Origin of the sequence: Pantoea sp. EABMAA-21 (genome assembly GCF_030053335.1) — a bacterium.
Classification (GTDB): Bacteria; Pseudomonadota; Gammaproteobacteria; order Enterobacterales; family Enterobacteriaceae; genus Pantoea; species Pantoea communis.
On the sequence record NZ_JASGBX010000017.1, the window covers coordinates 1 to 115343 of the forward strand.

Annotated in this window: 102 protein-coding genes, 1 rRNA gene and 1 riboswitch (1 of these 104 running past the window's edge); of the genes, 70 read left to right on the plus strand and 33 right to left on the minus strand. The window is 54.5% G+C overall.

The window, feature by feature from the left end; translation table 11 throughout:
- Positions 1 to 129 precede the first annotated feature (129 nt).
- The 5 genes from rrf (at position 130) to aceK (ending at position 6614) form a co-directional block, all read left to right on the plus strand.
- Positions 130 to 245: ribosomal RNA gene (rrf, locus tag QMZ65_RS20505) — 5S ribosomal RNA — on the plus strand.
- A gap of 384 nt (positions 246 to 629) precedes the next feature.
- Positions 630 to 1559: a homoserine O-acetyltransferase MetA gene (metA, locus tag QMZ65_RS20510; RefSeq protein ID WP_034827128.1), complete on the plus strand. Its 930-nt coding sequence runs from the start codon at positions 630 to 632 to the stop codon at positions 1557 to 1559.
- A gap of 271 nt (positions 1560 to 1830) precedes the next feature.
- Positions 1831 to 3429, plus strand: a complete 1599-nt coding sequence (aceB, locus tag QMZ65_RS20515; protein ID WP_097118905.1) for a malate synthase A — start codon at positions 1831 to 1833, stop codon at positions 3427 to 3429.
- A 16-nt stretch (positions 3430 to 3445) separates the two neighbouring features.
- Entirely contained in the window at positions 3446 to 4747 is a 1302-nt protein-coding gene (gene aceA / locus QMZ65_RS20520) for an isocitrate lyase (protein ID WP_058960030.1), read from the plus strand.
- A gap of 133 nt (positions 4748 to 4880) precedes the next feature.
- The gene (gene aceK / locus QMZ65_RS20525; RefSeq protein WP_283216604.1) at positions 4881 to 6614 is read left to right on the plus strand and encodes a bifunctional isocitrate dehydrogenase kinase/phosphatase; all 1734 of its coding nucleotides are present in this window, start codon (positions 4881 to 4883) and stop codon (positions 6612 to 6614) included.
- Here aceK and iclR read toward each other — a convergent pair.
- Positions 6611 to 7441, minus strand: a complete 831-nt coding sequence (gene iclR, locus QMZ65_RS20530; RefSeq protein ID WP_211729059.1) for a glyoxylate bypass operon transcriptional repressor IclR — start codon at positions 7439 to 7441, stop codon at positions 6611 to 6613. The genes aceK and iclR overlap by 4 nt on opposite strands.
- 198 nt (positions 7442 to 7639) lie before the next feature.
- Between iclR and metH the strand changes: the two genes are divergently transcribed.
- Positions 7640 to 11323, plus strand: coding sequence for a methionine synthase (gene metH / locus QMZ65_RS20535; RefSeq protein WP_283216605.1), 3684 nt, complete (start codon positions 7640 to 7642; stop codon positions 11321 to 11323).
- Between the two features lie 119 nt (positions 11324 to 11442).
- On the opposite strand, the gene QMZ65_RS20540 is transcribed toward metH, so the two are convergent.
- The 5 genes from QMZ65_RS20540 to pgi all read right to left on the minus strand — a co-directional run bounded on the left by QMZ65_RS20540 (position 11443) and on the right by pgi (position 17410).
- Positions 11443 to 13533 (minus strand): YjbH domain-containing protein, encoded by a 2091-nt coding sequence (locus QMZ65_RS20540; protein ID WP_058960031.1) that lies wholly within the window; start codon positions 13531 to 13533, stop codon positions 11443 to 11445.
- Positions 13533 to 14270, minus strand: a complete 738-nt coding sequence (locus QMZ65_RS20545; RefSeq protein ID WP_097118909.1) for a capsule biosynthesis GfcC family protein — start codon at positions 14268 to 14270, stop codon at positions 13533 to 13535. Before QMZ65_RS20545 ends, QMZ65_RS20540 begins: the two co-directional genes overlap by 1 nt.
- Positions 14267 to 14914 carry a YjbF family lipoprotein gene (locus tag QMZ65_RS20550; RefSeq protein ID WP_283216606.1) on the minus strand — a complete coding sequence of 216 codons (648 nt, stop codon included), beginning with the start codon at positions 14912 to 14914 and terminating at the stop codon, positions 14267 to 14269. The genes QMZ65_RS20545 and QMZ65_RS20550 overlap by 4 nt, the downstream gene beginning before the upstream one ends.
- Before the next feature lie 77 nt (positions 14915 to 14991).
- Positions 14992 to 15240 carry an exopolysaccharide production protein YjbE gene (gene yjbE / locus QMZ65_RS20555; RefSeq protein WP_034827112.1) on the minus strand — a complete coding sequence of 83 codons (249 nt, stop codon included), beginning with the start codon at positions 15238 to 15240 and terminating at the stop codon, positions 14992 to 14994.
- A 523-nt stretch (positions 15241 to 15763) separates the two neighbouring features.
- The gene (pgi, locus tag QMZ65_RS20560; RefSeq protein ID WP_160834053.1) at positions 15764 to 17410 is read right to left on the minus strand and encodes a glucose-6-phosphate isomerase; all 1647 of its coding nucleotides are present in this window, start codon (positions 17408 to 17410) and stop codon (positions 15764 to 15766) included.
- A 394-nt stretch (positions 17411 to 17804) separates the two neighbouring features.
- Positions 17805 to 17999: riboswitch (Lysine riboswitch) on the plus strand.
- 109 nt (positions 18000 to 18108) lie between these two features.
- Between pgi and lysC the strand changes: the two genes are divergently transcribed.
- Positions 18109 to 19464, plus strand: a complete 1356-nt coding sequence (lysC, locus tag QMZ65_RS20565; protein ID WP_034827106.1) for a lysine-sensitive aspartokinase 3 — start codon at positions 18109 to 18111, stop codon at positions 19462 to 19464.
- Positions 19465 to 19748: 284 nt separating this feature from the next.
- Positions 19749 to 20672 carry a ketopantoate/pantoate/pantothenate transporter PanS gene (panS, locus tag QMZ65_RS20570; protein ID WP_034827093.1) on the plus strand — a complete coding sequence of 308 codons (924 nt, stop codon included), beginning with the start codon at positions 19749 to 19751 and terminating at the stop codon, positions 20670 to 20672.
- A gap of 42 nt (positions 20673 to 20714) precedes the next feature.
- Here the strand turns inward: panS and QMZ65_RS20575 are convergent, their stop codons facing one another.
- Positions 20715 to 21308 carry a YhgN family NAAT transporter gene (locus QMZ65_RS20575; RefSeq protein WP_034827091.1) on the minus strand — a complete coding sequence of 198 codons (594 nt, stop codon included), beginning with the start codon at positions 21306 to 21308 and terminating at the stop codon, positions 20715 to 20717.
- Positions 21309 to 21629: 321 nt separating this feature from the next.
- Here QMZ65_RS20575 and asd point away from each other — a divergent pair, with 321 nt between their 5' ends.
- The 6 genes from asd to glgP all read left to right on the plus strand — a co-directional run bounded on the left by asd (position 21630) and on the right by glgP (position 32530).
- Positions 21630 to 22739 carry an aspartate-semialdehyde dehydrogenase gene (gene asd / locus QMZ65_RS20580; RefSeq protein ID WP_097118913.1) on the plus strand — a complete coding sequence of 370 codons (1110 nt, stop codon included), beginning with the start codon at positions 21630 to 21632 and terminating at the stop codon, positions 22737 to 22739.
- 359 nt (positions 22740 to 23098) lie between these two features.
- Positions 23099 to 25285, plus strand: coding sequence for a 1,4-alpha-glucan branching enzyme (glgB, locus tag QMZ65_RS20585; RefSeq protein WP_160834056.1), 2187 nt, complete (start codon positions 23099 to 23101; stop codon positions 25283 to 25285).
- Positions 25285 to 27264 carry a glycogen debranching protein GlgX gene (gene glgX, locus QMZ65_RS20590; RefSeq protein ID WP_283216607.1) on the plus strand — a complete coding sequence of 660 codons (1980 nt, stop codon included), beginning with the start codon at positions 25285 to 25287 and terminating at the stop codon, positions 27262 to 27264. The genes glgB and glgX overlap by 1 nt, the downstream gene beginning before the upstream one ends.
- A gap of 10 nt (positions 27265 to 27274) precedes the next feature.
- A complete protein-coding gene (gene glgC / locus QMZ65_RS20595; RefSeq protein WP_283216608.1) occupies positions 27275 to 28558 on the plus strand; it encodes a glucose-1-phosphate adenylyltransferase in 1284 nt (427 codons plus the stop codon).
- Positions 28559 to 28627: 69 nt separating this feature from the next.
- A complete protein-coding gene (glgA, locus tag QMZ65_RS20600; protein WP_034827086.1) occupies positions 28628 to 30061 on the plus strand; it encodes a glycogen synthase GlgA in 1434 nt (477 codons plus the stop codon).
- Between the two features lie 21 nt (positions 30062 to 30082).
- The gene (gene glgP / locus QMZ65_RS20605; protein WP_160834059.1) at positions 30083 to 32530 is read left to right on the plus strand and encodes a glycogen phosphorylase; all 2448 of its coding nucleotides are present in this window, start codon (positions 30083 to 30085) and stop codon (positions 32528 to 32530) included.
- Between the two features lie 88 nt (positions 32531 to 32618).
- On the opposite strand, the gene QMZ65_RS20610 is transcribed toward glgP, so the two are convergent.
- Together QMZ65_RS20610 and QMZ65_RS20615 are read right to left on the minus strand one after the other, a co-directional pair.
- The gene (locus QMZ65_RS20610; RefSeq protein WP_034827084.1) at positions 32619 to 33176 is read right to left on the minus strand and encodes a DcrB family lipoprotein; all 558 of its coding nucleotides are present in this window, start codon (positions 33174 to 33176) and stop codon (positions 32619 to 32621) included.
- Between the two features lie 125 nt (positions 33177 to 33301).
- Positions 33302 to 33967 carry a 7-cyano-7-deazaguanine/7-aminomethyl-7-deazaguanine transporter gene (locus tag QMZ65_RS20615; protein ID WP_034827083.1) on the minus strand — a complete coding sequence of 222 codons (666 nt, stop codon included), beginning with the start codon at positions 33965 to 33967 and terminating at the stop codon, positions 33302 to 33304.
- A 307-nt stretch (positions 33968 to 34274) separates the two neighbouring features.
- Between QMZ65_RS20615 and tusA the strand changes: the two genes are divergently transcribed.
- Positions 34275 to 34523 (plus strand): sulfurtransferase TusA, encoded by a 249-nt coding sequence (gene tusA / locus QMZ65_RS20620; RefSeq protein WP_034827082.1) that lies wholly within the window; start codon positions 34275 to 34277, stop codon positions 34521 to 34523.
- Here tusA and QMZ65_RS20625 read toward each other — a convergent pair.
- A complete protein-coding gene (locus QMZ65_RS20625) occupies positions 34520 to 36796 on the minus strand; it encodes a zinc/cadmium/mercury/lead-transporting ATPase (protein WP_097118919.1) in 2277 nt (758 codons plus the stop codon). The two genes, tusA and QMZ65_RS20625, sit on opposite strands and share 4 nt — an antisense overlap.
- Positions 36797 to 36888: 92 nt before the next feature.
- Positions 36889 to 37518 (minus strand): lysoplasmalogenase, encoded by a 630-nt coding sequence (locus tag QMZ65_RS20630; protein ID WP_034827077.1) that lies wholly within the window; start codon positions 37516 to 37518, stop codon positions 36889 to 36891.
- A 162-nt stretch (positions 37519 to 37680) separates the two neighbouring features.
- Here QMZ65_RS20630 and QMZ65_RS20635 point away from each other — a divergent pair, with 162 nt between their 5' ends.
- Positions 37681 to 38037, plus strand: coding sequence for a DUF2500 domain-containing protein (locus tag QMZ65_RS20635; RefSeq protein ID WP_160834062.1), 357 nt, complete (start codon positions 37681 to 37683; stop codon positions 38035 to 38037).
- Between the two features lie 27 nt (positions 38038 to 38064).
- On the opposite strand, the gene QMZ65_RS20640 is transcribed toward QMZ65_RS20635, so the two are convergent.
- Together QMZ65_RS20640 and rsmD are read right to left on the minus strand one after the other, a co-directional pair.
- Positions 38065 to 38334: a DUF1145 family protein gene (locus QMZ65_RS20640; RefSeq protein WP_034827067.1), complete on the minus strand. Its 270-nt coding sequence runs from the start codon at positions 38332 to 38334 to the stop codon at positions 38065 to 38067.
- Positions 38324 to 38923, minus strand: a complete 600-nt coding sequence (gene rsmD / locus QMZ65_RS20645) for a 16S rRNA (guanine(966)-N(2))-methyltransferase (RefSeq protein ID WP_283216609.1) — start codon at positions 38921 to 38923, stop codon at positions 38324 to 38326. The genes QMZ65_RS20640 and rsmD overlap by 11 nt, the downstream gene beginning before the upstream one ends.
- A gap of 230 nt (positions 38924 to 39153) precedes the next feature.
- Here rsmD and ftsY point away from each other — a divergent pair, with 230 nt between their 5' ends.
- From ftsY to rpoH, 4 genes are all read left to right on the plus strand, one after another.
- On the plus strand, positions 39154 to 40794 hold the full coding sequence (gene ftsY / locus QMZ65_RS20650; RefSeq protein WP_283216610.1) for a signal recognition particle-docking protein FtsY: 1641 nt from the start codon (positions 39154 to 39156) through the stop codon (positions 40792 to 40794).
- 5 nt (positions 40795 to 40799) lie between these two features.
- Positions 40800 to 41468, plus strand: a complete 669-nt coding sequence (gene ftsE, locus QMZ65_RS20655) for a cell division ATP-binding protein FtsE (protein ID WP_034827061.1) — start codon at positions 40800 to 40802, stop codon at positions 41466 to 41468.
- The gene (ftsX, locus tag QMZ65_RS20660) at positions 41458 to 42444 is read left to right on the plus strand and encodes a permease-like cell division protein FtsX (RefSeq protein ID WP_058960044.1); all 987 of its coding nucleotides are present in this window, start codon (positions 41458 to 41460) and stop codon (positions 42442 to 42444) included. The genes ftsE and ftsX overlap by 11 nt, the downstream gene beginning before the upstream one ends.
- 239 nt (positions 42445 to 42683) lie before the next feature.
- Complete coding sequence (rpoH, locus tag QMZ65_RS20665; RefSeq protein WP_034827057.1) at positions 42684 to 43541, plus strand: RNA polymerase sigma factor RpoH; 858 nt, start codon at positions 42684 to 42686, stop codon at positions 43539 to 43541.
- Between the two features lie 147 nt (positions 43542 to 43688).
- On the opposite strand, the gene panM is transcribed toward rpoH, so the two are convergent.
- Positions 43689 to 44075, minus strand: coding sequence for an aspartate 1-decarboxylase autocleavage activator PanM (panM, locus tag QMZ65_RS20670; protein ID WP_097118923.1), 387 nt, complete (start codon positions 44073 to 44075; stop codon positions 43689 to 43691).
- Positions 44076 to 44479: 404 nt separating this feature from the next.
- Between panM and QMZ65_RS20675 the strand changes: the two genes are divergently transcribed.
- From QMZ65_RS20675 to ugpQ, 10 genes are all read left to right on the plus strand, one after another.
- On the plus strand, positions 44480 to 45607 hold the full coding sequence (locus tag QMZ65_RS20675) for a branched-chain amino acid ABC transporter substrate-binding protein (protein WP_045815772.1): 1128 nt from the start codon (positions 44480 to 44482) through the stop codon (positions 45605 to 45607).
- A 157-nt stretch (positions 45608 to 45764) separates the two neighbouring features.
- On the plus strand, positions 45765 to 46691 hold the full coding sequence (gene livH, locus QMZ65_RS20680) for a high-affinity branched-chain amino acid ABC transporter permease LivH (protein WP_034827036.1): 927 nt from the start codon (positions 45765 to 45767) through the stop codon (positions 46689 to 46691).
- On the plus strand, positions 46688 to 47959 hold the full coding sequence (locus tag QMZ65_RS20685; RefSeq protein WP_283216611.1) for a high-affinity branched-chain amino acid ABC transporter permease LivM: 1272 nt from the start codon (positions 46688 to 46690) through the stop codon (positions 47957 to 47959). The genes livH and QMZ65_RS20685 overlap by 4 nt, the downstream gene beginning before the upstream one ends.
- On the plus strand, positions 47956 to 48723 hold the full coding sequence (gene livG / locus QMZ65_RS20690; RefSeq protein WP_034827032.1) for a high-affinity branched-chain amino acid ABC transporter ATP-binding protein LivG: 768 nt from the start codon (positions 47956 to 47958) through the stop codon (positions 48721 to 48723). Before QMZ65_RS20685 ends, livG begins: the two co-directional genes overlap by 4 nt.
- Before the next feature lies 1 nt (position 48724).
- Positions 48725 to 49438 (plus strand): high-affinity branched-chain amino acid ABC transporter ATP-binding protein LivF, encoded by a 714-nt coding sequence (livF, locus tag QMZ65_RS20695; protein WP_034827030.1) that lies wholly within the window; start codon positions 48725 to 48727, stop codon positions 49436 to 49438.
- Positions 49439 to 49766: 328 nt separating this feature from the next.
- Positions 49767 to 51083 carry a sn-glycerol-3-phosphate ABC transporter substrate-binding protein UgpB gene (gene ugpB / locus QMZ65_RS20700; protein ID WP_034827028.1) on the plus strand — a complete coding sequence of 439 codons (1317 nt, stop codon included), beginning with the start codon at positions 49767 to 49769 and terminating at the stop codon, positions 51081 to 51083.
- 61 nt (positions 51084 to 51144) lie between these two features.
- A complete protein-coding gene (ugpA, locus tag QMZ65_RS20705; protein ID WP_034827026.1) occupies positions 51145 to 52032 on the plus strand; it encodes a sn-glycerol-3-phosphate ABC transporter permease UgpA in 888 nt (295 codons plus the stop codon).
- The gene (gene ugpE / locus QMZ65_RS20710) at positions 52029 to 52874 is read left to right on the plus strand and encodes a sn-glycerol-3-phosphate ABC transporter permease UgpE (protein ID WP_034827014.1); all 846 of its coding nucleotides are present in this window, start codon (positions 52029 to 52031) and stop codon (positions 52872 to 52874) included. The genes ugpA and ugpE overlap by 4 nt, the downstream gene beginning before the upstream one ends.
- The gene (locus QMZ65_RS20715; RefSeq protein WP_058960051.1) at positions 52875 to 53948 is read left to right on the plus strand and encodes a sn-glycerol-3-phosphate import ATP-binding protein UgpC; all 1074 of its coding nucleotides are present in this window, start codon (positions 52875 to 52877) and stop codon (positions 53946 to 53948) included. It abuts the gene before it with no gap.
- Complete coding sequence (gene ugpQ / locus QMZ65_RS20720; RefSeq protein WP_283216612.1) at positions 53945 to 54688, plus strand: glycerophosphodiester phosphodiesterase; 744 nt, start codon at positions 53945 to 53947, stop codon at positions 54686 to 54688. Before QMZ65_RS20715 ends, ugpQ begins: the two co-directional genes overlap by 4 nt.
- On the opposite strand, the gene QMZ65_RS20725 is transcribed toward ugpQ, so the two are convergent.
- Positions 54685 to 54963, minus strand: coding sequence for a DUF2756 domain-containing protein (locus QMZ65_RS20725; RefSeq protein ID WP_097118926.1), 279 nt, complete (start codon positions 54961 to 54963; stop codon positions 54685 to 54687). The two genes, ugpQ and QMZ65_RS20725, sit on opposite strands and share 4 nt — an antisense overlap.
- Positions 54964 to 55165: 202 nt before the next feature.
- Between QMZ65_RS20725 and ggt the strand changes: the two genes are divergently transcribed.
- Positions 55166 to 56917, plus strand: a complete 1752-nt coding sequence (gene ggt / locus QMZ65_RS20730; protein ID WP_097118927.1) for a gamma-glutamyltransferase — start codon at positions 55166 to 55168, stop codon at positions 56915 to 56917.
- Positions 56918 to 56984: 67 nt separating this feature from the next.
- Here ggt and QMZ65_RS20735 read toward each other — a convergent pair whose 3' ends face one another.
- Positions 56985 to 57476 carry a GNAT family N-acetyltransferase gene (locus tag QMZ65_RS20735; RefSeq protein WP_058960055.1) on the minus strand — a complete coding sequence of 164 codons (492 nt, stop codon included), beginning with the start codon at positions 57474 to 57476 and terminating at the stop codon, positions 56985 to 56987.
- A 363-nt stretch (positions 57477 to 57839) separates the two neighbouring features.
- On the opposite strand from QMZ65_RS20735, the gene QMZ65_RS20740 reads away from it, so the two are divergent.
- The 4 genes from QMZ65_RS20740 to gntU all read left to right on the plus strand — a co-directional run bounded on the left by QMZ65_RS20740 (position 57840) and on the right by gntU (position 61731).
- Positions 57840 to 58535, plus strand: coding sequence for a pirin family protein (locus QMZ65_RS20740; protein ID WP_097118928.1), 696 nt, complete (start codon positions 57840 to 57842; stop codon positions 58533 to 58535).
- Between the two features lie 180 nt (positions 58536 to 58715).
- Positions 58716 to 59711 (plus strand): gluconate operon transcriptional repressor GntR, encoded by a 996-nt coding sequence (gene gntR, locus QMZ65_RS20745; protein WP_097118929.1) that lies wholly within the window; start codon positions 58716 to 58718, stop codon positions 59709 to 59711.
- 140 nt (positions 59712 to 59851) lie between these two features.
- Entirely contained in the window at positions 59852 to 60388 is a 537-nt protein-coding gene (gntK, locus tag QMZ65_RS20750; RefSeq protein WP_034826988.1) for a gluconokinase, read from the plus strand.
- 2 nt (positions 60389 to 60390) lie between these two features.
- A complete protein-coding gene (gene gntU, locus QMZ65_RS20755) occupies positions 60391 to 61731 on the plus strand; it encodes a gluconate transporter (RefSeq protein WP_034826986.1) in 1341 nt (446 codons plus the stop codon).
- 162 nt (positions 61732 to 61893) lie between these two features.
- On the opposite strand, the gene QMZ65_RS20760 is transcribed toward gntU, so the two are convergent.
- The 6 genes from QMZ65_RS20760 to QMZ65_RS20785 all read right to left on the minus strand — a co-directional run bounded on the left by QMZ65_RS20760 (position 61894) and on the right by QMZ65_RS20785 (position 68301).
- The gene (locus tag QMZ65_RS20760; protein ID WP_283216613.1) at positions 61894 to 63519 is read right to left on the minus strand and encodes a Na/Pi cotransporter family protein; all 1626 of its coding nucleotides are present in this window, start codon (positions 63517 to 63519) and stop codon (positions 61894 to 61896) included.
- Positions 63520 to 63699: 180 nt separating this feature from the next.
- Positions 63700 to 64692, minus strand: a complete 993-nt coding sequence (locus tag QMZ65_RS20765; protein ID WP_058960059.1) for an ABC transporter ATP-binding protein — start codon at positions 64690 to 64692, stop codon at positions 63700 to 63702.
- A 2-nt stretch (positions 64693 to 64694) separates the two neighbouring features.
- Positions 64695 to 65480, minus strand: a complete 786-nt coding sequence (locus QMZ65_RS20770; RefSeq protein WP_097118932.1) for an ABC transporter permease — start codon at positions 65478 to 65480, stop codon at positions 64695 to 64697.
- Between the two features lie 3 nt (positions 65481 to 65483).
- Entirely contained in the window at positions 65484 to 66332 is an 849-nt protein-coding gene (locus QMZ65_RS20775) for an ABC transporter permease (protein ID WP_160868406.1), read from the minus strand.
- Complete coding sequence (locus tag QMZ65_RS20780) at positions 66332 to 67141, minus strand: alkaline phosphatase family protein (protein ID WP_058960062.1); 810 nt, start codon at positions 67139 to 67141, stop codon at positions 66332 to 66334. Before QMZ65_RS20780 ends, QMZ65_RS20775 begins: the two co-directional genes overlap by 1 nt.
- 98 nt (positions 67142 to 67239) lie before the next feature.
- A complete protein-coding gene (locus QMZ65_RS20785) occupies positions 67240 to 68301 on the minus strand; it encodes an ABC transporter substrate-binding protein (RefSeq protein WP_034826973.1) in 1062 nt (353 codons plus the stop codon).
- A gap of 223 nt (positions 68302 to 68524) precedes the next feature.
- On the opposite strand from QMZ65_RS20785, the gene QMZ65_RS20790 reads away from it, so the two are divergent.
- The 4 genes from QMZ65_RS20790 (at position 68525) to ubiA (ending at position 71205) form a co-directional block, all read left to right on the plus strand.
- Complete coding sequence (locus QMZ65_RS20790; RefSeq protein WP_097118935.1) at positions 68525 to 69223, plus strand: UTRA domain-containing protein; 699 nt, start codon at positions 68525 to 68527, stop codon at positions 69221 to 69223.
- A gap of 70 nt (positions 69224 to 69293) precedes the next feature.
- Complete coding sequence (psiE, locus tag QMZ65_RS20795) at positions 69294 to 69704, plus strand: phosphate-starvation-inducible protein PsiE (protein WP_058960065.1); 411 nt, start codon at positions 69294 to 69296, stop codon at positions 69702 to 69704.
- Between the two features lie 91 nt (positions 69705 to 69795).
- Entirely contained in the window at positions 69796 to 70314 is a 519-nt protein-coding gene (gene ubiC, locus QMZ65_RS20800; protein WP_097118936.1) for a chorismate lyase, read from the plus strand.
- Positions 70315 to 70338: 24 nt separating this feature from the next.
- A complete protein-coding gene (ubiA, locus tag QMZ65_RS20805) occupies positions 70339 to 71205 on the plus strand; it encodes a 4-hydroxybenzoate octaprenyltransferase (RefSeq protein WP_176505791.1) in 867 nt (288 codons plus the stop codon).
- Positions 71206 to 71269: 64 nt separating this feature from the next.
- On the opposite strand, the gene plsB is transcribed toward ubiA, so the two are convergent.
- Entirely contained in the window at positions 71270 to 73693 is a 2424-nt protein-coding gene (gene plsB, locus QMZ65_RS20810; protein ID WP_283216614.1) for a glycerol-3-phosphate 1-O-acyltransferase PlsB, read from the minus strand.
- Positions 73694 to 73820: 127 nt separating this feature from the next.
- On the opposite strand from plsB, the gene QMZ65_RS20815 reads away from it, so the two are divergent.
- The 4 genes from QMZ65_RS20815 (at position 73821) to QMZ65_RS20830 (ending at position 76734) form a co-directional block, all read left to right on the plus strand.
- Positions 73821 to 74189 carry a diacylglycerol kinase gene (locus QMZ65_RS20815; RefSeq protein WP_034826963.1) on the plus strand — a complete coding sequence of 123 codons (369 nt, stop codon included), beginning with the start codon at positions 73821 to 73823 and terminating at the stop codon, positions 74187 to 74189.
- A 105-nt stretch (positions 74190 to 74294) separates the two neighbouring features.
- Positions 74295 to 74909: a transcriptional repressor LexA gene (gene lexA, locus QMZ65_RS20820; protein WP_034826962.1), complete on the plus strand. Its 615-nt coding sequence runs from the start codon at positions 74295 to 74297 to the stop codon at positions 74907 to 74909.
- A gap of 126 nt (positions 74910 to 75035) precedes the next feature.
- A complete protein-coding gene (gene dinF, locus QMZ65_RS20825; protein ID WP_283216615.1) occupies positions 75036 to 76358 on the plus strand; it encodes an MATE family efflux transporter DinF in 1323 nt (440 codons plus the stop codon).
- A gap of 163 nt (positions 76359 to 76521) precedes the next feature.
- Positions 76522 to 76734: a CsbD family protein gene (locus tag QMZ65_RS20830; RefSeq protein WP_097118939.1), complete on the plus strand. Its 213-nt coding sequence runs from the start codon at positions 76522 to 76524 to the stop codon at positions 76732 to 76734.
- 65 nt (positions 76735 to 76799) lie between these two features.
- Here QMZ65_RS20830 and zur read toward each other — a convergent pair whose 3' ends face one another.
- Positions 76800 to 77321, minus strand: a complete 522-nt coding sequence (gene zur, locus QMZ65_RS20835; RefSeq protein ID WP_097118940.1) for a zinc uptake transcriptional repressor Zur — start codon at positions 77319 to 77321, stop codon at positions 76800 to 76802.
- 452 nt (positions 77322 to 77773) lie between these two features.
- Here zur and QMZ65_RS20840 point away from each other — a divergent pair, with 452 nt between their 5' ends.
- Complete coding sequence (locus tag QMZ65_RS20840; RefSeq protein ID WP_097118941.1) at positions 77774 to 79024, plus strand: conjugal transfer protein TraF; 1251 nt, start codon at positions 77774 to 77776, stop codon at positions 79022 to 79024.
- A gap of 119 nt (positions 79025 to 79143) precedes the next feature.
- On the opposite strand, the gene QMZ65_RS20845 is transcribed toward QMZ65_RS20840, so the two are convergent.
- Complete coding sequence (locus QMZ65_RS20845; RefSeq protein ID WP_097118942.1) at positions 79144 to 80037, minus strand: LysR substrate-binding domain-containing protein; 894 nt, start codon at positions 80035 to 80037, stop codon at positions 79144 to 79146.
- Positions 80038 to 80220: 183 nt separating this feature from the next.
- On the opposite strand from QMZ65_RS20845, the gene QMZ65_RS20850 reads away from it, so the two are divergent.
- The 6 genes from QMZ65_RS20850 to pspG all read left to right on the plus strand — a co-directional run bounded on the left by QMZ65_RS20850 (position 80221) and on the right by pspG (position 86073).
- On the plus strand, positions 80221 to 81081 hold the full coding sequence (locus QMZ65_RS20850) for a transketolase (protein ID WP_211729072.1): 861 nt from the start codon (positions 80221 to 80223) through the stop codon (positions 81079 to 81081).
- Positions 81078 to 82082 carry a transketolase family protein gene (locus QMZ65_RS20855; RefSeq protein WP_283216616.1) on the plus strand — a complete coding sequence of 335 codons (1005 nt, stop codon included), beginning with the start codon at positions 81078 to 81080 and terminating at the stop codon, positions 82080 to 82082. Before QMZ65_RS20850 ends, QMZ65_RS20855 begins: the two co-directional genes overlap by 4 nt.
- Before the next feature lie 20 nt (positions 82083 to 82102).
- The gene (locus QMZ65_RS20860; RefSeq protein ID WP_097118944.1) at positions 82103 to 82960 is read left to right on the plus strand and encodes an NAD(P)-dependent oxidoreductase; all 858 of its coding nucleotides are present in this window, start codon (positions 82103 to 82105) and stop codon (positions 82958 to 82960) included.
- Positions 82961 to 83008: 48 nt separating this feature from the next.
- On the plus strand, positions 83009 to 84334 hold the full coding sequence (locus QMZ65_RS20865; RefSeq protein WP_058960074.1) for an MFS transporter: 1326 nt from the start codon (positions 83009 to 83011) through the stop codon (positions 84332 to 84334).
- 91 nt (positions 84335 to 84425) lie between these two features.
- A complete protein-coding gene (dusA, locus tag QMZ65_RS20870) occupies positions 84426 to 85421 on the plus strand; it encodes a tRNA dihydrouridine(20/20a) synthase DusA (RefSeq protein WP_283216617.1) in 996 nt (331 codons plus the stop codon).
- 385 nt (positions 85422 to 85806) lie between these two features.
- Positions 85807 to 86073, plus strand: coding sequence for an envelope stress response protein PspG (pspG, locus tag QMZ65_RS20875; protein WP_097118946.1), 267 nt, complete (start codon positions 85807 to 85809; stop codon positions 86071 to 86073).
- Positions 86074 to 86258: 185 nt separating this feature from the next.
- Here pspG and QMZ65_RS20880 read toward each other — a convergent pair whose 3' ends face one another.
- A complete protein-coding gene (locus QMZ65_RS20880; protein ID WP_283216618.1) occupies positions 86259 to 87242 on the minus strand; it encodes a quinone oxidoreductase in 984 nt (327 codons plus the stop codon).
- A 73-nt stretch (positions 87243 to 87315) separates the two neighbouring features.
- Here QMZ65_RS20880 and dnaB point away from each other — a divergent pair, with 73 nt between their 5' ends.
- The 5 genes from dnaB (at position 87316) to QMZ65_RS20905 (ending at position 91974) form a co-directional block, all read left to right on the plus strand.
- A complete protein-coding gene (dnaB, locus tag QMZ65_RS20885) occupies positions 87316 to 88722 on the plus strand; it encodes a replicative DNA helicase (protein WP_097118948.1) in 1407 nt (468 codons plus the stop codon).
- Positions 88723 to 88850: 128 nt separating this feature from the next.
- A complete protein-coding gene (locus tag QMZ65_RS20890) occupies positions 88851 to 89342 on the plus strand; it encodes an Lrp/AsnC family transcriptional regulator (protein WP_034826932.1) in 492 nt (163 codons plus the stop codon).
- Between the two features lie 230 nt (positions 89343 to 89572).
- On the plus strand, positions 89573 to 90187 hold the full coding sequence (locus QMZ65_RS20895; RefSeq protein WP_034826930.1) for a YitT family protein: 615 nt from the start codon (positions 89573 to 89575) through the stop codon (positions 90185 to 90187).
- A gap of 48 nt (positions 90188 to 90235) precedes the next feature.
- Positions 90236 to 91429, plus strand: coding sequence for an amino acid aminotransferase (locus tag QMZ65_RS20900; RefSeq protein WP_097119024.1), 1194 nt, complete (start codon positions 90236 to 90238; stop codon positions 91427 to 91429).
- Positions 91430 to 91617: 188 nt separating this feature from the next.
- Complete coding sequence (locus QMZ65_RS20905) at positions 91618 to 91974, plus strand: MmcQ/YjbR family DNA-binding protein (RefSeq protein WP_283216619.1); 357 nt, start codon at positions 91618 to 91620, stop codon at positions 91972 to 91974.
- Here the strand turns inward: QMZ65_RS20905 and QMZ65_RS20910 are convergent, their stop codons facing one another.
- The gene (locus QMZ65_RS20910; RefSeq protein ID WP_034826924.1) at positions 91975 to 93039 is read right to left on the minus strand and encodes an NAD(P)-dependent alcohol dehydrogenase; all 1065 of its coding nucleotides are present in this window, start codon (positions 93037 to 93039) and stop codon (positions 91975 to 91977) included.
- Between the two features lie 290 nt (positions 93040 to 93329).
- The gene (gene uvrA / locus QMZ65_RS20915; protein WP_283216620.1) at positions 93330 to 96161 is read right to left on the minus strand and encodes an excinuclease ABC subunit UvrA; all 2832 of its coding nucleotides are present in this window, start codon (positions 96159 to 96161) and stop codon (positions 93330 to 93332) included.
- Positions 96162 to 96383: 222 nt separating this feature from the next.
- Between uvrA and ssb1 the strand changes: the two genes are divergently transcribed.
- The 3 genes from ssb1 (at position 96384) to QMZ65_RS20930 (ending at position 100375) form a co-directional block, all read left to right on the plus strand.
- Positions 96384 to 96935 (plus strand): single-stranded DNA-binding protein SSB1, encoded by a 552-nt coding sequence (ssb1, locus tag QMZ65_RS20920; protein ID WP_034826920.1) that lies wholly within the window; start codon positions 96384 to 96386, stop codon positions 96933 to 96935.
- A 114-nt stretch (positions 96936 to 97049) separates the two neighbouring features.
- Entirely contained in the window at positions 97050 to 99146 is a 2097-nt protein-coding gene (locus QMZ65_RS20925; protein WP_283216621.1) for a RecQ family ATP-dependent DNA helicase, read from the plus strand.
- Complete coding sequence (locus QMZ65_RS20930; protein WP_097118953.1) at positions 99146 to 100375, plus strand: DNA-processing protein DprA; 1230 nt, start codon at positions 99146 to 99148, stop codon at positions 100373 to 100375. The genes QMZ65_RS20925 and QMZ65_RS20930 overlap by 1 nt, the downstream gene beginning before the upstream one ends.
- A gap of 55 nt (positions 100376 to 100430) precedes the next feature.
- Here QMZ65_RS20930 and QMZ65_RS20935 read toward each other — a convergent pair whose 3' ends face one another.
- A complete protein-coding gene (locus QMZ65_RS20935; RefSeq protein ID WP_097118954.1) occupies positions 100431 to 100958 on the minus strand; it encodes an isochorismatase family protein in 528 nt (175 codons plus the stop codon).
- Positions 100959 to 101082: 124 nt separating this feature from the next.
- Here QMZ65_RS20935 and QMZ65_RS20940 point away from each other — a divergent pair, with 124 nt between their 5' ends.
- Together QMZ65_RS20940 and QMZ65_RS20945 are read left to right on the plus strand one after the other, a co-directional pair.
- Positions 101083 to 101913, plus strand: a complete 831-nt coding sequence (locus tag QMZ65_RS20940; RefSeq protein WP_097118955.1) for an AraC family transcriptional regulator — start codon at positions 101083 to 101085, stop codon at positions 101911 to 101913.
- A 72-nt stretch (positions 101914 to 101985) separates the two neighbouring features.
- Entirely contained in the window at positions 101986 to 102939 is a 954-nt protein-coding gene (locus tag QMZ65_RS20945) for a DMT family transporter (protein WP_058960082.1), read from the plus strand.
- A gap of 903 nt (positions 102940 to 103842) precedes the next feature.
- Here QMZ65_RS20945 and QMZ65_RS20950 read toward each other — a convergent pair.
- Positions 103843 to 104238 carry a transposase gene (locus QMZ65_RS20950; RefSeq protein WP_097118957.1) on the minus strand — a complete coding sequence of 132 codons (396 nt, stop codon included), beginning with the start codon at positions 104236 to 104238 and terminating at the stop codon, positions 103843 to 103845.
- Positions 104239 to 104765: 527 nt separating this feature from the next.
- Here QMZ65_RS20950 and QMZ65_RS20955 point away from each other — a divergent pair.
- On the plus strand, positions 104766 to 106022 hold the full coding sequence (locus tag QMZ65_RS20955; RefSeq protein WP_058960083.1) for an oligosaccharide flippase family protein: 1257 nt from the start codon (positions 104766 to 104768) through the stop codon (positions 106020 to 106022).
- A gap of 8 nt (positions 106023 to 106030) precedes the next feature.
- Entirely contained in the window at positions 106031 to 106981 is a 951-nt protein-coding gene (locus tag QMZ65_RS20960) for an ATP-grasp fold amidoligase family protein (RefSeq protein ID WP_034826903.1), read from the plus strand.
- A gap of 55 nt (positions 106982 to 107036) precedes the next feature.
- Here QMZ65_RS20960 and QMZ65_RS20965 read toward each other — a convergent pair whose 3' ends face one another.
- Both QMZ65_RS20965 and soxS read right to left on the minus strand, forming a co-directional pair.
- Complete coding sequence (locus QMZ65_RS20965; protein WP_034826901.1) at positions 107037 to 107318, minus strand: YjcB family protein; 282 nt, start codon at positions 107316 to 107318, stop codon at positions 107037 to 107039.
- Positions 107319 to 107570: 252 nt separating this feature from the next.
- On the minus strand, positions 107571 to 107999 hold the full coding sequence (gene soxS, locus QMZ65_RS20970; protein ID WP_034826899.1) for a superoxide response transcriptional regulator SoxS: 429 nt from the start codon (positions 107997 to 107999) through the stop codon (positions 107571 to 107573).
- A gap of 97 nt (positions 108000 to 108096) precedes the next feature.
- Between soxS and soxR the strand changes: the two genes are divergently transcribed.
- From soxR to QMZ65_RS20995, 5 genes are all read left to right on the plus strand, one after another.
- Entirely contained in the window at positions 108097 to 108573 is a 477-nt protein-coding gene (gene soxR / locus QMZ65_RS20975; RefSeq protein WP_034826898.1) for a redox-sensitive transcriptional activator SoxR, read from the plus strand.
- A gap of 44 nt (positions 108574 to 108617) precedes the next feature.
- Positions 108618 to 109280: a glutathione S-transferase family protein gene (locus QMZ65_RS20980; protein ID WP_283216622.1), complete on the plus strand. Its 663-nt coding sequence runs from the start codon at positions 108618 to 108620 to the stop codon at positions 109278 to 109280.
- Positions 109281 to 109438: 158 nt separating this feature from the next.
- Positions 109439 to 109726, plus strand: coding sequence for a hypothetical protein (locus tag QMZ65_RS20985; protein ID WP_058960085.1), 288 nt, complete (start codon positions 109439 to 109441; stop codon positions 109724 to 109726).
- A 152-nt stretch (positions 109727 to 109878) separates the two neighbouring features.
- Positions 109879 to 111228: an NCS2 family permease gene (locus tag QMZ65_RS20990; protein WP_058960086.1), complete on the plus strand. Its 1350-nt coding sequence runs from the start codon at positions 109879 to 109881 to the stop codon at positions 111226 to 111228.
- Positions 111229 to 111367: 139 nt separating this feature from the next.
- Positions 111368 to 113017, plus strand: coding sequence for a Na+/H+ antiporter (locus QMZ65_RS20995; protein ID WP_097118961.1), 1650 nt, complete (start codon positions 111368 to 111370; stop codon positions 113015 to 113017).
- A 30-nt stretch (positions 113018 to 113047) separates the two neighbouring features.
- On the opposite strand, the gene QMZ65_RS21000 is transcribed toward QMZ65_RS20995, so the two are convergent.
- Positions 113048 to 113950, minus strand: coding sequence for a LysR family transcriptional regulator (locus tag QMZ65_RS21000; RefSeq protein WP_058960088.1), 903 nt, complete (start codon positions 113948 to 113950; stop codon positions 113048 to 113050).
- A 104-nt stretch (positions 113951 to 114054) separates the two neighbouring features.
- On the opposite strand from QMZ65_RS21000, the gene QMZ65_RS21005 reads away from it, so the two are divergent.
- From QMZ65_RS21005 to QMZ65_RS21015, 3 genes are all read left to right on the plus strand, one after another.
- Positions 114055 to 114480 carry a CidA/LrgA family protein gene (locus tag QMZ65_RS21005; RefSeq protein ID WP_034826883.1) on the plus strand — a complete coding sequence of 142 codons (426 nt, stop codon included), beginning with the start codon at positions 114055 to 114057 and terminating at the stop codon, positions 114478 to 114480.
- Positions 114473 to 115168 carry an LrgB family protein gene (locus QMZ65_RS21010; RefSeq protein ID WP_034826881.1) on the plus strand — a complete coding sequence of 232 codons (696 nt, stop codon included), beginning with the start codon at positions 114473 to 114475 and terminating at the stop codon, positions 115166 to 115168. Before QMZ65_RS21005 ends, QMZ65_RS21010 begins: the two co-directional genes overlap by 8 nt.
- 120 nt (positions 115169 to 115288) lie before the next feature.
- Positions 115289 to 115343, plus strand: the 5' portion of a protein-coding gene (locus QMZ65_RS21015) for a YfaZ family outer membrane protein (protein WP_034826879.1). Its footprint extends 491 nt past the window's final position; only the first 55 of its 546 coding nucleotides appear in the window; the start codon lies at positions 115289 to 115291; its stop codon lies beyond the right edge, outside the window.

Genomic DNA, 115343 nt, shown 5'->3' on the forward strand with positions numbered 1-115343 from the left:
AATGACCCGTGAGGCTTAACCTTACAACGCCAGAGGCGTTTTTGAGAGACGCAGAAGTAGATTTTCAGCTTTGTTCAAACGGATTGGTTCGCGTGGTGACGGATGTCACGGCGTGAATAACAGAATTTGCCTGGCGGCTGTAGCGCGGTGGTCCCACCTGACCCCATGCCGAACTCAGAAGTGAAACGCCGTAGCGCCGATGGTAGTGTGGGGCCTCCCCATGCGAGAGTAGGGAACTGCCAGGCATCAAATAAGTGAAGAAACCCTGAACGAAAGTTCAGGGTTTTTTTACGTCTGCAGATCGGCGAAATTAATACTAACAGCCACGAAGATCGCCAAAATACCGCTAAATGCGCTGCGAAAAAAGATTGAAGTGCTCCGTAAAATCCCCCATTTTTCCTCTCAAACACTGTCATTACACCTCATCTATATGCAAAAAACGCATAGAACACCGCGTTGGTCGCGCAAAGATGTAGCATAAATAGGCGGATCAGACCTCCAAATCCCGCCTTAAACTGAAACATTTTCATAATCCGCATGAAGACTCGACATTCAGCGGATGCCAGGCTAATCTCGGGCATCTGGATGTCTAAACGTTTATACGGTTATCAGTAAGAGGTCAGTTAGCTATGCCAATCAGAATCCCCGACGAATTACCGGCAGTGAATTTTTTGCGTAATGAGAACGTGTTTGTCATGGCCTCATCGCGCGCCAGTGTTCAGGAGATTCGCCCGCTAAAAGTACTGATCCTCAACCTGATGCCAAAAAAGATCGAAACGGAAAATCAGTTCTTACGCTTACTCTCCAACTCGCCACTGCAGATCGACATACAGCTACTGCGCATCGACAGCCGTGAGTCACGCAATACGCCGAGCGAGCATCTCAATAACTTTTACTGCAACTTCGAAGATATTGAGCACGATAATTTCGATGGTCTGATCGTTACGGGTGCCCCGCTGGGATTGGTGGATTTCAATGACGTGGCATACTGGCCGCAGATTCAGCGTGTGCTGCACTGGGCGAAAGAACACGTCACATCCACGCTGTTTGTCTGTTGGGCGGTACAAGCCGCGCTGAACATTCTGTACGGCATTCCAAAGCAAACGCGTCAGAACAAACTTTCAGGCGTGTATGAACATCAAATCCTGCATCCGCATGCTTTGTTAACCCGTGGATTTGACGACAATTTCCTCGCGCCGCATTCGCGTTATGCTGATTTCCCGAGCCAGTTAATTCGCGACTATACCGATCTCGAATTGTTTGCCGAATCTGACGCCACCGGGGCTTACCTGATGGCGAGTAAAGACAAGCGCCTGGCGTTTGTAACTGGCCATCCTGAATACGATGCGCTGACGTTATCCGGTGAATACCATCGTGATTATGATGCCGGGCTGCATCCGGAAGTACCATTTAACTACTTCCCACAAGACAATCCTGAACTGCCACCGCGTGCCACCTGGCGCAGCCACGGTAATCTATTGTTCTCAAACTGGCTAAACTATTACGTTTACCAGATTACACCGTTCGATCTGCGTCATATGAACCCCACACTCGACTAAAGCAAAGCTCGCTTTTCTCGTTAAATGTGCCGTGACAGCCTCGTGCTGTCGCGGCATTTTTTTTGCCTTGCGCAAGCTTGTGGAATCCATTGCCTTTAATTTGAGAGTTTAAATTACATATTTATCAGTATAATAAGGCAGTTTAAATATAAAAATGGAAATAGTTTTTGAAAATAAGATAAAAATCATTATGCTCTGATCTTGCCGGTTAAAAATCACCCTACACCCGGATCCCCGTAAATGGGGACGGATCATAACAGGAGCAGCCCGCATGACAGATTCGGTTATCCACAATACGCTGACCTTCACTCAGCCCCTTACCTACGCGGAAAAGCAGCTGCTCACCCCGCAAGCCATCGACTTCCTGCACACACTGGTCGCGCGTTTTGCACCGGAACGTGAGCGCCTGTTAAAAGCACGTCAGCAGCGCCAGCAGCGTTACGATCAGGGTGCCTTACCTGACTTTGATTCGGAAACCACTTCCATTCGTGAACGTGACTGGCAGGTTCGCCCGATTCCCCAATTGCTGCGCGATCGTCGCGTCGAGATCACCGGCCCGCCGGATCGCAAAATGGTGATCAACGCGCTGAATGCGAACGTCAACGTCTTCATGGCCGATTTCGAGGATTCGCTGGCACCCACCTGGCAGAAATTGATGGATGGCCAGCTGACACTGCGTGATGCGGTCAACGGCACGCTGAACTTCACCAGTGAAGCGGGCAAGATCTACCAGCTGAAATCCGATCCTGCTCTGCTGATGTGTCGTGTACGTGGGCTGCATCTGAATGAAAAACACGTTGAGTGGCGCGATCGGGCCATTCCCGGCGGGCTGTTTGATTTTGCGCTCTACCTGTTCCACAACGTTGAGGCACTGCTGGAAAAGGGGCATGGCCCCTGGTTTTATCTGCCAAAAACCGAGCATGCATCTGAAGTGGCGTGGTGGCGTGAGATCTTCCGCTTTAGCGAGGATCGCTTTGATCTGCCGCGCGGCACCATCAAAGCCACGGTATTGATCGAAACGCTGCCAGCGGTATTCCAGATGGATGAGATCTTGTGGGAGCTGCGCGATCACGTGGTGGGCCTGAACTGTGGTCGCTGGGATTACATCTTCAGCTACATCAAAACCCTGGCACAGCACGGCGATCGCATTCTGCCGGACCGCCAGCAAATCAGTATGGATCAGCCCTTCCTCGATGCCTATTCACGATTGCTGATCAAAACCTGCCACCGCCGCGGCGCACTGGCGATGGGCGGCATGTCCGCGCTGATTCCGAGCAAAGATGCCGAGCGTAATGCGTGGGTGATGCAGAAAGTACAGGAAGACAAAGCGCGTGAAGCCGGTAACGGCCATGACGGCACCTGGGTCGCGCATCCGGGGCTGGCCGATATCGCCATGGCTGAATTCGACCGTCAGCTCGGCAATCAGCCTAATCAGCTGCAGGTCAGTCGCGATCAGGATGCACCCATCACCGCCGAACGTCTGCTGCGGCCATGTCGGGGTCTGCGCACTGAAGTGGGTATGCGCGCCAACATTCGCGTGGCGTTGCAGTACCTTGAGGCGTGGATTGGGGGTAACGGCTGCGTGCCGATTGATGGGTTGATGGAGGATGCCGCCACGGCAGAAATTGCCCGCACCTCCATCTGGCAGTGGATTCATCACAAGCAGATCCTCAGCGATGGCCAACTGGTGACCGCCGAACTGTTTGAGCGGCTACTCGATGAAGAGATGCTGGCCCTGCAACAAACGCTGGGCGAGGAGCGCTTCCGTAGCGGACGCTTTGCCGATGCCGCCGCGCTGATGGCGCAAATCACCACGGATAACGAACTGGTTTCTTTCCTTACTCTGCCGGGCTACCGCCTGCTGCCATGAACCTGGAGATAACGCTATGAATCGTCACCAACAGATCAAACAACTGGAATCGAGCTGGAACGACGCGCGCTGGCAGGGCATTACCCGCCCCTATAGCGCGGAAGATGTTATCAACCTGCGTGGCTCAGTGAATCCGGCCTGCACGCTGGCAGAGCGCGGGGCGAATAAACTGTGGTCGTTGCTCAATGGTGAGTCCACCAAAGGGTATATCAACAGCCTCGGCGCCTTAACCGGCGGGCAGGCAATACAGCAAGCCAAAGCCGGAATAGAGGCGATCTATCTCTCCGGCTGGCAGGTGGCTGCGGATGCGAATATGGCCGGGCAGATGTATCCCGATCAGTCGCTCTATCCGGCGAACTCGGTGCCGAATGTGGTCGAGCGTATCAATCAGAGCTTCCAGCGCGCCGACCAGATTCAGTGGGCGAACGGTCTGTCGCCAGAAGATGAAGGCTTTATTGACTACTTCCTGCCGATTGTGGCGGATGCAGAAGCGGGGTTTGGTGGCGTGCTCAATGCTTTCGAGCTGATGAAATCGATGATTCAGGCAGGTGCCGGTGCGGTGCACTTTGAAGATCAGCTGGCCTCGGTGAAGAAGTGTGGCCATATGGGTGGCAAAGTGTTAGTGCCCACTCAGGAAGCGATTCAGAAACTGGTGGCTGCGCGGCTGGCAGCTGATGTCATGGGCGTGCCGACGATATTGCTGGCACGCACCGATGCGGATGCCGCTGACTTGATTACCTCCGACTGTGACGAGCGCGATGCGCCGTTTATCACCGGGCAACGTACCGCTGAAGGGTTCTTCCGTACTCGCGCCGGTATTGAGCAGGCGATCAGCCGTGGCTTGTCGTATGCGCCGTACGCAGATGTATTGTGGTGCGAAACCTCGACACCGGATCTCGAACTGGCGCAACGTTTTGCCGACGCGATTCACGCGCAGTATCCGGGCAAGTTGCTGGCCTACAACTGCTCGCCGTCATTCAACTGGAAGAAGAATCTCGACGATCGCACCATCGCCCGTTTCCAGCAGGCATTAAGCGACATGGGCTATCGCTTCCAGTTCATTACGCTGGCCGGCATTCATAGCATGTGGTTCAACATGTTCGATCTGGCACACGCGTATGCGCAGGGTGAAGGGATGCGCCATTACGTTGAGAAAGTGCAGCAGCCGGAATTTGCCGCGCGCGAAAAAGGCTACACCTTCTCCTCGCATCAGCAGGAAGTGGGCACCGGCTATTTTGATCGCATCACCAACGTGATTCAGGGCGGCCAGTCTTCCGTGACCGCACTGACCGGTTCGACAGAAGCTGCGCAGTTCTGATCAGTCTGCATGCGTACCCTACGAAAATTGCACGACACATTCGTAGGGTCGCCATTGATGGCGACTAAAACCGCATCGCGGACTTTCATCACGCCTGGCCCATGGATGGGCTCCCTTTGCCGGAGCGTTGCCTATGACACCGAGAGAATCTCTGATCGCCCACACCATTCTGCAAGGTTTCGACGCGCAGTATGGCCGCTTTCTGGATATCACCGCAGGCGCCCAGCAGCGCTTCGAGCAGGCCGACTGGCATGCCGTGCAGCAGGCAATGAAAGCGCGTATCCATCTTTACGATCACCATGTTGGATTGGTGACCAACCAACTGCGCATCCTCAATGATGTGTCAAACTGGGATGAAGCGTTCTGGCTGCGGGTAAAAAGCCACTATGAGACGCTGCTACCCGGTTATCCGCGCCATGAAATTGCCGAAAGCTTCTTTAATTCCGTCTATTGTCGCTTGCAGGGGCACAGCCATCTCGATCCCAATCGGCTGTTTATCTTCCCGTCGCAGCCCTATGTCGCCGCGCCGATGGCACAACGTCCATTGTCGCGGCTGTACCGTCCACAAGGCAACTGGCATGAAGTATTAAGGCAGGTTCTGAACGATATTCCTTTGCGCTTGCCCTGGCAGGATATCACCCGCGATATCGGCTGGATCGTCCGCCACTTGCATGAACAGTTCAGCCCCGCTCAACTGGCCACCGCCACGCTGGATGTCGCCGGTGAACTGTTCTACCGCAATAAAACCGCCTGGATCGTGGCGCGATTGCAGTTGAGTGATGGCATGGTGCCTTGCTTGCTGCCCATCCAGCGCGATGAGGCGGGACGCTTGTGGATCGATACCTGCTTAACCGACAGCGACGACGCCAGCATCGTCTTTGGCTTCGCACGCGCCTATTTTATGGTGTATGCACCGGTGCCCGCAGCGTTGGTTGCCTGGCTGCAACCGATTCTGCCGGGTAAAACCCTCGCCGAACGCTACATGGCCATCGGCTGCCAGAAACACGGCAAAACCGAATGCTACCGCGAATACCTGCATTATCTGTCACACAGCGACGAAGAGTTCACCGTCGCGCCCGGCATCCGCGGCATGGTGATGCTGGTGTTTACGCTGCCCGGATTTGATCGCGTATTTAAGGTGATTAAAGATCGCTTCGCGCCGCAGAAAGAGGTCACTGATGCGCAGGTGCGTGACTGCTATCGCATGGTTAAAGAGCACGACCGTGTGGGACGCATGGCCGATACACAAGAGTTTGAGTACTTCGCGATACCGCGCGCACGTATCCCGGCAGCGCTGATGGTGGAGTTTGAACGCGATATTCCGGAGAAGATGGAACTGCGTGACGATGTGCTGATCATCCGCCATCTGTGGCTGGAACGCCGTATGGAGCCACTCAATTTGTGGCTGGCGCAGGCCACACCAGAACAGCGTCAGCACGCGATTGGCGAATATGGCGATGCGATTCGCCAGTTGGCGGCAGCGAACATTTTCCCCGGCGACATGCTATTCAAAAACTTCGGCATGACGCGTCACGGTCGCGTGGTGTTTTACGACTACGATGAAATTCGGCCTATGACCGAACTGAAGTTCCGCGATGTGCCGCCAGCACGTTACGAAGAGGATGAGCTGCAAGCCGAGCCGTGGTACAGCGTGGGGCCGGATGATGTGTTCCCCGAAACCTTCCGCTATGCGCTGTGCAGCGAGCCGGGCACCGGTAAGTTATTGCTCGCGCTGCACCCGCAGCTGTTTGATCCGGGCTGGTGGCGCGCGCTGCAAACGCGCATCCGGGAAGGGCATATCGAAGAAGTGATCGCCTGGCGCGCCGGACAGCGTTTCAGCGCGCGCTATGCATCAGTGGCCGCTTAGCGGCCAGAATAGGTCTGCGTGACCAGCCTGGCGGCACGGATCACCAGCGCGCCCAGTTCGGTCACACGGTCGTCGGTCATGCGTGCTATCGGGCCGGAAATCGAGATGGCGGCAAAAGGCTCGCCGTGCTCATCATAGATGGGTGCCGCCACGCAGCGCAGGCCCAGCGCGTGCTCTTCATCATCATGTGAGAAGCCCATCTTGCGAATCAGCGCCAGATTCTCTTTCAGGCTGTGCGGAGACATCAAAGTTTTCGGTGTGTAGTGGTGCAATCCTTTCTGATGCAACAGCGCGGTCACCTGCTCATCGCTGAGATGGGCGAGAAATGCTTTGCCTGCGCCAGACGCGTGCATCGGTAGCTTACCGCCAATCGGTGCCGACATACGCATCAGCTGCGTACACTGCACTTGGTCAATAATCACTGCCTGATAGTCGCTGAGATCCAGCACCGCCAGATTCACTGTCTCTCCGGCATCTTCCATCAGTTTACGCAGGATGGGATGCACAATCGCCAGCAGATTGCGGCTCTGAAGAAAACTGCTGCCGACCACAAAGGCATGTGAGCCGATGGTCCAGAAGCCCAGATCACCAACCTGATGCACAAATCCCTGCTGCTGCATGGTGGTCAGCAAGCGGTGCGTGGTGGAGTTAGGTAATCCGGCCTGTTGTGCCAGCTCGGTCAGGGCAACGCTGCCGTGAGATTCGGCGATCAGTTCAAGTAAACGCAAACCGCGCGTCAGGGATTGAACTTGTCCACCTGCCGGGGCGCTGGTGGCTGCTGCGGCACGTGGTTTTTTTCCACGTTTCGCCGGTACTGGGGTTGCCATAACGTCTCCACAATCGCATCAATGCTGGAAACCATTTTCGTTTTTGGGCGTATGAATGCAAACGCTGCTTTACTGGTCGGATCTGTAATACTTTCAGGCTGAAAATGTCTCATCTGTCGTGACTTTTGCTCACCGGAAAGTTATGCCAGTATGTTTGGCTGGCATATTAGCCAACGCAATGACGTGGACGGGGCGAGAGTGAGCAATAAAACAGAAATGCTGCATCAGCAACTGGCACAGCGGATTATGATTTTGGACGGTGGCATGGGCACCATGATTCAGAGTTATAAACTCAGCGAAGCCGATTTTCGTGGCAGCCGTTTTGCCGACTGGCCCTCCGATTTGAAAGGCAATAACGACCTGCTAGTGCTCACCAAACCGGACGTTATTCGCGAAATTCATGATGCTTATCTTGCCGCTGGCGCAGATATTCTGGAAACCAACACCTTCAACTCCACCACCATTGCGATGGCAGATTACGCGATGGAAGCTTTGTCAGCGGAGATTAACTTTGAAGCGGCAAAACTGGCGCGCGCCAGTGCGGATGCATGGACGGTAAAAACACCTGACCGACCGTGCTATGTTGCGGGCGTGCTCGGCCCCACCAACCGCACCTGCTCCATCTCGCCGGATGTGAATGATCCTGCCTTCCGAAACGTCACCTTCAATCAGCTGGTGGAAGCCTACCGCGAATCAACGCATGCGCTGATTGAGGGTGGTTCAGATCTGATCATGATTGAGACGGTGTTCGATACCCTGAATGCCAAGGCGGCGATTTACGCGGTGCAGGTCGAGATGGAAGCGATGGGCGTGAAGCTGCCGGTGATGATCTCCGGTACCATTACCGATGCCTCGGGTCGCACACTCTCCGGCCAGACCACAGAAGGTTTCTACAACTCACTGCGTCACGCCGAGCCGCTGTCGTTTGGCCTGAACTGTGCGCTCGGTCCAGACGAGCTACGCCAGTACGTGCAGGAGCTATCCCGCATTGCGGAAGGCTATGTCACTGCTCACCCTAACGCCGGTTTGCCGAATGCGTTTGGTGAATACGATTTAGATGCGGCAACCATGGCTGAACAGATCGGCGAATGGGCGCGAGCCGGTTTCCTGAATATCATCGGCGGCTGCTGCGGTACCACGCCGGAACATATCGCGGCGATGGCGGCGGCGGTTGAGGGCGTTGCCCCCCGCCAGCTGCCTGAAATCCCTGTTGCCTGCCGTCTGTCCGGTCTGGAACCCCTGAATATTCACGCTGATTCGCTGTATGTGAACGTCGGTGAACGCACCAACGTCACGGGTTCGGCCAAATTTAAGCGTCTGATTAAAGAAGAGAAGTACAACGAAGCGTTGGATGTGGCCCGTCAGCAGGTGGAAAGCGGCGCGCAAATTATCGATATCAACATGGACGAAGGCATGCTGGATGCGGAAGCTGCGATGGTGCGCTTCCTCAACCTGATTGCCGGTGAACCCGATATCGCGCGCGTACCGATCATGATCGACTCCTCCAAGTGGGAGGTGATCGAGAAAGGGCTGCAGTGCATTCAGGGCAAAGGCATCGTTAACTCAATTTCGATGAAAGAGGGCGTTGAGCCGTTTATCGAACACGCGCGTAAAGTGCGACGCTACGGTGCCGCCATGGTGGTGATGGCGTTTGATGAAGTCGGCCAGGCGGATACCCGCGCACGTAAAATCGAAATCTGTCGTCGCGCCTACAAGATTCTGACGGAAGAGGTCGGTTTCCCGCCAGAAGACATCATTTTCGACCCAAACATCTTCGCAGTCGCCACCGGTATTGAAGAGCATAACAACTATGCGATGGACTTTATCGGCGCCTGTGAAGACATCAAGCGCGAGCTGCCGCATGCGATGATCTCCGGCGGCGTGTCTAACGTGTCGTTCTCGTTCCGTGGTAACGATCCAGTGCGCGAGGCGATTCACGCGGTGTTCCTCTATTACGCGATTCGCAATGGGATGGATATGGGCATCGTCAACGCCGGTCAGCTGGCGATCTATGACGACTTGCCCGCAGAACTGCGCGATGCGGTGGAAGATGTGGTGCTGAACCGTCGTGACGATGGCACTGAGCGTTTGCTGGAGCTGGCGGAGAAATATCGCGGTAGCAAGAGCGACGGTGAGCAGGAGAAGCAGCAGGCCGAATGGCGCAGTTGGGACGTGGTCAAGCGTCTGGAATACTCGCTGGTAAAAGGCATCACTGAATTTATTGAGCTGGACACCGAGGAGGCGCGTCAGGCTGCCGCAAGGCCCATTGAAGTGATTGAAGGGCCGCTGATGTCCGGCATGAACGTGGTCGGCGATTTGTTCGGCGAGGGCAAAATGTTCCTGCCGCAGGTAGTGAAATCGGCGCGCGTGATGAAGCAAGCGGTGGCCTATCTCGAACCTTACATTGAAGCCAGCAAAGAAGTCGGGCGCAGCAACGGTAAAATCGTGCTGGCGACGGTGAAGGGCGATGTGCATGACATCGGTAAAAACATTGTCGGCGTGGTGCTGCAGTGTAATAACTACGAAATTATCGATCTTGGCGTGATGGTGCCAAGTGACAAAATCCTGAAAACCGCCATTGCTGAAAATGCCGATATCATTGGGCTTTCCGGGCTGATTACGCCTTCGCTGGATGAGATGGTCAACGTGGCGAAAGAGATGGAGCGCCAGGGCTTCACCATCCCGTTACTGATTGGCGGTGCGACCACGTCGAAAGCGCATACGGCAGTGAAGATCGAGCAGAACTACAGTGGTCCAACGGTGTATGTGCAAAACGCCTCACGCACCGTGGGTGTTGTCTCTTCACTGCTCTCAGAAAGCCTTAAAGAGGAGTTTATGGCCCGCACGCGCAAAGAGTACGACACGGTGCGCATTCAGCACGCACGTAAGAAGCCACGCACGCCGCCGGTCAGCCTGCAAACCGCACGCGACAACGATTACGCCATCGACTGGGAAAGCTATACGCCGCCGGTCGCGCATCGCCTTGGGGTCAGCGCGGTTGAAGCCAGTATCGACACCCTCCGTAACTACATCGACTGGACGCCGTTCTTTATGACCTGGTCGCTGGCGGGGAAATACCCGCGCATTCTCGAAGATGAAGTGGTGGGTGAAGAGGCTAAACGCCTGTTTGCCGATGCCAACGCCATGTTGGACAGGCTCAGTGAAACCGGCACCCTCAATCCGCGTGGCGTAGTCGGTATTTTCCCGGCAAACCGCGTCGGAGACGATATTGAAGTCTACCGTGATGAAAACCGCGATCAGGTGATAGGTGTGAGCCATCACTTACGTCAGCAGACCGAGAAAACCGACTTCGCCAACTACTGCTTAGCTGACTTTGTCGCACCGAAATCCAGCGGTAAAGCCGATTATCTCGGTGCGTTTGCTGTCACCGGTGGACTGGAAGAGGATGCGCTGGCCGAAGCCTATGAACAGCAGCATGATGACTACAACAAAATCATGATCAAGGCGCTGGCAGACCGTCTGGCCGAAGCTTTTGCCGAATATCTGCATGAGCGGGTACGTAAGGTGATTTGGGGCTTTGCCGCTCATGAGAACCTGAGTAACGAAGAGTTGATTCGCGAAAATTATCAGGGCATTCGTCCTGCTCCGGGCTATCCGGCCTGTCCGGAACACACGGAGAAAGCGCAAATCTGGCAGTTGCTGGATGTGGAGACGCACACTGGCATGAAGCTCACGGAGTCCTTTGCTATGTGGCCGGGTGCGGCAGTATCCGGCTGGTATTTCAGCCATCCGGACAGCAAATACTTCGCTGTGGCGCAGATTCAGCGTGATCAGGTGGAAGATTACGCGGCGCGTAAAGGGATGAGTGTCAGCGAGGTTGAGCGCTGGCTAGCACCGAATCTGGGTTATGACGCGGATTGATGGGCTGATGGCGTAAAAGGATACGCAGAGCATTCAGTCGGGGCCCAACCAGGCAAGGCCCCGAAACCTCCAGGAATGCGCCTGGAGGTCAACGCCGTTTCAACCTTCCACACTTGTCGTTAATTAAACCGCGCATCACGATCTGAGGTCATGTCATACAGCTGATATTTACGCCCCAGCATCTGTCCGCCATCACGCGTTAGCGGCACCCAATTCACCTGCGCACGGCCACGGGTTGGCGTCACGGTAAACAGATCCATTGGAATCGAGATATAGAAGCCTTTGGTGAAGTCGCCTTCGCCATAGGCTTCGGCGGACACGTTGGTTTTGGTGGCGTAGAAGCCGACCATCACACCGCTGTCGAAGCGCTTCGACACATCGACCGTCACACCTTTATCTTTCGCCAGATATTCACCGACGCTGGCTTTCACCAGCACGTCCTGCATGAACCATGGGCGCCAGTACGCGGTGAAGTGTCCGGTTGGCGCTTTGTAGTCGGTGAACTGCATCATGTTGTCCCAGTCACGTTGTTTCACGTAGTTGGCATCAACACCAAAAGCCCAGTTGCTGTCTATCGGACGATACAACACTTCACCACCCACGCCGCCGTACATGGTTTCGAGATAACCGCCGTACACCTGGCCATAGAAGCCATTGCCGAGATACCCCATGTAGTTGGCTTGCAGGTCATTAACGTAGACATTGTTCTCGACGTAGTCGCGAATATGGGTACGCACGCGCGGCAGGGTGGAGTCAGCCGGTGCGCCGTTGTAGTTAAATTTGTCGTAGTTATTGGCGAGGTTACCAAACAGGCTGCCGCTAACCAGCAGGTGATCGGTCAGTGCGTAATCAACGCTGCCCATCACGCCCAGTTGGTACATGTAGAAGCTCTCAGGCCCACCAACCGACTGATTGAGCACCGGTGCCAGATTGTAGTGAAGGCGATCTTTGCGGATAAAGAAGCCTTGTTCAGTCTCGCCAGGATCGACCGGATTCTCACGCGTCTGCTGCAGCGGCTGCTCATGACCCAGCGGGTAACCGCTCAGCGCATTGTGCAGACTGGCGACATCAGTGCGGGTGGTCACCTGCGGCATATTGAGACGCGACTCGGTGACATCTATGGTATCAATGCCGGCCGGCAGGTTGTTCATGATGATGCGATTGGCACGATCGACGCCTTCGCGCGTATCGCGGTATTTCGTCTGTTCGCCAGAGACATACAGCGTACTGCCTTTGGTCTGGATGCGCGGACCGCTTAATCCGGCGTTGTACTTCAGATCGGTCAGCTGGTTGGCTACCACCGTCGGTTGCAACAGATCACCCTGCGGCTGCGGGTTATAAGCCGGTTTGGCACTATCAATGTGCGACTGGCGCAAATCGTTGAAGTTAGTGCGCACGGTCACGCCAAACATAAAGGTGTTGCCACGCTCATAGCTGGCGTTGATATCGGCCCAATCGGTCAGGCGATAAATCGCTCCCACGTTGACCTTGCTGCGCTGTTCCAGACGTCCGGCAAAGTCATCCTGATAGTCATTGCCTTCATATTCCAGCTTCAGACGTAGCGGCTGCCAGGGGGTTTGATACTCCACGCCGCCAAACAGTGCTGCCGGGCCGTGGAACATCTGGGAACCATTGATAGAACCCGCCGAGCCACCGCCGGTACGGCTACAGAAGCTATCGCTGTAGGAGCAGAACGGGTTTTTGATACTGCCGCTGTTACCGAGGTAGCCCCAGCCGATGCCCATGGTGAAATCAAACGGTCCCCAGGCTTTGGTTGCCACCAGATATTCACTGTCAAACAGGCCGGTACCGCCCAAATCACGCGATCCGACTGCCACTTCAGGCAGCCAGTAGCTCTCCTGCCACAGACGCAGCTTCACATCGAAGGCTTTGTCTTTATAACTTTGGTCGCCACTGAAGCCTTCAACTGCGCTATAGCGGCGCGTACGCACGTCAGTGTAACGCACGGTGGTTTCCAGCCATGGGAACAGCTGCAGCGAAGCAGAGTAGTAGCGATATTGATCGTTATCGCGGAAGTTCAGGCTGAATTCGCCCTCTTTCGCCATGCGTGCCGTGGGGGTCTGCATCAAACCCACGCCGCCGAAATCCGATTGTGATGGCCCGATGGGTTCCGGCCAGGTTTCCGCGTGCACCTGGCATGCCGCAGAGACAGAAGCAGCCAACAGGCTGAGAAGTAATTGTTTTTTCATCAGTCTGGAATCCGGTGTGTCAGAACAGAAAGCATGCGCGCATTCAAATCAGCTTTTCCCCACGGCAGGCTCCATGAGGTAAAGCCCAGCCAGATGATGCTGCCGGGTGCCACTTCCACGTGACGTTGATTCCAGTAGGCGACCGGCACCTGCTGCATCTGGCCCGAAGGCGAGATCACCGTGGCGAAACTGCGCTCGGCTCCTGACAGGCGATCGTGGGTATCAAGGTAATCACGCACGGTGCGACCAGGTTGCCAGCTTGCTTTGCCGGGATGTTCCAGCGCGCCGAGAATCAGCACCTGGTCAGGCTGAGGCAGCGTGTAGAGGTCGTAGCTGCCCTGTAGCGTGCGATTGGCTTCTGGACGCAGGCGCACCCAATCAGGATCGAGTTCAGTGAACTGGCGTCCGGTGACCTGTATCGTGCTGAGCTGGTGGATCACTGCGCCAATGGTCGCTGCCAGCGCATCGCCGCTTTCGGCCTGCCAGGTGCGTAAATCAGCCAGCAGCTGTTGCTGTTGTTGCTGTGCCACCGCCGTTGCGCCACGTTCAGCGATCACCGTACCGGGCCACCAGGTGTGCAGTGCCGGGTTGGTGACCAGCTGCGCCAGATTCTGTGCATGATCGATCTGCAGGCTGTGTTGGCTGTGCTGGTCATGCACCGTTACCTGGCTATCTGCCTGCGCATAACCGGCCGTCAGCAGCGCGATGGCCGTTAACAGAGGGGAGATTATTTTCATGATTTTGCCGGCTTCAGAATAGTGGTTTCAACTGGGAAGGCATCTGCGGCGAGCATTTGATTTGCCTGCAAAACGCTGCCATCACGGTTATCGATCCAGAAGGTGTTTTGCCATTCTGCGCCGACATCATCCATTCGCACGGTCTCGATCCAGATACGGCAGGGCACGCGCTCACCGGCGATGTTCAGCACGGTGTCATCGCCGCGCTGAAAGGTGGAAGTGGCGGTGGCAGCGCGTACTTTCTCTTTCTCGCGCCACTGCACCACGCGGGTCCAGCTGACATTGTTTTGCAGATGCAGCGCATCGACGAGCGGATCCTGCGCCAGATTGCTGACCTCATCAAGGTTGCTGGCCAGCCCCAGTGTTTTGACGAGCCTGCCATGCTGCATCACCAGCATCGCTTTATCCTGAGTGATCCATTTCAGCTGGCCGTTTTCGTCATACCCAAGTACCACGAAGATACGCGGTCCTTCATTGATGCGCGCATACAGGCTGGCGTAAGGGAGACTGGCAACCTGCTCATCGGTGACGGTGACATCATCCGGACCTTTTACGGCCAGCATCACGGTTTGTTCCAGGCCTTTTTGTGTTTGTGTGCAGGCCTGCAGCAGCAGGCAGAAAAGTAGCAAGGAGAGTCGGTGCACTGTGTATATCCCTGTCAAAAATAAAACCAGGCAAAAAATAACCACACGGCTGTGTGGTTATGTTTAAAGGTGCTACATCAACGCGTGGTGCTCGTTGTGGTGGTCGTTGTTGTGCCGGTATTTGCGCCGTCACCGCCGCCAGCAGCAGCGATGCCGAGTCCTACTAACGCGCCCAGTGCGCCGATACCCACAGCGGTCGTGGCACCGGTCGAGATTGCTCCCGCCTGCGCGCCCGCTGCAGCACCAGCTTCTTCCGGTGCGGCAATCGCAGCGGAAGAAACGGCAACGTAAAGTAAGGCTGCACCGGCAACCATCAGTTTTTTCATAACAACGTTTCCTGCATTTTTAGAAACAAATGAATGAAGGATGTACCCTAATTTCGGGCGCGTTCAGTATAGGGCAACAAATTACCAGAGTTCATCGCCAGTAAAAGAGGGTGAAAAACAGGGGTTATTCTGGTGATAAATACGGCGAATTGGCGATAGCTGCTTTTTTTAAATGAATATTTTTCAGGTGGCGGGATATTTGAGTGGTTGGGGCTGACACGGCAGCATTTTTCACTTTTGCATTAAAAAATGGTACGGAATAGGATTAATCAGATTTTCCTGAGTGTGCTTTAATTTTAATGATAGATTAATCAAATAGATGCTTATTTTAGGTGGGCGAATTAGATCCATTTTTTGATGAGTGCCATGCTGTTCATTTTAAACAAACTCCGATTTTCCTTAGCGCATTTTAAGAATTATCTAACCGTAACGGGATCGCTGAATAACAAAATTGCGAGGTTTATTGCATGTTTAGTAGAAATAAGGCGGCAATTAAGCCGCCTTATTCAGATTGGCAGGAAAATTATCGCCAGGATTTATAGCGGTTAATTAAGCCATTAGTGGAACTGTCGTGGCTGCTGATCTGCGATTCATTTTCCAGCTCTGGCAGAATACGGTTTGCCAACTGTTTACCCAATTCAACACCCCATTGGTCAAAGGTGAAGATGTTGAGAATCGCGCCCTGAGTGAAGATCTTGTGCTCGTACAGCGCAATCAGTGCACCCAGGCTGAACGGGGTGATTTCACGTAGCAGGATGGAGTTGGTTGGGCGGTTACCCTCGAACACCTTGAACGGCACGATGTGGGCAACAGACTCAACGGATTTACCGGCATCGGTAAACTCTTTCTCGACCACCTCACGTGATTTGCCAAACGCCAGCGCTTCGGTCTGCGCGAAGAAGTTCGACAGCAGTTTCGGATGGTGATCGGTCAGTGCGTTGTGGGTCTGCGCCGGGGCGATAAAGTCGCAAGGGATCAGTTTGGTGCCCTGATGAATCAGCTGATAAAACGCATGCTGACCGTTGGTGCCAGGCTCGCCCCAGATAATTGGGCCGGTCTGGTAATCCACCGGGTTACCTTCGCGATCCACGTACTTACCGTTGGACTCCATGTTGCCCTGCTGGAAGTACGCTGCGAAACGGTGCATGTACTGGTCGTAAGGCAGGATGGCTTCGGTTTCGGCACCAAAGAAGTTGTTGTACCAGATACCGATCAGTGCCAGCAGCACCGGCAGGTTTTGCTCGGCTGGCGTGTTGGCGAAGTGGTTGTCCATCGCATGTGCGCCGCTCAGCAGCTGTTCGAAGTTCTCGAAGCCCACTGACAGGATGATCGACAAGCCAATCGCTGACCACAGTGAATAGCGACCGCCGACCCAGTCCCAGAACTCAAACATATTGTCGGTATCGATACCGAACTCGCCCACCGCTTTACCGTTGGTCGACAGCGCAGCAAAGTGTTTGGCGACATGCTGCTGGTCGCCCGCGGTTTTCAGGAACCAGTCGCGCGCGCTGTGGGCGTTGGTCATGGTCTCCTGCGTGGTGAAGGTTTTAGACGCCACGAGGAACAGGGTGGTTTCCGGGCTGAGATCTTTCAGCGTTTCGGCAATGTGTGTGCCATCAACGTTAGAAACAAAGTGCATGTTCAGGTGATTTTTATACGGGCGCAGCGCCTCAGTCACCATGAATGGACCGAGATCCGAACCGCCGATACCGATGTTCACCACGTCGGTGATCGCTTTGCCGGTATAACCTTTCCACTCACCGCTGATGATGCGCTCAGAGAAGCCTTTCATCTTCGCCAGCACCGCATTCACTTCTGGCATCACATCTTTGCCATCAACAATGATTGGCGTGTTGCTGCGATTACGCAAAGCAACGTGCAGCACGGCACGCTCTTCGGTGCGGTTGATCTTCTCACCAGAGAACATGGATTTGATGGCGCCCGCCAGATCGGTCTCTTTTGCCAGCGCCTGTAACTTATCGAGGGTTTCCTGGGTGATGCGGTTTTTTGAGAAATCCACCAGCATCTGATCGTCGAAAGTGGCAGAGAATTTCGCAAAACGATCGGCATCATCTTTAAACAGGTCGGCGATCTGCACCGATTTCATCTGGTCAAAATGCTGCTGCAGCGCTTTCCAGGCTGCGGTTTGTTTCGGATTGATATTTTTCATGGCAACACTCTTGTTGAAATAAGAACCGTCATTCCAGCCGGGCGCGTCCTGCTGACCCAGCGTGCTAAGCATTTCTTGTGGCTGATACGCTACCGCGAACGGGTTTCAGTATGACCACAGTTGCAAACGAAGGGAAAAAATTTGTGACCGTGGCCGCAAGGTTTCAGGTTAATCCGGCGGTGATTGTCGATGTTCTGGCAAAAAAATTCCCTGTGCCGCATCAGCAAAAAGCCGCGTTTTTGCGCGCCGTTGACTACTTTAGGCGGGTGTGGCTGCCAGCGTTTGTTCTGCGATGCGCTGGCGTAATTCTAAAAAAGAATTTTCAACGTGTTGCAAGGCTGGACAGCAGCAAAATTAATCAGTATTTTGTGCCCGCGACTTGCACCTTTGGGTGCAAGCCAGAAGAGGCGCGTCGCCCAGGCAGTGTGTTTGAGGATCCGTATCCAACGACAACACATCATGGGGTGCGACGCCGAGATGGAACAACACGCGGAGTGTTGTCCTGTCGGCTGCAGGGGCTGAATCCTCTGGGTTGTCACCAGAAGCGTCCGCAGTCGGACGTTTCGCAAGGTGAAGTGCTTTTGGTGACTCATCTCCTGATCTTGTCTGTCCAATTCTGCTCTTCTCTTGTGCCAAGGCTGAAATCACCTCTTCCGTTTAACCACGGGAGAAAGCTAATCTGACACGAGGTTCGTAACATGTCTCAAAACCTGATCGTGGCAAAATTTGGCGGCACCAGCGTTGCCGATTTTGATGCCATGAACCGCAGTGCGGATGTTGTGCTCTCTGATGCCAATACCCGTTTAGTGGTGCTCTCTGCGTCTGCTGGCGTGACTAATCTGCTGGTTTCTCTGGCTGAAGGCCGGGAACTGGAGCAGCGCGCGCACCTGCTGGACGAAATTCGCAACATTCAATACGCCATCATTGATCGCCTGCAATCCCCTGAAGTGATTCGCCAGGAGATTGATCGCATGCTGGAAAACATCCTGATGCTGGCGGAAGCGACTGCGCTGGCGACCTCACATGCGCTGACCGATGAGTTGGTAAGCCACGGTGAGCTGATGTCGACCCTGCTGTTCGTGGAAGTGCTGCGTGAGCGTCAGGTCAATGCCGAATGGTTTGATGTGCGTAAAGTGATGCGCACCAGCGACCGTTTTGGTCGTGCTGAGCCTGATGTTGCCACGCTGAAAGAGCTGTCCACCGCGCAACTGGCTCCACGTGTTGCAGAAGCACTGGTCGTTACTCAGGGCTTTATTGGTAGCGAAGGCAAAGGGCGCACCACCACGCTGGGACGTGGCGGCAGCGACTATACCGCAGCACTGTTGGGAGAAGCTCTGCAGGCATCGCGTGTGGATATCTGGACCGACGTGGCCGGTATCTACACCACCGATCCACGCGTGGTGCCCACCGCGAAACGCATCGAAGAGATCACCTTCGAGGAAGCGGCGGAAATGGCGATCTTCGGCGCGAAAGTGCTGCATCCAGCGACCTTGCTGCCAGCTGTGCGCAGTGACATTCCGGTGTTCGTCGGTTCGAGCAAAGATCCGGCTGCAGGTGGCACGCGCGTGTGCAATGAAACCCAGAATCCACCGCTGTTCCGCGCGCTGGCACTGCGTCGTAAGCAAACGCTGATGACGCTGCACAGCCTGAACATGCTGCACGCGCACGGCTTCCTGGCTGAAGTGTTCGCGATTCTGGCTCGCCATAACATCTCCGTCGATCTGGTCACCACGTCAGAAGTGAGCGTGGCGCTGACGCTGGATACCACCGGTTCTTCGACCACCGGTGAAAGCTTGTTGACGCAAGCACTGCTGACTGAGCTCTCTTCACTGTGCCGCGTGGAAGTGGAAGAGAACCTGGCGCTGGTGGCGATTATCGGCAACAACCTGTCGAAAGCCTGCGGCGTTGGCAAAGAGGTGTTTGGTGCCCTTGAGCCGTTTAATCTGCGCATGATTTGCTACGGTGCCAGCAGCTATAACCTGTGCTTCCTGGTACCAACGCCAGACGCAGAAGAAGTGGTGCGCGCGCTGCATAAGAACTTGTTTGGCAGTTAATCCAGACATGCTGAAAACGAGCCGGACATCGTCCGGCTTTTTTATTTCTTTAACAGGCTACAGGCGTGCGATATCTCGTCCACCGCCTTAAAAGCAGCGGATATCATTGCCGTTTTCCCTGCTTTGCCGCAGACGATCCGCATTTTATCCTGCCAGCGACTTCCCGCCTTACGTCACGATAATGAAATGTTATGATCCCGCGTCCGTCGCTGTGGTCGTTCCCCGCGCGGCACTTCATCTGTGGCATATGAAATAAATTAAAAAATATCTAAGGAAGTCTCTCCATGCTCGCCAAATTAACCCGCCTGTTCCCGCTCTGGGCCGTGCTGCTCTCGGTCGCGGCGTATTACTCACCCTCGACGTTTCTCGGTATTGGGCCGTGGGTCACTTACCTGCTAATGCTGATCATGTTCGGCATGGGCGTCACTCTGAATATTGATGATTTCAAACGTGTGCTGACGCGTCCGGCACCGGTTATTGCCGGCACCTTTTTGCACTATCTGGTGATGCCACTCGCCGCCTGGGGCCTGGCTAAGCTATTCCACATGCCGCCGGACCTTTCAGCCGGGATGATCCTGGTGGGCAGCGTGGCCAGCGGTACCGCGTCCAACGTGATGATCTATCTGGCGAAGGGCGATGTGGCCCTGTCCGTGACCATCTCTTCAGTGTCTGCGCTGGTGGGTGTGTTCGCCACGCCGCTACTGACGCGCTTCTATGTCGATACTCACATTCAGGTCGATGTGATCGGCATGCTGCTCAGCATTATTAAAATCGTGGTTATCCCGATTGGTCTGGGTCTGATCATCCACCACTCAATGAACAGCGTGGTGCGCCGTGTTGAGCCCTATCTGCCGGCATTTTCCATGGTCTGCATTCTGCTGATTATCAGCGCAGTGGTAGCGGGTTCTCAGGGCTTTATCGGTTCTGTCGGCCTGGTGGTGATTGCGGCGGTGATCCTGCATAACGCCATCGGCCTGCTGGGCGGTTACTGGGGCGGCAAGCTGTTTGGCTTTGACGAATCCACCTGCCGCACGCTGGCACTGGAAGTGGGTATGCAGAACTCCGGTCTGGCGGCAACGCTGGGCAAACTCTACTTCTCGCCACTGGCCGCTTTGCCGGGTGCGCTGTTCTCGGTGTGGCACAACCTGTCAGGTTCGCTGCTGGCCGGTTACTGGTCGGGCAAACCGATTGAGAAGAAGCAGAAGTAATCCTGCGAGCGGGCGGCCAAAGTGCCGCCCGCTGTCTATTTACTAAAGTTTTAGATAAGCGCGGATCCCATCCAGGAACATCTGCGTTGCCAGCATAATCAAAATCAAGCCCATCAACCGCTCCAGCGCGTTAACGCCTTTGTCGCCCAACAGGCGTAAAAACAGTCCTGACATCAGCAGAATGACCACGGTAACGCCCCAGGCAATCAGCAATGCACCAACCAAATGTGACATCTGATTAGGATATTGATGTGACAGCAGCATCAGCGTGGCTAACAGCGAAGGGCCTGCGACCAGCGGAATCGCCAGCGGCACCAGAAACGGTTCTTCACCTGCAGGTAATCCGCTGGTGCTGGTTTCGCCAGAGGGAAAAATCATGCGAATGGCAATCAGGAACAGGATGATGCCGCCGGAGATCGAGACGGTTTCGGTGCGCAAATTCAGGAACGCCAGAATACGTTCGCCGGTAAACAGGAAAAGCAGCATGATGATCAGTGCGATCAGCATTTCACGTATTAGCACCGCGCGCCGGCGCTTGGGTTCGAGATGCTTAAGCACCGACATAAAAATCGGCAGGTTGCCTAGCGGATCCATAATCAACAGCAGCAATATGGTCGCAGATATCATTTCAGTCATAGGTAATAGCCATCCCTTGTTCCCGTCATTTTTCAACTAAGGTGCGTTGGCGGCGATGGGCTTCCGGAGCGCTGACTCGCGTAGCCGATCGAGATACTCCGAATTTCCGCCTGCCCGTACCTCGATTCATTGAGGGGAGTATTAGTTGTACTGCTGAAAAAGTTGGCGCAATCGAATTAATTCACTTGCCAGAAAGCCTGCATTTTGTAGAGTTGGAGGTCGCAGGTAAACCTGATTATTACGCAGATCAACTGGATATTCCGCTTGGTCTTTTCCTCGCACCACGAAGGGCACAGTGATAACGCCCCGGACGGACAGAAAATGAAGAATGTAGGCTTTATTGGTTGGCGTGGCATGGTCGGCTCTGTGCTGATGTCACGCATGAGTGAAGAACGCGATTTTGATGTGATTAATCCGGTCTTCTTCTCCACGTCTCAGCTTGGTCAGGCAGCACCGACATTCGGCGGCAAGTCGACCGGTGCGCTGCAGGATGCTTTTGATATCGAGGCGCTGAAGGCGCTGGATATTATTATCACCTGCCAGGGCGGTGACTACACCAGTGAAGTTTACCCTAAGCTGCGTGAAAGCGGCTGGCAGGGTTACTGGATTGATGCGGCCTCGACGCTGCGCATGAAAGATGACGCCATCATCATTCTCGATCCGGTTAACCACAATGTGATTCGTCAGGGCCTCGACAACGGTATCAAAACCTTCGTCGGCGGTAACTGTACCGTCAGCCTGATGCTAATGTCACTCGGCGGCCTGTTCGCTAACGATCTGGTGGAGTGGGCCTCTGTCGCTACTTATCAGGCGGCGTCGGGCGGCGGTGCGCGCCATATGCGTGAACTGCTGACCCAGATGGGCATGTTGCACGACCACGTGGCGAAATCCCTGCAGGATCCGGCTTCGGCGATTCTGGATATCGAACGCAGCGTCACCGATTTCACCCGTTCAGGCACTTTGCCGACCGACAACTTCGGCGTACCGCTGGCGGGCAGCCTGATTCCATGGATCGACAAGCAGCTGGATAATGGCCAGAGCCGCGAAGAGTGGAAAGGCCAGGCAGAAACCAACAAGATTCTGCGCACCAGCAGCGTGATCCCAGTGGATGGTCTGTGTGTGCGCGTCGGTGCACTGCGCTGCCACAGCCAGGCATTCACCCTGAAGCTGAAAAAAGATATCCCGCTGAACGAAATCGAACAGCTGCTGGCTTCTCATAACGAGTGGGTGAAAGTGGTGCCAAATGACCGCGAAATCACCATGCGTGAACTGACCCCTGCAGCGGTGACCGGTACGCTGACCACGCCAGTGGGCCGTCTGCGCAAACTGAACATGGGGCCGGAATACCTTTCCGCCTTTACCGTGGGTGACCAATTGTTGTGGGGCGCGGCTGAACCGCTACGCCGCATGTTGCGTTTGCTGATCGACTAAGCGCAGCGACAAAGCAGACAGGCCGGGATTTCCCGGCCTTTTTTATGCCAACCAGGTTGCAAAACTTAACCCAAATTGCGCCTGACAAGTGATCCGCTTCCCCTTTTTGCTTGCCCGACAAGATTTTTTTGCTTTCCCCCCTGGCTTCTGCCAGCCCCAAGCTATGATTTAACAGTGATGTGCCGGTTGTTTACTGTTTTTGCTTTCCGAACTGAATGGTTGTTGTACACGGCAAAGATCTTCTCCCATGGACGGTGTCCTCTCTTGCTGATGTACGTATGGCTCAATGAAAAGCAGCGCACCAGAGGCGGCATTGTTGTCCACTCCGGTCGCCTGCGCAAAATCATAGGAAGAAAGTCATGTCAGAGCTTCCCGATCGCCAGGCGATCAATGCCCTTTTTGCCGGGAATTATGCCGATCCCTTCTCTTTTTTGGGGATGCACCAAACTGTCGAAGGCCTTGAAGTGCGCGCGCTGCTGCCCGACGCCTCCGAAGTCTGGGTGATTGAAACCAACACCGGACGCAAATGCGCGCAGCTTAAATGCCTCGATTCACGCGGCTTCTTCTGCGGTGTGATCCCACGCCGTAAAAACCTGTTTCGCTATCAGCTGGCGGTCACCTGGCACGGCCAGCAAAACCTGATCGATGATGCCTATCGCTTCGGTCCTCTACTGGCCGAAATGGATGCCTGGCTGCTCGGCGAAGGCACGCATCTGCGCCCGTATGAAACGTTAGGTGCACATAACGCCACCATCGATGGCGTCAGCGGCACCCGTTTCTCGGTGTGGGCACCGAACGCACGTCGCGTCTCTGTGGTGGGCGAATTCAATTTCTGGGACGGTCGTCGTCACCCGATGCGCTTCCGCCGTGAGCTGGGTATCTGGGAGCTGTTTGTGCCGGGCGCGGTGAATGGCCAGCTGTACAAATATGAAATTATTGATGCGTCAGGGCAGATGCGCATCAAAGCCGACCCGTTTGCCTTTGAAGCACAGATGCGCCCGCAAACCGCCTCAATGATCTGCGGTTTACCGCCGAAGGTGGAGATGCAGCCGCAGCGCAAAGCCGCCAATGCTTTTGATCAGCCGATCTCGATTTACGAAGTGCATCTGGGATCCTGGCGCCGCCACACCGACAACAACTTCTGGCTGAGCTACAAAGAGCTGGCCGAACAGCTGGTGCCTTACGTCAAAGAGATGGGCTTCACCCACATTGAACTGCTGCCGATCAACGAACATCCGTTTGATGGCAGCTGGGGCTATCAGCCTCTTGGCATGTATGCACCCACGCGCCGCTTTGGTACCCGCGATGAGTTCCGCCACTTTATCGCCGCAGCGCACGATGCCGGCCTAAATGTGTTGCTTGATTGGGTGCCGGGTCACTTTCCCAGTGACGATTTCGGATTGGCGAAATTTGATGGCACCGAACTGTATGAGCACAGCGATCCGCGTGAAGGCTACCATCAGGACTGGAACACACTGATCTACAACTTTGGACGCCGCGAAGTCAGTAACTATCTCTCCGGCAACGCGCTGTATTGGATGGAGCGCTTTGGCATTGATGGCCTGCGTGTGGATGCCGTGGCATCGATGATCTACCGCGATTACAGCCGCAAAGAGGGCGAATGGATCCCTAACCACTTTGGCGGGCGTGAAAATCTTGAAGCGATTTCCTTCCTGCGCCACACCAACCGCACACTGGGCCGTGCGGCACCGGGCACCATCAGCGTGGCAGAAGAGTCCACCGACTATCCGGGTGTGACACGCCCTTCTGAAGATGGCGGCCTCGGCTTCTGGTTCAAATGGAACCTCGGCTGGATGCACGACACGCTCGACTACATGAAACTCGATCCGGTGCACCGTCGCTATCATCACAACCTGATGACGTTTGGCATGCTTTATAACTACACCGAAAACTTCGTGCTGCCGCTGTCGCACGATGAAGTGGTGCACGGTAAACGCTCGATTCTTGATCGCATGCCCGGCGATGCGTGGCAAAAGTTTGCCAACCTGCGTGCCTATTACGGCTGGATGTGGGGCTTCCCCGGTAAAAAGCTGCAGTTTATGGGCAACGAGTTTGCGCAAGGGCGTGAGTGGAACCACGATTCGAGCCTCGACTGGCATCTGCTGGAGGGCGAAGACAACTGGCACAACGGCGTACAGCGTCTGGTGCGCGATCTCAACCACAGCTACAAACACTTCACGCCATTACATCAACTTGATTTCGATGCGCAGGGCTTTGAATGGCTGGTGGTCGACGATCATGAAAACTCGGTGTTTGTGTTTGTGCGCCGCGATCGTGACGGCAATGAAATCATCGTTGCCAGTAACTTCACGCCGGTGGCGCGCCACGACTACCGCTTTGGCGTCAATCAACAAGGCGGCTGGCGTGAGGTGCTGAACACCGATCAGCAGGATTATCACGGCAGTAATATCCGCAATCACGGCATCGTGCATACCGATAACATTGAGAGCCACGGTCGGGCGCAATCCCTGAGCCTGACCTTGCCGCCGCTGGCCACGATTTGGCTGGTGCGGGAGGGCGACTGATGCTGGAGCCCGGGCAGCCAACGCCGTTGGGCGCCCATTACGATGGGCGCGGCGTTAACTTCACGCTGTTTTCCCGCCATGCCGAGCAGGTGGAGCTGTGCCTGTTTGACGCGCACGGCGTTGAGCGTCGCTTTACGCTACCCGCGCGCAGTGGGGATATCTGGCACGGCTATTTTTCGGCATTAAAGCCCGGCCAGCGTTACGGCTATCGCGTCCACGGTCCGTGGGCACCACAGCAAGGTCATCGTTTTAACCCCGCCAAACTGCTGGTGGATCCCTGCGCGAAAGCGGTGGTGGGGGATATTCCCGACGATCCGCGTTTTAGCGGTGGTGAGCAGCAGCCGGATGAGCAGGATAACGCCGCCATTGCGCCGAAATCACTGGTGATCGCTGAAGATTTTGACTGGGATGATGAGAAACCACTGCGTACGCCGTGGGGCAAGACGGTGGTGTATGAGGCGCACGTGCGTGGCTTAACCCGGCAACATCCGGAAATTCCGGAAAGGCTGCGCGGGACTTATGCGGCACTGGGCCATCCTGCTATGGTGAAGTACTTACGCCATCTCGGCATCACCGCGCTGGAACTGCTGCCGATAGCGCACTTCGCCAGCGAGCCGCGTCTGCTACGACTCGGGCTGAGCAATTACTGGGGTTACAACCCGTTCGCGCTGTGGGCGGTGGATCCGCGCTATGCCTCCGGCGAGCAGGGTTTAACGCCCTTGCAGGAGTTTCAGCAGGCGGTGAAAGCGCTGCATGCGGCGGGTATCGAAGTGATCCTTGATGTGGTGTTCAACCACACTGCCGAGTTGGAAGAGATTGGCCCCAACATTTCACTGCGCGGCGTGGATAACGCCAGCTATTACTGGCTCGACGCGCAGGGTGAATATCAAAACTGGACCGGCTGCGGCAATACGCTCAATCTCAGCGATCCGCAGGTGATGGAATGGGCATTAGAAGCGCTGCGCTATTGGGTGCGGGACTGCCATATCGATGGCTTCCGTTTTGACCTCGCCAGCGTGCTGGGTCGTACGCCGGACTATCGGCAGGATGCGCCGCTGTTCATCGCCATTAAAGCCTGTCCGGTGCTGTCACAGGTCAAATTGATTGCTGAACCGTGGGATATCGGCCCCGGCGGCTATCAGGTGGGCAATTTTCCCGAAGGATTCGCGGAATGGAATGACCATTTCCGCGATGCCGCGCGCCGTTACTGGCTGCACGGCCAGCTCAATAATGGCGAATTTGCCCGGCGGTTTGCCGCCTCCAGCGATGTGTTCCAGCGAGAGGGACGCTTGCCGCACGCCAGTATCAATCTGATCACCGCGCATGACGGTTTTACGCTGCGCGACGTGGTGAGCTTCAACAATAAACACAATCAGGCCAACGGCGAAGACAATCGTGACGGCAGTAGCAGCAACTTCAGCCACAACCATGGCAAAGAGGGGCTACAGGTCAATTTCGATATTGTCGAACGTCGTCGGCGTAGCGTGCATGCTCTGCTGACCACGCTGCTGTTGGCGCAAGGTACACCGATGCTGCTGGCCGGGGACGAACGCGGTCACAGCCAGCACGGTAACAATAACGCGTACTGTCAGGACAACCCACTCACCTGGTTGCACTGGCATCAGGATGATTTTGGACTGGTCGACTTCACTGCCGCGTTAATCCGGCTGCGTCAGCGCATTCCTGCACTGACAGCGGATCGCTGGTGGCAGGAGGGCGATGGCAATGTGCAGTGGTTCAATGCCAGCGGCAAACCACTGGGAAATGAGGAGTGGGAACAGGGGGCGCACAGAATGCAGATCCTGCTCTCCAGCCGCTGGTTAATAACAATCAACGCCACGGAATCGGTGAGTGACCTTGCCTTACCAGACGGAGAGTGGCGTGCCATTCCTCCTTTCGCCGGGGAAGATAACCCCATCCTGACAACTGTCTGGCACGGGCCCGCACGCGGCGTGTGTGTGTTCCTAAAGCAATCATAAGGAGTCAGACATGGTTAAGTTAGATAGAACAGATCCACTGATGCTGGCGCGCCAGCTCCCTACACAAACGGTGGCGTTGATCCTTGCTGGCGGGCGCGGTACGCGTCTGAAAGATCTCACCGCGAAACGCGCCAAACCTGCCGTTCATTTCGGCGGCAAGTTCCGCATCATCGACTTTGCGCTGTCGAATTGTATCAATTCGGGTATTCGGCGCATCGGCGTGATTACCCAATATCAGTCGCATACGTTAACGCAGCACATCCAGCGTGGCTGGTCGTTATTCAACGAAGAGATGAATGAATTTGTCGATTTGCTGCCGGCGCAGCAGCGTGCATCCACCGAGCATTGGTATCGCGGTACCGCCGATGCAGTTTCGCAGAACCTCGACATCATTCGCCGCTATCGAGCGCAATACATCGTGATTCTCGCCGGGGATCATATCTACAAAATGGATTACTCGCGCATGTTGCTCGATCACGCTGAACGTGGCGCGAAGTGCACCATCGCCTGTTTGCCGGTGCCGCTGGCGGAAGCCACCGCATTTGGTGTGATGGCCGTAGATGCGAACAACAACGTGGTGGATTTTGTGGAAAAACCGCCGAAGCCACCGTCAATGCCGGGTGATGACACCAAAGCGTTAGCCAGTATGGGAATCTACGTGTTCAACGCTGATTACCTCTACCAGCTATTGGAAGAGGATTTGCTGATCCCTGAATCGAGCCACGATTTCGGCAAAGATTTGCTGCCAAAAATTGTCGCCAGCGGTGAAGCCTATGCGCACTCCTTTACCTTGTCGTGCGTACAGAACGATGAAAACGCTGAGCCTTACTGGCGCGACGTCGGGACGCTGGAAGCCTACTGGCGCGCTAATCTTGATCTGGCCTCGGTCACGCCGGAACTGGATATGTACGACCACGACTGGCCAATCCGTACGCATATGGAACCCTTGCCGCCCGCCAAATTTGTGCAGGATCGCTCGGGCAGCCATGGCATGACGATGAATTCACTGGTTTCCGGTGGCTGCATTATCTCCGGTTCCGTGGTGGTGAATTCGGTGTTGTTCCCACGCGTGCGCATTAACTCGTTTTGCAATATCGACTCATCGGTGCTGTTACCGGATGTGGTGGTCAATCGTTCCTGTCGTCTGCGTCGTTGCGTGATCGATCGCGCCTGCGTGATTCCGGAAGGCATGGTGATTGGTGAAAACCCTGATGAAGACAGCCGCCGTTTTTACCGTTCAGAAGAAGGCATCGTTTTGGTGACGCGCGCCATGCTGGCCAAATTGGCTGGCTGACCACGAACGCAACGAGCAAGCACATAATCGCCGCGGGGAACGCGCGCGATAACACAATAGGGGTCCAGGATGCAGGTTTTACATGTCTGTTCAGAACTTTTCCCGCTGCTGAAAACCGGCGGGTTGGCTGATGTCGTCGGCGCATTGCCTCAGGCTCAGATTGCGGGTGGTACGGATGCGCGGGTATTGCTTCCCGCGTATCCGGATTTGCGTAAAGGGATTCCTGACACCGAGATCGTTGCGGAATTGCATACTTTTGCTGGCCCGGTCCGTTTATTATTTGGACAATTCAATGGCGTTGGCATTTATTTAATTGATGCGCCGGGATTGTATGAGCGTCCCGGCAGCCCTTATCACGACACATCGCAGTTTGCCTACGTGGATAACTATCTGCGTTTTGCGCTGCTGGGCTGGATGGGTGCCGAGCTGGCCAGCGGGTTGGATACCTACTGGCAACCCGATGTGGTGCACGCGCATGACTGGCACGCGGGGTTAACCTGTGCTTACATCGCGGCCCGTGGACACCCGGCAAAAACGGTGTTTACCGTGCACAACCTCGCGTATCAGGGGCTGTTCAATGCGCGTCATCTGGATGAAATCCAGATCCCGCGCAGTTTCTTCACCATGCATGGCCTGGAGTTCTACGGACAAATTTCGTACCTCAAGGCGGGATTATTTTATGCCGATCATATAACCGCAGTCAGCCCGACGTATGCTCTGGAAATCACCCGGCCAGAATTCGGTTATGGCATGGAATCCTTGCTGGAGCAGCGGCTCAAAGAGGGCCGGCTGAGTGGCATCCTAAATGGCGTTGACCCGGGCATTTGGGACCCGGCGCACGACCTGCTGCTGACGGCGCGTTACGATCGGGAAACGCTGGAGAGCAAAGCGGAGAACAAGCGCCAACTACAGATCGCCATGGGCCTGAAGGTGGATGACAAAGTGCCGGTATTTTGTGTCATCAGCCGTTTGACCAAACAGAAAGGGCTGGATCTGGTGCTGGAAGCGTTACCGGGGCTATTGGCGCAAGGCGGGCAGCTGGTGCTGTTGGGCCAGGGCGATGCAGAGTTACAACAAGGTTTCCTCGCTGCGGCGGCGGAACATCCAGGCAGCGTCGGCGTACAGATCGGTTATCACGAAGCCTTCTCACACCGCATTGTCGGTGGCGCCGATGTGATTATGGTGCCGAGCCGTTTTGAACCGTGCGGCTTAACTCAGTTGTACGGTTTGAAATATGGCACATTGCCGTTAGTGCGCCGCACCGGCGGGCTGGCAGATACCGTGCAGGACAGTTCGCTGGAGAACCTCGCTGACGGGGTCGCAAGCGGTTTCAGTTTTGAAGACAGTAACGCCTGGTCGCTGCTGCGGGCGATTCGACGTGCTTTTGTCCTCTGGTCCCGTCCTTCTCTCTGGCGCTACGTTCAGCGGCAGGCGATGGGGATGGATTTTAGTTGGCAGGTGGCCGCACAAGCCTACCGCGATCTTTATCAACGTTTGCTGTAATCAGAGATTGGGATACTGGATATGAATGCACCTTTCACCTATGCCTCACCCACGCTTACGGTTGACGCACTGAAGCACTCAATCGCCTATAAACTGATGTTTACTATTGGTAAAGACCCGTCGATCGCCAATCACCATGAGTGGCTTAACGCCGCCTTGCTGGCGGTGCGCGATCGCATGGTAGAACGTTGGTTGCGCTCCAGCCGTGCGCAGCTGTCGCAGGATGTGCGTCAGGTTTACTACCTGTCGATGGAGTTCCTGATGGGACGCACGCTGGGCAATGCATTGCTGGCGATGGGTATCTATGACGATCTCAATCAGGCGCTGGAGGAGATGGGGCTAGACCTTAGCGAACTGATGGACGAAGAGAACGACCCGGGGCTCGGCAATGGCGGCCTGGGTCGTTTAGCGGCGTGTTTCCTTGACTCGCTCGCCACCCTCGGTTTGCCGGGACGCGGTTACGGCATTCGCTACGATTACGGCATGTTCAAGCAGAATATTGTCGACGGTCAGCAGCGTGAATCGCCGGATTACTGGCTGGAATACGGCAATCCGTGGGAGTTCCAGCGCTTTAACACGCGCTACAAAGTGCGTTTCGGTGGCCGTCTGCAGCATGAAGGTGCGCGCGTTCGTTGGCTGGAAACCGAAGAGATTATCGCGGCGGCTTACGATCAAATCATTCCGGGTTTCGATACCGATGCCACCAACACGCTGCGCTTGTGGAGCGCGCAGGCCAGCAATGAGATCAACCTCGGCAAGTTTAACCAGGGTGATTACTTTGCGGCGGTGGAAGATAAAAACCATTCAGAGAACGTATCGCGCGTGCTCTATCCGGATGACTCCACCGATTCAGGCCGTGAACTGCGTTTGCGTCAGGAGTATTTCCTCGTCTCCGCCACGGTGCAGGATATTTTGAATCGCCACTGGCAAATGCATGAAACCTGGGACAACCTGGCGGATAAAATTGCTATCCATCTTAATGACACCCACCCGGTTTTAGCCATCCCTGAATTGATGCGCTTGTTGATCGACGATCACAAGTTCAGCTGGGATGACGCTTTTGAGGTCACTTGCCAGGTGTTCTCGTACACCAACCACACATTGATGAGTGAAGCGCTGGAAACCTGGCCGGTGGATATGTTCGGCAAGATCCTGCCGCGCCACCTCAGCATTGTGTTTGAAATCAACGATTACTTCCTGAAAACCATCCAGGAATACTATCCGGATGATTGGGATTTGATGTCACGCATCTCGATCATCGACGAAAACAACGGCCGCAAGGTGCGCATGGCGTGGCTGGCGGTGGTGGTCAGCCACAAGGTGAATGGCGTTTCAGAGCTGCACTCCAATCTGATGGTGCAGTCGCTGTTTGCTGATTTCGCGCGCCTGTTCCCGGGGCGTTTCTGTAATAAAACCAACGGCGTGACGCCGCGTCGCTGGCTGGCGCTGGCCAACCCGGCGCTTTCTGATGTGCTGGATGAGACGATTGGTCGCACCTGGCGAACCGACCTCAGTCAGCTGAGCGATCTGACGCCACACATCGATTATCCGGCCTTTATCGAGCAAATTTCCGACGCCAAATTCGCCAACAAAAAACGTCTGGCGGATTGGGTGGCGAAGAACATGGATATTGTGCTAGATCCGCATGCGCTGTTCGATGTGCAGATCAAACGTATCCATGAATATAAGCGTCAGCTGCTTAACGTGCTGCACGTCATCACCCGTTATAACCGCATCAAAGCCGATCCCACCGCGGATTGGGTGCCGCGCGTGAATATCTTCGCCGGTAAAGCGGCGTCGGCCTATTACGTGGCGAAGCACATCATCCATCTGATCAACGATGTTGCCAACGTGATCAACAACGATCCGCAGGTGAAGAACAAGCTGAAGGTGGTGTTTATTCCTAACTACAGCGTGAGCCTGGCGCAGATCATTATTCCGGCGGCGGATCTGTCCGAGCAGATCTCTACGGCAGGCACCGAGGCGTCCGGCACCAGTAACATGAAGTTTGCCCTCAATGGCGCGTTGACCATCGGTACGCTGGATGGTGCGAACGTCGAGATGCGCGAGCATGTGGGTGCGGAAAATATCTTTATCTTCGGCAACACCACGCCGCAGGTCGAGCAGCTGCGCAAGGATGGCTACAACCCGCGTAAATATTATGAGGAAGATGCCGAGCTGCACCAGGCGCTAACGCAAATTGCTAGCGGTGCATTCAGCCCGGGAGAGCCAGGTCGCTATCGCAATCTGTTTGATGCGCTGGTGAACTTCGGCGATCACTATCAACTGCTGGCCGATTATCGCAGCTATGTGGATGCGCAGGATAAGGTGGACAAGCTTTATCGTCAGCCGGATGAGTGGCAGCGCCGTGCGGCATTGAATATCGCCAACATGGGCTACTTCTCAGCAGACAGGACGATCCAGGAGTACGCGGACGAGATTTGGCATATTTCGCCGGTGAGATTGTAAGGTATGAAATGGGTCGCCATTAAAGGCGACCCTGAACGCAATGGATGAGATTTTCGAAGGGTGCGCTTTTATACGCACCTATAAAGCATTACTTGAGAGTGATGCTTTTCACGATCGCATCAGCATCGCTCTGCGCCTGCTGCTGATTGTCGGCTGGAAGAGTGATCTGCAGGGTCAGCAGTTTGCCATCCACTTTTGCCAGAATCACGGAAGACCATGAGGTTTGGTTGTTGGCCGAAATCACGGTATCCAACTGCTGAGCGGGCTGATCTTTCAGCGTCACCGCTTTGTTAGAAACGACCTGCAACTGCGGATCGCGACCGCGCTGCTGCTGTTCCAGACGCTGTGACAAGGCATCCAGCGCTTCGTTGGTCGGATCGCCCGCAATCACAATAATTGCGCGCTGGCCGGTTTCATCGGCGTACACATGCATATTGGTAGATTCAGAACCGAGTTTACCGCTTTTATCAGACATGCCCGCCGGCAGACTGAAGCTCAGCTTGCCGTCCATCAGGTTCACCGTCTGGGCTGACTGGCTGGCGCTGGCACCGTTGCTGCCTGCCGCCGCATCTTCTTTCTTCTGATCACAGGCCGCAAGGCCTAACACCAACAAACCAATACCCGCATATTTCACTAAGTTACGCATTCTTTTCCCTTTGATGATTCCAGTCAGGTGCTTTCTACCCGGTATAAAAACGGAATCGGCGATCAAAAGCAACCGCCGGTTTGTCAGGAAATCTTAGCGCGCTGCGGCGTTTCGTCTATGTGCAATTAGCCGAAATTGATCTGACGCTGTGTCGAGCGCTCTGCCAGACGTTTTAGCAGGCTGTTCAGCAACACACCGTAAGCAGGCAGGAAGAAAATCATGCAGATCAGCACTTTGAAGCTGTAATCCACCAGTGCGATCTCCACCCAATGCGCGGCCATGAACGGGTCCGGGCTCTTGTAGAAGGCGATGAAAAAGAAGGCCAGCGTATCGCTGATATTGCCGAGGAACATGGCTGCAGCAGGGGCGATCCACCACTGCGGTAAACGACGCAAACGGTTAAAAACGTGGACATCCAGAATCTGACCGAGCGCATAGGCCATAAAGCTGGCACTGGCGATACGTGCGACAAACAGATTCACCTGTTCCAGCGATGCCCATCCTTGCCATTCGCCCTGGTAAAACACACAGGACACCACGTAAGAGATAAACAGCGCCGGGATCATCACCGCCAAAATAATACGACGGGCTAACGGCGCGCCAAAGATGCGCACGGTGAGATCGGTAGCGAGGAAGATAAATGGAAAGCTAAAGGCACCCCAGGTGGTGTGGAAGCCGAAGATGGAAACCGGCAGCTGGACCAGATAGTTACTGGACGTGATCACCAGCAGATGGAATAGGGAAAGCCAAAACAGCGCATGCATGCGCTGACGTGCAGAGAAATCAATCATGTGAGACCTTTTTGAGTAATGGGGTGAGGGAACCCAACAATCCTCTTCATACTTCGCATTGTCGCTTCGTTGGCTAAGTTCGCGTACCCCAGCCACTTACTTATGTAAGCTCCTGGGGATACACGCACTTGCCGCCTTGCTAAAACGCGAATTATTTCGAGGATTAAGCAATTTGGTAAAAAAACGGCGGCATCTTAGCGCGTTGCGCAAATAATGCAATGGTTAATTTTAACGCAATCGTTATCGCCTTGCGCTCTCCATTTAGCGCGCTAGAATGAGCGCCCATCTTGAATGAAGACAGAGAATCATGAGCGATCCCTTTTCTGCGCCGGACCACAAGCTTGATGCCCTTGGCCTGCGCTGCCCTGAGCCGGTAATGATGGTGCGCAAAACCGTGCGCACCATGCAGGCGGGCGAAACCTTACTGATCATTGCCGATGATCCGGCCACCACGCGTGATATTCCCGGTTTTTGCCGCTTTATGGAACATCAGTTGCTGGCACAGCAGACGGAAACGCTGCCGTACCAGTATCTGATTCAGAAGGGCACGGCTTAACGCTGTCGCAGCAATCGCAAAGCGTTGGCTGTGACCAGCGCTGTCGCACCTGAATCTGCCAGCACTGCCAGCCACAGACCGGTGAAACCGAGCAGTGTGGTGATCAGGAAAATGCCTTTCAGCCCCAGCGCTATCGCGATGTTTTGACGGATGATGGCGCGCGTGCGACGGGCCAGTGCGATAGTGCGTGGCAGAATTGCCAGACGGTTTTGTGTCAGCGCGGCGTCGGCGGCTTCCAGCGCGACATCGGTGCCGCTGCCCATGGCAATGCCAATCGTGGCCGCTTTCATCGCCGGGGCGTCGTTAATGCCATCGCCTACCATGGCCAGCGGCTGCTGCTCCTCCAGTTTGCGCACCATCTCCACTTTATCGGCAGGCAACAAGCCGGCGCGATAATCGATGTTGAGTTGCGTCGCCATCGACGCCGCCGCACGCGGGTTATCACCGGTCAACATCAGGCTATTAATGCCCAGCGCTTGCAACTGTGCCAGCGCCGTGACGGCTTCCTCGCGTAGCTGATCCTGCAACGCCAGGGTGCCGATGACGGTCTCATCCTGTAACAGCACCACCACGGTTTTACCTTGAGCTTCCCGTTGCGCGATCGCCTGCTGCTGATCTGTCGTGAGCGTGGTGGCATCGCGTGGTGCCAGCAGCTGATAGGTCACGCCATCAATCTGCGCACGGATGCCGCTGCCAGCCAGCGTTTGCTGCTGCCGGGCGCGCGGTAGCCTGAGCTGGCGCTTTTCGGCCTCACGCACGATGGCGATCGCCAATGGATGACTGGAACCTTGCTCCACTGCCGCCGCAATGCTCAGCAGTGCATTTGCTTCCATCGCACTGAAAGATTCGACCTCGGTCACCTGCGGTTTACCCAGTGTGAGGGTACCGGTTTTATCGAATGCGATGGTCTGGATGCGGCTGAGACGTTCCAGCGCGGCGCCACCTTTGATCAGGGCGCCCTGTCGCGCGGCCGCCGCTAAGCCAGAGGTGATTGCAGCGGGGGTAGAAATCACCAGCGCACAAGGGCAACCAATTAACAGCAGCGTCAGGCCTTTATAAATCCACGGCAACCACGCTGCCCCCGCTAACAGTGGCGGCAGCACCATCACTAACAGCGCCAGCAGCATAATGGCAGGCGTATAAATGCGGCTGAAGCGATCGATAAAGCGCTCAACCGGTGCACGGTGGCTTTCAGCTTCTTCGATGAGCTGTAGGATGCGATCAATCGCGCTTTGGCCAGGTTCGGAGATGACTTTCAGCGTGACCAGGCGATCCACGCTAGTGGCGCCCGCCATCACCGTTTCGCCCGGCTGACGGGCAACCGGCACGGACTCGCCCGTCAGCGCACTTTCATCAAAACTGGCGCTCTGGTTTAGCAGCTCGCCATCGGCCGGCAAACGACCGCCAGCCGCGACTTCAATCGTATCGCCAGGATGCAAGTCAGCCAGCGCCACCTGCTCGCGCTGCGTGCCTTTCAAACGCGTAGCAGTATCGGGGCGCAGTGCCATTAAAGCCGTCACACCGCGTCGTGCGCGAGAAGCTGCAAATGACTCCAGCCTTTCACCCAGCTGGAACAGCAACAGCACCATCGCGGCTTCGGCATGTGCGCCAATCACCAACGCACCGGTGGCGGCAAGGGTCATCAGGGTTTCGATACTGAAGGGTGAACCGCCTCGCAGCAGTTTCCACGCGCTGAATGCAATCGGAGCCAGGCCGATCAGCGTGGTCATCACAAACAGGCGATCGCCCCATACCGGAGAAACCTGGCTCAGCAGCCAACTGGCAAGCATCAGCAGCGCCAGTAACAGCAAACCGGCATTTTCCTGCCAGCGGCGTTGCGGTGCGGGCTGAGATTGCGGATCGTTTGAGGTCAGGGTAAAACCGACATTTTTGACGGCCTGTTCGATGGCCGGGCGAATATCCTGGTCGGCATCCACCACCAGTTTTTCACTGGCAAAAATCACGCGAGCGGTGCGCACCTGCGCCAGCTGTTGTACAGCACTTTCAATTTTTCGCGCGCAGCTGGGGCAATCCATTCCGGCAATCTGCCAGCGGAATTGATGAGATGTGGATGAGGGCCTGTCGCTTTCGGCGTCGCTTTCGCCGCCGGGACTGCCGCTGTCGTTGTCACAGCAACCGCAACCACTTTCTGGTGTGGCGGGGAGGGCGGCTGAGATTTTCAGCGTCGTAGGTGAAACACTGCGAATGGCGCACAGCGGCTGGGTTTTGCTGTGGGATTTTCCACAACGGCATGAATGAGAATGGGCGTGCATAGAGCCTCCGGTATCAATGCGGGCCACTGCCCGCATCCCGAATGCTACACTCTGGAGTCAACTCCAGAGTCAAGCAAAAGGTCATCTTTTCTTCAATACAGCCACAGCGAACGCACAATCATAAAGTGGCCGGCGAAATAGCAAGCGGCAACAATGGCGCTATCGGCACTGAAACGGCGGCGATAATGGGTGATAAACCAGATAATGTTGCCTAATAGCAGCAGTCCGGCGCCAACCAATAGTGAGAAGCTGTAATCCGTCGGGCGGAAGAAGTAATTCTCTGCCGCCATCCAGTTCATCACCAGCGTCATCCCAATTAGGGTACAGATCGGCCAGCGCAAATCCTCCAGCTTCGACCAGATAATGCCAATCACCACCACCCCAATCACCAGCAGCGTGACCGGAATCGGCCAGAAGAAACTCATGGTCATGTGGGCAGCAAAGCTGATGGTGTAGAGCAGATGTGACAGGAAGAATGCACCCAGTGCATAGAGCATTTGCTGGCGAGGCAGTAACGTCAGTGCATCACCGACCAGAGTGGCAACCAGGCCAGCCAGAATCAGATAGTCGGTGGTATTGAGCGTGGGTGCTTGCCATGCCCAGGCGACCAGCAACAGCAAGGTAACGGGTTTGAACAGCCAGCGTTGCCACTGCGGGCCGCGGTATGAAGCATCAACGTACAGCCAACCGGAAAAAAGTACGGCAAGGAAAGACCAAAGCATGTTTTCTCCCTTTTCTGAACGTGCTGTTCAGAGTCATGAATTTTCCCAAAATCGCGATCTCAGTGTAAGTTACCGGCGACGAATGTGACAATCGGTCAACTCTGGTTGTATGCTTTGTCGTCTTTTACTGTTCCGACATTAACGCAAAGTGCGAGAGAAAACATGAGCAAACCACCGCTAATCTTTTTCATCGTTCTGGCGATTATTGCCGTATTGGCGACCCGTCAGTTTATTAAGCAACGCCGTGAAACCGCGGTAAATGATGCTTCACCGATTCGCTCACTGAGCGTAGAAGTGAAAACCAAACGTGAGTTTCCTTCCCCCAATCGCCGTTCGCGCCAGCGTGAAGAGATTGTGGCTGAAGATATGAAGTACGAAGCCTGGTTTCATCCACTCAATGGGGCGAGTGATATCAAGGTGGTGGTGAGCGCCGATGACTATCATCATATCGATAAGGGCGCGAAGGGAGAGTTGAAAATGCAGGGCAGTCGCTTTGTCAGTTTCACGCCTGCGCAATAAAACGGGCCGCTGCAGCGGCCCGTATCCTTACATCTTCGGGTAATGCTTTTTCTGCCACGCCAGCAGTTCAAACACACCAAAAAAGAAAATCTTCGCTTGCGTGACGCCACTGAGTTTTGGCGCCTCTTTCGGCTGAGTCGCGCGCAGCAACACCAGCTGCAAGCCGTGCATAATCACCATAAAGAACAGTGCCACATGCACAAAGTAGCGCAGCGGTGTCGGGAAAGGGTGCACCAAATTCAGCAGCAGAAATGCCCAGACGCAAATCATCAGTAATCGTCCCAGATTAAGCCACATCGTGGGTCTCCTGTTGGCGTTGATAAAGGCGATAAGCCACCTGACCGGCAATTTTCTCGCGATATAAATCCCAGTTAGCGGGCGCCACTGGCGTGCCGTGCTCCACTTCGCTTTCGACGTAAATCAGTGCGTTCTCCGCCAGCCAGCCGTTGTTTTCCAGCAGCGTTAGCGTCTCCAGCAGTAATCCTTTACGGAATGGTGGATCAACAAACACCACATCGAACGGCTCTCCGGGTTGGCTCAACCACTGTAGCGTATTGGTCTGCACGACGTTGCCTTGCGTCGAACGCAGGGTTTGCAGATTCTGCGACAGCTGCTGGGCAACGGAACGTTCCATCTCAAGCAGCGTAGCAGACGCCGCATAGCGTGACAGTGCTTCCAGGCCGAGCGCACCGCTACCGGCGAAGCAATCGAGACAACGCGCTTCCTGAATATCCGGCGCTAACCAGTTAAACAGGGTTTCACGCACGCGATCGGTGGTCGGGCGCAGACCCGCGCTATCCGGCACCGGTAATTTGCGACCGCGCCACTGTCCGCCAATGATACGAATCTGGCCAGCAGCGCCGCTGCTGCGGGGGGATTTACTCATTTTGCTCACAACTCGTCATAATTTGTTGCGTAGTTTAACGGGCGTGGCAGGCAGAAGAAACGTAAAAAAGGGTGCTGTGGTGCGCTGGCTGGAAAGTGTTAGACTACTGAGTTGATATGGCGCGCGTAATTGCCTGATTTTTACGCCGCTCGCGAACAAAAAATTGAATTTTTTATCCCCTGGGAACAGCGTGCTACCGGGAATAAGCCATCGAGGAGTGTGGTTACACAATGGCAAAAGAGAAAAAACGTGGCTTTTTTTCCTGGCTAGGCTTTGGCAAAGAAGAAGAGAAGCAGCAGCCTGCGGAAGAGCAGCAACTGGCCGAAGCGGCGCAACAGCCGATCGCTGAAGAGAGCGCGTTAGCAAGCGCCGAAGCGCAGGCGGAAGAGACGGTTGCCGTCACTGAGCACGTAGCCGAAGAACAACGGGCACAGCCGGAAGCGGTGGTGTCCAAGCCGATCACGGCAATTGAAGAGGAAGTGCTACCGGAGGAGGAAATCCATCCGGACGTAGCACCTGTCGAAGAAGAGCCTCAGGCAGAAGAACTGATTGTTGAAGCGCCTGCTGCGCAGCACGAGCCGGAGATCGAAGAAGCGTCCGTTGCGCCAGTAGTTGCGCAGTACGAGCCGGAAATCGAAGAAGCGGTCGTTGAGCCAGTGATTGCGCAGCATGAGCCAGAGATCGAAGAAGCGGTCGTTGAGCCAGTGGTTGGGCAGCATGAGCCAGAGATCGAGGAAGCGGCTGTTGAGCCACTCGTTGCGCAGCATGAGCCGGAAATCGAAGAAGCAGCCGTTGAATCGGAAGACGACGCGTTAAGCGACGAAGAACTTGAAGCCTTGGCGTTGGCCGAAACCTATGCGGAAGACGCTGAAGCCGAAGCGCAGGATACTGTCAGCGATTTACCGCTGGCCGCAGCGCCGCTGATCACGCAGGAGCAGGATCGTCCGACCAAAGAGGGCTTCTTTGCTCGCCTCAAGCGCAGCCTGGTCAAAACCCGAGAAAACCTCGGTTCCGGTTTTGTTAGCCTGTTCCGCGGCAAAAAAATCGATGATGACCTGTTTGAAGAGCTGGAAGAGCAGTTGCTGATTGCTGATGTGGGTGTAGAGACCACGCGCCGCATCATCACCAATCTGACGCAGCAGGCTAACCGCAAGCAGTTGCGTGATGCTGAAGCACTTTACGGCCTGCTGAAAAGTGAAATGGCCGGCATTCTGGAAAAGGTTGATCAGCCACTGGATGTGGGCGGCAAAACGCCGTTTGTTATCCTGATGGTAGGCGTCAACGGCGTGGGTAAAACCACCACTATCGGTAAGCTGGCGCGTCAATATCAGGCTCAGGGAAAATCAGTGATGTTGGCGGCGGGTGATACCTTCCGTGCAGCAGCAGTGGAACAGCTTCAGGTCTGGGGTCAGCGTAACAACATTCCTGTGGTGGCTCAGCATACGGGTGCTGACTCGGCTTCCGTTATCTTCGACGCCATTCAGGCCGCGAAGTCACGCAACGTCGATGTACTCATTGCAGATACCGCTGGTCGCCTGCAGAACAAAGCCCATCTGATGGAAGAGCTGAAAAAAATCACCCGCGTGATGAAAAAGCTGGATGAGGATGCACCACATGAAGTGATGTTAACCCTCGATGCCAGCACCGGGCAAAACGCCGTTAGCCAGGCCAAACTGTTCCATGAAGCGGTGGGACTGACCGGCATCACGCTGACCAAGCTCGACGGCACCGCCAAAGGTGGTGTGATCTTCTCGGTTGCCGATCAGTTTGGTATTCCGATTCGTTATATCGGTGTCGGGGAAGGCATCGAGGATTTACGGCCGTTTAAGGCCGCAGACTTTATTGAGGCACTGTTTGCCCGAGAGGAATGATTGGGATGATTCGCTTTGAAGAGGTCAGTAAAGCATACCTGGGAGGACGTCAGGCGCTGCAGGGAGTGGATTTCCATCTTCGCCCCGGCGAAATGGCATTCCTGACCGGCCACTCCGGTGCAGGGAAAAGTACCTTGCTGAAGCTGATTTGTGGCATTGAGCGCCCGAGCGCCGGGCAAATCTGGTTTAGCGGCCACGATATTTCACGTCTGCGTCGCAGCGAAGTGCCTTTCCTGCGACGTCAGATCGGGATGATTTTCCAGGATCACCACTTGCTGATGGATCGTTCGGTCTATGACAACGTGGCGATTCCACTGATCATTTCCGGCGCCAGTGGTGAAGATATTCGTCGCCGTGTATCGGCAGCGCTGGATAAAGTCGGCTTGCTCGACAAAGCGAAGAGTTATCCGATCCAGCTTTCTGGTGGTGAACAGCAACGTGTCGGCATTGCCCGCGCGGTGGTGAACAAACCTGCGGTGCTGCTGGCGGACGAACCCACCGGTAATCTGGATGATGCCCTGTCAGAAGACATTCTGCGCCTGTTTGAAGAGTTCAATCGTGTTGGTGTGACCGTCTTAATGGCGACGCACGACACCGGGCTGATTGCCCGCCGCAATTACCGCTTGATGACGCTGAATCAGGGACGCCTGCACGGAGGCCATGATGGTCAATAAACGCAATAAGCGCCCAGCGGCGCCGAAGGCGGCGAAGGCGCCTTCAAAAAGTAAGGCGCTGAAAGGCGGCTGGCAGGAGCAGTGGCGCTATGCGCTGCGCGGTACGCTCTCGGATATGTGGCGTCAGCCGCTGGCCACGCTGCTGACCGTGATGGTGATTGCTATCTCGCTGACGCTGCCGAGCGTCTGCTATATGGTGTGGAAAAACGTCAGCCAGGCGGCGACGCAGTGGTATCCGGCACCGCAGTTGACGGTGTATCTGGATAAAGCGCTGGATGATACGGCGGCTGAGAATGTCGCTGCTGAGCTGAAAAAGTTAGATGGCGTGGATAACGTTAACTATCTGACCCGTGAAGAAGCGCTGAATGAGTTCCGCAACTGGTCTGGTTTCGGCGGTTCAATGGACATGCTGGAGCAAAACCCGCTGCCTGCCGTGGCCATCATCACGCCGAAACTGAATTTCCAGAATTCAGACACTATGGCTAACCTGCGCGACCGCGTGTCGAAAGTGCAGGGTGTGGATGAAGTGCGCATGGATGACAGCTGGTTTGCCCGTTTAGCGGCGTTAACCGGGCTGGTAGGGCAAATTGCTTCGATGATTGGTCTGCTGATGGTGGTGGCGGTGTTCCTGGTGATTGGTAACAGCGTGCGCCTGAGCATCTTTGCCCGTCGCGATACCATTAACGTGCAAAAGCTGATTGGTGCCACCGACGGCTTTATCTTGCGTCCGTTCCTGTATGGCGGCGCGCTGTTAGGTTTCAGTGGTGCAGTGCTTTCACTGCTGCTGTCCGAAGTGCTGGTACTGCGTCTGCAATCAGTCGTAGCGCAGGTGGCGACGGTGTTTGGCACCACCTTTGTTCTTGAAGGTTTTTCCTGGGACGAAGGGCTGCTACTGCTGCTCATCGCCGCCATTATTGGCTGGGTTGCCGCATGGTTAGCCACTGTACAACATTTACGCCGATTTACGCCGCAGTAACCAACAGCAACGTTTTTTGATATACTCTTCCTCTGCTGCCGACGATCTGGGAGCAGAGGAATCTTCCTATTTTCCCCGCCGTCATCTGTGTGTAAAATATTCACTGCTAATATTGAACTTGTGGATAACTTTGTCGTCCAAGTAGCACAGATTGCTTTTGGTTTTTTCGCGACGTTGACATAATGTAACGTCTGCGCAAAATACCGCGCAGCAAGTCCATTGAATTTGTGAGGGTTTGAATGACCAAAGAAATGCAAACTTTAGCGATTGCGCCTCTGGGTAACCTGGAATCTTATGTCCGGGCTGCCAACAACTGGCCGGTATTAACGGCAGAAGAGGAGAAGGCATTAGCGGAGAAACTGCATTACCAGGGCGATCTGGATGCAGCTAAGACGCTGATCCTGTCTCACCTGCGCTTTGTTGTTCATATTGCTCGTAACTACTCCGGTTACGGCCTGCCACAGGCGGACCTGATTCAGGAAGGTAACATCGGCCTGATGAAGGCGGTGCGTCGCTTCAACCCTGAAGTTGGCGTGCGTCTGGTGTCATTTGCCGTGCACTGGATCAAAGCAGAGATTCACGAATACGTGCTGCGTAACTGGCGTATTGTGAAAGTCGCGACCACGAAAGCCCAGCGCAAGCTGTTCTTTAATCTGCGTAAAAGCAAACAGCGTCTTGGTTGGTTTAATCAGGATGAAGTGGAGATGGTTGCGCGCGAGTTGGGCGTGAGCAGCAAAGATGTCCTCGAGATGGAATCTCGTATGGCCGCGCAGGATATGACTTTCGACATGTCTTCGGATGACGAAGCTGGCGAAGGTAAGCCGATGGCACCGGTACTCTATCTGCAGGATAAAACCTCAGACTTTGCCGACGGCATTGAAGAGGATAACTGGGATGCGCACGCTGCTGATAAGCTGAGCGATGCCATGCTGAGCCTTGATGAGCGCAGCCAGCACATCATCCGCGCCCGTTGGCTGGATGATGAGAATAAAACCACTTTGCAGGAGTTGGCCGACAAATATGGCGTCTCTGCAGAGCGTGTGCGTCAGCTGGAAAAGAACGCCATGAAGAAACTGCGTATGGCGATTGAAGCCTGATAACCATCGGGTGAAAAACGGGGCGACTTTATAGTCGCCCTTTTTATTTGCCCGCAGTCCGTAGCCGCGCAATGTATTGCGCATCAGTCACCAACCCTGGCGCTTCAGGACAGCGCGATAAATCGCGCCGTTACCTGTCCGCAATAATTAGCGCACCCAGCCATCGGCCTGCGCGCGAAAACCACAGGCCTGCATAAAGGCCGCGCGCACACTCTGATCGTCGTCGCCGTCATCGGCTACCCACCAATCTGCCAGCGCGCTATTCTGCGCGATAGTCTCTTCCAGCAAATATTGCCCGACTCCACGGCGGCGCGTCACTTCGCGCACGGTGAGGTGTGAAATCTTCCCCTGCGTGCCACAAATCTCCAGCTGCAACCCGCCCAACAGACGATCGTTAAACCTTGCCGCATACAAGCGCTGCGTCTCGCTTAATGCAGCCTCAAGTTGCGAAATATCGATCTGCGACCAGACTTTAGCTAAATCCAACCGATCCTGCGGCGTGAGTGCGGTGATTCGCTGAATAGTGAGCTTCATTACCCTTACCTGTACTGCCAGAAAGGCCATAGTGTAGCGAATTTAGACAGTCAGCGTGCTGTCACTTTTTTGCGATGAAAATAGGTCAAATGCCAGCCACTTTGCCAGGATTGTGGAGGAAGCCATCAATGTTAGCTGAAAAAGCCAGCATAACGCGCTGGCATTTTGGCTAAAAACCGGCCATAAAAACCAGATGATTCTGCTGTGCAACGCGACTAATACTGAATATGTCAGTTGATTTACAGAAGAAAGTTCCTGTTTAATAACCTGAAAAATAAAGCCTTATTACCAATAAATGCCAGAAAAGAGCGCTAACTCATTATTCTTGAATCAGTTTTCCTCTTTGACTGGCAGAAAATAAACCAAACACAACGACACACGACACAACAGATGGGGAAGTTCGCATGAAAATGAGTAAAGGACGCGCATTACTGGCGGGTTGCGTTGCGCTGGCGCTGAGCCACGCGGCACTGGCGAAAGATATCAAGATTGCCATCGTTGGCGCAGCAACTGGTCCGGTTGCACAATACGGTGATATGCAGTTCACCGGTGCAGCGCAAGCCATTAAGGACATCAACGCCAAAGGTGGCGTGAACGGTGACAAACTGGTTGGCGTGGAATATGACGACGCCTGTGACCCGAAACAAGCGGTTGCAGTGGCCAACAAAGTGGTTAACGACGGCATCAAGTATGTGATCGGCCACCTGTGCTCCTCTTCTACTCAGCCTGCTTCCGACATCTATAACGATGAAGGCATTCTGATGATCACCCCAGCGGCAACCGCACCAGAGCTGACCGCGCGTGGCTATGCGGATGTGCTGCGTACTACCGGTCTGGATTCCGATCAGGGTCCAACCGCTGCAACTTACATTCTCAATGAGATCAAACCAAAACGTATCGCTGTGGTGCATGACAAGCAGCAGTACGGTCAGGGACTGGCCGAATCGGTGCAGAAAACCCTGAAAGCCAAAGGCGGCAATGTGGTGCTGTTCGAAGGTATCACCGCGGGCGATAAAGATTTCTCTACGCTGATTGCGCGTCTGAAGAAAGAAAACGTCGATTTCGTTTACTACGGTGGCTACTACCCAGAGCTGGGCCAGATTCTGCGTCAGGCAAAAGCAGCCGGTCTGACTGCTGGCTTCATGGGTCCAGAAGGTGTAGGCAACGCCTCACTGTCTAACATCGCCGGTGATGCATCTGAAGGCCTGTACGTCACCTTGCCGAAACGTTATGACCAGTTGCCAGAGAACAAGGCGATTGTTGAAGCCATCAAAGCCAATACCGCGTCTAACCGTAAAGATCCAACCGGTCCGTTCGTCTGGACCACCTATGCGGCCATTCAGTCGCTGGTGGCCGGTATTGAACGTAGCAAGAGCGCTGAGCCAGATGCCATTGCTAAAAACCTGAAAGAGGGCGCAGCGGTTCCAACGGTGATGGGCAACCTGAACTGGGATCAGAAAGGCGACCTGAAGGGCTTCGAATTTGGTGTCTTCAAATGGCACAAAGACGGTTCCTCTACCGCTGTTAAGTAATTCCCAACCTTAAATAGATTGGCCCTCTCTTTTGCCGGAGAGGGCTGGGGGAGGGACAGCGCGTACCGTCTTGATGGGATCCCGCGCGCCTGTTCCCTCACCCTAACCCTCTGCCAAAAGGGAGAGGGGATTTTTAGTCCACATGCAGGTCCTCACTATGTCCGAGCAGTTTCTCTATTTCATTCAGCAGATGTTCAACGGGGTCACCCTCGGGAGCACTTACGCGCTGATCGCCATTGGTTACACCATGGTTTACGGCATCATCGGCATGATCAACTTCGCCCATGGCGAGGTGTATATGATCGGCAGTTATGTCTCCTTTATTGTGATTGCCGCCCTGATGATGATGGGTATCGATACCACGTGGCTGATGATTGCCGCCGGGTTCGTGATGGCGGTGATCATCTCCAGCGCCTACGGCTGGAGCATTGAGCGCGTGGCGTATAAACCCGTGCGCTCCTCTAAGCGCTTGATCGCGCTGATTTCGGCTATTGGGATGTCGATCTTTCTGCAGAACTACGTCAGTCTGACGCAAGGTTCGCGCGATCTGGCGTTGCCAAGCCTGATTACCGGCCAGTGGACGCTGGGCGAGAGCAACGGCTTTGCTGCCACGCTCTCCACCATGCAGCTGGTGATTTGGGTCGTGACCTTCCTCTCGATGCTGGCCCTGACGCTGTTTATTCGTTATTCACGTATGGGCCGCGCCTGCCGCGCCTGTGCGGAAGACCTGAAAATGGCCAGTCTGCTGGGGATTAATACTGACCGCGTGATTTCACTGACCTTCATTATTGGTGCGGCGATGGCGGCGGTGGCGGGCGTGCTGCTGGGCCAGTTTTATGGCTCGATCAACCCGTTCATCGGCTTTATGGCCGGGATGAAGGCGTTTACCGCTGCGGTACTGGGCGGCATCGGCAGTATTCCGGGCGCGATGATTGGTGGTCTGGTGCTCGGTATCGCTGAAGCGCTGACCTCGGCGTATCTGTCGACCGAATACAAAGATGTGGTGTCATTCGCACTGCTGATTGTAGTGCTGCTGGTGATGCCTACCGGCATTCTGGGCCGTCCGGAGGTAGAGAAAGTATGAAACGCCTCGGTCTGGTCAACGCCGTGATTTCAACGGTGATGTTACTGATTCTCGCCACCTTCTTTATGGGCGTCCGTCTTGATCTTGATGGCACCAAACTGGTGGTGGCTAACGCTAGCGCGGCGCGCTGGAACTGGATTTTCATCGGCTGTGCGGTGGTTTTTGTCTTCCAGCTGCTGCGCCCGGTGTTCCATGGAAAGTTCAAACGCAGCGGTAAAGGCTTTGTGCTGCCGGGCTTCGATGGTTCGACGCCAAAGCAAAAGCTGGTGATGGCGCTGTTGATTGCTGCTGCGGTGCTGTGGCCGTTTCTGGTGTCGCGCGGCAGTGTCGATATCGCCACATTAACGCTGATCTACGTGATGCTCGGTCTCGGCCTCAACGTGGTGGTCGGCCTGTCTGGTTTGCTGGTGCTGGGCTACGGTGGTTTCTATGCCATCGGCGCTTACACCTTCGCGCTGCTCAATCACTATTACGGTTTTGGTTTCTGGGAAAGCCTGCCGCTGGCGGGGATTGTCGCAGGTGCGTTTGGCCTGATGCTCGGCTTCCCGGTACTGCGCCTGCGCGGTGACTATCTGGCGATTGTGACGCTCGGCTTCGGTGAAATCGTGCGTATTCTGCTGCTCAACAGCACCTCTATTACCGGCGGTCCAAACGGTATCGCGCAGATTCCTAAACCAAGCCTGTTTGGCATTGAGTTTGGGCGTCGCGTCAGTGAAGGCGGCTGGACCACTTTCCATGAGCTGACGGGCCTGCAGTACGATCCGAATCATCGTGTCATCTTCCTCTATCTGGTGGCGCTGCTGCTGGTGGTGCTGACCTTGTTCGTGATTAACCGTTTGCTGCGTATGCCATTGGGTCGCGCGTGGGAAGCGCTGCGTGAAGATGAGATCGCCTGTCGTTCATTGGGGCTCAGCCCAACACGCATCAAGCTGACCGCTTTCACTATCAGTGCCGTGTTCGCCGGTTTTGCTGGCACGCTGTTTGCCGCACGTCAGGGTTTTGTTAGCCCGGAATCCTTCACCTTCGTCGAATCAGCCTTTGTGCTGGCGATTGTGGTACTGGGCGGCATGGGTTCGCAGTTTGCGGTGATCCTCGCGGCCGTGCTGCTGGTGGTGTCGCGCGAATTGATGCGTGATCTGAACGAGTACAGCATGCTGGTGTTGGGTGGTTTGATGGTGCTGATGATGATTTGGCGTCCGCAAGGATTGTTGCCGATGAAGCGTCCACACCTGAAGTTGAAAAGCAGTAAACAAGGAGAGCAGGCATGAGTCAGCCTTTGTTAGCCGTTGAAGGCTTGATGATGCGCTTTGGCGGGCTGTTGGCCGTCAACAATGTGGCGCTGGAACTGCATCCCCAGGAAATCGTGTCACTGATCGGGCCGAACGGTGCCGGTAAAACCACGGTGTTCAACTGCCTGACCGGTTTTTACAAGCCGACCGGCGGTACCATCAAACTGCGCGATCAGGAGTTGCAGGGCCAGCCAGGCCAGAAGATTGCGCGTATGGGCATCGTGCGTACTTTCCAGCACGTGCGACTGTTCCGTGAGATGACGGTGATTGAAAACCTGCTGGTCGCGCAGCATCAGCATCTGAAAAGTGGCGTGTTCTCCGGCCTGTTCAAAACCCCGGCGTTCCGTCGCGGGGAGAGTGAAGCGCTGGATCGTGCTGCCACCTGGCTGGATCGCATCGGCCTGCTGGAGCTGGCCAATCGCCAGGCGGGCAACCTCGCTTACGGCCAGCAGCGTCGTCTGGAGATTGCGCGCTGCATGGTGACGCGTCCGGAAATCCTGATGCTGGATGAGCCTGCCGCAGGACTTAACCCACGCGAAACCCACGAACTGGACGAACTGATTGCCGAACTGCGCGGTGAGCATAAGGTCTCGGTGCTGTTAATCGAACACGATATGAAGCTGGTGATGGGCATTTCTGACCGCATTTATGTGGTGAACCAGGGGACGCCGCTGGCTAACGGTACGCCGGAAGAAGTGCGTAACAATCCGGATGTGATCCGTGCTTATTTAGGTGAGGCGTAATATGGCAAACCCAATTTTAACGTTGCAAGGGGTGAGTGCCCATTACGGCCCGATTCAGGCACTGCACAACATCAACCTGCACATCAGTCAGGGTGAAATTGTCACCCTGATTGGGGCTAACGGCGCAGGTAAAACCACGTTGCTCGGCACCCTGTGCGGTGAACCGCGTGCCACCAGTGGCACTATTATCTTCGACGGCAAAGAGATCACTGACTGGCAAACCGCCAAAATCATGCGTGAAGCGATTGCGATTGTGCCGGAAGGCCGCCGCGTGTTTTCCCGGATGACGGTGGAAGAGAACCTGGCGATGGGCGGTTTCTTTGCCACGCGCCAGCAGTATCAGGAGCGCATTGAGCGGGTTTATCAGCTGTTCCCGCGTCTGGCTGAACGTAAAGTGCAGCGCGCGGGCACCATGTCCGGTGGTGAACAGCAGATGCTGGCGATCGGTCGTGCGCTAATGAGTCAGCCGCGTTTGCTGTTACTCGACGAACCTTCTTTAGGTTTAGCACCGATTATTATTCAGCAGATTTTCGATACGATTGAACAGTTGCGTAAAGAGGGCATGACCATTTTCCTGGTGGAGCAAAACGCCAACCAGGCGCTGAAGCTCGCCGATCGCGGCTACGTGCTGGAGAACGGTCATGTGGTGCTGGAAGACAGTGGTGAAGCGTTGCTGTCCAACGAAGCGGTACGCAGCGCTTACCTCGGTGCCTGACCTGGCTTACTTGCCAGCTTGCGGTTGGGCAGTGCTCGCTATCCTCACGTACTACGTGTACGTTCCGGTGGCTGCGCGCTGTCCGCCCGCAATCTGGCTGCGCCGCCGACGGTCTGATAGAAGGTGCGGTCTGACTGCAACGCTGGCGGTCTAAACAGTGGCTCAAGTTTGAGATAACTTGTGCCACTTTAAACTTTCTAATACGCGCAATCTCCGTCACATTCCCGTCATAAACCTGTTATTAATCCGTCATTTCCCCGTGTCATGTTACTTCGCGAACAAAAAAATGCGTGATATCGCGCGTACCTAACAGCACAGGAAAAAACTTATGTCCGCTTTTACGCTTCGTCCCCGCCTGATGAGTGTTTTGCTTGGTCTGGCGCTCAGTGGTAACGCGCTGGCTGCCACTGACATTCCTTTCTGGCACTCAATGGAAGGCGAGTTAGGCAAAGAAGTCGATTCTCTGGCACAACGTTTTAACCAGGCTCACCCAGAATACAAAATCGTACCGACTTACAAAGGTAACTACGAGCAGAGCCTGGCAGCGGGTATCGCTGCTGTGCGTACCGGTAAAGCACCGGCGATTCTGCAGGTTTACGAAGTGGGTACGGCGACCATGATGGCTTCAAAAGCTATCGTGCCTGTGCATGACGTGTTTAAAGACGCGGGCGTGCAGATGGATCCAAAACAGTTCGTGCCAGCGGTTGCAGGTTATTACAGCGACAGCAATGGCCAGCTGATCTCTCAGCCGTTCAACAGCTCAACCCCAGTGCTGTACTACAACAAAGATGCCTTCAAGAAAGCCGGTCTGAACCCAGACCAGCCGCCTAAAACCTGGCAGGAACTGGCAAAAGACGCCGACGCACTGCGTAAAGCGGGCATGACTTGTGGTTACGCCAGCGGCTGGCAGGGTTGGATTCAAATCGAAAACTTCAGCGCCTGGCATGCACTGCCGGTTGCCACCAAAAACAACGGCTTTGACGGTACCGATGCGGTATTGGAATTCAACAAGCCGGTTCAGGTGCGCCACATCCAGATGCTGGAAGACATGAACAAGAAGGGTGATTTCACCTACTTCGGTCGTAAAGATGAATCCACCGCGAAGTTCTACAACGGCGATTGCGGCATCACCACGGCTTCTTCCGGCTCTCTGGCGGATATCAAGCATTACGCTAAGTTCAACTTCGGCGTCGGCATGATGCCTTATGACTCAACTGTGCCTAACGCACCGCAGAACGCCATCATCGGCGGCGCGAGCCTGTGGGTGATGAAAGGCAAAGATGCCGACACCTACAAGGGCGTAGCCGAGTTCATGAAGTTCCTGGCTCAGCCAGAAATCGCCGCAGAATGGCACCAGAAGACCGGTTACCTGCCAATCACCACTGCTGCATATGAGCTGACCAAGCAACAGGGCTTCTATGACAAGAACCCAGGCGCAGACATCGCCACACGTCAGATGCTGAACAAAGATCCACTGCCGTTCACCAAAGGCATGCGTCTGGGCAACATGCCACAGATTCGTACCATTGTGGACGAAGAGCTGGAAGGCGTGTGGACGGGCAAACAGGCGCCACAAGCTGCACTGGATAACGCTGTGAAGCGCGGAAACGAACTGCTGCGTCGTTTTGAACAGCAAGTGAAGTAATTCCGTTGTCTCGGGGCTGGCGCATGGCGTCAGCCCCGATTTCTCTTTTGGCGAGTCTGCTATGTCCTCATCACGCCCTGTTTTTCGCTCCCGTTTTTTGCCCTATTTGCTGGTGGCACCACAACTGGTGATTACCGCTATTTTCTTCCTGTGGCCGGCCGGTGAAGCGCTGTGGTATTCGCTGCAAAGCATCGATCCCTTTGGTATTTCCAGCACCTTCGTCGGGCTGGATAACTTCAAACGCCTGTTCAGCGACAGCTATTACCTCGACTCTTTCTGGACCACCATCGAATTCAGCGCACTGGTGACGGTGTGCGGCATGACCTTCTCGCTGCTGCTGGCGGCTCTGGTCGACTACGTGGTGCGTCTGAAAAAACTGTACCAAACGCTATTGCTGCTGCCTTACGCCGTTGCACCGGTGGTCGCTGCCGTGCTGTGGATGTTCCTGTTCAACCCTGGCCTCGGCCTGTTCAGCCATCTGCTGAACCAGATTGGCTATAACTGGAACTACGCGCAAAACAGCGGTCAGGCGATGTTCCTGATCGTGCTGGCATCCATCTGGCAGCAGATGAGCTACAACTTCCTGTTCTTCTTTGCCGCACTGCAGTCGATCCCCAAATCGCTGGTGGAAGCGGCGGCGATAGACGGTGCTGGACCGGTGCGTCGCTTCTTCAATCTGTCACTGCCGCTGATCACCCCGGTGAGTTTCTTCCTGCTGGTGGTCAACCTGGTATATGCCTTCTTCGACACCTTCCCGGTGATCGATGCCGCGACCGGCGGCGGTCCGGTGCAGGCCACTACCACGCTGATCTACAAAATTTATCGCGAAGGCTTTACCGGTCTCGATCTCTCGTCCTCTGCCGCGCAATCCGTGGTGCTGATGCTGCTGGTGATTGGCCTGACGATCCTGCAATTCCGCTTTGTCGAGCGTAAGGTGCAATACCAATGATTGAGAATCGACGCGGGCTGGATATCTTCAGCCATACCCTGCTGGTGCTCGGTGTCCTGACCATTCTGTTCCCACTGTACGTGGCGATAGTCGCCGCCACGCTGGATAACGAAGCGGTGTATCAGGTGCCGATGACCTTAGTGCCCGGCACACATCTGTGGGACAACATTTCGCGCATCTGGACCCAGGGCGTCAACGGCAGCGGTCCGGCCTTTGGCATGATGATGCTCAACAGCCTGATCATGGCACTCGGCATCACGGTGGGTAAAATCGCGGTGTCGATGCTCTCCGCGTTTGCGCTGGTGTGGTTCCGTTTCCCGTTGCGCTCGCTGTTCTTCTGGCTGATCTTCATCACCCTGATGCTGCCGGTAGAAGTGCGTATCTTCCCCACGGTGGAGGTGATTTCTAACCTGCACATGCTTGATAGCTACAGCGGTTTAACCTTGCCGCTGATGGCTTCGGCCACCGCGACCTTCTTGTTCCGCCAGTTCTTTATGTCGCTGCCGGATGAGCTGATTGAAGCGGCGCGCATTGATGGTGCCAGCCCGATGCGTTTCTTCTGGGACATCGTTTTGCCACTGTCCAAAACCAACCTCGCCGCGCTGTTCGTGATCACCTTTATCTACGGCTGGAACCAGTATCTGTGGCCGCTGTTGATCATCAACGATCCCAGTCTCAGCACGGCGGTCGCCGGGGTGAAAAGTATGATCAACACCAGCGGTGGGCCGACGCAGTGGAACGAAGTGATGGCGGCAATGTTATTAACCCTGATCCCACCGGTGGTGGTGGTACTCGTGATGCAACGTGCCTTTGTGCGTGGCCTGGTGGAGAGTGATAAATAAATGGCAGGCGTAACCCTTCAGACCGTCACCAAATCGTATGACGGCAAAAATCAGATCATTCAGCCACTGAATATCACCATCAACGATGGCGAATTTATGGTGATGGTGGGCCCTTCCGGCTGCGGCAAGTCGACGCTGCTGCGCATGGTGGCAGGCCTGGAACGTGTGACTTCCGGCGATATCTACATCGACGACAAACGCGTCACTAACATGGAACCGAAAGATCGTGGCATCGCCATGGTGTTCCAGAACTATGCGCTTTACCCGCATATGACCGTGGGTGAGAATATGGCCTATGGCCTGAAAATTCGCGGCATGGGTAAAGAGCAGATCGATCAACGCGTAATGGAAGCCGCGCGCAGTCTGGAATTGGATCACCTGCTGTCACGTCGTCCGCGTGAGCTTTCCGGTGGACAGCGCCAGCGTGTGGCAATGGGCCGCGCCATCGTGCGTGAACCAGCGGTGTTCCTGTTCGATGAGCCGCTGTCGAACCTCGATGCGCGCCTGCGTGTGCAGATGCGTCTTGAGCTGCAACAACTGCACCGTCGCCTGAAAACCACCAGTCTGTATGTGACGCACGATCAGGTAGAAGCCATGACGTTGGCCCAGCGCGTGATGGTGATGAACAAAGGCGTGGTCGAGCAGGTCGGCACGCCGGTGGAAGTGTATGAGCGTCCGGCGAGCCAGTTTGTGGCGTCGTTTATCGGTGCACCGGCAATGAACCTGCTGCCAGGCCAGATCAACAGCGACGGCACGCGCTTTACGCTCGATGCGCTTAATAGCTTGCCATTGGGCGAGAGCAAAGCGAAGTGGGCGAATCGTCCCCTTACGTTGGGCATCCGTCCTGAGCATCTGGTGCTCAGCTCGCAAGCAGCGGGCGGCATTCCATTAGTGGTCGATACGCTGGAGATGTTGGGTGCGGATAATCTCGCGCACGGCCGCATCGGTAATACCCGTCTGGTGGTGCGTTTGCCGCACAGTGAACGTCCGCAATCGGGCAGCACCTTATGGCTGCAACTGCCGCCAGATGCGTTACACTTCTTCGATTCAACCCATGGAAAGCGTCTGGAATGAGTGTAGAAAATTGGCCATACCCACAAATCGTCGCCCATCGCGGCGGCGGTAAACTGGCTCCGGAAAATACGCTGGCGGCAATAGATGTCGGCGCGCAGTACGGTCATACCATGATCGAGTTTGATGCCAAGCTGTCGGATGATAAACAGGTGTTCCTGCTGCATGACGATACGCTGGATCGCACCAGCAACGGCTGGGGTGTGGCGGGCGATCTCTCATGGAGTAAGCTATCGCAGCTGGATGCGGGCAGTTGGTACAGCCGTGAGTATGAAGGCGAGCCGCTGGCACTGCTGCGTGACGTGGCCGATCGCTGCCGCCAGCATCAGATGATGGCGAACGTTGAGATCAAGCCGACCACCGGCAAAGAGGTGGAAACCGGACGCGATGTGGCGTTGGCCGCGCGCGAACTGTGGCAGGGGCAAACGGCGCCGCTACTCTCTTCCTTCTCTTATGAAGCATTGGAAGCAGCGATGCAGGCGGCGCCTGAATTGCCAGGCGGATTATTGCTGGATGAGTGGCACGATGACTGGCAGGCGCTGACGAGTGCACTGGGTTGCGTCTCCATCCATCTCAATCACAAACTGCTGGATGCCGAACGCACCGCGCAGCTGAAAGCCGCCGGATTGCATATTCTGGTGTACACGGTGAATCAGCCCGCGCGGGCGCGCGAGCTATTGAGTTGGGGCGTCGATGCCATCTGTACTGACCGCATCGACATTATCGGTCCCGACTTCCGTTAATTCTGGTTTTGCTGCTGGCCCGGCTGTTGCTGAATCATGCGCTGCTGGGCGCTATCCCTTCGCTCCTGCATTTTCCGCTGTAACTCCTGATTCTGCTGCTGCTGATCCTGTTTCAGCTTCAACTGTTGTTGTTGCTGCTGAGTCTGCATTTGCGACTGCATGCGCTGCTGGCTCGGGTTATAGCCAGGCTTGTTCGGGTCATTTGTGCTGTTCAGCATATTTGCCATGCTGCTTAACGGCAGCAACGCAGCGATAACGATTAGCCATTTTTTCATGGTCTTCCTCCATTAATGCAGCCTGCTGTGTGCTGTCGCCATCAATATGGCAACCAAGGCTGCTGTCATAAGTTTATGCGATGTCACAAAGTCCTGAACCAGGAGTGCGCCGAATTTGGCTTACTGCTACGCTTTTTATCGTGTTTGCAAACACTTGCATCAAAAAATAACAAATGTAAATAATCGCAAAGGAAGATCGCAAATGAGACTAAAGGGCAGCGTGCGTCTGGTTGGCTGGGCATTATTGATGAGTTTTACCGTGGTACAGGGGGCGTTTTCCGCGCCCGCTAGCGCGCCACCGGTGTCATACGGCGTGGACAGTGACACCTTCCATCCGGTGAAGGCGCAGCACGGTATGGTGGCGTCGGTGGATGCGATAGCCACCCAGGTGGGCGTCGATATTCTGAAGCAGGGCGGTAATGCCGTGGATGCGGCCGTTGCAGTGGGCTTCGCATTAGCCGTCACTCATCCACAAGCCGGTAATCTCGGCGGTGGTGGCTTTATGATGCTGCGTACCGCCTCGGGACGCACCACGGCGATCGATTTTCGTGAAATGGCGCCGGCGCGTGCTTCACGCGATATGTTCCTCGATAAGCAGGGTAATGCTGACCCTAAACTGTCGCTCACGTCCCATTTAGCCTCGGGCACACCGGGCACTGTTGCTGGTTTTGCGCTGGCGGCACAAAAATACGGTACGCTGCCGCTGAGTAAACTGCTGGCTCCGGCGATTAAGCTAGCGCGTGAGGGCATCATCGTTAACGATGCGCTGGCGGACGATTTGGCGACCTACGGCAAAGAGACGTTGATCAATCACGACAACAGCCGGGCGATTTTCTACAAGGCAGACGGCAAGCCGTATCAAAAAGGTGAGCGTCTGGTGCAGAAAAACCTCGCGCACAGCCTGCAACTGATTGCTCAACAAGGGCCGGATGCGTTCTACAAAGGCAAAATTGCCGATGAGATCGCTGGAGAAATGGCACAGCATGGCGGATTGATTGGCAAACCGGATCTGGCCGCCTATCGTGCGGTAGAGCGTAAACCGGTCAGCGGCACCTATCGCGGCTATGAAGTGTTCTCAATGCCGCCACCGTCTTCAGGTGGGATTCATATCGTGCAGATCCTGAATATCCTCGAAAACTTTGATCTGGCGAAGTGGGGCTTTGGCAGTGCGGACGCTATGCAGGTGATGGCGGAAGCGGAAAAATACGCCTATGCCGATCGTTCGGAATACCTTGGCGATCCGGATTTCGTCAAAGTGCCGCAGCAGGCGTTGACCAGCAAAGCCTACGCCAAAACCCTGGCGCAGCAGATTGACGTCAACAAAGCGCGTCCTTCCAGCGAAATCAAACCGGGTAAGCTTGAGCCGTACGAAAGCAACCAGACTACGCACTTCTCGGTGGTGGATAAAGACGGTAATGCGGTCGCCGTGACCTACACGCTGAACACCTATTTCGGTAGCGGCATTGTCGCCGGGCAGAGCGGTATCCTGATGAACAACGAGATGGATGACTTCTCCGCCAAACCGGGTACGCCGAACGTGTATGGTTTGGTGGGTGGCGAAGCGAATGCGGTGCAACCGGCTAAACGTCCATTGTCATCGATGTCACCGACCATCATCGCCAAAGACGGCAAAACCTGGCTGGTGACAGGTAGCCCTGGTGGCAGCCGTATTATCACCACTGTGTTGCAAATGGTGGTGAACAGTATCGATTTCGGTATGAACGTGGCGGAAGCGACCAATGCGCCGCGTTTCCACCATCAATGGTTGCCGGATCAGCTACGCGTGGAGAAAGGCTTTAGCCCGGATACGTTGCGTTTGCTGGAAGCTAAAGGTCAGCATGTGAAAGTGATGCCCGCAATGGGCAGCACGCAGAGCATTATGATTGGGCCGGATGGCATGCGCTATGGTGCTTCGGATCCGCGTTCGGTGGATGATTTGAGTGCCGGGTATTAATTTAGCGTAATAAAGTGCGCCGCTACCGCCTCAGTACGAGTTGTAGCGGCGCGATTCATTGCGCAAGTTATTTCAATCGCGCCATGTAGTGCGTATCAATCATCTCGCCGTCGCGCATGGCAAAACGCTTCGCCGTCCCTTCGATCTCAAAGCCAAACTTCTGATAAAGACCCATCGCTTTATGGTTATCAGCGAACACGGTTAACTCGATTCGTGTCACTTGTAGCCAGTTGTCACACAGGTCAATCATCGCGGCCATCAGCGCCGAGCCTACGCCGCGACGGTGAAAGGCAGGATCAACGCCCATGCCAAAGGTAGCGGCATGGCGACGTCGTGCGACAGATTGCACTTCTAGCGTGATTTGCCCAGCCAGTTGATCGTCAATCATTGCCACTAGCATATGCACACCCGGACGCGGATTGCTAAGGCGTTCCTGCCATAGCGTGGGTGACTGGTGTGGCAGTTGCAATGTATTCGCCTGCGTCTCCGGTTGGCTGTAGAGACGTGTTAGTGCAGCAGCATCTTCTGGGATTACGTGGCGAATGACGATCTGACTCATAAAGCGACTCCTTGTGCAAAGTGAATAAAATCCCCTTTAACATCAAGGAATTCTCGCAAGTCGTCAATCGAAAATAATTCTCAAAAGGGGTTTACAGACGCGAATGATAATGATTATTATTGTCATGCGGACCGGGAACGTCTCCTGACTACCGGGTAAGCACGACATTGCTCACATTGCTTCCAGTGTTTCTTAGCCAGCTCGGGTGCTGGCTTTTTTTTTGCCTGCTATTTGCCTCTTTCATCCTCATTGTCCGATCACCACCAAAACGTTCAGCATTTTTGAACAGAGGCGTGAAGTTTTTCAGCTATCAATCAATCTCTCTCAGGCACACACTGTAAAAAACATTGAGGAGAATTGAACATGATCTACTTACGCAAAGCAGAAGAACGCGGTCACGCCAATCACGGTTGGCTCGATAGCTGGCACACCTTTTCTTTCGCCGATTATTACGATGCCAACTTTATGGGCTTCTCGGCCTTACGCGTTATCAATGAAGACGTGATTGATGGCGGCCAGGGTTTTGGTACCCATCCGCATAAAGACATGGAAATCCTGACCTATGTGTTGTCTGGCACCGTGGAACATCAAGACAGCATGGGCAACAAAGAGCAGATCCCGGCAGGTGAGTTCCAGATCATGAGCGCCGGTACCGGCGTGCGCCATTCAGAGTACAACGCCAGTGATAAAGATCCGCTGCATCTGTATCAGATCTGGATCATTCCAGAGCGCAAAGGCATTGAGCCACGCTATGCGCAGCGCCGCTTCGAGGATGTGAAAGGTCGCCAGTTTGTCCTGTCCCCGGATGAGCGTGAAGGATCGCTGAAAGTGTTCCAGGACATGACCCTGTCGCGCTGGGTGTTTGCTAAGGGCGAAGCCGACGCGGTGACTGTCGAAGCGGGTCGTCGTGTATGGATTCAGGTGGTAAAAGGTCTGGTGAGCGTGAATGGCGAACAGGTCGGTACCAGTGATGCGCTGGCGATCTGGGATGAAAGCGCGCTGACCATCAACGCTGACAGCGATGCAGAGATTCTGCTGTTTGATCTGCCGCCGGTGTAACAGCCTGTCAATAAATCGTGCAAGGTTGCCCTCTATGGCGACCTTGCATTTTTTGCCGACTTTTCGTTGGGTGCGTACCGATGTGCACAAAATCAGAGCGGGTATTCATGGTTTTCCGCAAAGCCTGAAATTGACAAAAAAATGATAGACTCATCGTATCTCTGACCTCAGGCGCATACGATGAAGAAGAAAAGGCCGGTACTACAGGACGTTGCCGATCGCGTCGGCATCACAAAAATGACCGTCAGTCGCTACCTGCGAAACCCCGATCAGGTCTCTGCGGCGCTGCGCGATAAGATCGCCGTCGCACTGGATGAACTCGGTTATATCCCCAATCGTGCCCCCGATATGCTCTCTAATGCGACCAGTCGCGCTATCGGCGTACTGTTGCCTTCGCTCACCAACCAGGTGTTCGCCGACGTGTTACGCGGCATTGAAACCGTCACCGATGAGGCCGGCTATCAAACCCTGGTGGCGCACTTTGGCTACAACGCGGACAAAGAAGAGCTACAGCTGCGATCGCTGCTCGGCTGGAACATCGACGGCGTCATCCTCACCGAACGCACCCATACGCCCGGCACACTGCGCATGCTGGAAGTGGCGGGTATTCCGGTGATTGAGATGATGGACTCAGTCACGCCGTGTCTCGATATGGCGGTGGGCTTCGATAACGTCGAAGCGGCGCGGCAGATGACGCATGCTATTCTGAAAAAAGGACATCGCCACACCGTTTACCTCGGCGCACGTCTGGATGAGCGTACCCTGCAAAAACAGCAGGGCTACGAAAAGGCGATGCGTGAAGCCGGGCTCACGCCGCACAGCGTGATGATGGAAGATGCTTCCTCCTTCAGCGCCGGTGCGCAGCTGCTATGCGAGGCGCAGAAACGCTATCCCGAAACCGACAGCCTGTTTTGTACCAACGATGACCTGGCAGTCGGCGCGATGTTTGAGTGCCAGCGCCAGGGGTTAAACGTACCTGCGCAAATGGCGATTGCCGGATTCCACGGCCACGATATTACCCAAGTGGTCACGCCGCGCCTGGCCACGGTGCTGACCCCGCGTGAGCGCATGGGACGCGAATCGGCTGCGATGCTGCTGGCGCGCATTGGCGGCGACCGCAGCGTGACCGAGCCGCTGGATGTCGGGTTTGAAATTGCAGAAGGTGGCAGCATCTGATTTTGGCGATTATTTGAGTCAGTTCACACTTTCGTGCTTTTCCACCTAACAAGGGTTGCCAGTCCCGCAGTGGGCTCCGAAAATGATAATCAAATTTGTTATCGGTAACATTGGCAGGCAACCTGCCGGAGCGCAAAACCATGACCACGCCATCTCCATCGCACCACGTCTTTATCCTAATGGGCGTTTCCGGCAGCGGAAAGTCTGCCGTCGCTAATCAGGTTTCTCATCAGTTGAGCACGGCATTTCTGGATGGCGATTTCCTGCATCCGCGTAGCAACATCATGAAAATGGCCGACGGTCATCCGCTGGATGATAACGATCGCCAGCCGTGGCTGCAGGCGCTGAATGATGCCGCCTTCGCCATGCAGCGCACCCAGGCTATTTCGATTATCGTCTGCTCGGCGCTGAAAAAGTCCTACCGCGACATCCTGCGACAGGGCAACCAAAACCTGAAATTCATCTATCTGAAGGGCGATTTCGAAACCATCGAATCGCGTCTGAAAGCACGTAAAGGTCACTTCTTTAAGCCGCAGATGCTGGTGACGCAGTTTGAGACCTTGCAAGAGCCTGGGGCGGACGAGCCCGATGTACTGGTGGTTGATATCAATCATTCACTGGATGAAGTCGTTGCGGCCACGGTTGCGACCATTGAGGAAGCAACCAACAAGGGTTAGTAATGAGTACCGCAACGCTGGTGTTAACCGCAGCAGGCTCCGTCCTGCTGCTGCTGTTTTTGGTGATGAAAGCGCGTATGCACGCCTTTGTCGCCCTGATGTTAGTCTCAATTGGTGCCGGTCTGTTCTCTGGCATGCCACTGGATAAAATTGCTGACACCATGCAAAAAGGCATGGGCGGAACGCTCGGATTTCTCGCCATCGTGGTGGCATTGGGCGCGATGTTCGGCAAAATCCTGCATGAAACCGGCGCAGTCGATCAAATCGCTATCCGCATGCTGAAAGCCTTTGGTGAAAACCGGGCGCACTACGCGATGGGGATTGCCGGGCTGATCTGCGCGCTGCCGCTGTTCTTTGAAGTGGCGGTGGTCTTGCTGATCAGCATCGCCTTTGCCGTGGCGCGTCGTACCCATGGCAACTTAGTGAAGTTGGTCATTCCACTGTTTGCTGGTGTGGCGGCCTCTGCGGCGTTTCTGCTGCCGGGGCCGGCCCCGATGCTGCTGGCTTCCCAGATGCACGCGGACTTTGGCTGGATGATCCTGCTGGGCCTGTGTGCAGCGATTCCCGGTATGCTGATTGCGGGTCCGCTGTTTGGCAATTTTATTGCCCGCCATGTCAGTTTCAGTGCGCCGCCGGAAGATCATCAGCCAGAAGTGGAAGAGGGTAAGCTGCCGTCGTTTGGCTTCAGCCTGGCACTGATCCTGTTCCCGCTGCTGCTGGTGGGCCTGAAAACCATCGGGGCGCGCTTCACCACACCGGATTCACGTCTCTACGAGTGGCTGGAGTTTATCGGCCATCCGTTTACGGCGATCCTGCTGGCGTGTCTGGTAGCGATTTACGGTCTGGCCTATCGCCAGGGAATGGACAAAGAGAAGGTGATGCAGGTGTGCGGCAGTGCGCTGCAACCGGCAGGCATTATTCTGCTGGTGATCGGTGCGGGCGGTGTGTTCAAGCAGGTGCTGGTGGATTCTGGCGTCGGCCCGGTATTGGGTCACGCGCTCACTGGCGCCGGGATGCCGATTGCGCTGGCGTGCTTCATCCTTTCCGGTGCGATCCGTGTGATTCAGGGATCGGCGACCGTGGCCTGTCTGACGACCGTGGGCCTGGTGATGCCAGTGATTGAACCGCTGCACTACAGCGGCGCGCAGTTGGCGGCGCTGTCGATCTGCATCGGGGGAGGCTCCATCATTATTAGTCACGTCAACGATGCCGGTTTCTGGCTGTTTGGCCGCTTCACCGGTGCAACGGAAGGTGAAACGCTGAAAACCTGGACGCTGATGGAAACCATTCTTGGTACCACCGGTGCCATTGTTGGGATGATCGCGTTCACTCTGCTGTCGTAAGAATTTTTAGGTGCGCCGCAATGCGCACCCTATAAAATTCACCTATCCGCACGGCAGGTTGCCATTGATGGCGACCTGACCGAATAGCATAGCCGATTGGTCGCGCATGTATGACGATGTGGCTGCATCCCGCAGCCGTTGATCATCGCACCAGACTGTTCGTTAATCCTCATCCCGCTCATCATCCGGCTGATCCAGCACCGTATACGCCACCGCACAGAACAGCGAGTTCAGACGCTTCATATCTCCCAGCAACCCTAGATGCAGGGAGCTGGTTTCGATGCTCTGCACATTTTTCTGATGTAGGCGCTCGACGTGAGCGTGTGAGAAACGGCGAATCAGGATGCGAAAACGGTGTTTGGAGCGGCGTAGTCGGCGCGCGCTGGGGATATCTTTCGACAGAAACACCGACAAACTGAGGCGCAGATTGTTGAGTACCTGCTCCTGCAATGTGTTCAGCTCTTCCAGCCCTTCGGGGGAAAATGCCCGACGGGCGTTCAGCGATTTCACCGCCACGTCCGCACACATGCGTTCAATGATATCGCCCGCCTGCTCAAGGTTGAGTGCCATCTCGATGACCTCGGCCCAGCGGCGCGAATCCTCCTCGGCCAAATCCTCTTTCGGCATGCGCGCCAGATAGAGTTTGATGGCGGTATACAGCACATCGACATCATCATCCAGACGCCGCACCGCGCGCTCTTCACGCAGTTCGCCATGCACCACTTTATTGAAGGACTCCATCATATGTTCAACGACATCACCGATGCGCAGGGTTTCTCGCGCCGCATTGGCCAATGCCAGCGCAGGGGTATCCAGCGCGCTGCGGTCGAGATGTTTAGGGCGTAAATGGGCATCGGTTTCCGGCTCGACGGAAATCATACGACGGCACAAGCGCGCCATCGGTTCGGCGAATGGCACCATAATCAGGCAGCGAATCAGGTTGTAAAATACATGGAAAAAGATCACCAGTTCTTCGTCATCGACCGGCATCTTGTCCAGAATATCAGCGATATAATTCACCAGTGGCAAAATCGCCAGGCTGCCAATGAGCTTGAACAGCAGGCTGCCCAGTGCCACGCGTTTTCCCGCAGCATTTGAGCCACTGGCGTTAATCATTGCCAGCAAACCACTGCCGAGGTTGGCACCAATCACCAGACAGAGCGCCACTTTGAATGAAATCACATCCGCTGCCGTCAGTGTAGCGGTGATCAGCACCGCCGCGAGGCTGGAATAACTGATGATGGCGAATACCGCGCCAATCAGTGCATCCAGCATGACATCTCCGGTTAGCGTGGAGAACAGCACCTGCAAGCCCGCCGCCTGGGTAATGGGTTTAGCAGCGGCCACGATCAACTGTAGCGCTAACAGAATTAAGCCAAGGCCAATGGCAGCTCGACCCATTTGTCCGGCCCGCGTCTGCTTACGGCTGAGGAAGAACACCACACCAAAGAAGATGAAGAGCGGCGATAGCCAGGAGAGATCGAAGGTCAGGATACGCGCCATGATGGCGGTACCGACATCGGCACCGAGCACCACCACCAGCGCAGGCGTCAGACTCACCAGATTCTGTGCGACAAACGAGGTGACGAGCAGGGTGGTGGCATTGCTGCTCTGCACCAGCGCGGTGACGCCAATCCCGGCGAGAAACGCCATTGGCTTCTTTTCCACGCTGCGGCTGAGCACCCGGCGCAAATCGGCACCGTACACGCGCATGATGCCAGTGCGCACAATGTGCGTGCCCCACACCAGCAGGGCCACAGCAGATAAGAGATTGAGCAGGGTCAACACGTCGGGCGGTTCCTTATCCTCAGACTTACATTGCACCAACTGCAAGCCTGTGGGTGAGTACCGAGGTGTCGGGCGCACCGAAGTGCGGCCATGGGCAGCCTAAAGGCCGCCGCGACAACGATTAACAGGCTGCATTAACGCTGAATACTGCCGCGTTGCGTTGCCAATTTCTCGTTAAATTTAAGCAACCTGGCGCAACGTCGACATCTCTAACTGTAGACCAATTTGCATGCCAGCAGGGTGTAAATCCGCCACGCTGCGATTCAGCACATCCACTGACAATTCAACCCCATGCGCCAGTACACGATAACGGATCACGTTACCTAGCAGGCTGTGACTGAGAATAGTGGCCGGAATGCCATCCTGCGGTGCACTCAAGCGGATTGACTCAGGTCGAATCGCTACCTGACCCGTGAATGTCTGGCCGGTGAGCTGCGTTGCCTGTTCCGCACTTAGCAGGTTGTAGTTGCCGATAAACCCGGCGGCAAACAGATCGGCTGGCTGCGTGTAGAGGGCTTCGGCGTTACCGTTCTGTACGATTTTGCCACGATTCATCAGCACGATACGGTCAGACAGCGTCAGCGCCTCTTCCTGATCGTGGGTCACGAATATCGTGGTGAGCTTCAACTCTTGCTGGATATTGCGGATCTGTTCGCGCAGATGGCGGCGGATGCGCGCGTCCAGTGCGGAGAGCGGCTCATCCAGCAACAGCAAACGAGGGCGCGTCACCAGCGAGCGCGCTAAGGCAACACGCTGGCATTGTCCGCCAGAAAGCTGGTGCGGATAACGGCGGGCGAAATCGGTCAGCTCGACCAGTGCCAGCGCTTCCATCACCCGTTTCTGAATATCGCCGCCTGGCAGTTTCTGCATTTTCAGGCCAAACGCCACGTTCTTCTCCACCGTCATGTTGGGGAACAGCGCGTAGCTCTGGAACACCATGCCAATGGTACGTTTCTGCGGTGGCAGCGGCACGATATCCTGACCCTGTAGCAGAATTTTGCCGCTATCGACATCCGTCAAACCGGCGATGCAGCGCAGCAGCGTTGATTTGCCGCAGCCGCTCGGGCCGAGCAGGGTAACAAACTCACCTTCATCGGCGCTGAAATCGATATTTTCAAAGATGCTGGTGGGGCCGTAGCTTTTGTTCAGCTGGGTGACGTTCAGATAACTCATGGTCAGCCTCGTTCAGGATTGAGGGCATTCGCCAGCCAGGTGACCAGCAGGACGACAGCAAAATAAGAGATCACCAGCGCACTGGTAAAGTGGCCGCTGCCGTTACGCATATTGTAGAGATACACCTGCAAGGTTTCATAGCGGGTACCGACTAACAGGTTAGCGAACACAAACTCACCTATCAGGAATGAGAAGGAGAGCAGCACCGCGATGAACACGCCTTTACGCAGATTCGGCAGTACCACAAACAGTGCCGCCTGCCAGGTGCTGGCACCCAGCAGATGAGACGCATCAATCAGCTCTTTCAGATTGATCGCCTGCATATTGTTGGCAATAGCACGGTAAATAAACGGCAGCGCGATGGTGAAGTAACAGCCGACCAGAATCCACGGCGTGCCGGTGATCATCAGCGGTGACGAGGAATAAAGCTGCAGCAGGCCAACGGATGACACCACCGGCGGCACGGCAAACGGCATCAGAATCAGCACGTTCATCACCGCATCCAGCTTCGGATAATAGTAAGCGATTACAAACATCGCAGGCAGCACCAGCATTAATGAGAACAGCAGCGCGCCAAAGCAAATCAGCAAGGAGTGGCCCAATGCGGTCAGGAAACGCGGATCGCTCCACAGCTCAATCAACCACTTCAGGGTAAAGCCCTGCGGCAGAATGGTGTCGCTCCAGTCAGTCGAGATGCCATACAGCAACGTCGCCAGCAGCGGGGCGGCGAGGATGATCAGTAGCAGCCAGATAATCAGGCGATGATAAATTTTTTCCGCGCGAGACACGTTCTACTCCTGTGATTTCGCGTTGAGATAACTGCGGCGCACCAGATACTGCTGCACCACGGTAATCAGCGCCATAATGAACACCAGCAGCATGGCCAGCGCTCCGCCGGTATTCGGATCGAGCGAGATATCACCCGACACCAGCGCGGCAATACGTACTGGCACCACGTTAAAGTTACCGGTGGTCAGCGCATAAATGGTGGCGTAAGCACCCAGCGCATTGGCCAGCAGAATCACAAAGGTGCCGAGCAGCGCCGGGAACAGAATGGGTAAGCCAATATGCCACCAGTAACGCCAGCGGCTGGCACCGAGCAGTGCGGCTGACTCTTCCCAATCTTTGCGTAAGCCATCAAACGCCGGATAGAGCAGCAGAATACCGAGCGGGATCTGGAACCAGGTGTAAACCAGCACCATGCCGTCACGCGAGAACAGCTTGAACCCTTCCAGCATGCCGAAGTGGCGCAGCAGCAGCGTCAGACAGCCGTTCATGCCCAGCAGAATCACAAAGGCGAACGCCAGCGGCACACCCGCAAAGTTGCTGGTCATGTTGGTAAACGACATCAGGAAGCGCTGAAAGCGGCCGCTGCCTGGCTGATGCAGCGAATAGCCGGCAATCAACGAGATCAGCAGGCCGTAAATGCTCGACCAGATGGAGATATCCAGCGACAGGCGAAACGCCTGCAGGTAAAACGGTGAAGTGAGGATATCGGTGTAGTTATCGATACCCCAACGCTCGTTCATGTCGCTCCAGAAGCTGTTGATGGCGATCCACAGCAGCGGCGCGAGCTGGAAGGCAACCCAAAAGAAGGCGAACGGCAGCAGCAATAGCGTGGCGAGGGTTTTGCCCTTCATTAACGCGGCTCCGCCAGCAAACCGTGGCACACCGGTTTATCGTGCTCAATGCCCAGCAGCGTGCAAACGATGCCACACAGTTCAGTTTGCTGCGGTTCGAGATCGGGCTGACGGGAGAAGCCCGCACCAAACACAAACAGCGGCACCTGCGTCTCTTCCGGCAAAATGCCGCCGTGCGAGCGGTCATCGTTCATGCCGTGGTCGGCGGTGACGATCACCTGATAGCCCGCAGCGAGCCAGCCGGGCATCCACTGCGACAGATAGCCATCGGCCATACGTGCGCGGTTGCGATATTGTGGCGATGACAGGCTATGCTTGTGCCCGGCATCGTCGATATTCATGGGGTGAATCAGTAAAAAGTCCGGATCGTGGTTCAGACGCAGGCTCTCGGCATCTTCAAACAAGTGGGAATCCGGATAACTGTCGTCCCAGTAAAAGTGGCCGTATTGAATCGGCAAATCGGGGGCGACGGTGTGGCGATCACGCGCATTGTTGAACGGGGATTGGTTATACAGCTCACTCACCCAGTGATAGGCGGCAGCGGCCGTGGTTAAACCGGCGGCGCGGGCGTAATGGAAGATGCTGCGCTGATTGCTCAATCGATTGACGCCGTTATGAATAATGCCGCTCTGCACTGGCGGAATCCCAGTCAGAATGCATTCATACAGCGGACGTGACAGCGAAGGCAGTTCGCAGGTCAGCGTGTAGTATTGGCCGTTGCCCTGTTTGCATTCAGCAAACAGATAGCCCATCGCATGCTGTGCCACCTGATTGCTCAGGCCATCCAGTACCACCAGGATTGTCTTCATTCCCGTTCCTTACATCATTCAAATTGCGGGCACTGCGCTTAGCGGCGCAACGTATTGCGTATCGATGCGCGACATCGCGCCGCCAGGGTGTGTGCAAATTACTGCTTCATATTGATAATCACGTTCTCTTGCCACAGACGCGGCAGCATTTTCGAGCTCTTATCCCATGCAGCCTGATCTTTGATCGGGCGGGCATTTTTGTACTCAGACTGCGGCAGCAGTTTGGCTTGCACATCGGCTGGCAGAGTTAAATGCTCAGCGCGGATTGGACGTGCATAACCTTTCGCCAGGTTGATCTGACCGGCATCAGAGAAGATGTATTCACGCGCCAGTTTGGCGGCGTTCGGGTGTTTGGCGTATTTGTTGATGATGGTGCTGTAACCGGAAATCACGGAGCCATCAGACGGGATCACCACTTCATAGCGGTTTTTGTCGATCTGATCGCGATAATTCAGACCGTTGAAGTCCCATACCACGGCAACCTGAATTTCACCTTTCTCAATGTTGGCAATCACCGGATCGGTCACGCCCAGACGGCCTTCTTTAGCCAGCTCGCCAAAGAATTTCAGGGCTGGCTTCAGGTTCTTCTCATCACCGCCCATCGCGTAGTTGGCCGCCAGTACGCCGTTAGCCGCCTGAGCAGCCACGCCGACGTCACCGATAGTGACCACATACTTACCTTTCTTCAGATCGGCCCAGCTGTGCGGTGCATCTTTAACCTGCTGCTTGTCGATCAGGAAGGCGATGGTGCCGGTATACGCCAGCATCCAGTTGCCTTCGCTGTCTTTCGCCCAGCTTGGAATCTGATCCCAATGCGTTGGTTTGTACGGTTGTGCCAGACCTTTGGTCACAGCAACCGGACCGAACGCGGCGCCCACATCACCGATATCGGCACTGGCGTTCTCTTTCTCTGCATCAAATTTAGCCAGCTCCTGCGCCGAAGACATATCGGTATCGCTGTGCTTCAGGCCATATTTGCTGTTGATGTCATTCCATGTGTCTTTCCAGTTCGCCCAGCTGTCTGGCATACCGACGCTGTTGACCTGGCCCTCAGCACGCGCGGCTTTTTCCAGCGCGGCAAGGTCGTTATCGGCGGCGTGCGCGGCGGGCAGCGCAAGCAGTACGGCACTAGCTACTACAGAGGAGATAAACGCTTTCATCTCGGTTGCTCCGGGTGTAAGTTGTGGGACGTCTTGGTCTAGTCCAGCAAGAACCGAGCCAATGTAGCCCGATCAGATGAAGGTTTTATGACCATGGTGGTGAAATGTGGTGTGACGCGTAGCTCCACATGCGGATACAGCGCGCGAAAGCGTGGGATATGCCTGTCATATTGTAGTCATCGAACTGTCATAGTGCAGAATTGCCCCAAAATGAGGCTAAAAAATGTCGTCGAAAACGGTGGATGTGATTGCTGCGGCGCTGAGCGAACGCATTGAAAACGGTGAATTTGCCAGCGGACGTTTGCCGGCAGAACGCAGTTTAAGTGAACATTATTCCACCACGCGTATTACCCTGCGTGAGGCGCTGGGCTTGCTGGAAGCGCAGGGCGTCATTTACCGTGAGCTGCGTCGAGGTTGGTTTCTCGCCCCACCCAGGCTGGTATATAACCCGGCCCATCACAGCCACTTTCATGCCATGGCCGCCGAGCAAGGGCGCATCGCTCTCACTGAAGTAATTGAGGCGCGGGAAGTCCCGGCACAGCTGGTGATTGCACGACATTTGCAGTTACTGGAAGGGGATAGCGTGTTTCGCATTCGACGCCTGCGACGTATTGATGGGCGCGCGGTGTTGTACGTGGAGCATTACCTCAATCCGGCCTTTTTTCCCGGCCTGCTAGAGGAAGACCTCACCCGCTCACTTACCGATCTCTACGATCAGCGCTATGGCATTCGCTACGGCGGCGCTCGCTTTACCATTCTGCCCGGCCCGCTTCCTGCGCGCGCGGCACCGGCACTCAATGTCGCCAGCGGAACTCCCGGATTACTCATTACACGCATTAACCGCGATCAGCACAAACGGGTCATCGACTGTGACTGCGAGTACTGGCGCTATGACGCACTCTGTGTGGATGTTGATGTGTAGCATATTGTGATTTTGATCACACTACAGCATGATAACGCCAGAGAGTTTCCGTACTTTGAGGCGCATAAAAATGACAACAAAATCAGCACCGGGGCAGCTTATTGCTTCGGTATTACAGTGGGTTCTGAATATTGGCCTGGTGACGTTGGCCATCATCCTGGTGGTGTTTCTTGGCAAAGAGACGATTCATTTAGCTAATGTGCTGTTTAGCACTGGTGAGCAGGCGTCTTCTTACCTGCTGATCGAAGGCATCGTGATCTATTTTCTCTATTTCGAATTTATCGCGCTGATAGTGAAGTACTTCCAGTCCGGCTATCACTTCCCGCTGCGTTATTTCATCTATATCGGCATCACCGCAATCATTCGTCTGATTATCGTTGACCATAAAAACCCGTTCGACACGCTTTATTATTCAGCGGCGATTTTAATTCTGGTGGTCACGCTGTGGTTAGCCAATAGCAATCGCTTAAAGCGCGAATAATCCCCCCTTCTGTCTGGCGTGGCACAACCAGCAGTGCCACGCCCGATTCTCTGCGTTAAACTAGGGCAACTTTTTCTCCGGAGATGTCCTGATGTCGCATCACGCGCTGCGCCAGTTACTCGCACTGCATTGGCTGCCAGCCACTTCCCCCTTGCTTTCCCCCCCTCTGCTCGACTGGTTACTGGAGGAAGACTCCATGACGCGTCGCTTCGAGCAGCATTGCCAGCAGGTGACGGTGGAACTGATCCGCGAAAGCTTTATTACCGCTGACGAGATAGCGCCAGAAGCGGAATTCCTGCCCGCCGATGAGCGCTTTTGGTTACGTGAAATCGTGCTGTGCGGCGATGGCGAACCCTGGTTGATTGGGCGAACCGTGGTGCCAGAAAGCACGTTGAACGGCCCGGAGCAGATGCTGCAAAATCTTGGCACTCGTCCGCTGGGGCGCTATCTTTTCGCCTCCTCGACGCTGAGCCGCGATTTTATCGATCCCGGTCAGGTGGACGATCTGTGGGGACGTCGCTCGCGCCTGCGTTTATCAGGCAAACCGCTGCTGCTAACTGAACTGTTTTTACCAGCGTCGCCGTTGTACCGCGCGCTGAATCAAGGATAAAGGATTGTGGAAAAAACCTTAACCATGACCAAATGGCAGGCTTATCGGCGCCTGATGCGCATCGATAAACCGATTGGCACGCTGTTGCTGCTGTGGCCCACCATGTGGGCACTGTGGTTATCAGGCATGGCGGTGCCGCCTTTGTCTGTGCTGGTGGTATTTGTGCTCGGCGTCATTGTGATGCGTGCCGCGGGTTGCGTGATCAATGATTATGCGGACCGTAAGGTGGATGGTCATGTCAAACGGACCGCATCGCGTCCGCTGGCGAGCGGCGCGGTGACGGAGAAAGAGGCCAAAATCCTGTTTGTCGTGCTCGGGTTGCTGGCATTTGCGCTAGTGCTGACCATGAACCGTATGACGATTTTGCTGTCATTTGGTGGCCTGGCACTGGCGTGGGTCTATCCGTTTATGAAGCGCTACACCCATTTACCCCAGGTGGTATTGGGAGCGGCATTCGGCTGGGCGATTCCAATGGGTTGGGCGGCGGTTAGTGAGTCCTTACCTATTGTTTGCTGGCTGGTGTTCTTCGCGAATATCTGCTGGACGGTGGCTTACGACACGCAATATGCGATGGTTGATCGTGATGACGACCTAAAGATTGGCGTGAAATCCACAGCGATTCTGTTCGGACGTTTCGATAAATTGATCATCGGCTTATTGCAGTTGGCCACGTTGGGGCTAATGGCGCTAGTCGGATTGATGTTGCATCTGAACGGGGCGTTTTACTGGTCATTACTGGTGGCGGGCGGCTTCTTTGTGTATCAACAAAAGCTGATTGCTCAACGTGAACGCGATCCTTGCTTCCAGGCCTTTCTGAATAATAACTACGTTGGTCTGGTGCTGTTTATTGGCGTACTTCTCAATACTCAGCCATTTATTGACCTGTTTTAAATGGTTGCTGCCATAAAAAAAGGCGACTCGTTGAGGGTCGCCTTTCTGTTTTTTAGGCCCGACGTTATTCGTGGGCTACAGCACTTTCAATGGTCAGACGGACATCACTGGTCACCAGCTCTGCCAGCATCTGCCACATAATGTGGGTGCGTTCCGCATCGGCATCGCCTGAATCACTGATGTAGCCTTCATCACGCAGTGACAGCACCAGCGCGGTAAACACCGCTTTGTCGAAGAACTCTGGCGCGTTAATGCCATGCAACACTGACAAACGCTGCGCCAGCGTGCGGCTCTCTTTCTCCAGCGTGCCGCGGTTAATCGTCGGCTTGGCACTCAGAATGGCGAAGGTGATGGCAAAACGCTGCAGCGTTTCACGGATACCGGCAGCCAGCAGTTGCAATGAACGATGGCGGGCCGGATTCATGCGTAACTGCCCATCATGCTCGGTAATCAGGCCTTGTCGCGCCATCTCAGCACAGAGGGCATTCAGCACGCCTGGCAGCTCTGCGTTATCCCAGCGCAGGAACAGCTCACTCTTCAGCATCGGGTAAACCAGACTCACCTGACGCAGCAGCTCCGCCTCACTGATCTCACGATGCTGCTGCACAATAGCGGCAATCAGCGATGGCATGACCAGCATGTGGTGGATGTTGTTGCGGTAGTAGGTCATCAGGACGGCCTGCTCGCGCGGCAGAATGATGATATCGCCGATACTGTCTTGTTCCGTCTCAAACTTGTTCATGCCCATGGCGTGATCAAGCAGCGCTTCAGCACTCATCTCCGGCACGGTCGCTTCCGGCGAATAAGGCACGTTACGCAGCAGCTGGGTGTAGCATTCCAGTTGCTCAATCAACTGTTCACGCGTCAGGGAGCGCTGACGTGAAGCCAGCAGTGCAGTGACGCACAGGTTCATGGCATTGGCGGCACCGGCTTCGTTAATACGCACCATCAGACTTGCCGCAATATCATTTACGGTCGGCGTCATCCATGCCGGGCGTTGTGGTTCAATCGGATCGATCGCATCACGCCATTCCGGCACGTTTTTGTTCAGATAGTTCATCAACGGCAGGGGTTCGCCGAAGTTAACGTAGCCCTGGCCAAGATTGCGCAGTTTACGTAACCCGCGCACCATCTGCAGGAAACTCTCTTTCTCTTTGGCCGCGCCACGTAACTCTTTGGCGTAAGTACCCACTTCCATGACGTGTTCATAGCCGATGTAGATCGGAACAAACGTAATCGGACGGCTACCGCCGCGCAACATGGCTTGCAAGGTCATCGACAGCGTGCCGGTTTTAGGATCCAGCAGTCGGCCCGTGCGCGAGCGCCCGCCTTCAACGAAATACTCGACTGAATATCCGCGGCTGAACAACTCGCCCAGATATTCACGGAACACCGTGGAATAGAGTTTGTTTCCCTTGAAGGTACGGCGAATAAAGAAAGCACCCAGACGACGGAAAATCGGACCTGCTGGCCAGAAGTTCAGGTTGATACCGGCCGCGATGTGTGGCGGCACCAGCCCCTGATGGTAGAGCACGTAAGAGAGCAGTAGATAGTCCATGTGGCTGCGATGGCAGGGCACATACACAATCTCATGGCCATCTTGCGCCAGCTGACGGACTCGCTCGCCACCGTTGACGTTGATGCCCTGATAAAGGCGGCTCCACAGCCAGCCCATCACGCGGTCTGTGACGCGAATGGCCTCATACGAGAAGTTCGCTGCGACCTCTTCCATCATCTCAACAGCATTCTGCTGGGCTTTCTCGTGCGAGATTTTTTTACTACGCGCTTCATCTTCAACCGCTTTTTCAATCGCTTTGGATTGCAGCAGCTTGTTGAACAGATCCTGACGCGCAGGCAGACGTGGGCCTACAGCAGCCAGGCGCTGACGCGCGAAGTGAATGCGAGCCACGCGTGCCAGCTTCTGGGCAATCGACTTATCCGTACCGTGCTCCGTCGCCATCTGGCGCAGGGAAACGGTCGGCGAGAAGCGCACAAAGCTGTCACGTCCGTGCCACAAAATGGCGAAGAATTTCTCTACACCATTAAGGATGCGCAGATGTGGCGTATCTTCTCCCTGGATTTCGCGTCCCGGCGCACGACCAAACATCACCGCCACCGGTAACATCTGTACGTCGAGATCAGGGTTACTACGGTGCAAATCGAGATAGTCGTGGAATAGCTTCACCGACTCAGGATTGGCAACGAAATAGGGGAATACGCGTGGGCCATCATGAATAAACACGTGACGCGGCAGTAGCGTGCCGTCGATCTCCAGCGGAGCCAGCGGATCGGGCAGATCATGTTTCAGGCACTGTGTCCGAAGAGTGAGCAGGTCAGCCTTTGAATCATAAGGCAAAACATACATCACTGGACGAGTCGGATCGATCCCGTGTTCTGAGACAGGATCGGTCGGAATGACCTTACTCTTTACCAAAAAAGAGAGTGGTAAATTCAATAGTTTGTAATAAAGTTTACGCCAACCTGACATAGACAACTTAAAGCCTCTTGTTAGCAAAGCGCGGCAAGCATACCAGAAAGTGCAACGAAGATCTGTGGCTTACACGACCTCAGATAGCCCACATATTGACGCCAAATCACATCAAGGGTTCCAAAGCATGGCAAATAACGTCACCGGTATTCAAAGAATAGTGAATGCAGCCGGTTATTCCTGGCAGGGCTTGCGCGCCGCCTGGAAACATGAAGCCGCATTTCGTCAGGAAGCCATTGCTGCACTGGTGGCGATTGTGGTGGCTTGCTGGCTGGATGTTGATGCGATTTCCCGTGTGCTGATGATTGGCTCCGTGGTGCTGGTGATCATCGTTGAAATCCTGAATAGCGCCATTGAAGCGGTGGTGGACCGCATTGGGCAAGAGCGCCATCCTTTAGCCGGACGAGCAAAAGATATGGGCTCAGCGGCGGTGTTGCTGGCTATCTTACTGGCTCTGTTTGTCTGGATCGCACTGCTCTGGTCGCATTTGCGATAGGTATTCCAGAATCTTCAAACCGCTGATTTTTCCCTCTGTTTTGGTTTTCATTTCGCCAATACCTGTATATACTCACAGCGACTGTATAAACAACCAGGGGGCGGGATGAAAGCGTTAACCACCAGGCAGCAACAGGTCTATGATCTGATTCGCGACCACATTAACCAGACCGGCATGCCGCCAACGCGTGCGGAAATTGCTGCGCAACTGGGTTTTCGCTCGCCCAATGCTGCGGAAGAACATCTGAAAGCACTGGCGCGTAAAGGCGTCATCGAGATTGTATCTGGCGCTTCTCGCGGCATCCGCCTGCTAATGGAAGAAGAAGTCTCCGAAGGGTTACCGCTGATCGGTCGCGTGGCCGCTGGTGAGCCGCTGCTGGCGCAAGAGCACATCGAAGCGCACTATCAGGTTGATGCCAATCTGTTTAAACCTACCGCCGATTTTCTGCTGCGAGTGAGTGGTATGTCGATGAAAGACATCGGGATTATGGATGGCGACTTGCTTGCTGTGCATAAAACCCAGGAAGTCCGTAATGGTCAGGTTGTGGTGGCGCGCATTGATGATGAAGTGACCGTCAAACGCTGGAAAAAGCAGGGTGCCATTGTGCATTTGCTGCCAGAAAACACCGAATTCCAGCCGATTGTGGTCGATACCCGTGAGCAGGCTCTGACCGTTGAGGGTTTGGCTGTCGGCATCGTACGTAACGGCGAATGGCTTTAATCTCTCATTGAATTCCCCCGCTGCGGTTGGTCGCTGTGCTGACCGCAGTCTGATACATTGATTTTCCTCTTCAGGCTGATTGCCGGTTAATGGTCCTATTGACCAGCGCAACAATGGAACGGGCGAATGCGGCTGTTTTCCTCCTCAGATAAAGCATTGTGGCGGCTGGCGCTGCCGATGATTCTCTCCAATATTACTGTTCCGCTGCTCGGTGTCGTCGATACGGCAGTGATTGGCCATCTCGATAGCCCCATTTACCTCGGTGGCGTGGCGGTAGGTGCAACGGCGACCAGTTTCATCTTTATGTTGCTGTTGTTCCTGCGCATGAGCACCACGGGTTTGACTGCGCAGGCGTTTGGCGCGAACGATAAAACCGCTTTAGCGCGGGCGTTGACGCAACCTTTGCTGATCGCCCTGGTGGCGGGCGTGCTGTTTTTATTACTGCGCGCGCCCTTCAGTTTGATCGCAGCCTCATTAATGGGCGGCAGCCCGGAAGTGCAACACCAGGCACAAATTTTTATCAACATTCGCTGGCTTAGCGCACCGGCGACCTTAGCCAATCTGGTGATTTTGGGCTGGTTGCTTGGCGTGCAATATGCGCGAGCGCCGATGGTGCTGCTCATTGTCGGTAACCTGGTGAATATCCAGCTCGATCTCCTGTTTGTGCTGAAGCTTCACTGGGGCGTTGCAGGTGCGGCGGCGGCAACGGCGGTGGCAGAGTACGTCACGCTGGGTGTGGGGTTATGGATGGTGGTACGTGTGCTTAAGTTGCGCGGCATTTCTTTCAATCAGCTAAAACAGAGTTGGCGTGGTGATGCGGCACGCCTGTTCCGGCTCAACCGCGACATCATGCTGCGTTCGCTAATGGTGCAAATCTGTTTCGCGTCACTCACCTTGCTAGGCGCGCGTTTAGGGCCAGATGTTGTTGCGGTGAATGCCGTACTGCTGATGTTCCTGACGTTTACGGCCTATGCGCTGGATGGTTTTGCCTATGCCGTGGAGGCCTGCTCCGGTGAAGCGGTGGGGGCGCGAGATCGCAGTCGCTTATTACTGATTTGGCATGCTGCCTGCCGTCAGGCTGGTATCGTTGCCCTGGCGTTCGCAGCCATCTATGCAATAACCGGCCCCGAAATTGTGGCGTTGCTCACTTCGCTTGAGCCACTGCGAGAGATGGCCGATCGCTATCTTGGCTGGCAGGTGATTCTTCCGCTGATCGGTGTCTGGTGCTATCTGCTGGACGGTATGTTTATCGATGCCACGCGCGGGCGCGAAATGCGCAACAGCATGGTGATGGCGGCAGTGGGTTATGGGCTTGCCTTGCTGACACTCCCGTGGCTCGGTAATCACGGTTTATGGCTGGCGGTGACGGTGTTTCTTGCCTTGCGTGGCTTGACGCTCTGGTGGATGTGGCGACGTCACTGGCGACACGATAGCTGGTTCACTGTTTGAATAAGCGAAGCGTAAACTACAGATTATTCTGTATTTTTTGCGTAATCCTATCTGGCTACTATAATTATCTCATACGGCGCTATTGAGTAGCGCGTTGTGTGGGTGATTACCTGATTTATCAGGAGATCATCGCATCTCACTCAGGATGATGTGGAGGATTATGATGAACAAAGACGAAGCGAGCGGTAACTGGAAGCAGTTTAAAGGGAAAATGAAAGAGAAGTGGGGCAAGCTGACGGATGACGATATGACGGTCATCGAAGGTAAGCGCGAGCAGCTTGTCGGTAAAATTCAGGAACGCTACGGCTACGCGAAAGACCAGGCCGAAAGCGAAGTGAAAGACTGGGAAAGTCACAATAAAGATTACCGCTGGTAACCGGAATTAAGGAAGATGCTCCTACCCCGCCGATCACCCGTCGGCAAGGCACAAGGAAGTGCCACTCACCCTTTTCTCACTCTCTTTTTCGTATCAATCTCATGATCGTGATCGCAGCTATCGTGATGATTGCACGCTGCGACTTCTGCGCAGTTTTCACACAAACCATGGGCTTCAATAACCGTGTGGCGCAATGAGAAACCGGCTTGATCGGCCAATCCCGAAATAATCTTTTCTACGCCCTGTGCGTGTTTTTCACTGACTGCCGCACAACCATCACACACCAGCATCACCGAAGTATGCGCAGGCTCGTCGAAATGGTGGCAAACCACATAACTGTTATTTGATTCGACACGATGAATAAAACCCTGCTCCAGCAGAAAATCCAACGCGCGATAAATGGTCGGAGGTTTAGCCTGCGGCTCGCTGATGCGAAGTTGATCCAGCAGATCGTAAGCACTGATCGAACCATTCTGCTCAGCCATTAAACGCAACACTTCAGCGCGTTGAGTGGTCAGGCGCACGCCGCGGTCAAGGCAAAGGGATTCTGCCTGAGTAAGCAGTTGTGCGGGCGTGAGGTTTGACATAAGTGTTCTCCAGGTTGCAGGCGATGTTATTTTATCACACAAACTTTTACCCTGCTGTGATTGCTTTTTACCCGAGTAAAGACCAGGAAAAATCTCGTTAATCAATAAATTAACTTAACCTTCCTGTTGTGCTGATAAAACTGCTCATTTCAGACCCTCTATGAGATCAGTCATATAGCGTAATTATCACGCTATTTTTGCTTTGCAACTCACCGGGTTAGCGTCTAAGGTTCAAAAGGCCTTAAGTAATATCTGGCATCAATTTAGGATTTGTTCATTTTTCTGCATAACTAAACAACAGAATGGTGTGGTTGTATCCAATTCTGTGAACAGCAGTGCTATTTCCTTTTAATTCACAGCAATGATGTGTTAGCCAGGGTTCAGAATAGCGGCTAACTAAACTGTTTCGTTTCTGAGTTATTCAGCGACATTTCAAAGGTGATGGCAGGCTCATGGTGAAGACATTATTCAGGCACAAAAAAGTAGCTTATCTTGTTGGTTTGAATGCAGTATTTCTTTCTTCTTCAGCTCTGGCAGCAGGTACATGGTATGACGCGCGTAACGATGCCATGGGTGGCACCGGCGTCGCTTCGTCAACCTGGAGTTCAGCGGTGCTGGCTAACCCGGCATTGATGACCAAAGCCAAACCTGAAGATAACGTCAGCGTCATATTCCCTTCAGCCGGTGTGCAGGTTACCGACAAAGACAAATTAATTAACAAAGTTGATGACATCACGGACAGTGTTGATCGCTACAAAAACGTGATCGACAATCTGACGTTTGCCGACTATTTAAGAGGTTATCCGGAATTAAAGGCTGCGGCTGGTGATATGGCTAATCAGCTGGATGACTTAAAGGGTGATAAAGCACACGGTACTGCGGGTGTCGCTTTTGCTGTTACTGTACCGAATGAAACACTGCCTTTTGCCTTTATTACCAAAGCCTACGGCACGGCCAGTGTGCAGGCTAACGTTGTGGACAGCGATATTACCTATCTGCGCGGTGTGGCTAACGGCACGGTGATCCCCGTGCCAGGCGATCAGGATAAACTGAGTTCGAGCGGTCATGGTCTGGCAGCACTAGTCACGGACTATGGTGTGGCACTGGCACATGAATTTGATGTCGCTGGCCATCCGGTTTCTGTGGGCGTGACACCAAAGCTGCAAAAAACCTGGCTGTATAACTACACCGCCAGTATTTATAACTTTGATAAAAGTAATATCAACAACAGCCAATACCGCAGTTCCGATACCGGCTTCAACATTGATGCAGGCATCGCGACCGACTTTGGTGAGCATTGGACGTTGGGTGTGACAGGGCAGAACCTGATCTCACGCGACATCGACACCAAAACAGTGGAAGGCTACCGCGATACCTATCAAATCCGTCCGCTGGTCACGTCAGGTCTGGCCTGGAACTACGGCGCGTTCACCCTGGCAGGCGATGTTGATTTGACGCAAACCAAGCGTTTCAAATCGGAAGAAAGCAGCCAATATGCGGGAGTGGGGGCCGAGTATCGCGTGCTGGATTGGTTAGCACTGCGCGCGGGTTATCGTGCGGATATGAAATCAAATGATGCCAATGTGTTTACCGCAGGTCTGGGCGTTTCACCGTTTAACAACACGGTGCATCTGGATCTTGCTGGTTCAGTGGGTGACGATAATACCTGGGGCGGCATGCTGCAGCTCGGATTTAACTTCTGATTGCGTCATTTCACATCACGCTAACATTCACCCTGAAATGGCGTGAACATGCTCACAAAAACAGGTCGCCATTGGCGGCCTGTTTCATTCCTGGGCGCAGAATTTGTGATCGTTATCAATCAGCGAAGTTGTGCCAGATTCAACTGGGAAAGTAGCCAATCTTTAAAGCTATCTAACGCAAAGTGGCGATGCTGATGCCGTGGGAACACCAGGTAATGGCCGATATAGTGAATCTCCTGGGTGGTCTCAATCAGCGGACAAACTAAGCGCCCACTGGCAAGCTCTCGTTCTGCTAATAATTTGGATTCCAGCACCACTCCCAGACCATCTACGGCAGCGGCAATCGCCATAAAACTGCGGTCAAAGCGCAAACCATAATGGCGCGGAGGCGTCAGGTGATTGGCTTCAAACCAGCCCTTCCATTGGTAGAGTTGCACATCGCACTGAATCAACGATTGGTGATAGAGGTCCTCCGGGCAGCGGATGCGTGCGGCAATCTGTGGTGAGCAAAGCGGTGTTAATTCCTCCACGGCCAGCGGGATTTTCTCGTAAGGCGAAGGACGCGGCTCGCCATAAACAATATCTAAATCATAGTCATCCTGCTCAAAGCGCGCATATTCGGTGCTGGCTGAAAGACGCAGATCAATATGTGGGTGTGCGGCAATAAAGCTTCCCAGGCGGGGTAATAGCCACTGATGGGCAAAGCTTGGCGCGGTGTGCAGACGCAGTGGCCGCGATTCATCAGCGGTGACGAGCGAAAGTCCACGCTGCATCTCATCAAATCCCCGCTGGATATGTTCCAGCAAGATTGCCCCTTCTTTGGTTAGCATGATTTCGCGTGTACTGCGCTGAAACAGGCGCGTGTCGAGCGTCTCTTCCAGCTTACGAATCGCATGACTAATGGCGCTAGGCGACAAATCCAACTCTTGCGCTGCGGCGGTAAATGCCCCTGTGCGGCCTGCGGCTTCAAACGCGCGCAACAGCGACAGTGGGGCTTTTTTTAATAATGTCATTTGTGAATCCCATTCAACAGTTGATGCATTTTTTGCTTTTGTCGGCAGGCGCCAGGGCTGAGTAATCTGCTGCTAAACGGCAAGCAGGTGAAAATGGCACGTGAATCCGCTGCAGCTTTCACCATGACAGATCGCTCTTCTGCTTGCCAACTCTGCTGATTTTCTCTTCTTTCAGGAACAGATATGACGACTCTTGCAGAACCGGAATTGAGCCTTACACAGCGGCTGTCACAGCACGCTTATCGTATTCGTCGCTACGCATTGCAAATGGGCGAAGTACAGGGGCAAGGCTATATCGGCCAGGCTCTGGGACTGGCTGATATGCTGGCCGTGGCATGGTGCCATGCGATGAATTACCGCGCGGAAGAACCCGAATGGGAAGGCCGCGACCGTTTTCTGCTTTCCCACGGCCACTATGCGATTGCTCTTTATGCGGCGTTGATTGAAGCGGGCGTGATTCCTGTGGAGGAGCTGGAAACGTATGGGTCTGATGATAGTCGCTTACCAATGTCTGGCATGGCGACCTACACGCCAGGCATGGAAATTTCAGGCGGATCGCTCGGACAGGGGCTGACGATTGGTGTCGGTATGGCATTGGCATTGCGTCATAAAGGAAATCCGGCTTTTGTTTACAACTCAATGTCAGATGGCGAACTGGATGAAGGGGCAACCTGGGAAGCTGCGATGGGAGCGGCACATCATCAACTGAGTAATTTGATCGTCATGGTGGATATCAACCAGCAGCAGGCAGATGGCCCCTCTGGCAAGGTCATGGGATTTGAACCGCTGGCAGATAAGTGGCAGGCATTTGGCTGGCATGTACAGCGTGTGGATGGCAATGACATTGCTGCTGTGAAGCAGGCATTTGATCGGGCACGCGCGCTAGACGAACCCAAGCCGCGCGTCATTCTGCTGGACACGCTAATGGGTAAAGGCGTGCCATTCCTGGAAGCGCGTGAAAAGAATCATTTTATTCGTGTGGATGCTGACGAGTGGCAACAGGCCATCACCATCCTCGATCAGGCTCAGGAGGCCACGCAATGAGCAGCATCACCACAGAGAAAAAGCCACGCCTGACAACGTCGGCGATGATTGCCTCAATTGCCGCAGAAGGTCAAGCCACGGTTGCTGCGCCCTTTGGTCATGCGCTGGTCAAAGCCGCTGCGACCCGGCCGTCGATCGTTGGGTTGACTGCCGACCTGTCAAAATACACCGATTTGCATATCTTCGCCCAGGCCTATCCAGAACGTCATTTTCAGATGGGCATGGCAGAGCAGCTATTGATGGGCGCAGCCGGTGGCATGGCGAAGGAGGGCATGACGCCATTTGCGACCACCTATGCGGTGTTTGCCACGCGTCGTGCCTACGACTTTATCCATCAGGTGATCGCGGAAGAGCAGCTGAATGTGAAAATCTGCGCTGCGCTGCCGGGGTTAACCACCGGCTACGGCCCAAGCCATCAGGCCACTGAAGATATCGCGCTGATGCGGGGTATTCCGGGCATGACCATTGTTGATCCTTGTGATGCGCTGGACACGGAGCAAGCCGTTGCCGCTATCGCTGACCATCAGGGGCCGGTTTATATGCGTCTGTTGCGCGGTAAGGTGCCGCTGGTGCTGAACGAATACGATTATCAATTCGAACTGGGCAAAGCCAAATTGCTGCGCGATGGCCGTGATGTGCTGCTGATTTCCAGTGGGATTATGACAATGCGAGCACTGGAGACAGCAAAAGCGTTGGCAGCCGATAACGTCGATGTTGCGGTATTGCACGTACCGACCATCAAGCCTCTGGACACTGAAACCATTATCACCCAGTGCCGCCGTGCCGGGCGTTTAGTGGTGGTGGTTGAGAACCATAGCCTGGTCGGCGGTTTGGGTGAGGCGGTGGCGACCACGTTAATGCATGCGCAGATCATGCCCGTGTTTCGTCAAATCGGCTTGCCCGATCAGTTCCTGGATGCGGGCGCGTTGCCCACTTTGCACGACCGCTACGGCATTTCCACAGAAGCGATGGTCAGCGCGATTCGCGTCTGGCTGGCATAACGGCGCGAAAGGAGAACAGCATGAAGGTGATATTTGTCGGCACCGGGGCAATTGGTGTTCCTATGGCTTGCCAGATTCAGCGTGCAGGGCATGCGGTAATCGGAGTGGATGTGTTTGAAGCGTCGCGCCAGCGTGCTCAGGCGCAGGGGATTGAAGCGGTTAGCCGCATTGCAGAAGCACCTGAAGCGGATGTAGTAGTGGTGATGGTCGCCACGCCACAGCAGCTGCAGGCGCTGGTGGCGGAAGCGCTGCCGCAGGTGACTGGTCAGCACTGGGTCATCATGTCCACTGTCGGGCCGCAGGCGGTACGTGAGGCGGCTTCTTCACTGATTGCTGCCGGTGCGCAGGTCGTGGATGCACCGGTCACGGGCGGAACCGCCCGCGCCAGCACCGGTGAGTTAGTGATTTTTGCTTCCGGCGCATCTGCCGCCATTGCCTTTGTTGAGCCAGTACTCAAAACCATGGGATCGGTGTCGATAGTGGGTGACGAGGTTGGCGAGGGGCAGGGGATCAAGGTGATCAATCAGCACCTTTGCTCGGTGCATATTGTGGCAGCCGCGGAGGCGCTAAGTCTGGCAAAGTCGCTGGGGTTAGCACCCGCTCAGGTATTGAAACTGGTCGAGCGCGGCGCGGCGGGATCGTGGATGTTGTCAGATCGTGGTCCGCGCATGCTGGAGGGGACAGATGTCCCGGTCTCCAGCGCCATCAACATCTTTGTCAAAGATAGCGGGTTAGTGGCAGAGGCGGCGACCGCCTGCCACGCTGAGGTTCCGCTGTTACAGGTCGCTCATGCTCGTTATCTGGCGGCAGCAGAAGCCGGATTGGGGCAACGTGATGACAGCAGAGTGATCGAGACCTGGAGCAAACCTGCAAATTAACCGCTCCATCACTGCTGCCCGAAAAATACGATAATACCGGGGTAACACATGAACACGACTTCTGTACCTGCAAACACCCGCGACAATGCGGCGAAAGTCTCTTTCGCCTCAATGATTGGCTCAGCGGTGGAGAGCTATGATTTCTTTATCTACGGCACCGCCGCTGCAGCCTGGTTTGGTAAGATCTTTTTCCACACGCAAGAGCCTATCGTCGGCATTCTGGCGGCATTCGCCACTTTAGCGGTCGGCTTCCTGATGCGCCCGTTTGGCGGCTACCTCGCCGGCCATTTCGGCGATCGCTATGGCCGAAAAACCGTGCTGTTCTGGTCATTACTGGCCATGGGCGGTGCCACCGTATTGATCGGTGCGTTGCCAACCTATGAGCAGGCTGGCGTGCTGGCACCGATCTTGTTGATCTTATTACGCATGATCCAGGGGATCGGATTCGGCGCAGAGTGGGGCGGCGCGGTGTTAATGGCATTTGAGCATGCGCCCGTGAAAAAGCGCGGTTTCTATGGTGCAGTACCGCAACTCGGGATACCACTCGGCCTGCTGCTGGCGAATGGCTCTTTCCTGCTCTCTGCGGCACTGTTTGAAGGTGATTGGGTGTGGCGCATGCCGTTCCTGATCTCGTTTGTGATGGTGGCCATTGGCATCTTTATCCGAATGCAGGTCGCGGAATCGCCGGAATTCGAGAAAGCCAAAGCAGATAAGCAGATTGTGCAACAGCCCGCGCTGGAAGTGATTCGTCGTGACTGGCGCACCATCGTCAAAATTATGGGGCTACGCCTGGCAGAGACGGGTGGCTACTACATCACGACCAGTTTTATGTTGTCCTATGTGGTGCTGGCGGAAATCACAGATACGCGCCATGTGTTATGGGGCACGTTGATTGGTTCAGCGCTGGGGCTCGGCAGCCATCTGCTGTATGGCGCGCTAAGTGATAAGGTGGGACGTCGCCCAATATTCCTGATTGGCGCCATCTTCACCATTCTGTTTGGCATTCCTATGTTTATGCTGATCAACACCGGTGCAGTGATGATGGTGATTGTCGCTGTCGCTATGTCTCTGCTCTTTAGCCATGACCCGATTTTTGCGGTGGAGTCGAGTTGGTTCTCCGAGCAGTTTCCGGCTAACGTCCGCTCCTCGGGTATTTCATTGGGCTACAACGGCGCGTCCGTAGTGGCGGGGCTGTTACCGTTCATCGCAACAGGCGTGTACGGCATGGTCGGCTGGATCGGACCGGCGGTGATGTTCTCGTTACTGGGTGTCATTTCAACCTGGGTCGCCTTCAACACACGGGAAACCGCGCCGGTGAAAGTGGGCGAGCCCTCTCTGCCAGCCTCATCAACCTCAACAGCCCCGACGGTGTGAGTGAAATAACGGGCGGCTGTGTCGCCCGTTATTGCTGTGGTATCATTGCGCAGTTTCTCGTCACTCACTAACACCGGATTTACTGCGTTTCATGACCGATACTTTCTCTTCGCAACGTTTTTCTATCGCTCCGATGCTGGACTGGACCGATCGCCACTGCCGTTATTTTCACCGTAAGTTGAGCGGCGATACGCTGCTGTATACCGAAATGGTGACCACGGGCGCCATTATTCACGGCAAAGGCGATTATCTGGCTTACAGCGAAGAGGAGCATCCGCTGGCGCTGCAGTTGGGCGGCAGCGATCCGGCAGCCCTGGCGCAATGTGCGAAGCTGGCGGAAGCGCGCGGTTACGACGAGATTAACCTTAACGTCGGTTGCCCATCCGATCGCGTGCAGAATGGGCGCTTTGGTGCCTGTCTGATGGCTGACGCCGCGCTGGTCGCAGATTGCATTAAAGCGATGCGCGATGTGGTCAGTATTCCGGTGACGGTGAAAACCCGTATCGGAATTGATGAGCAGGACAGCTACGCATTTCTGTGTGATTTCATTGGTACGGTGGCCAATAAGGGCAACTGCGATACCTTTATTATCCATGCGCGTAAGGCATGGCTTTCTGGTTTAAGCCCGAAAGAGAACCGTGAGATTCCGCCGCTGGATTATCCGCGTGTCTATCAGCTGAAGCGTGATTTTCCGGCGCTGACCATGGCGATTAACGGCGGCATCAAGACGCTGGAAGAGGCGAAAACGCATTTGCAACATATGGATGGTGTGATGATGGGCCGTGAAGCGTATCAGAACCCCAGCATCCTGGCGCAAGTGGATAGTGAACTGTTCGGCCGCGATACGCCGTCTGTCGATCCGGTCGCGGTGGTGCGTGCGATGTACCCTTACATCGAAGCGGAGCTGAGCAAAGGCACCTATCTGGGGCACGTTACACGCCATATGCTGGGCCTGTTCCAGGGCATTCCTGGTGCGCGCCAGTGGCGTCGTCATTTAAGTGAGAATGCCCATAAGCCGGGTGCCGATGTACGGGTGCTGGAAGCGGCACTGGCGCTGGTCGCGGATAAGATTCCACAGGAAGCCTGATTGTAGGTGAGTCGCGGTGGGCCGGTGTGCCCGGCCATAAAAGGGCAGTCCGAACGCCAGGGAAAGCACACCTCTGTGCCGATCTGCCGCGCGAACATTCGCCCCATTTTTGGGAAACGGCCCGATGCTGCGCATGGCTGAAAACGCTCTCAGCCTATTTGTCTCTGGCGCGGAAGCTTTGCTTTTCTGACGGGCCATTTCTGTCCCTTCAGAGAAGCATCGCTGCCGTTAATACGGTTTAAAATGCACCAATAATTAGTGAATTTCATCACTGCTGAAATACCTCTTCTGAATATAACATCTTATTTTTCAATGTATTAACCGTATGCTTATATTGGCACGTATCTTGTAATGCACTCTGTGTTACTTACACAGGAGAGCCTTCGTGGAAATTTTATTTGTTATCGGCTTTTTTCTGATGCTGTTGCTGACTGGCGTTTCACTGCTGGGCGTTATCGCTGCATTGGTTGTTGCCACCGTTGTGATGTTCCTCGGCGGGTTATTCGCGATTGTTATCAAGTTGTTGCCGTGGCTGGTGTTGGCGGTGGTAGCCGTGTGGCTTTATCGCGCCTTTACGACACCGAGCGGTGAAGTGAAATTAAACAGACTGAAAAGAAAAATCAGTAAGTTAGAGCGGCGTGGTTGGCGCTAAATGCGGGAGCGATCACAGAGTCGATAATTGCTTAGTACGAATCTGCAATTAAACATATTTTTTACTTATGTTTTCTGTCAGGATGCGTAAAGTAATTCAAAACGAATTCATCGCCGCTGACCCTACACCAGCGCGAACTATAAAAAGAAAGAAAAAAGGGCTTCCTTCGGGAAGCCCTTAACTTTTTAGGGAATCAGCAAGCTGGAACCTTGCGTGGCGCGGCTCTCAAGAACCTGATGCGCGCGCACCGCATCGCTCAAGGCAAATTTCTGCTCTTCTGGTACCTTCAGCTGAATCGCACGACTGGCAATTAACGAGAACAACTCGTTGCTGGCATTATCCAGTTCCTGACGATTGGTAATGTAACCAAATAGCGAAGGGCGTGTGACAAACAGCGAACCTTTCTTGTTCAGAATCCCAAGATCAACGCCGGTGACGGGGCCCGAGGCATTACCAAAACTCACCATTAAGCCATGACGACGCAGGCTATCGAGAGAAGGCTCCCAGGTGTCTTTCCCCACCGAGTCATACACCACCGCGACCTTTTCACCGTCAGTCAATTCACTGACGCGCTGAGCGATATTCTCCTCGCGATAGTTAATGGTCGCCCAGGCACCGGCATTTTTTGCAATCTGCGCTTTTTCGGCGGAGCCCACGGTACCAATCAGATGCGCGCCCAGCGCTTTAGCCCACTGACAGGCAATCAGTCCCACGCCGCCCGCTGCGGCATGGAACAGGAAGATTTCATCGGCTTTCACTTTGTAGGTCTGACGCAGCAAATACTGCACGGTTAAGCCTTTCAAAAACGAGGCAGCACCTTGTTCAAAGCTAATGCTCTCCGGCAGGATCACCAGACGATCTTCCGCCACGTTATGCACTTCGCTATAGGCACCCAGCGCAGCCTGACAATAGACCACGCGATCGCCGGGCTTAAAGCGCGTCACGCCTGAGCCAACGCGTTTCACCACGCCAGCGGCTTCAGTGCCCAGCCCGGACGGGAAAGCTGTCACCGGATAGAGCCCGCTGCGCACATAGGTGTCGATATAGTTGATGCCAATCGCCTTATTTTCGACCTGAACCCCATGTTCGGCGGGATCGGCCAGCTCAAAATCGACCCATTGCAGTACCTCCGGGCCACCGTGTTGGTTGAACTGAATACGCTTTGCCATTCTGACTCCTGTGATTGTTCATCCTGGGACGGTATACTTGCGCGTCCCTTTCACGATCGGTAATGCATTCACTATGGCAGGAAATAAACCCACCAACAAATCCAACGAACCCCGCGATCGTCAGCTGGAAGGCGTGAAAATGCCGCCGCACTCTATTGAAGCGGAGCAGTCGGTGCTCGGTGGGTTGATGCTGGATAACGAACGCTGGGATAACGTCTCCGAGCGCGTGGTGGCGGATGATTTCTTCAACCGTTCGCACCGCATGATCTTCTCTGAGATGCAGCGTCTGCTGGAAATGGGCCAGCCGATTGACCTTATTACGCTCTCTGAATCGCTGGAAACACTGGGCGAGCTGGAGATGGCCGGTGGCTTTGCTTATCTTGCAGAGCTGGCGAAAAACACGCCAAGTGCAGCGAATATCGGCGCTTATGCGGATATCGTGCGTGAACGTGCCGTTGTGCGCCAAATGATCTCGGTCGCGAACCAAATTGCTGATGCCGGTTACGATCCGCAGGGGCGTAGCAGCGAAGAATTACTTGATTTCGCAGAATCCAACGTCTTTAAGATTGCTGAACAGCGCGCCAATAAAGCAGAAGGCCCGCAGAACATTGAGCAAATTCTGGAAGCCACGGTATCGCGTATTGAAGCGCTGGTGTCGACCCCGCACGATGGTGTCACCGGAGTGGATACCGGCTATCAGGATCTCAACAAAAAGACTGCCGGTTTGCAGGGTTCAGATTTGATCATCGTGGCGGCGCGTCCGTCGATGGGTAAAACCACTTTCGCCATGAACCTGTGCGAAAACGCCGCGATGCTACAAGACAAACCGGTGCTGATTTTCAGTCTGGAGATGCCCAGCGAACAGCTAATGATGCGTATGCTGGCGTCATTGTCGCGCGTGGACCAGACGCGCATTCGTACCGGCCAGCTGGAAGACGAAGATTGGGCGCGCATCTCTGCCACCATGGGCATCCTGCTTGAGAAGAAGAACATGTTTATCGATGATTCTTCTGGTCTGACGCCCACGGAAGTGCGTTCGCGCGCGCGCCGCGTGTTTCGTGAAAACGGCGGTTTAAGCCTGATCATGATCGACTATCTCCAGTTGATGCGCGTGCCGGCGCTATCGGACAACCGTACGCTGGAGATCGCAGAGATCTCGCGCTCGCTCAAGGCTTTGGCGAAAGAGCTGAATGTTCCGGTGGTGGCGTTGTCGCAGCTTAACCGCTCACTGGAGCAGCGCGCCGATAAACGTCCGGTGAACTCGGATCTGCGTGAATCGGGTTCGATCGAGCAGGATGCTGACTTGATTATGTTCATCTATCGCGATGAGGTGTATCACGAAAACAGCGATCTTAAAGGGATCGCCGAGATCATCCTCGGTAAGCAGCGTAACGGCCCTATCGGCACAGTACGATTGACCTTCAATGGCCAGTGGTCGCGTTTTGATAACTACGCAGGGCCGTCTTACGACGACGAATAATCCTTTCCAACGAGATGCATGCACGATTTGTGCATGCATTTCACGTCATCAGAAAATAGTGTTGGACAACCTTGGCTTTAATCAGGTTATCTGTACCAAAGCGCACCCTATAACGCTGTGGAAGCAGAATGACTCAGGTAGACGATTACGACCTTAAGATATTGACACTATTACAATCTAACGGCCGCCTTACCAATCAGGAACTCAGTGATTTAGTCGGTCTTTCGGCGTCTCAATGTTCACGCCGCCGCATCAATCTCGAACAGGCAAACCTCATCCTCGGCTATCACGCACGGCTCTCCCCGGACGCGGTGGGTCTTGGCATGGTGGGCTTGATTGAAGTGCGTTTAAAGAATCACACGCCAGATTATGAAGAGAGTTTCCATCGCATGGTAGCAGAGGAGGATGCGATTGTTGATGCCTTTAAAACCACCGGTGATGCTGATTATCTGCTGAAAGTGGCCGTGGCTGATTTAGCCTCGCTGAGTGCGTTGATCAGTCAGCTGGTGGCTGGCCATCAGAGTGTGGCCCATGTGAAAACCTCCGTGGTGTTGAGCCGTTTAAAAGAGAACGGCTTGATGATTATCCCCGAGCACAAAACGCGCCAAAAAAGTGCATGATGTGCTAATCTGGTGCAATTAACGCACATTGAATGCAAACAACGCGCACCAGAAAACAGATTTGTGCATGAATCAACGATTGAAGCTTGGGTTGATGCACAAAAACCTGCAATAAAAGCGCCTTAGATATCAATTGGATAATCGCTGGTACCCCATAGGTGGCGACTTAGCGCCGCCTATGTGGTGCGTTTTTTGCATTTGAACCGCATCATTTGCACTGAGATTACTCCATGGATAACGTTGTTCAACCCACTAAAATTCCTCATTCACGTATTGAAGATGCGCTGGCGATAGTGCTCGGCACGTTAATGGTTTCCTTTGGCGTGATGATGCTGAAACAGGCGGGCGCGCTGACTGGCAGCACTGCAGGTATCGCGTTCTTAATCAGCTATCTGACGCACCTCTCTTTTGGTAGCGCATTTTTCCTGATTAACCTGCCGTTTTACTGGCTGGCAGTGCGCCGCATGGGCTGGGAATTCACGATTAAAACGTTCTGCGCGGTGGGGCTGGTTTCACTGTTCACACACTTGCATCCGATGTTCATCCATTTTTCTGCGCTAAATCCGTTTTATGCGACATTGTTCGGTAACGTGGTGATGGGGATTGGGTTTATAGTGTTGTTTCGTCACAAAGCCAGTCTCGGCGGTATAAATATTTTGGCACTCTGGCTGCAGGACCGCATCGGTCTGCGCGCCGGCAAACTGCAAATGGCGGTAGATACCTGCGTGGTACTCGCTTCGCTTTTCGTGGTGTCGCTACCGATACTTTTGGCCTCAATTGCGGGCGCGGTGATCCTCAATCTCATCATCGCTATGAATCATCGTCCCGGCCGCTACATGGTTTGATGACGCCTCTTTACCGACTATTTATGACCAATCATGGAGATCTGCACCGTGTTTCAAAACGTTGATGCTTATGCTGGCGATCCAATTCTGTCGCTGATGGAAACCTTCAAACAGGACCCACGCGACAATAAAGTGAATCTGAGCATTGGTCTCTATTACAACGAGGCGGGCATCATTCCTCAGTTGCAAGCCGTGGCTGCCGCAGAAGAACGCCTGCAGGCGCAACCGCATCAGGCGTCACTTTACCTGCCGATGGAAGGCCTGGGCCCATACCGTAATGCGATTGCACCGCTGCTGTTTGGCAAAGAACACCCGATGCTGAAGGCCGGCCGCATTGCTTCCATCCAGACGTTGGGTGGCTCCGGTGCACTGAAAGTAGGGGCGGATTTCCTCAAGCGTTACTTCCCGAACTCAAATGTTTGGGTGAGCGATCCGACCTGGGAAAACCACATCGCAATTTTCAACGGTGCCGGTTTCGACGCACAGACTTATCCGTGGTACGACGAAGAGACCAACGGCGTGAAGTTTGATGCGTTTATTGCCAAGCTGAAAACGCTGCCGAAGCAATCTATCGTGCTGTTGCACCCATGCTGCCACAACCCGACGGGTGCGGATCTGACGAACGCACAGTGGGATGAAACCACCGAAGTATTGAAAGCGCAGGAACTGATTCCGTTCCTCGATATCGCTTATCAGGGCTTTGGTGCCGGTATGGAGCAGGATGCTTACGCGATTCGCGCGATTGCGGCTGCAGGCTTGCCAGCACTGGTCAGCAACTCATTCTCGAAAATCTTCTCGCTGTACGGCGAGCGCGTTGGCGGCCTGTCCATCGTGTGCGAGAGCGCAGAAGAATCTGCACGCGTGCTGGGTCAGCTGAAAGCCACCGTGCGTCGCAACTACTCCAGCCCGCCAAACTTTGGTGCGCAGGTGGTTTCTTGCGTACTGAACGATGAAGCACTGTTGAACAACTGGCTGGCCGAGGTGGAAGCTATGCGCCTGCGCATCATCGAAATGCGCCAGACGCTGGTCAACGTATTAAGCACCAAACTGCCAGGCAAAAACTTCGATTACCTGCTGAAGCAGCGCGGCATGTTCAGTTACACCGGTTTAAGCGCGCAGCAGGTTGATCGCCTGCGTGATGAGTTCGGCGTGTATCTGATCGCCAGCGGCCGCATGTGTGTGGCTGGCCTTAACAGCCGCAACGTTAACCAGGTGGCTGAGGCCTTTGCTGCCGTGATGTAACGCACTTCACCGCATGAGGAAACCGCCATGCCTTCGGGCTGGCGGTTTTTTTATGCGCGTTATCTGGTGCCACCGCCTTTACCTTTGGCTGAGTTGCTGCACACTTAAACGGTGTAATGACGTCTGTATCGAAACCGATGGCAGGCGTCATCGGGCCTCAAATCGGCCTCTACCAAGGAGAAAACAGCATGAACATTTCGGATCTCCTCACCTACTGCATGAGTAAGCCGGGTGCGGAGCAGAGCTATAAAAATGAATGGGATGCCACACAGGTAAAAAGCGAAGGCGTACTGTTTGTCATGGTGCATGAGGTGAAAGGGCGTCCGGCGCTGTCGTTGAAAACCTCGCCTGCGCTGGCCGATTTATTGCGCGAAGAGCACAGTGATGTGTTTCCGAGTGAGCATTTAAATAAGTCGCACTGGAGTACGCTGTGGCTGGATGGCTCGCTGAAGGATTCGCAGATTTATTATCTGGTGGAAGCTTCCTGGCAACAGGCTGACGCCACGCGTGCGGCGGGCGTCAGCCATGATGAAGACGCGCGCTAATTAAGCTGCTGACTCTTCACGCAGGGTGTTGATATCAATCACGAAGCGGTATTTCACGTCGCTTTTCAGCATACGTTCGTAGGCTTCGTTAATCTGGTTCATGGCGATCAGCTCGATATCTGAAGTGATACCGTGCTTGCCGCAGAAATCCAGCATCTCCTGTGTCTCAGCGATACCACCGATCAGTGAACCGGCAATGCTGCGACGTTTGAAGATCAGATTAAAGACCTGTGGAGCCGGATGATCGTGCTCTGGCGCGCCCACCAGCGTCATGTTGCCATCGCGTTTCAGCAGGGCAATAAACGGGTTGAGATCATGCTGAGCAGCCACGGTGTTGAGGATGAAATCGAAGCTGTTGTTGTGCTGCGCCATTTGATCAGCATCTTTCGAAATCACCACTTCATCAGCACCCAGGCGCTTACCGTCTTCAATCTTCGATGGTGAGGTGGTGAACAGCACCACATGCGCGCCCATCGCATGCGCGATTTTCACGCCCATATGGCCGAGGCCGCCCAGACCGACGATGCCCACTTTCTTACCTGGACCGACGTTCCAGTGACGCAGCGGTGAGTAGGTGGTGATACCGGCACACAGCAGCGGGGCAACGCCTGCCAGCTCAAGGTTTTCCGGCACGCGCAGCACAAAGCTTTCATCAACCACCATGCTGGTGGAGTAACCGCCGTAGGTGATGGCGCCGGTTTCGCGATCTTCACCGTTATAGGTGCCAACAAAACCGTTTTCGCAATACTGCTCCAGTCCTTCCTGGCAGCTTGGACAGCTGCGGCAGGAGTCAACCATACAGCCGACACCGACCAGATCGCCCACTTTGTATTTGTGAGTGTGGCCGCCAACGGCGGTAACGCGTCCAACGATCTCATGGCCTGGCACCACCGGGAAGATGGTGTTTTTCCATTCGTTGCGCGCCTGATGCAGGTCAGAGTGGCAAACGCCACAGTACAACACTTCAATCTGCACATCATGAGCGCGCAGCTCGCGCGGCTTATAGTCGAACGGGGCGAGTTTAGTTTTCGCGTCCTGTGCGGCATAGGCATGCGTAATATTCATGGTGTCTCCAATCGGGTGTGTCGTGAGTGTTTTGCGGGATCCCGTTCAGCGAGCTGAAGGGATAAAGGCGTAACGAGCTACGCCAAAAAGGAACTGTGTAAGGATAGTCAGCAGGATGAGATGCGTATATGCCTGAAGTTGTCTGATTCTTGCCTGTTTCTGCATTTTGCTGCGGAATCTGACAGCGAGGTATCAGGCCCGACTGACTGCAATATTCAGCGAGTAAACTAGAGAGTGCGGCGTCTGTGGATTGAAAGAAATAAGAAGGCCCGCACTGCGGGCCTTCAATTTTACTTCTTCTTCAACATCGGCTTAAGGAAGCGAGCGGTGTGGGATTTTTCACACTCCGCCACGGTTTCTGGCGTGCCAGAAATCAGGATTTCGCCGCCGCCGCTACCACCTTCTGGGCCGAGATCGACAATCCAGTCAGCGGTTTTGATCACGTCGAGGTTGTGTTCAATCACCACAATGGTATTGCCCTGATCGCGCAGCTGATGCAGCACTTCCAGCAACTGCTGAATATCAGCAAAGTGCAGACCCGTGGTTGGCTCATCAAGGATATAGAGCGTCTGCCCGGTACCGCGTTTCGACAGCTCACGCGCCAGTTTCACACGCTGCGCTTCACCGCCTGACAGCGTGGTTGCAGACTGACCGAGGCGAATGTAGGACAAGCCCACGTCGATCAGCGTTTGCAGTTTACGCGCCAGCGCAGGGACGGCATCAAAGAACTCACGCGCTTCTTCGATAGTCATATCCAGCACTTCGTGAATGCCTTTGCCTTTGTATTTAATCTCCAGCGTTTCGCGGTTATAGCGTTTGCCTTTGCACTGATCGCACGGCACATACACATCCGGCAGGAAGTGCATTTCGACCTTGATCACGCCATCGCCCTGGCAGGCTTCGCAACGTCCACCGCGCACGTTAAAGCTGAAGCGTCCTGGATTGTAGCCACGGGAACGTGCTTCAGGTACACCGGCAAACAGCTCACGCACCGGGGTGAAAATGCCGGTGTAAGTAGCAGGGTTCGAGCGCGGCGTACGGCCAATAGGGCTCTGGTCAATGTCGATGACTTTATCGAAATGCTCAAGACCGGCGATCTCGCGATAAGGTGCCACCTCCGTGGTGGTCGCGCCGTTCAGCTGACGCTGCGCAATCGGGAACAACGTATCGTTAATCAGCGTGGATTTACCGGAACCGGATACACCGGTGATACAGGTAAACAGACCCACCGGAATCGTCAATGTGACGTCTTTCAGGTTGTTGCCGCGCGCACCGGTAAGTTTCAGCACTTTTGCCGGATCGCCTTTCACGCGTTGTTGCGGAATGGCGATTTCGCGCTTGCCACTCAGATACTGACCGGTCAGCGAAGCTTCGTTAGCCATAATGGCATTCACGTCACCCTCAGCCACCACCTGACCGCCGTGCACACCCGCGCCAGGACCGATATCAATCACGTGGTCAGCGGCGCGAATCGCATCTTCATCGTGCTCGACCACAATCACGGTGTTGCCGAGATCGCGCAGGTGAATCAGCGTACCAAGCAGACGTTCGTTATCGCGCTGATGCAGACCAATTGAGGGCTCATCCAGCACATACATCACGCCCACCAAACCCGCACCGATTTGACTTGCCAGACGAATACGCTGCGCTTCGCCGCCAGAGAGGGTTTCTGCGGAACGCGACATCGACAGATAATTCAAACCGACATTAACGAGGAAGCTCAGGCGATCGCCGATCTCTTTCAGGATTTTTTCGGCGATCTGCGCACGCTGCCCGCTCAGTTTCAGATTGCGGAAGAAGTCGGTGGCATGGCCAATACTCATCTCAGAGATGGTCGGCAGGTTGGTATTATCAACAAATACATGGCGTGCTTCACGGCGCAGGCGTGTGCCTTCGCAGCTGGTGCAGGAGCGGTTGCTGATGAATTTCGCCAACTCTTCACGCACCGCATTGGATTCCGTCTCTTTATAACGGCGTTCCATGTTGTGCAGCACACCTTCAAACGGATGACGACGTACCGAAGTGTCGCCCCGATCGTTGATGTATTTAAATTCGATACTCTCTTTGCCGGAACCGTACAGAATCACTTCACGCGCTTTGTCGCTCAGGCTGTTAAACGGCGCTTCGACATCGAAATCCAGATGCTCTGCCAGCGAGCGCAACATCTGGAAGTAATAGAAGTTGCGGCGATCCCAGCCACGAATTGCACCGCCAGCCAGTGACAGTTCAGGGTTCTGCACCACACGATCGGGATCGAAATACTGCTGCACGCCGAGCCCATCACACGTTGGGCAGGCACCAGCCGGGTTGTTGAACGAGAACAGGCGCGGTTCCAGTTCACTCATGCTGTAGCCACAAATAGGGCAGGCAAAGTTAGCCGAGAACAGCAGCTCTTCGGCATCGCTGTCATCCATGTCGGCGACGATGGCGGTGCCACCACTCAGTGCCAACGTGGTTTCAAAGGATTCGGCTAAGCGCGTTGCCAGGTCATCGCGCACGCGGAAGCGGTCCACCACGACTTCGATGGTGTGTTTTTTCTGCAGTTCCAGCTTTGGCGGATCGGAGAGATCACAGACTTCGCCATCGATACGGGCGCGGATGTAGCCTTGCGCCGCGAGGTTTTCCAGCGTTTTGGTGTGTTCGCCTTTGCGATCTTTCACCACGGGTGCCAACAGCATCAGACGACGGCCTTCTTCCTGCGCCATCACCTGATCCACCATCTGGCTCACGGTCTGTGCTGCCAGCGGAACATCGTGATCCGGGCAGCGCGGCTCACCCACACGGGCAAACAGCAGACGCAGATAGTCATGGATTTCGGTAATGGTCCCGACCGTCGAGCGCGGGTTATGCGATGTGGATTTCTGCTCAATAGAGATAGCGGGCGAGAGACCTTCAATATGGTCCACGTCCGGTTTCTCCATTAATGAAAGAAACTGGCGCGCATAGGCCGAGAGCGATTCAACATAGCGACGCTGACCTTCGGCATACAACGTATCAAACGCCAGCGAAGACTTACCGGAACCCGACAGACCGGTGACCACAATCAGCTTATCGCGAGGGATGATCAGGTTGATATTCTTCAAATTATGGGTGCGAGCACCGCGGACTTCGATCTTATCCATTCACCTTTCCCGGATTGAACAACACTCGCCATGCCTTGCCAGCATGACCAGCAGAAACGCGTTAGTATGGCACAAAAAATAAACTGAATAAATATCCAGTGTTTTTGCTATTCTGTGTGCCAAATAAAAATTGCGAGCCTGCTCTGAAGTGGGCACCGTCATTGTGACGTGATACAATTTTTGGCTTAGACTTTTAGCATCAACTCATCGGGAGACAGCAACATGGCCAGTCGTGGCGTAAACAAAGTGATTCTTGTCGGGAATCTGGGTCAGGATCCGGAAGTGCGCTACATGCCAAATGGTGGCGCGGTAGCCAACATTACGCTGGCCACGTCGGAAAGCTGGCGCGACAAGCAAACCGGTGAAAACAAAGAGATCACTGAATGGCACCGCGTTGTGCTGTTCGGCAAACTGGCTGAAGTGGCGGGTGAATACCTGCGTAAAGGCTCTCAGGTTTACATCGAAGGCCAGCTGCGTACCCGTAAATGGCAGGATCAGAGCGGTCAGGAAAAATACACCACCGAAGTGGTTGTTAACGTTGGCGGCACCATGCAGATGCTGGGTGGACGTCAGCAGGGCGCGAACGCAGGCGGCGCACCAATGGGCGGCCAGGGCGGCGGCAATAACAACGGTTGGGGCCAGCCACAGCAACCTCAGCAGCAGCCTCAGGGCGGCAACCAGTTCAGCGGCGGCGCACAACAGCGTCCGCAGCAGCAGAGCGCACCGGCGAACAACGAACCGCCAATGGACTTTGACGACGACATCCCGTTCTGAGTCAACGCTCACGCATAACTACTCGCTAAGGCCTCGTTTTACGGGGCTTTTTTGTATCTGGCTCTCAGGTTTCTCAATCAAAAGAAGGGACGCATTTCCCATCAAGGAGTGATAATGAAACAGCATCAGGCAGAAGTGTTATTAAAAACCGCACTGGCGGATGAGCAGGCTCAGTTTCGTCGAGGGCAGTGGGAAGCGATTGATGCTTTGGTCAATCATCGACAGAAATTATTGGTGGTGCAGCGCACGGGTTGGGGTAAAAGCTCCGTCTATTTTATCAGCGCCAAAATTTTTCGCGATCGCGGTATGGGTCCGACCATCATTGTTTCACCGCTACTGGCGCTGATGCGTAACCAAATTGAGTCGGCTCGTCGACTGGGTATTGTTGCTGAAACCCTCAATTCTTCGAACAGCAGTGCCTGGTCTTCAGTGACACAACGGGTGCTGGACAATCAGGTCGATTGTTTACTCATCTCTCCAGAACGTCTCGCCAATGATCAATTCATCGAAACCGTACTGCAGCCGATTGCCAACCGTATCGCGCTCATGGTGATTGACGAGGCGCACTGTATCTCCGATTGGGGGCACGATTTCCGTCCTGACTATCGGCGCATTGTCAGCATCTTGCGGCAACTACCGGCGAATACGCCAGTGCTCGGCACCACCGCTACCGCCAATAATCGTGTCGTTGCAGATATACAGCAACAGATGGGCGACATTGTGATTCAGCGCGGTGAGCTGATTCGTAAAAGTCTGGCGCTGCAAACGCTCATTTTGCCGAATCAGGCCTCTCGCCTTGCCTGGCTGGCGCAGGTCATTCCCTCTCTTCCGGGAACCGGTATCGTCTATACGCTCACCGTGCGGGATGCCGAGCAGGTTGCGGCCTGGTTACGCACGCAGCACATTGATGCGCGCGCCTATCATGGCAGCGTTGAGGCCGCTGGTTTCGACAGCAGCAACGACTATCGTCAACACCTTGAGACCTTGCTGCTAACTAACCAATTGAAAGTTTTGGTGGCCACCACCGCACTGGGAATGGGATATGACAAACCTGATTTGAGCTTCGTGCTGCACTATCAGACACCCGCTTCCATTGTTGCTTACTACCAACAGGTAGGGCGTGCAGGACGTGGCATCGACCATGCGGTTGGCGTGCTGATGTCAGGCGGTGAAGATCGCGATATTCACCAGTTTTTCCGGCAGTCTGCTTTTCCAGCAGAAACTCAGGTATATGATATTTTGCAAGTGCTGGAGGAGAGTGATGGGTTGTCGATTCGTGATATCGAACAGCAGACCAATCTGCGCCAGGGGCAAATTGAAAAAGTGCTGAAATTGCTCAGCGTTGAGAATCCTGCTCCGGTGATTAAGGTCAAATCCCAATGGCGGAGAACGCCGGTCGCTTATCTGCTGGATCGCGAACGTATCGTGCATCTGACGCAACAGCGCGAGCAAGAGTGGCAGGAGGTGCAGCGTTATATCTCACAGCGCAGTTGCCTGATGACGTTTCTGCGATTATCACTGGATGACACAGACCCCGTATCCTGTGGCAAATGTGCCAGCTGCCTCGGTCGACCTTTGATTGACCCGCAGGTGGATGCGACACTGGCTCATCAGGCAGCGACCTTTCTACAGCGCGCCGAAACGGTGATTTTGCCCAAAATTCAGGTGGCTGCTCAGGCATTTGAAGAGTACGGTTTTCGCGGCAATTTACCTGCCGCTCTGCGTGCGCAGGAAGGTCGGGTGCTTTCGCGCTGGGGAGATGCCGGATGGGGATCTCGCGTAGTGGCCGAGAAAGCAGCCGGTCATTTCAGTGATGAGCTGGTTGCTGCCATAGTGGAAATGATTGAACAGCGCTGGCAGCCAGCACCTGCTCCACGGTGGGTTTGCTGCGTACCGTCGTTGCGTCAGCCTCAATTGGTAGCGGATTTTGCCCGCCGATTGGCACAGCGACTCGGCATACCCTTTGTCGATGCACTGCAGAAAGTGAAAGATAACCCTCAGCAACGTCTGCAGAATAATCGCTTCCATCAATGTCGTAATCTGGATGGCGCATTTTCCACCAGCGCTGACCTGCCTGCCACTGCCGTGTTACTGGTAGACGATATTGTCGATTCAGGCTGGACGATGGCAGTGACTGCAGCCCTGCTTCAGCAAGCGGGTAGCGGCATTGTCTATCCACTGGCGCTGGCAACCTCAACGGTGAAAGAGTGATGAATTTATCTCCTGTTGCACAGGCAACGCTTTTGTTAACCAGCGACTTCTCGCGCCAGAGTGAGGATGAGGTGAAGCCGCTAGGTAATGCTGAATGGGGGCGATTCGCCCTGTGGCTGAAACAACAATCTGCAACACCCGCCGATCTGCTCGGCTCTGGTGCTGATGTCATGCTAGCCAGCTGGGTTGATTCTCATATCACGCGCGAGCGTATTGAAGCGCTACTGAGCCGTGGACATAGCCTGGCGTTAGCGATTGAACGCTGGCAGCGTGCGGGGTTGTGGGTGTTAACACGTTCTGACGCTGAATATCCAAGGCTGCTAAAGCAACAGCTGCGCACTGACGCGCCGCCGGTGCTATTCGGCTGTGGTGATATCACTCTGTTAAATCACCCAGGCCTTGCGGTGGTTGGGTCAAGAAATGCCAGCGAGCGGGATTTAACGTTCAGTCGTCAGGTTGCGGCAAGAATTGTCTCTGCGAATATAAATCTGATTTCGGGTGGTGCACGAGGCATTGATGAAGCCGCGATGCTGGGCGCTTTGCAACATAACGGAGCCGTCATTGGTGTCCTCAGTGATAGTCTGCTCACCGCTGCGACCAGCGCCAAATGGCGTAAAGGTCTCATGGCAGGAAAGTTATTGCTGCTTTCGCCTTTCTATCCGGAAGCAGGCTTTACTGTGGGTCACGCGATGGCGCGCAATCGATATGTTTATTGCCTGGCGAAGAGTGCGTTGGTCGTACACGCGGGTCACAAGGGCGGTACGCTGGCTGGTGCGGAAGAGAATCTGCGCAAGAAATGGGTACCGTTGTGGGTTAAGCCGACCGACGATGTACAGGCCAGCAACGCCCAACTGGTCACACAGGGTGGGCAATGGTGCGCTGCTCACCCCGATGACATTGATGTTGCGCAATGGATGACGACTCATCGTCATCAGCCTTACCAGCAGGATGATCTATTGAGCGGCGCATGGCACACGATGCCCGACAAGATCGCGGATGCTAATGTGGCTCAGGAACCAGAAGGAATCTGGCATCCATCCGATTTTTACCTGATTTTTCAGGCGCAATTGCCTGCACTGGCCGCCTATCCGGTCACGATTGAAGATCTGGGCTTGCGAACCGGTCTGCATCAGATTCAGCTGACTGAATGGTTGCAGCGTGCGGAGCATGAGGGGCTGATTGAACAGCTGGCAGGATCAAACCGTTATCAATGGAAGCGTAAAATCTAGCTGCTGAATGCCGCCCATAATGGAAGCCGGACAATTCTGCCCGGCAAAGTGACTGCTAATGCGGCCGCCACTCCCGCAAAATCACCTCAGTATCACGCACTAACACCGGGTTGCCCGGCAGAATCAAATCCGCCCAGATTTCATTGTGCTGATTGATCTGCTGTTGTGCGGAAACGTAAGTCCGGTCAGCGGTGGTATGCGCATCGGCGGCAACGGTGATGTGATAGCCCAGGCTGGCACCCACTTTGATGGTGGTATCCACGCAGTAATCGGTCGCGCAGCCGCAAATCACAAAGCTCTCAATGCCATGTTGATCAAGCTGAGCCGCCAGGTCGGTTTGCCAAAAACTGTCACAGGCGGTCTTGTTAACGTAGATCGCGTTGGCTGGCTGATCCAATTCCGGCACGATCTGCCAACCTTCGCTGTTTACTTCGAGGCCTGGCTCAACGTGCTGAATGAAAATCACCTGATCGGCCGCTGCCGTCAGTTGATTGATGCGCTGACAACGTCCGTCACGATCAAAACGTGGCGAAGCCAGCACGCCGTTTTGCATATCCACTACCACGACAACCCGATTAGCCATCACTGCCTCCTTTATATAGAGGATGACAGTATCGCGATTGTTACGCATGCAGGTAAAGCAAATCTGTTTTGCATTTCAGCTCGCCGCCGCGCATGCTAATTAACCTGTTTTTAGGAGGTGTGACGTGAAGGTGGTTCCGGAAATCTTTCCTGATAAGTGCGATCAGGCGCAGTTCCAGCATTTTGCTGAACTGCCGGGTATCGAGCTGTATCAGGCGCACATCTCGCGTTACGCTTTTGAGCCGCATACCCATGAAGCCTTCGGTATCGGCACCATTGAATCGGGTGCACAGCGTTTTCGCTACCGCGGCACGCACTATACGGCACCGCAGCATTCACTGGTAATGATGAACCCTGATGAATTGCACACCGGGGAATCGGCCTGTGATGAGGGCTGGCGTTATCGCATGATCTATATTGATCCGCAGGAGATGGAGCGGCTTACCGGCGATCGTCACTGGTGGTTTAGTGAAGCGTTGCGCACAGATGTCCGCCTGGCACAGCCCTTTTCCCAGCGTCTGGCACAGATGTGGCAAGCCACCAGTGCGCTGGAACGCGAGAGTCTGTTGCTGGAACTGCTGGAGCTATTACGCCCGCTGGCACATCAGGGAAAATCCCGACCCGAAGAGGGCGCCCATCGCTTTGATGCGGTAAAAGCCTATTTGCGTGAAAACCTGGCGGAGCCGGTTCGTCTTGATGAGCTGGCCGCCCTGGCGTCTTTGTCGCCGTGGCATTTTCTCCGCAGTTTTAAACACCACTTCCATGTTACGCCACATCAGATGCTGATGGCCTTTCGCCTGTTCGAAGCCAAGCAACGTTTAGGAATGGGAGAAAGCGCGGCTTCGGTAGCGGCGGCTGTTGGATTGACCGATCAGGCACACCTCACGCGCGCGTTTGCTCACCGTTATGGCATCACGCCAGGGCGTTATCAAAAGCAAGTTTTCCCCTCACGTTAACCGCAATCTGCTACAAGCCTTTATTATCCGGTTACGCCACACTGCGGCGGAAAAGTGATAAAGGAAAAGAGAATGTTTGCTGGAATCGTATTTGCACTTGCCGCAGGACTGATGTGGGGGCTGATTTTTGTCGGCCCACTGTTGATCCCAGACTATCCGGGCACCCTACAATCAGCCGGACGCTATGTGGCATTCGGTCTGGTCGTCTTGCCGCTGGCGTGGCTGGATCGCCGCCGTCTTAAACAACTGGCGCGCAAAGATTGGCTGGAGGCGCTGAAATTATCGCTGGTCGGTAATCTGCTCTATTACGCCTGCCTCGCCAGCGCTATCCAGCGCACCGGTGCGCCCATCTCGACCATGATAATTGGCACCTTGCCGGTGGTCATCACCGTGACGGCCAACCTTTGCTACGGCCATCTTGAAGGGCGACTTTCCTGGCGTAAACTCTTTCCGGCGCTACTGATTATTGCTGCTGGCCTGGGCTGCGTGAATGCCGCTGAGATGCAAATGCAGGGACCGGAATTTGACTGGTCGCGCTACCTGACAGGGCTGTTACTGGCGATTTTAGCGGTCGCCTGCTGGACCTGGTATCCGCTGCGCAATGGCATCTGGCTGCGCGCGCATCCACAGCATAAAGCCGGTAGCTGGGCAACGGCACAAGGGTTGGTGACCTTACCGCTGGCGCTGGTGTTCTATTTATTCGTGTGCGGTCAGCTTTACTGGCAGCAGCCTGAGTTCGCTCTGCCATTTGGCCCACAGCCCACGCGTTTTCTCCTCATCATGCTGGCGATTGGGCTGATATGTTCATGGTTAGGCACGCTATGCTGGAATGCGGCCAGCCAGCGTGTGCCAACGGTCATCATGGGGCCGCTGATTGTGTTCGAAACGCTGGCGGGTCTGCTGTGGACCTTCCTCTGGCGACAGAGCTGGCCGCCGCTGCTCACTGGCATTGGTATTGGCTGTCTCATCGTTGGCGTAATCTATGCCATGCGTATTAAACCGCAGCCGAAAGTCAGCGCGCTTTAACATGAATTTCTGGCTGCTGAGTAGAGGGGCTCAGCAGCCCTTTCTTCAGTTTTTTTAGGAATTTGCCCCCTCTGTTTTGCGCTCCTCTTCGCCATTTATATCCTCAGTCACCACCGCGATATAACTTTCCCTCGCTTATCCTTGCCTGTTTTTACCCCACTTTGTCATAACTCATGTTGCATTCAGGGGGGCAATCCTGTCACTCCAGCGGGTGGAAACGAGGTGATAACCCGCGGGGAAGGCTAAAAAAACCGGCGCCGGCAGGGTTAAAAAGGTGTTCTATCTGCATTTTTACTGCGATTTGGCACTGAAAATCACCGCTTTAAGCCACCATTTTCTCAAGATGCTGCTCCGGTGTTGAGAAACATCCGCTGAATTTGCATGAAAAAATGATTAAACACAGCGATGAATTACCGGGCGATATTTCCCATAAGTCGCCATTTTTTACTGTTATTGTTTAGGCATGATAACGTTTCCTATCAGGAAGAATCCTGGTGTCATTATCAGCTTATTGATCTTGATAAATGCCATCGTACGATCGTCACTTAAAGTGATAGATCCAATTAAAAGAAGATAACCTGTGTGACTGATTACATGGCGTTGTTCATGAATGCTTAACAGAATTGTCTGCATTCAGGTCTGAACATTAATATCGATAAAGTAATAAAACGAAGCGCCAATCTCACCGTAATGAGATTGGGCTGCGTATGAAAGGCTTGAATAGCGAGACTTTTGCTGATGTGAATCAATTTTACCGCAAAAAAGGAAGCAAATCCGCGATGATATTCATCAGGAAAAATTGGTGCGAATTGTTATGTTACGAACGCCGAATTAAATGATCTTCATCTCTTCTGGTAAGAACAAATCTCAGCATTAAGTCAAATAACAACGGTCTTAATGGTGTTAGCGATTATCGGAGCCTGAAGGATAGTGGTAAACGCTGCGGCTAATATCCAGCAAACGACAGCTGCGACGCGTTCCAATGTCGAAGGTGGTTTGAAGGAAGTTAACGGCTTGCCGCTTCTCATTTGTAGTGAAGAAGTTTTTCAGCACGCTTTGCAGCATCTCTTTATCGGAACTCAACGACTGCAGTTCACGGGTAAGGTTTTGTAGTTGATCCTCCAACTCTTTAATTTTTCTGCCTTCTTCTGAAGAAAGCCCAGAGAACTTTTTCTTCCAGCTGTAGAAGGTGGCCTCGGAAATGCCAAGCTCTTCACAAATCTCCCTGACTTTCACTCCCGTTTCAGAAGCTTTAATGGCATTTGTGATTTGCTCTTCGCTATATCGTGACTTTCTCATAAATGCTCTTACCTTTCTTATCAATTAGTGGATGAGAATTACTGTATTAATATCTGGTACTGCAAAAAGAGTATTAATGCAGTATTAAAGTGCGCGATTAGAATTGCGAGGTTTAAATTAAGTTATTTAGAATAAATATCATCATGGGATAAATCTTATTTTATTCTGAATGTCATTGAACGCCTTCCTGGCTTTGGGTTTTTGATATAGATTCATTCCATCCCAAATGCAGAAAAATACTACAATCATTGGAAATACGGCATAACCTGTTTGTGAAAATCACAGGGTGTGCCAGTAAACCTTTGCTTCGAATTCAGGCTGAAATCGTTTACATCCGCAGAGTTTCGCACCAGGTTTAATCGGAATTTTCCTGAATTCATTCAAAGAATCCTGACGGGAGTCTCATTTTTCGGACCAGTTTGGTTTGAAGTTATTAATTTAAGTCAGGCCCACTGAGCGCTTGTTAATTCATTTCAAGGACGTTGTACCGAAAGGCAGTTGCTGTAAGTAATACTAAGGATCAGTCGATGAAATTGAGCGTAATGTCTAATGCCGCCTGGATGATGTCTGAGAAGATCGTCTCGGTGTTTGGCGTCATATTTGTGACCTCCTACGTGGCGAAGTCATTTGGCCCGACCATATTCGGTCAGATGGCGTTTTCAACCTCGTTGTTCTCGATGGTACAGACCGTAGCGATTTTCGGTACCGAAACCATCCTGTTCAAACGCATCAGCAAAAGTGCGCCGAAAGGCCTGCGGCTGATGGCGGTGGCCCGCACCATGCGGTTGGTCTTGTTGTTGCTGACCTCCATCCCGGTGTTGATTTGGGTGTGGTACAACATGCAGGAAAATTTCCTCGCATTTGCCCTGGCCTCGTTTATCTCCTCCGTTTTTGTGACGCAGGATACGTTCAGCGTTTATAACAATGCGCGTCTGGCTTCCCGACTCAATACCGTGGCCAACTCGGTCGGCCTGCTCTTGGGCTTTACCCTGAGTTTCGCCATTGCCTGGCTGCATCTCAATCCCTTGTGGCTGACGCTGTCGATTGTCATGGTCACGCTGGTGCCGTACGTCATTAAACGGTCTAACTTTTACCGCGAAAACCAGGACATGGCGCCACCGCAGGAGAAGCGCAATACCTACCTGCGTTATCTGCTGTACGCCGGTTTACCGTTGGCAATTTCCAGCATCTTCATTTCCGTGCAGGTTAAGGCGGCCCAGATGTTTCTGGCGGGTATAGCCTCCGCTCGCGATCTCGGCCTGTTTGCTGCCGCCAATACCATTTCGGCGTCCTGGATATTCATTCCGGTTGCCATCATCACTTCCTGCTTCTCGGAGATCTTCCGGGAGCGCGGAGCAGCCGCCATCAAGCTCACTGCGCGGCTGAACGGCTATGTCATGGGTGTTTCATTGTTGTTGTTAGCGGTGATCGCGCTGTATGGCGAGCAAATCATCATCGCTTTGTATGGTCACGAGTACACACAGTCAGGGAGTCTCATTACGTTACTGTCGTTAGCAACCTGCTTTTCGGCAATGGGGACCGTAGCGTATCGCTACATGGTGAAAGAGGGCGGATTTAACTATCTGCTGAAGAAGATCATCTGCCTGATGGTGATCAGTCTGCCGCTGTCGTGGTGGCTGATCCAGGGCTACGGCATCATGGGTGCCGCCTGGAGCGTCTTCATCTCTGAACTTCTGTCCCTCACCGTAATGAATTACTTCTTCAATAACGGCGTCATTCAGAAGATTCAAGTTTCCTCACTCAACTACAAAACCTACAAATGAGGTCCGATATGCTCAAGTTGAAAGATGAACTCAGAAGAAGTGTCCAGTACTTCATCAAGAAGATGCCCTGGGCTTACCAGGACCGCATCTATTACTTTCATAAATTCCGCAAACTGCCCAATTTGCGTCAACCGAAAGTGTTTAATGAGAAGGTGCTGTACCGGAAATTCGTTTTTGGCGATTACCAAATCTATGGCCGCCTGTCGGATAAATATTCGGTGCGCGAATACATCGCCGAGAAAGTGGGCAGCGAATACCTGATCCCATTGGTGTATGAGACCAGCGACCCGCACTCGCTGCATACGCTGCCGAGTTGGAAGAACACGGTAATTAAGCCCAATCACGGCTCCAATATGGTGGAAATCCTGCTGGAAGAGCCGGATGCGCTGAAGAAGCAGAAAATTATCAGTGACTGCCATCGCTGGTTGAAGACCGACTTTGCCAATGAAGCGCGTGAGATTCACTATCGCTACATCAAGCCGCGTATCCTGGTGGAGCAGTACATTGGTGATGGCAAAACTGCGCCGATTGATTACAAGTTTCACATGTTCAACAAGCGTGACGGCAGCTTTGAATATGTGCTGCAGGTGATTTACAACCGATGTAACCCGTTACTGTCGATGAATTTTTATGTGAACAACCTCAATGAGGCGTACCACAAAATTCGCGATACCGGGCTGGATGTGAATCCACAAATGGCGCAGTTACAGCACGCATTAGCGCTCAGTAAAACCCTGGCGAGCGATTTTGATTATGTGCGTGTGGACTGGTATATCGATGGTGATCGGATTTACTTTGGCGAGCTGACGTTTACGCCAGGTGCCGGGTTGGTAACCGGGTTGGACCGTGGATTAAACCAGATGATGGGTGATATGTGGATTCAAGACCGCCGCGGTACGCAGATACCGGGTGTGACGGTGCCGGAAGTCGCTATTCCAGCCGTACTGAAGAAAATTTGAGTATCACACAGCAAAATAAAAAACCCCGCTTAGCGGGGTTTTTTATTGGCTGCGATTAAGGCATCGGCCAATCAGCAGGCGTCTGGCTCATCACTTCAACGAAGGCGTTTTTGGAGATTTCCATGAAGTTGTGCAGATTTTCCATGCTCAGGGTAATGCCGAGCAGGCCGGTGACAAACCAGCATGACATGCCTACACCAATACCGCCGCACATCAGTGCCATCACGTGGTGACTGTTCTGACGCAGTTTAATTTTCATGGTGCTGGCAAAGAACATCATGATGGCGCTGAGCAGCTCCCAACGCATGACGATTAAACTGGTGGTTAACGTAGCCATCTGCAAAAACCTCTTCAAATCAGTAATATCCCTGACATTGATTGGACATCACTGGCGGCAGAGAAGGAGGGTCAGGGAGGCCCTTCTGGCCGTCTTACGCGGGGGTAAATCTGTGACTTGGGTCACATTATATCACCCGATTTGAAATTTTGAACAAAATTTATACCTGGTATGGTAGAAAGATTTTTATCGAAGCGGGGGAGATGACAGAGGCAAAGCGGGAAGGTGCGCCCGTGAAGGGCGCGCAGAATGTCACTGAACCGGGCAGCACTCGCCGGTTGTGCGCTGGGCAAAGCTGTTCATGTTTTCACTGCAATCGAAACTCAGCAGACGCGGACGCTGAATCATCGCCTGACGGCGCATGGTGTGACGATAGGCGGTCGGCGTCTGGGAAAACTGACGGCGGAACACGCGCGAAAAAGTTTGCTGTGAATCGTAACCGTATTGCATCGCGATATCGAACACTGGACGCTGAGTCTGGCGTAACGCTTCAGCGGCCAGAGTCAGGCGGCGCTCACGAATATAGCCACCCAGCGTTTGTTTCGTCACGGTACGGAACATACGCTGCAGGTGCCATTTTGAGTAGCCGGATTTTGCTGCCACTTCGTCGATCGACAGGGCCTTATCCAGATTTTCATCGATCCAGTGTGTCAGTGAATGAATGATTTCCTGTTGCATCATAGCCTCATCCTTCTGAAAGGTTTATCGGGTTTGAAATTCGAAGTTTTGATGGGGTGCGAGTATAATTCCTCAAGTTAACTTGAGGTAAAGGCCTTAAATGAAAAAAGAACGCAATTACCCAAAACCGGTGTTAACGCCGGGTGAAGTGGCGAAACGTAGCGGCGTGGCCGTTTCCGCGCTGCACTTTTATGAAACCAAAGGTTTAATTTTCAGTTCGCGCAATGGCGGCAATCAACGGCGTTACAGCCGCGATGTGCTGCGCCGTGTGGCGATTATCAAGATTGCGCAGCGCATCGGTATTCCGCTGGCCACTGTCAGCGACAGTTTGATGCATGTACCAGCCAACAAGCGTATGTCGACGCAGGAGTGGGATGCGCTGACGCAGCACTGGCGTGAAGAGCTGGATAAGCGTATCGAAACCCTGACGCGCCTGCGCAACGATTTGGATGGGTGTATTGGCTGTGGCTGCTTATCGATGCGCGATTGTCCACTGCGTAATCCCGGTGACCGTCTGGCGCAGCAAGGTTCGGGAGCGGTGTTACTCGACCCTGAACAGGACGAGCATAAAGGTTAATCCGCTATACTTGCCGGGAGACTTTGACCGGCAAGGAAAACCGCATGATTACTGTTCACCATCTGGAAAATTCCCGTTCGCATCGCGTGTTGTGGCTGCTGGAAGAGCTGTCGGTGCCGTATCAAATTAAGCGTTATCAGCGCGAGGACACGCTGCTGGCGCCGGATTCATTAAAGAAGATTCATCCGCTGGGTAAGTCGCCGGTGATTACTGATGGCAATCGGGTGATCGCCGAGTCAGGGGCGATTCTGGCGTATCTGCAGCAGAAATATGATAGAGAGCATTTGTTCGCCATCACGGATGAGGATGAACAGATTCAGGCGCGTTACTGGCTGCATTACGCAGAAGGGTCGCTGATGCCATTGCTGGTAATGAAGCTGGTGTTTGGGCAACTCGGGAAGAAGCCGGTGCCGTGGATTTTACGTCCGGCAGGCGTGGCGTTGAGCAAAGGGATTCAGAAGGCCTGGTTGAACAAGCAGCTAAAACTGCACAGTGGCGTGATTGAGCAGCATCTTAGCCAGCATCGTTATTTCGCCGGGTCACGGTTTAGCATCGCCGATGTGCAGATGAGTTTCCCGCTGCTGGCGTTGCAAGTGCGGGGATCGTTGAAAGAGATGCCGGCCACCGCACGCTGGCTGGAATCGATGCAGCAACGTGCTGCCTGGCAACGCGCGATTGAGCAGGGCGGGGCGATTACGTTTAGTTAGTTTGTCGCTGCAGTGCTGTGGGTTGGGTGCTGTGAGTTGGGTACTATAGGTTGAGTACTGTGGGTTAGTCGTTGTGGGTTGGGTGCTGTGGATTATCGCTGTGAGTTGGGTGTCATGCCCAGCAAAGGCCCGCCCGATCGCAAAGGAATAACGCATCCATGCAGATCGGCCGCGCCGTCCATGGCGCGGACGCTTTGCTCTTCGGGCGGGCCTTTGCTGGGCCTCAAGTTAATTATCGCTTCATGAGGCATCCACCTCTTACCATCGGTGCAGTTGGGGAGGAAAACTGTGCGATGAATGAAAAATATCGATATTTTCCAGCCAGTTCCGACCCCTTAAGTTTCGCCAAAAGCAGTGTAACCACGTTGTTAACCCGCGCCAGTCTGCGCTTTATCCTGCCTGATAATCGATTAGTAGTTGAAAACCCCATAGCAAACGCCAGATAATCGTTTGCCTTTTTCCGTGTCCCCCTTTTACGACCTGGAATACGCGGCCACGTAAACGTTTGCCTCTTTTCTCTTTGAGAACCTTCACCAGGATGATGCGCAAACGCGGGCCGTGGGGCTCATTACATCTTAAAAAACGCAGAGGATTTACTATGTCTGGCGACTCACGCCCGGCCAGTGGAAAACTGGACGCCTGGTTCAACATCTCGGCACGCGGCAGCAGCGTGCGTCAGGAAATTTTGGCGGGGCTAACCACCTTTTTAGCCATGGTTTACTCCGTCATTGTCGTACCGGGTATGCTGGGTAAAGCCGGCTTCTCGCCGACTGCCGTGTTTGTAGCGACCTGCCTGGTCGCCAGCTTTGGTTCGATCATCATGGGATTGTGGGCCAACCTGCCCATGGCGATCGGCTGTGCGATTTCCCTGACCGCCTTCACCGCGTTTAGCCTGGTGCTGGGCCAGCACATTAGCGTCCCGGTTGCCCTTGGCGCGGTATTCCTGATGGGCTTGCTGTTCACGTTGATTTCGGTCACCGGGATTCGCGCCTGGATTTTGCGTAACCTGCCGATGGGCGTGGCGCACGGCACGGGAGTCGGTATTGGCTTGTTCCTGCTGCTGATTGCGGCCGATGGTATTGGCCTGGTTGTGAAGAACCCAGCGCCGGGCTTGCCGGTGGCACTCGGCCACTTCACCTCGTTCCCGGTGATTATGGCGCTGATCGGGCTGGCGGCCATCTTTGGTCTGGAAAAACGTCGTGTGCCAGGCGGAATTTTGCTGACCATCGTAGCGATTTCTGTGGTGGGTCTGATCTTTGATCCGGCTGTCACCTATCAGGGGCTATTCGCTATGCCGAGCCTAAAGGATGCCAACGGCCAATCCGCGATGTTTAGTCTCGATATCATGGGTGCGCTGCAACCGGTGGTGCTGCCAAGTGTGCTGGCGCTGGTGATGACCGCGGTATTTGATGCCACCGGCACCATTCGTGCAGTGGCGGGCCAGGCGAATCTGCTGGATAAAAACGGCCAGATCATTAACGGTGGCCGCGCGTTGACCACCGACTCCGTCAGCAGCCTGTTTGCCGGTTTAGTCGGTGCTTCGCCTGCGGCGGTGTATATCGAATCTGCAGCCGGAACGGCTGCGGGCGGTAAAACTGGCCTGACAGCGATTGTCGTCGGTCTGTTGTTCCTGTTGATTCTGTTTATGTCCCCACTGGCCTATCTGGTTCCGGCCTACGCGACGGCGCCAGCGTTGATGTACGTTGGCCTGCTGATGCTGAGCAACGTGGCGAAGATTGACTTCAATGACTTTGTCGATGCGATGTCGGGTTTGGTCACTGCCGTGTTCATCGTCCTGACTTGCAACATCGTGACTGGCATCATGCTCGGCTTCGGCTCGTTGGTGATTGGCCGCCTCTTTGCGGGTGAATGGCGCAGGCTGAACGTGGGCACCGTGGTGATTGCTGTTGCACTGGTGGCCTTCTACGCGGGTGGTTGGGCCATCTGACTTTTGAACGCGCTTATTTCCAGATAAGTCTCTTTCTGGTTCACGCCGCACGCAGGGTTGCCCCTTTGTGCGGCGTTTTGTTTTACACTTTCCTGCGCAACAACATCGCTTTAATGAAATTGATTCGCCTAAGGAAAGCATGGAAATCTTCTTTACTATTCTCATCATGACGCTGGTGGTGTCACTCTCCGGCGTGGCGGCGCGCATATTGCCGTTCCAAATTCCCCTGCCGTTGGTGCAGATTGCCGCTGGTGCATTGCTGGCCGTGCCGAGCTTTGGCCTGCATGTCGATTTTGACCCCGAACTGTTCCTCGTGCTGTTTATTCCGCCGCTGCTGTTTGCCGATGGCTGGAAAACGCCGATTAACGAATTCCTGCACCACGGACGCGAAATCATGGGCCTGGCACTGGTGCTGGTGCTGATTACCGTGGTCGGAATTGGTTATCTGATTTACTGGCTGGTGCCGGGTATTCCGCTGATCCCTGCTTTCGCGCTGGCTGCGGTGCTGTCACCTACCGATGCCGTGGCGCTCTCCGGCATTGTCGGGGAAGGGCGCATCCCGAAAAAGATCATGTCGATTGTGCAGGGCGAAGCCCTGATGAACGACGCATCCGGCCTGGTATCACTGAAGTTTGCGGTCGCGGTGGCGATGGGCACCATGGTGTTTACCTGGGGTGGCGCCAGCGTGGAGTTCCTCAAAGTGGCGATCGGCGGTCTGGTCGCGGGTGTGGCGGTATGCTGGCTATATGGCCGTTCGCTGCGTCTGCTGAGCCGCTGGAGCGGTGACGATCCGGCGACGCAAACCGTGCTACTGCTGCTGCTGCCTTTCGCCTCTTATCTGATTGCTGAGCATCTGGGCGTGTCAGGTATCCTCGCGGCAGTTGCGGCGGGTATGACCATCACGCGCTCTGGCATTATCCGCCAGGCACCGCTGGCGATGCGTTTACGTGCGAATAGCGTATGGCAGATGCTGGAGTTTGTGTTTAACGGCATGGTGTTCCTGATGCTGGGCCTGCAACTGCCGGACATTCTGGAAACTTCCGTCGCGCAAGCCAATGCCGATCCGAACGTCGAGCTGTGGATGCTGTTCACCGATGTTGCCCTGGTGTATGTCGCCTTGATGATTGTGCGCTTTGGCTGGTTGTGGATGATGCAACGTGCCAGTTTGCGTTTCCTGAAGAAGAAGCCGCTGGAATTCTCAAACTACTCATTCCGTGAGTTGCTCATCGCCTCTTTTGCCGGTGTGCGTGGTGCCATTACATTGGCCGGTGTGCTGTCGATTCCGCTGTTTCTTAGCAATGGCGAACCGTTCCCGGCGCGCTATGAGCTGGTGTTTATTGCCACCGGCGTGATTCTGTTCTCGCTGTTTGTCGGGGTGATTCTGCTGCCGATATTGTTACGCGGTATGGAAAGCACCGATAAATCGGGACATCGCCGTGAAATCCAGTATGCGCGTGCGGCAATGGCCAATGTGGCGATTGAGAGCCTGCACAAAATGGAGCAGCGACTGGAAAACGATGCAGAAGAGAATATCGATCCGGAACTGTTGAAAGAGGTCAGTTTGCGTGTGATTGGCAATCTGCGCCGCCGCGTGGTGGGCAAAGATGAGGTGGATCAGGCGCTGTTTGCCGAAAACCTGGAGCGTCGTTTCCGCCTCAATGCCCTGCGTGCCGAGCGCGCCGAGGTTTACCATCTGCGCGCGACGCAGGAGATCTCCAACGAGACGATGCAGAAGCTGTTGCGCGATCTCGACCTGCTGGAAGCGTTGTTGATTGAGAAAGAGGAGTAAGCACAGCTCAACAGCTAGCATATAGCGCCGCTACACCGATAACCGTGGCGGCGCGTCCGGCCAATGCTCGCGGCAGCAATCGATCCACGCCTGCGCACTGCGCGACAGATAGCTGCCTTCGCGCCAGATCAAACCCAGACTCCACTGCAACTCCGATTCCAGTGGCAACCACAGCAGCGATTGCTTATCCAGCCGCTGGCAAATCGGCTCGGGTAAAATTGCCAGCCCCATTTCGGCTTGTACCATTGCTGCCAGGAAATCCCACTGCGCGCTGCGCACCGCAATCTCCGGCGTCAGCCCCTGACGCTGAAATGCCTTCATCAACTGACGATTAAGCGAGAACTCTTCATTCAGGATCAGCAGTGGATGAGCCGCCAGTTCCTTGAGACCCAGGCTGCTGCGATTGAGCCACTGCGCGCTGCGCGGCAGCAGCACGCACAAAGGATGACGCATCAGTTCCAGCGTATTGAGCGGCAAATCCGCATCGACCGGCAGCGCAGTGAGGGCGATATCCAGCCCGCCGTTCAGCACGGCCTGCTGCACCGTTAAGCCGCCGGATTCGACAATCTTCAATTGCACACCCGGATAGCGGCGGCGAAACGCGGAGATCGAACCGGCGATCTGCATCCCGACCATCGGCGGGATGCCCAGCCGCAGTTCACCGGTTTTCAATTCATTGATATCGCCAATCTGCGCTTCCAATTGATGAAACTCCTGCAAAATCGCCAGCCCGCGCTGATACACCGCCTGACCGCTGTCGGTGAGATGCAGCTTGCGTCCCTCACGCAGCAGCAGCGTGCAGCCGAGTTCTTCCTCTAACTGGCGCAGCATTTTGCTAATGGTAGGTTGCGTGACAAACAGCTTCTCAGCGGCACGGGTGAAACTTTGCTGGCGTACCACCTCGGTGAAATAGCGTAGGGCGCGGACGTCCATCAAGCATTCCTTTTTGGCATAGTTTGAATAATTTTAATTCATTTCTTTCACAGTTTGACGCGGATTTATACTAAGCCCAACGTTTAATTCTGGGGAGAAGGAAAATGGCGCTTGCATTGAGTCCGCGCAGAACGGACATCCTGCAACGTGTTTTTGTGCCATTGCAGTTGGTGCTGTATATCGGCCTGTTTATGGCCAGCGACAAACTGGTGAGCTGGCTGCATTTGCCGCTGCCTGCCAATGTGGTGGGAATGGTACTGCTGTTGCTATTGATCATGACACGCGTGGTGCCGCTGCGTTGGGTGAAAGCCGGGGCCAACTGGCTGCTGGCGGAAATGCTGCTGTTCTTTATTCCTGCGGTGGTGGCGGTGGTCAATTATAGCGATTTGCTGCGCAGTGAAGGCTGGCGCATCTGTGTGGTGATTGCGGTGAGTACCTTATTAGTGCTGGCGGCGACCTCGCTGGTGGTGGATCGTCTGTACCGCTTCGAACTGGCGCGTGCAGCGCGTAAGCAGGCGCATCATGGCTGATTTCATCATTAGCCTGCTGTGTCTGGCGCTGACGCTGCTGGTCTATTACGTCAACAAACGCCTCTATCGCCGCAAACAGACATTGCTGCTGATGCCGCTGGTAATGACGCCGGTGGTGCTGGTGGCGCTGCTACTGCTGACACACGTCAGCTGGAAGGATTACATTGCCGAGAGTCATTGGCTGATCTGGCTGCTGGGCCCGGCAACGCTGGCGTTTGCGGTGCCGGTGTATGAGAACCTGGAGATCATCAAGCGCCACTGGCTATCGCTGAGTGTCGGCGTGTTAACCGCCACGCTGGTGGCGGTGTGCAGTTCGGTATGGCTGGCGCGACTGCTGATGCTGCCGGAAACCATCCAGCGCAGCCTCGCGGTGCGCTCGATTACTACGCCATTTGCACTGGCGGCTGCACTGCCGATTGGCGGCCAGCCGGATTTGGTGGCGCTGTTTGTGGTGATAACCGGGGTGTTTGGCATGGCAGTAGGCGATGTGCTGTTTCTGCGTATCGCCATCAAGCAGGGCGTGGCAAAAGGTGCCGGATTTGGTGCTGCGTCGCACGGTGCGGGAACGGCTCGCGCTTATCAATTAGGTCAGCAAGAGGGCGTGGTATCGAGCCTGGTGATGATGCTGTCAGGCGTGGTGACGGTGATTCTGGCACCGCTGTTGAGCCACTTGTTATGGGCGGCCTGATGGTCGCTTTTTGCGCACTGTCATCGATTTTTACGTAAAGGTTTCCAAATAAAGTTGTCTCCTGCTGCCAGGCTGTTACCCTTTGCGCCGACTTATTTGTCCTTCATGGAGTGGAATCATATGTTTAAGCAACTTGTTACTGGAAGCGTATTGGGTCTGGCACTGCTGAGCAGCG

Coding starts and splice junctions, on each gene's coding strand:
- metA (WP_034827128.1), top strand. CDS start 630: ATGCCAATCAGAATCCCCGACGAATTACCGGCAGTGAATTTTTTGCGT.
- aceB (WP_097118905.1), top strand. CDS start 1,831: ATGACAGATTCGGTTATCCACAATACGCTGACCTTCACTCAGCCCCTT.
- aceA (WP_058960030.1), top strand. CDS start 3,446: ATGAATCGTCACCAACAGATCAAACAACTGGAATCGAGCTGGAACGAC.
- aceK (WP_283216604.1), top strand. CDS start 4,881: ATGACACCGAGAGAATCTCTGATCGCCCACACCATTCTGCAAGGTTTC.
- iclR (WP_211729059.1), bottom strand. CDS start 7,441: ATGGCAACCCCAGTACCGGCGAAACGTGGAAAAAAACCACGTGCCGCA.
- QMZ65_RS20540 (WP_058960031.1), bottom strand. CDS start 13,533: ATGAAAAAACAATTACTTCTCAGCCTGTTGGCTGCTTCTGTCTCTGCG.
- QMZ65_RS20545 (WP_097118909.1), bottom strand. CDS start 14,270: ATGAAAATAATCTCCCCTCTGTTAACGGCCATCGCGCTGCTGACGGCC.
- yjbE (WP_034827112.1), bottom strand. CDS start 15,240: ATGAAAAAACTGATGGTTGCCGGTGCAGCCTTACTTTACGTTGCCGTT.
- pgi (WP_160834053.1), bottom strand. CDS start 17,410: ATGAAAAATATCAATCCGAAACAAACCGCAGCCTGGAAAGCGCTGCAG.
- lysC (WP_034827106.1), top strand. CDS start 18,109: ATGTCTCAAAACCTGATCGTGGCAAAATTTGGCGGCACCAGCGTTGCC.
- panS (WP_034827093.1), top strand. CDS start 19,749: ATGCTCGCCAAATTAACCCGCCTGTTCCCGCTCTGGGCCGTGCTGCTC.
- QMZ65_RS20575 (WP_034827091.1), bottom strand. CDS start 21,308: ATGACTGAAATGATATCTGCGACCATATTGCTGCTGTTGATTATGGAT.
- asd (WP_097118913.1), top strand. CDS start 21,630: ATGAAGAATGTAGGCTTTATTGGTTGGCGTGGCATGGTCGGCTCTGTG.
- glgB (WP_160834056.1), top strand. CDS start 23,099: ATGTCAGAGCTTCCCGATCGCCAGGCGATCAATGCCCTTTTTGCCGGG.
- glgX (WP_283216607.1), top strand. CDS start 25,285: ATGCTGGAGCCCGGGCAGCCAACGCCGTTGGGCGCCCATTACGATGGG.
- glgC (WP_283216608.1), top strand. CDS start 27,275: ATGGTTAAGTTAGATAGAACAGATCCACTGATGCTGGCGCGCCAGCTC.
- glgA (WP_034827086.1), top strand. CDS start 28,628: ATGCAGGTTTTACATGTCTGTTCAGAACTTTTCCCGCTGCTGAAAACC.
- glgP (WP_160834059.1), top strand. CDS start 30,083: ATGAATGCACCTTTCACCTATGCCTCACCCACGCTTACGGTTGACGCA.
- QMZ65_RS20610 (WP_034827084.1), bottom strand. CDS start 33,176: ATGCGTAACTTAGTGAAATATGCGGGTATTGGTTTGTTGGTGTTAGGC.
- QMZ65_RS20615 (WP_034827083.1), bottom strand. CDS start 33,967: ATGATTGATTTCTCTGCACGTCAGCGCATGCATGCGCTGTTTTGGCTT.
- tusA (WP_034827082.1), top strand. CDS start 34,275: ATGAGCGATCCCTTTTCTGCGCCGGACCACAAGCTTGATGCCCTTGGC.
- QMZ65_RS20625 (WP_097118919.1), bottom strand. CDS start 36,796: ATGCACGCCCATTCTCATTCATGCCGTTGTGGAAAATCCCACAGCAAA.
- QMZ65_RS20630 (WP_034827077.1), bottom strand. CDS start 37,518: ATGCTTTGGTCTTTCCTTGCCGTACTTTTTTCCGGTTGGCTGTACGTT.
- QMZ65_RS20635 (WP_160834062.1), top strand. CDS start 37,681: ATGAGCAAACCACCGCTAATCTTTTTCATCGTTCTGGCGATTATTGCC.
- QMZ65_RS20640 (WP_034827067.1), bottom strand. CDS start 38,334: ATGTGGCTTAATCTGGGACGATTACTGATGATTTGCGTCTGGGCATTT.
- rsmD (WP_283216609.1), bottom strand. CDS start 38,923: ATGAGTAAATCCCCCCGCAGCAGCGGCGCTGCTGGCCAGATTCGTATC.
- ftsY (WP_283216610.1), top strand. CDS start 39,154: ATGGCAAAAGAGAAAAAACGTGGCTTTTTTTCCTGGCTAGGCTTTGGC.
- ftsE (WP_034827061.1), top strand. CDS start 40,800: ATGATTCGCTTTGAAGAGGTCAGTAAAGCATACCTGGGAGGACGTCAG.
- ftsX (WP_058960044.1), top strand. CDS start 41,458: ATGGTCAATAAACGCAATAAGCGCCCAGCGGCGCCGAAGGCGGCGAAG.
- rpoH (WP_034827057.1), top strand. CDS start 42,684: ATGACCAAAGAAATGCAAACTTTAGCGATTGCGCCTCTGGGTAACCTG.
- panM (WP_097118923.1), bottom strand. CDS start 44,075: ATGAAGCTCACTATTCAGCGAATCACCGCACTCACGCCGCAGGATCGG.
- QMZ65_RS20675 (WP_045815772.1), top strand. CDS start 44,480: ATGAAAATGAGTAAAGGACGCGCATTACTGGCGGGTTGCGTTGCGCTG.
- livH (WP_034827036.1), top strand. CDS start 45,765: ATGTCCGAGCAGTTTCTCTATTTCATTCAGCAGATGTTCAACGGGGTC.
- QMZ65_RS20685 (WP_283216611.1), top strand. CDS start 46,688: ATGAAACGCCTCGGTCTGGTCAACGCCGTGATTTCAACGGTGATGTTA.
- livG (WP_034827032.1), top strand. CDS start 47,956: ATGAGTCAGCCTTTGTTAGCCGTTGAAGGCTTGATGATGCGCTTTGGC.
- livF (WP_034827030.1), top strand. CDS start 48,725: ATGGCAAACCCAATTTTAACGTTGCAAGGGGTGAGTGCCCATTACGGC.
- ugpB (WP_034827028.1), top strand. CDS start 49,767: ATGTCCGCTTTTACGCTTCGTCCCCGCCTGATGAGTGTTTTGCTTGGT.
- ugpA (WP_034827026.1), top strand. CDS start 51,145: ATGTCCTCATCACGCCCTGTTTTTCGCTCCCGTTTTTTGCCCTATTTG.
- ugpE (WP_034827014.1), top strand. CDS start 52,029: ATGATTGAGAATCGACGCGGGCTGGATATCTTCAGCCATACCCTGCTG.
- QMZ65_RS20715 (WP_058960051.1), top strand. CDS start 52,875: ATGGCAGGCGTAACCCTTCAGACCGTCACCAAATCGTATGACGGCAAA.
- ugpQ (WP_283216612.1), top strand. CDS start 53,945: ATGAGTGTAGAAAATTGGCCATACCCACAAATCGTCGCCCATCGCGGC.
- QMZ65_RS20725 (WP_097118926.1), bottom strand. CDS start 54,963: ATGAAAAAATGGCTAATCGTTATCGCTGCGTTGCTGCCGTTAAGCAGC.
- ggt (WP_097118927.1), top strand. CDS start 55,166: ATGAGACTAAAGGGCAGCGTGCGTCTGGTTGGCTGGGCATTATTGATG.
- QMZ65_RS20735 (WP_058960055.1), bottom strand. CDS start 57,476: ATGAGTCAGATCGTCATTCGCCACGTAATCCCAGAAGATGCTGCTGCA.
- QMZ65_RS20740 (WP_097118928.1), top strand. CDS start 57,840: ATGATCTACTTACGCAAAGCAGAAGAACGCGGTCACGCCAATCACGGT.
- gntR (WP_097118929.1), top strand. CDS start 58,716: ATGAAGAAGAAAAGGCCGGTACTACAGGACGTTGCCGATCGCGTCGGC.
- gntK (WP_034826988.1), top strand. CDS start 59,852: ATGACCACGCCATCTCCATCGCACCACGTCTTTATCCTAATGGGCGTT.
- gntU (WP_034826986.1), top strand. CDS start 60,391: ATGAGTACCGCAACGCTGGTGTTAACCGCAGCAGGCTCCGTCCTGCTG.
- QMZ65_RS20765 (WP_058960059.1), bottom strand. CDS start 64,692: ATGAGTTATCTGAACGTCACCCAGCTGAACAAAAGCTACGGCCCCACC.
- QMZ65_RS20775 (WP_160868406.1), bottom strand. CDS start 66,332: ATGAAGGGCAAAACCCTCGCCACGCTATTGCTGCTGCCGTTCGCCTTC.
- QMZ65_RS20780 (WP_058960062.1), bottom strand. CDS start 67,141: ATGAAGACAATCCTGGTGGTACTGGATGGCCTGAGCAATCAGGTGGCA.
- QMZ65_RS20785 (WP_034826973.1), bottom strand. CDS start 68,301: ATGAAAGCGTTTATCTCCTCTGTAGTAGCTAGTGCCGTACTGCTTGCG.
- QMZ65_RS20790 (WP_097118935.1), top strand. CDS start 68,525: ATGTCGTCGAAAACGGTGGATGTGATTGCTGCGGCGCTGAGCGAACGC.
- psiE (WP_058960065.1), top strand. CDS start 69,294: ATGACAACAAAATCAGCACCGGGGCAGCTTATTGCTTCGGTATTACAG.
- ubiC (WP_097118936.1), top strand. CDS start 69,796: ATGTCGCATCACGCGCTGCGCCAGTTACTCGCACTGCATTGGCTGCCA.
- ubiA (WP_176505791.1), top strand. CDS start 70,339: ATGACCAAATGGCAGGCTTATCGGCGCCTGATGCGCATCGATAAACCG.
- plsB (WP_283216614.1), bottom strand. CDS start 73,693: ATGTCAGGTTGGCGTAAACTTTATTACAAACTATTGAATTTACCACTC.
- QMZ65_RS20815 (WP_034826963.1), top strand. CDS start 73,821: ATGGCAAATAACGTCACCGGTATTCAAAGAATAGTGAATGCAGCCGGT.
- lexA (WP_034826962.1), top strand. CDS start 74,295: ATGAAAGCGTTAACCACCAGGCAGCAACAGGTCTATGATCTGATTCGC.
- dinF (WP_283216615.1), top strand. CDS start 75,036: ATGCGGCTGTTTTCCTCCTCAGATAAAGCATTGTGGCGGCTGGCGCTG.
- QMZ65_RS20830 (WP_097118939.1), top strand. CDS start 76,522: ATGAACAAAGACGAAGCGAGCGGTAACTGGAAGCAGTTTAAAGGGAAA.
- zur (WP_097118940.1), bottom strand. CDS start 77,321: ATGTCAAACCTCACGCCCGCACAACTGCTTACTCAGGCAGAATCCCTT.
- QMZ65_RS20840 (WP_097118941.1), top strand. CDS start 77,774: ATGGTGAAGACATTATTCAGGCACAAAAAAGTAGCTTATCTTGTTGGT.
- QMZ65_RS20845 (WP_097118942.1), bottom strand. CDS start 80,037: ATGACATTATTAAAAAAAGCCCCACTGTCGCTGTTGCGCGCGTTTGAA.
- QMZ65_RS20850 (WP_211729072.1), top strand. CDS start 80,221: ATGACGACTCTTGCAGAACCGGAATTGAGCCTTACACAGCGGCTGTCA.
- QMZ65_RS20855 (WP_283216616.1), top strand. CDS start 81,078: ATGAGCAGCATCACCACAGAGAAAAAGCCACGCCTGACAACGTCGGCG.
- QMZ65_RS20860 (WP_097118944.1), top strand. CDS start 82,103: ATGAAGGTGATATTTGTCGGCACCGGGGCAATTGGTGTTCCTATGGCT.
- QMZ65_RS20865 (WP_058960074.1), top strand. CDS start 83,009: ATGAACACGACTTCTGTACCTGCAAACACCCGCGACAATGCGGCGAAA.
- dusA (WP_283216617.1), top strand. CDS start 84,426: ATGACCGATACTTTCTCTTCGCAACGTTTTTCTATCGCTCCGATGCTG.
- QMZ65_RS20880 (WP_283216618.1), bottom strand. CDS start 87,242: ATGGCAAAGCGTATTCAGTTCAACCAACACGGTGGCCCGGAGGTACTG.
- dnaB (WP_097118948.1), top strand. CDS start 87,316: ATGGCAGGAAATAAACCCACCAACAAATCCAACGAACCCCGCGATCGT.
- QMZ65_RS20890 (WP_034826932.1), top strand. CDS start 88,851: ATGACTCAGGTAGACGATTACGACCTTAAGATATTGACACTATTACAA.
- QMZ65_RS20895 (WP_034826930.1), top strand. CDS start 89,573: ATGGATAACGTTGTTCAACCCACTAAAATTCCTCATTCACGTATTGAA.
- QMZ65_RS20905 (WP_283216619.1), top strand. CDS start 91,618: ATGAACATTTCGGATCTCCTCACCTACTGCATGAGTAAGCCGGGTGCG.
- QMZ65_RS20910 (WP_034826924.1), bottom strand. CDS start 93,039: ATGAATATTACGCATGCCTATGCCGCACAGGACGCGAAAACTAAACTC.
- uvrA (WP_283216620.1), bottom strand. CDS start 96,161: ATGGATAAGATCGAAGTCCGCGGTGCTCGCACCCATAATTTGAAGAAT.
- ssb1 (WP_034826920.1), top strand. CDS start 96,384: ATGGCCAGTCGTGGCGTAAACAAAGTGATTCTTGTCGGGAATCTGGGT.
- QMZ65_RS20925 (WP_283216621.1), top strand. CDS start 97,050: ATGAAACAGCATCAGGCAGAAGTGTTATTAAAAACCGCACTGGCGGAT.
- QMZ65_RS20930 (WP_097118953.1), top strand. CDS start 99,146: ATGAATTTATCTCCTGTTGCACAGGCAACGCTTTTGTTAACCAGCGAC.
- QMZ65_RS20935 (WP_097118954.1), bottom strand. CDS start 100,958: ATGGCTAATCGGGTTGTCGTGGTAGTGGATATGCAAAACGGCGTGCTG.
- QMZ65_RS20945 (WP_058960082.1), top strand. CDS start 101,986: ATGTTTGCTGGAATCGTATTTGCACTTGCCGCAGGACTGATGTGGGGG.
- QMZ65_RS20950 (WP_097118957.1), bottom strand. CDS start 104,238: ATGAGAAAGTCACGATATAGCGAAGAGCAAATCACAAATGCCATTAAA.
- QMZ65_RS20955 (WP_058960083.1), top strand. CDS start 104,766: ATGAAATTGAGCGTAATGTCTAATGCCGCCTGGATGATGTCTGAGAAG.
- QMZ65_RS20960 (WP_034826903.1), top strand. CDS start 106,031: ATGCTCAAGTTGAAAGATGAACTCAGAAGAAGTGTCCAGTACTTCATC.
- QMZ65_RS20965 (WP_034826901.1), bottom strand. CDS start 107,318: ATGGCTACGTTAACCACCAGTTTAATCGTCATGCGTTGGGAGCTGCTC.
- soxS (WP_034826899.1), bottom strand. CDS start 107,999: ATGATGCAACAGGAAATCATTCATTCACTGACACACTGGATCGATGAA.
- soxR (WP_034826898.1), top strand. CDS start 108,097: ATGAAAAAAGAACGCAATTACCCAAAACCGGTGTTAACGCCGGGTGAA.
- QMZ65_RS20980 (WP_283216622.1), top strand. CDS start 108,618: ATGATTACTGTTCACCATCTGGAAAATTCCCGTTCGCATCGCGTGTTG.
- QMZ65_RS20985 (WP_058960085.1), top strand. CDS start 109,439: ATGCAGATCGGCCGCGCCGTCCATGGCGCGGACGCTTTGCTCTTCGGG.
- QMZ65_RS20990 (WP_058960086.1), top strand. CDS start 109,879: ATGTCTGGCGACTCACGCCCGGCCAGTGGAAAACTGGACGCCTGGTTC.
- QMZ65_RS20995 (WP_097118961.1), top strand. CDS start 111,368: ATGGAAATCTTCTTTACTATTCTCATCATGACGCTGGTGGTGTCACTC.
- QMZ65_RS21000 (WP_058960088.1), bottom strand. CDS start 113,950: ATGGACGTCCGCGCCCTACGCTATTTCACCGAGGTGGTACGCCAGCAA.
- QMZ65_RS21005 (WP_034826883.1), top strand. CDS start 114,055: ATGGCGCTTGCATTGAGTCCGCGCAGAACGGACATCCTGCAACGTGTT.
- QMZ65_RS21010 (WP_034826881.1), top strand. CDS start 114,473: ATGGCTGATTTCATCATTAGCCTGCTGTGTCTGGCGCTGACGCTGCTG.